Raw genomic sequence first — 113,652 nt, 5'->3', positions numbered from 1 at the left:
CGCCTCGACGATGTCCGACCCGACGCCGACGGTGCCGTGCAGTGGCGCATCGACCCGACCATCATCTCCACCGACGTCGAGTCCGACCGCAGCGGCAAGGACCTGGGCGCCGAGCGGTCGCTCGAACTCCTCGGGCAGGACGGCGAGCTCCCGATCACCTGGCGCACCGTGGGCGACTCCCGCAGCGACTACGCCATGGCGGACTGGCTGCACGCCAACGGGTACGAGGTCGCGCACGTCGACGTCCGTCCTGCCGACGGTGTGCCGGCCACGCCGTACCCGGTGCTCACCGCGCCCGACGGCGTCATCCACGACGAGGCCGGCGCCCGGTTCCTGGCGGACTGGCGCGCCGCGCGCTGACGCGGCCGCGGCCCTGGACGCACCCGCCCGCCGACCGAGCGGTGCGCGCCGGACCGCCACCGCGCCTCCCGTCCGTCCCCGGACCGGCCCACCGTCCGGCCGGACGCTTTGCGTGACACAGTGGTACACCAGTACCCTTCCGAGGTCCGCCGCCAGCCGATGACGGGATCCACCCATGGCAACGAAGATCCGCATCAAGTCGATCGAGGCCTCCCTGGCCGACTCCGAGGAGCAGGGCAGGTCCCTGAAACGCTCCCTGAAGACGTTCGACATCGCCGCGATGGGCATCGCGGTCGCCGTCGGCGCCGGCATCTTCTCGGTCGGCGCGAACGCCGCCGCGAACTTCGCCGGGCCCGGCGTGATCGTCTCCTTCCTGCTCGCAGCCGTCACGTGCGGCCTGGCGATCATGTGCTACGCCGAGTTCGCGTCGACGATCCCCGTCGCCGGCTCCGCGTACACGTTCACGTACGCCACGATGGGTGAGCTGCTCGCCTGGATCGTGGGCTGGGACCTCATCCTCGAGACCCTCACGGCCAGTGCCGTGATCGCGAAGTACTGGGGCATCTACCTCAGCACCGCGTTCGACGTCTTCGGCGTGACCCTGCCCAGCACGATCCAGCTCGGTCCGATCCCGTTCACCTGGGGTCCGGTGCTCATCGTCGGGATCTTCACGGTGCTCCTCGCCTTCGGCACCCGCCTGTCCTCGCGGGTGTCGGCGGTCATCACCGTCATCAAGGTCGCCATCGTCGTGTTCGTCATCGTCGCCGGTGCGTTCTTCGTCAAGGCCGCGAACTTCACCCCGTTCATCCCGCCGGCCGAGCCCGCCAAGGGTGCCGAGGGCAGCGTCTGGACCCAGTCGCTCGTGTCCTGGTTCACCGGTGCGGAGCCCGCCCAGTACGGCGTCTTCGGCCTGCTCGCCGCCGCGTCCCTGGTGTTCTTCGCCTTCATCGGCTTCGACGTCGTCGCCACGAGCGCCGAGGAGACCGAGAACCCGCAGAAGACCCTGCCCCGCGGCATCTTCATCGGCCTCGGCATCGTGACGCTGCTCTACGTCGGCGTCAGCATCGTCATCACCGGCATGGTCTCGTACCAGCGCCTGGCGGAGGAGAAGGCACCGTCGCTGGCCTCGGCGTTCGACATCGTCGGGCTGCCGTGGGCCGCCGGCATCATCGCCATCGGGTCGCTGATCGGTCTGACCACCGTCGTCATGGTGCTGCTGCTCGGCCTGTCCCGCATCGTCTTCTCGATGAGCCGCGACGGCCTGCTGCCCCGCTGGTTCTCCAAGACCAACCCGAAGACGCAGACGCCGGTCCGCGTGCAGGTCGTCGCCGGTGTCGTCGTTGCGCTGCTGGCCGGGTTCACCGCGGTCGACAAGCTCGAGGGCATGATCAACATTGGCACGCTGTCGGCGTTCGTCCTGGTGTCGATCGGCATCGTCGTGCTGCGTCGTTCGCGGCCGGACGCCCCGCGGGCCTTCCGGGTGCCGTGGTCGCCCGTGCTGCCGATCATCTCGGCGGTGCTGTGCTTCTGGCTGATGCTGAACCTCGAGGTCGAGACCTGGCTCCGGTTCGTCGTCTGGCTGGTCATCGGCTTCGTCATCTACTTCGGCTACAGCCGTCGCCACAGCCGCGTCGGCCAGGGCATGCAGTAGGGCCGTCCCGCAAAACACCGGTGTTCGCACGTTGCACACCCGCACACCGCGGTTCGACGTGTGGACACCGGTGTTTTGCAGCCCGCCGGTCCGCGCCGCAGCCGCTACGCGCCGACGAGCAGCAGCCCGCCGAACGCGAGCATCACGACGGCGACCAGACCGTCGAACACCCGCCACGTGAGCGGCTTCTCGAACAGCGGCCGCAGCAGCCGACCGCCGAACCCGAGCGCACCGAACCACAGGCAGCTCGCCGCGACGGCACCGATCGTCCAGAGCCACCGGTCGTCCGCACCCTGCTGGTTCGCCACCGACCCGAGGAACACCAGCGTGTCCAGGTACACGTGCGGGTTCGCCCACGTGAAGACGAGCATGGTCAGCACCGCCGTCCGCATGGTCACCCCCTGGCCGGGAGGCACGGTGCGCGTCCGCCCCGCCGCCACCGTCGAACGCCCGGTCGCGTCGACCCCCGAACCGGCGCCCGCGCCCGTGTCGACCCCCGCGCCTGCGCCCGCACCGGCGCCCACGACCCCGTCGTCGGCCGCCTCGTCGGCGACCCGCATCGCGTCCCCCGACGGCCGCAGCGCACGCCGCGCCGCGAGCACCCCGTAGGTGAGCAGGAACGCGGCACCGACGAACCGGACCACCAGGAGCGCCACGGGGAACCGCTCGACCACGGCGCCGACCCCGAGCACCCCGGCGACGATGAGCAGCGCATCCGAGACCGCGCACACCACGACCGCCGCGGCCACCACCCGGAGTCCTGCGCTGACCGCGAGCCGGAGCAGGTACGTGTTCTGCACACCGATCGCGACGATCAGTGCGAGTCCCGTGCCGAGGCCGGAGAGCAGGGGCAGGAGCGTGGTCACGGATCCGACGCTAGAGCGTCGCCGCGGTGCAGTACAGCTCACGTTCCTGCAGCGCCGTAAGCTCAGCTGCATGTCCCGGTTCCAGCGCGAACACCTCGAGACGCTGCTCGCCGCCGTCGACCACGGCACCCTGGACGCCGCGGCTCGCGCGCTGGCCATCACCCCGTCGGCGGTCTCGCAGCGGATCAAGTCGATGGAGCAGCAGGTCGGTCGGGTCCTGCTCCAGCGCACCACCCCGGTGCGCCCGACCGCGGACGGCGAGGTGGTGCTCCGGCACGCGCGGCAGGTCCGGCTGCTCGACGAGGAGACCTCCCGTGCACTCGGCGGTGGCTCCTCGGTGGTGCCGTCGATCCCGCTGGCCGTCAACGCCGACTCGCTCGGCACCTGGTTCCTCGATGCTCTGGCCCTCGTCCGGGCCGACACCGAGGTGGTCTTCGACCTGCACCGCGAAGACCAGGACCGCACCGCCGAGCTGCTCCGCGCCGGCACCGTGATGGGCGCGGTGACGGCCGAGGCGGACCCCGTGCAGGGCTGCTCGTCGGTGCCGCTCGGCATCGATCGGTACCGGGCCGTGGCGTCACCGGCGTTCGTCGCCCGGTACCTCGGCGACACCGGCACCGAGCGGCGGATGCTCCGGCGGCTCGACGAGGTCCCGCTCGTCGACTACGACCGCGACGACGACCTGCAGCAGGGGTACCTGCGCCAGGTCCTGGGGCACGCTCCCGGCGGCCCGCGCCACTTCGTCCCGACCTCTGCCGACTTCGCCCGCGCCGTCACGCTCGGGTTCGGGTGGGGGCTGCTGCCCGAGGCGCAGTGCCTCGACGCGATCGACCGCGGTGTCCTGGTCGAGCTGGCCCCGGGTCGGCACGCCGACGTCGCGCTGTGGTGGCAGCGCTGGAACCTGGCGTCAGCGCTCCTCGAACGGGTCACCGACGCGGTCCGGGTGACCGCCGCGGAGCGCCTGCACCCCGTGCGTCAGGTCTGACAGCGCGGACACCAGTAGGTGTCGCGCAGGGTGAGCTCCGAGTCGCCGAGTTCGCCGTGCCGGATCGGGGTCCCGCAACGCAGACACGGCTTGCCGGCGCGACCGTAGACCCAGAACCGTCGACCGGGGCGGTCGACACCGGTGGTCACGCGGGCGCTGCGGTCGCGGTTCGCCAGGATCAGTCGGCTGGCGAGCGTGATCGTGCGCGCCGGGTCGGGGACCTGGCCGGCCGGACGCGTCGGCAGCACCCCGCGCAGGAAGCAGAGTTCGTTCCGGTACACGTTGCCGAGCCCGGCGAGCACCCGTTGGTCGAGCAGCGCCAACCCGACCGGCCGTTCGGGGTCCTCCGTCAGGTTGGCGAGGGCCAGGTCGGCGTCCCAGTCGGGGCCGAGCAGGTCGGGCCCCAGGTGTCCGACGACCTCGGACTCCTGGTCGCGCGGGACGACCTCGAGCACCCCGAGCGCGAAGCCGACGGTGGAGACTCCTTCGGCGTCCAGGATCGCCCGGGCTTGGTGCGCCGGACGTCGCCAGCGGTCACCGGGCGCGTAGACGTCCCACCGGCCCTCCATCTTCAGGTGCGAGTGCACGGTCAGGTCGCCGATCCGGTGCAGCAGGTGCTTGCCGCGGGGGACGACCTCGTCGACGGTGCGCCCCACCAGGTCGAGGGTGGCGAAGGCCGGGACCCGGAAGTCGCTCTTCGTCAGGACCTTGCCCGCCAGCGCGGTGTGCAGGCGGCGTGCCGCACGGTAGACGGTGTCGCCTTCAGGCACGGGGCACCTCCGGCATGTGGTCACCGCACGGCCGGGAGGCGCGGCTCGCCTCACACACGGAGCCGCAGCCCCTGCGGGGTCGCCGTGAACCCCGCCTGACGGAGCGCGCCGCCGAGCGGCGTCTCGAGCACGAAGTCCCCGTCGACCCGCTCGACCGAGAGCTTCCGCAGCCCGGTCCGGACGATCGAGGCGATCGAGGTGGCGGCAGCGGCGAGGTCGGCCGCGTCGTCGGTGAACGTGAGCACGGACTTGCCGCCCCGCTCGACGTACACGGTGAGCTTGCCGTCGACGGTCGTCACGAGGGCGCCTGCCTTGCGCCCGGGCCGGTGACCGCGGGTGGCCTTCGCACCGCTCGCAACGCCGCTCGCCGGATCGTTCGCGCCGGTGCTCGCCCCACCGGCTGCGACGGCATCGTCCGCGCCTCCGGGGTCGACGTCGCCCGTGGGCCACGGCAACGAGGCCCCGTACGGGTTCGCCGGGTCGGTCGCCGCGAGCGTCAGGGCCTCGCGCTTGCGGTCCGGATCGCCACGCTCGTCGTCGCCGAGCTCGCGGGCGTAGGTGCGCAGCCGGTCGACGGTCGGGCCGGTGGCGAACTGGGCGGCACCGAGCCCCTCGACGAAGTACCCGCGACGAGCCCGGCCGGACTCCTCGAACCGCGAGAGCACCCGGTACACCCCCGCGAAGCCGCCGCGGACACCCTCGACCTGCACGGCGCCGCGGGTCACGACGCCGTAGCGTTCGAGCAGCTGTTCGGCGGTCGCCGCGGCCCGCACGGTCGAGTCGGACTCGGCCAGCGGCAGGAGCGACCAGCGACCCCCGACGGACGGCGGCCCGGACTGCGTCGGCATGGTCGGCCGCCGACGGCCGCGGTAGGCCCGGGCCCGTGGAGCGCTCGAGCTCTTCGCCTTGCCGCCGAGCATCGACCGCAGCGGGGCGAACGTGTCGTTCGTGATCTGCCCGGCCCAGACCAGGTCCCACAGCGCGGTCGTGAGCGCCTGGTCGTCGCTGCTGCCCACGGCCTGGCCCAGCTGCCGGAAGAAGTAGGCGCCGCCACCGGCCAGCGCACCGAGCACGTCGCGCTGCAGCTCGGTCGTCTCGTCGCCGGAGGGCTCGGCGAGCGTCGTCGCCGCGGTGTCGGCCAGGTGCAGACGCACCCAGCCGTCGTTGCCGGGCAGTGTGCCGCCGCCGGACCACAGGACCTCGCCCGTGGCGGTCAGTTCGTCGAGCATGCTCGTCGAGTAGTCGGTGACGCGCGACGGCAGCACCAGGGTCTCCCACGCGCTGGCGGGCAGGGCCACCCCGGCGAGCTGGTCGATCACCTGCAGCACGCCGTCGACGCCACGGAGGCCACCGCTGGTCCCGGGGGTCTGCACGTGCTGCCAGGCCGGCAGGAAGCGGGCGAGGGTGTCCGGCGAGACCGGTTCGACCTCATGCCGCAGGGCCGCGAGGGACTTCGTGCGGATCCGTCGCAGGACCTCGGCATCGCACCACTCGGCACCCTGGCGATCGGGTCGGAACTCGCCCTCCACCACACGGCGGTCGGCGACGAGTCGGCGCAGGGTGTCCTGCACGACGGCGATCCCCAGGCCGAGGCGACCGGCGGCCTCCTGTGCGGAGAACGGTCCGTGCGACCTCGCGTAGCGGCCGATCAGATCGCCCAGGGGATCCGCCACGGGCTCGATGAACGCCGTGGGCACACCGATCGGCAGCGGGACCCCGAGGGCGTCACGCAGACGGGCGGCGTCCTCGATCACGGCCCAGCGCGTCGCCCCGGCGTGCGAGAACGAGAGCACCCGGCGATCACGTTCCAGTGCGTGGAGCGTGCTGCGCAGTTCGGCGATGGCCCCGGCCCGGTCGGCGGTGTCGGCGAGCCAGCTCCGGTCGACCGCTTCGTCCAGGTCGAGCGCGCCGACCAGCCGCAGGACGTCGACGACCCCCTCGGCGTCACGGGCACGGCGGTCCGGCGAGAGCCGCTGCAGGTCGCGTTCCACCGACGTGATGACCGCGGGATCGAGCAGCTCGCGCAGCTCCGCACGACCGAGCAGTTCGCCGAGCAGCGTCGAGTCGAGCGACAGCGCCGCTGCCCGGCGTTCGGCGAGCGGGGTGTCGCCCTCGTACATGAAGGCCGCGACGTACCCGAACAGGATCGACCGGGCGAACGGCGACGGCTGCTCGGTCTCGGTCTCGACCAACCGGATCCGGCGCCCGGCGATGTCGTCGGCGATCCCGAGCAGTGCGGGCACGTCGTAGACGTCCTGCAGCACCTCGCGTACGGTCTCGAGCACGATCGGGAACGTCGGGTACTTCTGCGCGACCTCGAGCAGCTGCGAGGCCCGCTGTCGCTGCTGCCAGAGCGGCGACCGCTGCCCGGGGTTCCGTCGGGGAAGCAGCAGGGCGCGTGCCGCACACTCGCGGAACCGCGCGGCGAAGAGCGCCGAGCCGCCGACCTCGTCGGTGACCAGGGCCTCGAGGTCGTCGCGCTCGAACACGAACAGGTCGGCACCCGGCGGCTCGGCGTCGGTCTCCGGGATGCGCACGACGATCCCGTCGTCGGCCGCCATCGCGTCGCCGTCGATGCCGTGCCGTTCGCGCAGCCGTGCGGCGACGGCCAGGGCCCACGGCGCGTGCACCTGCATGCCGTAGGGCGAGTGCAGGATGAGCCGCCAGTCCCCGAGCTCGTCGCGGAACCGCTCGACGACGAGCGTGGTGTCGTTCGGCACGTGGCCGGTGGCCGCGCGCTGGTCGCGCAGGAACGTCAGCAGGTTGGTGACGGCACGCTCGTCCAGTCCGCCGGCGGCGACCCGGGCGCGGGCGTCGTCGTCCGATGCGCCCTCGACCTCGCGCACGAACGCACCGGTGGCCCGGCCGAGCTCGGCGGGTCGGCCTATGCCGTCGCCCTTCCAGAACGGCACGCGACCGGGCTGCCCGAACGCCGGGCTCACGACGACGCGGTCGTGGGTGATCTCCTCGATCCGCCAGCTCGTGGCACCGAGGGCGAAGACGTCCCCCACGCGTGATTCGTAGACCATCTCCTCGTCGAGCTCGCCGACGCGGGACGCCTTCTCGCCGACCATGAACACGCCGAACATGCCACGGTCGGGGATCGTCCCGCCGCTCGTCACCGCGAGCCGCTGCGCCCCGGGCCGCCCGGTCAGGGTGCCGTGCACGCGGTCCCAGACCAGCCGTGGCCGGAGTTCGGCGAACTCGTCGCTCGGGTACCGACCCGTGACCAGGTCGAGCGTCGCCTCGAACGCCGACCGGGGCAGGCCGCTGAACGGGGCGCTCCGCCGCACGAGTTCGAACCAGTGCTCGACGTCGAGGGTGTCGATCGACCCGGCCGCCACGGTGTGCTGCGCCAGGACGTCGAGCGGGTTCGCCGGCACCGAGATCGACTCGATCTGGCCCGAGACCATCCGCTCGACCGTGACCGCGCTGTTGACCAGGTCGGCCCGGTGCTTCGGGAACAGCACCCCGCGCGAGATCTCGCCCACCTGGTGTCCGGCACGACCGACGCGCTGCAGCCCGCTCGCGACCGAGGGCGGCGCCTCGACCTGGACGACCAGGTCGACCTCGCCCATGTCGATACCGAGTTCGAGCGAGCTCGTCGCGACGACGCACCGCAGCCGACCGGACTTCAGGTCGTCCTCGATGATCGCGCGCTGGTCCTTCGACACCGAGCCGTGGTGCGCGCGGGCGAGCACCGGGACGGAGGCGTCCGAGCCCCCGCCGGCGGTCTGCCCGGACCCGCCGATGAGCTGCGCCGGCGGCCGTTTGGCCCCCTGGGGCGCGACCGCGTGCGCCGAGGTGCGCGCCGGAGACTGCGGCCGCCCCCGTGCCACGGGCAGGCCGTCGTCGTCCGGGGACGCCCCTGCCGGCACCAGGGCGCCGTCGCCGGCTGCGGCGAGCACGCGTTCCTCGTGGATCTCGTTGAGGCGTGCCGTCAGCCGCTCGGCCAGCCGCCGCGAGTTCGCGAACACGATGGTCGAGCGGTGTTCCTCGATCAGGTCGACGACGCGCTCTTCGACGTGCGGCCAGATCGACCCGTTCGTCGGCGACTCGGACGCGTCCGCACCGACCGGCGACGCCCCGAGCTCGGTCATGTCGTCGACGGGCACGACGACCCGCAGGTCGAAGGTCTTCTGCGCCGGCGGCGCGATGATCGTCACCGGGGCGCGGCCGCCCAGGAACCGCGCGACCTCTTCCGGCGGACGGACGGTCGCGGACAACCCGATGCGCTGCACGGGCTTGCCGAGCAGGTCGTCGAGGCGTTCGAGCGACACGGCCAGGTGTGCGCCGCGCTTGCTCGAGGCGACCGCGTGGACCTCGTCCACGATGACGGTGTCGACGTTCACCAGGGTCTCGCGTGCCTGCGAGGTGAGCATCAGGTAGAGCGACTCGGGCGTGGTGATGAGGATGTCCGGCGGCTGGCGCAGGAGCTTCTGCCGGTCGGACGACGGGGTGTCACCGCTGCGCACACCCACCGTGACGTCCGGTGGTTCGGTACCGAGACGGCGTGCGGTCTGGGTGATGCCGACGAGCGGGCTCCGCAGGTTGCGCTCGACGTCGACGCCCAGGGCCTTGAGCGGCGAGACGTAGAGCACCCGCGTGCGCTGCTTCGCCGGCGGCCGGTCGGTCGCGCTGATGAGCCGGTCGATCGACCACAGGAACGAGGCCAGGGTCTTGCCGGAACCGGTCGGGGCGATCACGAGCGCGTGCTGCCCGGTCGAGATGGCGTCCCACGCCCCGGCCTGTGCGGGGGTCGGTGCGTCGAAGGCGCCGCGGAACCACTCGGTGGTGGCGGGGGAGAAGCGCTCGAAGACGTCCGTCATGGTCCGTCCCATCCTGCCCGTCGCCACCGACAGCAGGCCGAGCGGACGTCGCTCTTGACAGAGCGATAGTTACCGATCTATCGTAAACACATCGCGATACGACGAAGACGATCAGGTCAGACCGGTCGCGAGCCGACTCAGCACGACGAAAGGACTCCTCATGCGCCCCTCGTATGACGACAACAGCAACACGTCCCCCCGCGACCAGCGCGGGTTCGGCCCGCGCGGCCCCCGCTTCGGCGGCGCGCGGCAGCACCACGGCGCCGGCTTCCCCGGCCGCGACCGCGGTGACCACGACCACGGCGGCCGGGGCTTCGGTGGCCGCGGGTTCGGCCCCGGCTTCGGCCCGGGCATGGGCTTCGGTCCCGGATTCGGCGGCCCCGGCTTCGGCCGCGAACGCCGTCGCCGCGGCGACGTCCGACTCGCGATCCTCGGCCTGCTGGCCGAGGGCCCGCAGAACGGCTACGCCGTGATCAAGACCATCGCCGAGCGCACCGGCGGCGCCTGGAAGCCGAGCCCCGGCTCGGTCTACCCGACGCTCCAGCAGCTCGTCGACGAAGACCTCGTGGTCTCGTCCGGCGACGGTCGCAAGACGCTCTTCGAACTCACCGACGCCGGCAAGGCCGAGACCGAGGCCAAGGCCGACGAGATCGCCGCGGCACTCGACGGGGCCCCTGGCATCCCGGACGCCCAGCGCGAGTTCTTCGAGGCGCTCCGGAAGACCATGGGCGTCCTGCACATGTACCGCAGCACCGCGACCGAGGAACAGGCCAAGGCGGCCACGGCCAAGGTGGACCAGCTCCGCAAGGACCTGCTCCAGATCCTCGCCGACTGACGGACGTCACCCACGACGGACAGGAGGCCCGGTGCCAGCTGGCACCGGGCCTCCTGTCTGCCTGCACATCGTGAGCAGCTGTGGTCGGGTCCGCGCGTCGGACCCGACCATTCGTGCTCACGAAGCGCGCGCAGCGCCTACCCGGCGTCGACGAAGGCCGCCACGTCCGCGAGCTCCGCCGTCGACACCGCGTGCGGCAGGCCCGCGTAGGTCCGGTCGGTCACGTCGGTGTGCGCCGCGGCCCACACCTGTGTCCGAACGGTGGCCTCGGGCGGGATCACCGGGTCGAGGTCGCCGTGCCCCAGGAAGACCCTCGGCCGCACAGCCGAGACGGCCTCGTCACGCGAATCCGTGACGCCCGGCACCACGAACCCCGACAGCGACACCGCGAACGCGAAGGCCGCGGGCCGTGCCCGCAGGAGCTGGAGCGCCATCGAGCCGCCCTGCGAGAACCCGAGCAGTCCGATCCGCGGGTGGTCTGCGGCGACGGAGTCGATCCAGTCGAGCACCTCGTCGACCGCGGCGTCGACCGCCTCGGGCGCGGGGGAGCCGGGGGTGCCGAGCGGGTACCAGCTGAAGCCGGGCCCCCACGGCATCGGTGCCCGGAGCGAGGCGACGGTCCACGCGGGCGGCAGCGCGGGGGCGAGTCCGAGCAGGTCGTGCTCGTTCGACCCCACCCCGTGCATCGCGACGAGCAGGGGTGTGCCCCGCCGGTCCGAGGCACTCCGTGTCCACTGCACCAGGTCCGCATCGATCATGTGGACAACGCTAACCATCCCCAACTCCCGCGCCTTCCGCCGAACTCGCTGCCGTCCCTGGTAGACACGGTGCATGTCCTCGCTGCGCACCCCCGATCCCGACTCCGGCTGGCTGTCCGACGAGGAGCTCGCGAACGTCCGCCGTCGTCTGCCGATCTGCTACGTCGAAGCGGTCCCCGTCCGCACCGACGGCCTCGGTGTCGTGACCGAGGTCGGGGTGCTGCTGCGGGTCTCCCCGAGCGGTTCGATCGCCCGCACCCTGGTGTCCGGTCGCGTGATGTTCGGCGAGTCGATCCGCACCGCACTGTTCCGCCACCTGGAGAAGGACCTCGGGCCGATGGCGTTCCCGCAGCTGCCCTCGAGCCCGGCCCCGTTCACCGTGGCCGAGTACTTCCCGCTGCCCGGCGCCTCGGTGTACACCGACGAGCGGCAGCACGCGATCTCGCTGGCCTACGTCGTCCCGGTCACGGGGACGTGCGAGCCCCGGCAGGACGCTCTCGAACTCACGTGGATGAGCCCGATGGAAGCCGCGTCCGACGCCGTCGCCGACGAGATGGAAGGCGGCCGCGGCGCCCTGCTCCGGGCCGGTCTCGCGTCGGTCGGCGCCCTGCACTAGCCCGACGGGGGCGGTCGTACCCAGCGCACGACGAAGCCCCGCGCGCACGACGAAGCCCCCGGATCCGATCGGATCCGGGGGCTTCGCAGCGCGGTCGCGAACCGGCTTCAGTGCTTGTCGTTCTTGAAGCTGTCGGCGACGCCGTGCGCGGCGTCCTTGACGTCAGTGACGCCCTGCTTCGCCGAGGCCTTGCCCTGGTCGGTCTGGCCTTCGGCCTTCAGGCGGTCGTTGTCGGTCGCGTTCCCGACGGCTTCCTTGACCTTGCCTGCCGCCTTCTCAGCGGCGTTCTTGATGTCATCGATGCCAGCCATAGGCACTCCTTCCAGAAGCGGACGTGTTCCCCGTCAGCCGCTTGCGCGGCATCCGTTGAAGCAGACCGTACGCCCGCCGGGGTACCCCACCCCCAGCCCCCGCCAAGGTTTGGCCCCCGCCTTCACGCAAAACACCGGTGTTCGCGGATCACACCCCGGGATGCGGGGGTGCGAAACGTGAACACCGGTGTCTTGCGAGCACCGCCGGGCTCAGACCGACGGGCTCAGGCCGACGGGCTCAGACCGCGCGGGTCGAGCGGGTGGTTCAGTGGCGGTCCGCAGCGCCGGCCGGACGGGAGGCGCGGCGCGAGCCACCACGACGGTTGCCGCCCGACTCGTTGCCGGACCGACCCGCGGCGTAGCCGCCCTCGGACGACCAGACGGCCGACGAGCCGCCGCGCACGACGTCACCGCTGCCGGAGCGGCGGTTGCCGCCGCTGCGGCGACCACCGGTCGAACCGGCGGCCGCGGCGCCGGAGCGCCCGGCGCCCTCGGAACGCGCGCCACGGGCCGGACGGCCCTGACGGCCCCCGGCCGAACCGGCGGACTCGCCAGCGGAACCGGAGCGTGCGGGCTGCGCCGCGCCTCCCGACCGACCGCCGCGACCACGGCGACGACCGCCACCGTCACCGGCGGACTCGGCAGAGCGCTGCTTGGGCTGACGCTGCTGGGTGGGCTGCTCCTCGGCGACGTGGCGGATCGGGGCGACCTCGCCGACGAGCGCGGTGACCGCGGCGGAGGTCGAGGTGACGTGCTGCGGCGTGACCTTGATCGCAGCCGCACGCATCATCTGCGCGACGTCGCGACGCTCGGCGGGCATCGTCACCGTGACGACGTCACCGGACGAACCGGCGCGCGCCGTGCGACCCGAGCGGTGCAGGTACGCCTTGTGCTCGGTGGGCGGGTCGACGTGGACGACGAGCTCGACGTTGTCGACGTGCACGCCACGGGCGGCGACGTCGGTGGCGACGAGCACGAGGGCCTCACCGGAGGAGAACTTCGCGAGGTTGCGCTCACGGGCGCCCTGCGACAGGTTGCCCTGCAGGTCGACGGCCGGGATCCCCTGGCTGCTGAGCTGCTTGGCGAGGCGCTTGGCGTGGTGCTTCGTGCGCATGAAGAGGATGCGGCGACCGTTGCCCGAGGCGAGGGCGCTCACGAGGTGCTTCTTCGCGTCGGCGTCGGCGACCTCGAACAGGTGGTGGGTCATCGCCTCGACGGGGCTGTTCGCCTCGTCGACGGAGTGCATCACCGGGTTGTGCAGGAACTTCTTGACGAGCTTGTCCACACCGTTGTCGAGTGTGGCGGAGAACAGCAGACGCTGTCCCTTCTCGGGGGTCGCCTGCATGATCTTGGTGACGCCGGGCAGGAAACCCATGTCGGCCATGTGGTCGGCCTCGTCGAGGACGGTGACCTCGATGTCGCCCAGGTTCACGTGGCCCTGCTGCATGAGGTCGGCGAGGCGACCCGGGCAGGCGACCACGACGTCGACGCCGCCGCGCAGGGCGTCGACCTGACGACCCTGACCGACGCCACCGAAGATGGTCGTGGTGTTGAGGCCCATGGCCTTGGCGAGCGGGGCGAGCGCGACGTCGATCTGCGTCGCGAGCTCACGGGTCGGGGCGAGCACCAGCGCGCGGGGGCGACCGGCGCGGCGCTTGCGGCCACTGGCGGCGAGGCGGGCGACCAGCGGGATCGCGAACGCGATGGTCTTGCCGGAGCCGGTGCGGCCGCGGCCCAGGACGTCCTTGCCCTGCAGGGAGTCCGGGAGCGTGTCCGCCTGGATGGGGAACGCCATGTCCTTGCCCTGGTCGGCGAGGACGGAGACCATCGGCGCGGGGACGCCGAGGTCGGAGAAACGGATGTCTTCGGTGGTCATGGTGACCTTTCGAGCCGGAGCGAGCCGGCTGTGGGCGCACTTGCGAGGCAGCGCGCGGGCGGGATGCGCGCCAACGGATGTGGCTGGCGCAGTCGCCGCAGCAGAGAAGCCTGGGCACCTTCGTGAGGTGCTCGATCATCGACCGGAGTCCGGAGACAGGTGGTCGGGAGTTCGGGGCGTCCGTACGACGCACGAGGCGATCGGCGCCTCGAGTACGACCAGCATAGCGTGCACATGCCCGGATCAGCGAGGGCCGGGTGGTTCGCCCCGCGCATGCGAGGATTCCGGGGTGCGCATGCGAACCGTCCTGTTGACCACCGCGATGGCCCTGGTGGCCGTCCTCGGCACCGCCGGCTGCGCCGAGGCCGCGACGACCAGCGCGGCCGCCAGCTACCGGAACCTGCCGACCTCGGGCCGTGTGGACTACCAGCTCGGCGGCGGCTACACCCCGCCGTCCGGTGTCACGATCGTCGAGCGCGACAGCACCGACCGCCCGGCGAAGGGCAAGTACAACATCTGCTACGTCAACGGGTTCCAGACGCAGCCCGAGGCCGCCCGCACCTGGAAGAAGTCCTACCCGTCGGCGATCCTCCGCGACCGCGCTGGCAAGCCGGTCTCGGACCCGGGGTGGCCCGACGAGATGCTCCTCGACACCCGGACGGCGGCCAAGCGTGCCCTGATCACGAAGGTGCTCGCGAAGACCGTTGCCCGCTGCGCTGACCGCGGGTTCGACGCGGTCGAGTTCGACAACCTCGACTCCTGGACCCGCAGTGGCAAGCGGCTCACCCGGTCCGGCAACCTGGCGCTCGCGAAGTCGCTCGTCGCCAAGGGACACCGGCACGGCCTGGCCGTCGGGCAGAAGAACACACCGCAGCTCGGGGCGTCCGGCCGGAAGCAGACCGGGTTCGACTTCGTCGTCGCCGAGGAGTGCGTGCAGTACCGGGAGTGCGCGGCGTACACGAAGGCCTACGGCGGGCGGGTCATCGACGTGGAGTACTCGGACACCCTCAAGCGCTCGTGGGGGTCGGTGTGCACGCTGAAGAGCCGTCCGGCCATGACTATCCTGCGCGACCGCGACCTGGTGACCCCGAAGGACGACGCGTACGTCTACAAGCGCTGCTGATCGCTCGGGCGTTCCTTCCCAGAACGCGTGCGATGCCTGGTCGAATCGGGCGGAGCGGGTCGGAACTCCCGACGGGGTACGCCCGGAACGACCGGGTACGCCCGGAAGCGCCAGCCAGCCGGGCCAGCCCCGCGCAGCCCTACGCCGGCCAGGCCTCGCGCAACGCGGTCGCGGCCTGGTCCGCCGACAGCCCCGCCGAGCGCGCCGCGCCGGCCAGGGCACGAGCGGCCTCGGCCACGGCGTCGGGGACCGCCGCCGGCCGCACCACCCGGGTGCCGGCGCCCCGTGCGGTGTGCACGAGCCCGGCTTCCTCGAGCAGCTGGTAGGCCTTCGCGACGGTGCCGGCGGCGAGGCCGAGCTCGTCCGCCAGCCCCCGCACGCTCGGCAGCCGTTCGCCGTCCACCAGGTACCCGGCGGCGATCTGCGCGGCGATCTGCGATCGGACCTGCTCGAACGGGGGCACGCGGCCGCCGACGTCGAGGGCGACGAGTCCTGTCATGCGTTCCACCCTAGAAGTCGTACTGCTCGCCGACGGGGATCGGGACCGGCACGGTGTTGCCCGGAGGCGCGAGCGGGCACGCCCACGCTGGGTCGTACGCGCACGACGGGTTGTAGGCGAAGTTGAAGTCGAGCACGAGCGACCCGAGGTCGTCGCCGCCCAGGTCCGAGCCCTTGATGGTGTCGAGCAGGTAGCGGCCGCCGCCGTAGGTGCCGCGGGCCTTGCCGGCGCTGGCGTCCTTGACGGGCACGAACACCCCGCCCGCGTAGCCGCCGTGCTTCCAGACGTCGAGGGTGCCGACACCGGGGACCCGCACCAGGCCGAGGCGGTCGAAGTGGACGACGCCGTCGGTGCCGGTCTCGAAGTCGAAGTCGGCGGGCTCCGTGGCCTCGATGCGGACCTGGAAGCGCCAGGCGGGGTCGTAGTCCGGCACCGGCAGGGACTCGAAGTCGCGGGCGTCCTCGTCGAGCAGCGGCGACGCCGGGTGCTCCGCGAACATCGCGTCGCGGGTCTCCCGCCAGAGCGCGTGCGCCGTCTGGGGGTCCGGCGTCGCGCGGACACGGCGGTACAGGTCGAACGTCATCCGCCGCCAATCCGTCGTCGCCAGCGTGCTGCGCACACGGTCGTCGGTCGTCGGCTCCTGGGGGCGCGTCTGGCTCACGTGGACGAGGCTACGCCCGCTGCGCGGTGGACGGGAGGCCCGACCCGCGTCGCGTCACGCGCCGTCGGTCCGCCAGGTGGGCGCGAGGGCACGCATCCGGAACGCCCGCCACTGCCAGATGACCCACATGCCGGGCCACAGGGCGAGGCCGAGGGCGGCCGGTCGCATGCGGTAGGTCAGGCGGTCGAGCAGCAGGGTCCGGCCACCCGGTGCGGGGAGGACGGCCATCCGGTGCGACATCGTCATCCGGCCGAACAGCCCGGACGTGCCACCGCCGTTGTCGCGCTGCACGGGGACCCCCTGCACCTCGTACAGGTCGAGGTCGACGTGCGTGTCGCCGCTCGGCACCAGGCCGAAGGCGTCCGCGGTGATCGGGTGCGGGTGACCGGGTTCCCACCGCTCGGGGAACCCCTGCGGATCGCGGGAGCGGTAGGCCAGGAAGGGCTTCGTCACCGCCACCATCACGGACGGGGACAGCAGGGCGTCGCGCACGGCCTCGACCGGCGCGTCGAGGACGATCCGGAGGCCGACGTGCATGCCGGTGACGCTACGCCCGCGGGCTGGGCGCTGCTCCGTGCGTCGCCCATGCGGGCATCGCACCCGTCGCGGCGCGGGGATCAGGCGTGCCGGGCCGACCGGCGGCGGGACCCCTCGGCGCGGTCGTGCCGGCGGAGCCGCTCGGCCAGTCCGAGCCGGACGGCCGGCCACTCCGACGCGATGACCGAGAAGACCACGGTGTCGCGCAGGGTGCCGTCTCGGCCGATCGCGTGGTTCCGGAGCACGCCGTCCTGCTTGGCGCCGAGGCCCGCGATGGCCGCGCGCGACTGCAGGTTGTGCCAGTGGGTGCGGAACTCGACCGCGATGCACTGCCACGCCTCGAACGCGTGCGAGAGCATGAGCAGCTTCGACTCGGTGTTGATCCCCGAGCGCTGGGCAGACTTCGCCAGGAACGTGCTGCCGATCTCGACGTGACGGTTGCCCGTGTCGATGTTCATGAAGGTCGTCGCGCCCACCACCCGCCCGGTCGGGCGGTCCCGCACGGCGAAGGGCACCATGCGGCCGGCCTCGTGCTCGGCGAGCCGCCGGTCGATCTCGGCCTCGACCTGTGCCGGAGCGGGCACCGAGGTGTACCAGGTGCGCCACAGATCGCCGTCCGCGACCGCCGCCCGCAGGTCTTCCGCGTGCTCCTGCCCGAGGGGCTCGAGGGTCACACGGTCGCCGGTCAGTGTGGGCACGGGGGCGATCTCCATGACCATGCATCCTACGGTCGCCGACCCTGGCGGAACCCGGTCGGACGGCGACCCTGTGGAGAGGGACAGCATCGCCCGGACAGCTATCGTGACGGACGTGGCAGAACGCACCCAGGAGAAGTACCAGGTCCGGTTCGCGTGGGGTCCCGGAGGCGCGGCACGCATCGCCCACGGCACCCACCTGCTCGTCTGGGTCGACGCCCTGCCGCCGAGCCCCGACGCCGCCGCGCAGCGGCGCGCGCTCCGGAACGTGAGCGCCCAGCTGCCGGAGGGTCCGGAGGTCGTGCTCGGCCACCTCGGCAACGCGGCGGCGGTCGCGGAACGGGTGACGGGCCTCCAGGCCGCACGTGGTGACCGATGCGTCGTCGCGATCGTGGCCGCCGGGCTGCACCACACCGCGACCCTCGACGACGCGGCCGAGGCGGCGGGGGAGTCCGTCGACGTCGCCGACGCACCCGACTTTGCCGTCGAGGACCTGCTCGCCGCCGGAGCCGTCGTCGACGCACTCACCGAGGTCGGCATCGACCACACCTCACCCGAGGCCGCTGCGGCCTGCGCGGCGTACACGGGGCTCCGCCGTGCCGTGCGGCACCTGGTCAGCGCGTCCGAGGGAGCCGCCGTCCTGAGCCGGGACGACGTGCACGCGGCGCTCGCCGCAGGCCCCGACCTGCCCGTCCTGCGGGAATCGGGGGAGCGCGCGTAGCGTTCGCCCCGTCACGGAACCAGCGAGCGAAGGAGCAACGCCATGAAGGCAGTCGTCGGCGACACGGTGATCGCGGAGGCCCCGGAAGAGGACCTCATCAAGATCGAGGGCAACTGGTACTTCCCGCCGTCGAGCGTGAAGACCGAGCTCTTCACCGAGAGCCCCACCCAGTACCACTGCCCGTGGAAGGGCGACACCCAGTACTTCACGGTGAACGTGGACGGCCAGGCGCTGCAGGACCGCGCGTGGTCGTACCCGACGCCGATCCCGTCGTCGTTCGAGCGTGTCGGCAAGGACTACTCGGGCTACGTCGCGTTCTGGAAGGACGTCCAGGTCGTCGCGTGACGACCGCCGCGCCCTGACCGGTGTGCCTCAGCCGGTCAGGGTGAGCACCACCAGCGCGATGTTGAGCGCCACGATGACCGCCGCGATCACCCACGCCACCACGCGGGTGATCGCGGCGTTCACGTCGGTGCCCATCACGCTCCGCCGTGACGTGTAGACCACGAGCGGCACGATCGCGAAGGCGATCCCGAAGCTCAGCACCACCTGGCTGACGACGAGCAGCATCGTCGCGTCGATGTGCAGCGCGAGCAGCACGATCGCGGGCACCAGGGTGATCGCCCGCCGGGCCACCAGCGGGATCCGCACGTGCAGCAGCCCCTGCATGATCTCCGCTCCGGCCATGCAGCCCACCGAGGTCGAGGCCAGTCCGGACGCCAGCAGTCCGACGGCGAAGAGGACCCCGACGACCGGGCCCACGTTCTCGGCGATGGCCCGCTGCGCCCCGGGGATCGAGTCGGTGCCCGCGACGCCCGGCAGGGTGGCCGCGGCGAGGACGAGCATCGCGATGTTCACCCCACCCGCGACGATCAGGGCGAGCCCGACGTCCCACCGGGTCGCGACGAGCACCCGGCGACGCTCCGGCCCGGCGGGGACGTCCCCGTGACGGTCCCGGGCGAGCGCCGAGTGCAGGTACACGGCGTGCGGCATCACGGTCGCGCCGAGCATCGAGGCCGCGAGCAGCACCGACCCGGCGCCCTCGAACCGCGGCACGAGCCCGGCGACCAGGTCTGCGGGTGTGACGCGGGCGAACAGCAGCCCGGCGCAGAAGCCCACCGTCAGGATCGCGAGCATCGCCGTCACCACGGTCTCGAACAGGCGCGTGCCCCGGCGGCTGTGCAGGGTCAGCAGCAGCATCGAGACGAGCCCGGTGATGATCCCGCCGACCACGAGCGGCAGGTCGAAGAGCAGGTAGAGGGCCAGCGCGCCGCCGATGACCTCGGCGATGTCGGTCGCTGCCGCCACGATCTCGGCCTGGCCCCAGAACAGCAGGCGCGGCGCGCGCCGCATCCGCAGGCCCAGGTGTTCGGGCAGCGACTTGCCCGTCACCACCCCGAGCTTGGCGGACAGGTACTGCACCACCACGGCGCTGGCGTTCGCGGCCACGAGCACCCAGAGCAGCAGGTAGCCGTACTCGGCCCCGGCGGTCAGGTTGGCGGCGACGTTGCCCGGGTCGACGTAGGCGATGGCTGCGACGAAGGCCGGTCCGAGCAGGGTGAGGCCGGCTGCACGACGACGCGGGGCACCGGGCGGGCGCTCGTCGAGCCGGGTGCTGGCAGTGTCGGTCATGCACCGATCCTGCCAGAGGATTCGGGGCGCCGAATCTTTTTCTTCGCCGATGCTGCGTTCGGTGGCCACCACGCCCGTGAGCGTGCCTCGGGCGGTCGCGATCCGTCGGCTGGGATGCCGTCGAGCGACGGTTGGTGACCGCTCGGCAGAGATGGGCTGGGCGTCGTGACCGCTCGCGGAAGGCGGACGGGAGGCCCGTGGCGGCGCTGCCACGCGCCTCCTGTGCGGCCGGTTGGTCGCGACTCGTCGCTTGCGTCGCGTCGGCTGGTCGCGATCCGTCGGCTGGTCGCGATCCGTCGGCTGCGAGGCCGTCGGGCGACGGTTGGTGACCGCTCGGCGGAGGCGAGCGGGGTGTCGTGACCGCTCGCGGAAGGCGGACGGGAGGCCCGTGGCGGCGCTGCCACGCGCCTCCCGGCCGGTGGTTGGTCGCGACTCGTCGCTTGCGTTGCGTCGGCTGGTCACGACCGGTCGGCTGCGAGGCCGTCGGGCGACGGTTGGTGACCGCGCGGCGGTGGTGAGCGGGGTGTCGTGACCGCTCGCAGAGGGCGGACGGGAAGCGGTCAGGCCGTGCTCAGTGCCTGCTCACTCCGCAGCGCGGCGGGCGCGGTGCGCCCGGACCTTCGCCCGGTTGCCGCACCGCTGCATCGAGCACCAGCGCCGGGTCCCGCCGCGCGACGAGTCGTAGAACACCAGGCCGCAGTCCTCGGCCGAGCAGCGGCTCAGCCGGGTCGGGCGGCCGTCGGCCTCGACGTCGTCGAAGCCGACCTCGGTGAAGAGCGCGACGGCGTCGCGCGCGACGCTGGACAGGGCCTGGGCCAGGCGGACCCGGTTGGCTCCGGCGCGGCGTCGGCCACCCGGGAGGCTCGGGGGCACGTCCGGCAGGGCGGCGAACAGGTTGACGGTGTCGATGTCGTCGGGCGCGGGGCGCGTGCGGCCGGCTCCGGCGCGCAGGCCCGCCGCCACGGCGGTGCGCTCGGCGGCCGTGCTCGCCGGCGCGGGGGCGGCGGCGACGGCCAACCGGGCGATCGCGGCGCGCAGGGCGCGGGCGTCCTGCAGCTCGCGGCCGCTGGCGCCGACGTCGATCGGCTCGGTGTGCTCGCTGAGCCACTCGTCCAGGTCGGCCGGGCTCGCGAGCAGTTCGCCGAGCTGCGACCGCGGGCGTCGTCCGGCGGAGTCGTCGGCGAAGCCACCCGTGTGCGCGAAGTCGAGCGCGATCCGTCCGGCGTCGAAGAACCAGGAGGAACCGGCGTCCGTGCGGATGTGCTGCCCCGTGTGCATCCGCCCAGGCTAACGGGTTACCGGCGCGCCTCCGTGCGTCGGGCACCTCATGCGGTATTCGACGCCATCGTGGCCGCGTCGTCGTCGGCGGTCCGGCGCCGCCAGGTGATGACGTTCCGGGCGTCGAACCGTCGGGAGCAGCGGGCACAGGCCAGGGGGCGTGTGGGGGTGCGGTACCGGAAGTGCTCGTGGCCCGCGGGGCAGCTGCCGATCCACGGTGCGAGCTCGCTGGCGATCGGCCCGTCGTGCAGGCGGGAGCCGGTGTACCCGATCGACGCGGCCGTGCGCTTCCACTTCGGTCCGTGTGCCGCCCGTGCGCCGGCGAGGGCGTGGGCGACCTCGTGCAGCAGGACCTGCTCGACGTCGTGATCGGAGAACCGGGTGGCCAGGTGACGGCTCACGGTGATCCGCTTCCGCGCGAAGTCGCACTGGCCGGCGCGGGTCTTCGCGTGGTCGAACCCGAACGCCCAGGTGCCGGCGCCGAGGTGTTCTGCGATCAGGGCCTCGGCGCGGAGCCGGACGGTCTCGAGCGCGGTCACTGCTCGGCGCGCGGGTCGGCCTGGCCCTTCTTCGCTGCCCGGGCCGCGATCCGACCCCAGATGTCGTCGGCCTCGGTCCGCGCGGCGTCGGGCGCACCGAGCACGCGACGGCGGATCGGCGGGACCTGCTTCACCGGCTCGGCGACGCGGGTGACGGGTTCGTCGTCCTCGGCGCGACGGGCGGCGACCTCGCGGGCCGTCCGGGGCTTGTCCGACGGTTCCGCCGGGTGCGTGATGGCGGCACGCATCGCGGCCTCGACCGCGGTGCGCAGGGCGTCGGTGCGCTCCGACGGCGCCCCCGCCTGGCGGAAGGCCTGGTAGGCCCGCGACAGGGCGGCGCGCGCCTCGTCGAAGCGGTCGTTCTCGAACAGCGACCAGCCCTCGATCTCGGCGGCGGCACCTTCGAGCTCCGGCCACTCCTCGGTGGCGGCGGTGTCGCGGGCCATGGCGGCTTCGTTGGCGGCGCGGTCGTGGCGCCCCAGGTCGTGCAGGACGTGCGCACGACGGATCCGTGCGGCGACCTTGTCCTGGCGCTCCCCGGTGAACATCGCGAGACGGAACACCTCTTCCGCGATGACGAGCGACTCGTCCAGACGACCGAGCAGACGGAGCAGCTCGGCCCGTTCGGCGAGGGCGTCGGTGCTGCGGCTCTGGCCGAGGTCGCGGAGCCGCTGGTGCACGGCGTCGACGTCGACCGCGGGTCGCAGGCTGATGGGCGCGAAGGTGCTGCCCGGGCTGACCCCGGCCGTCACGGGAGCCGCGTGGCGCGGTTCACGGGAACGGTCGGACGGGTCGGGCAGCTGGCGGTCGTCGGGCGGGAGGGACATCGGTTCGAGGGTAGCCGCGGTCTGCCGGGAGCCGTCGGTGCGACGCGCTCAGGTTGCGCGGGTGCGGCGGTCCGGGGTGCCCGGCGGAACGACCGACGGCCCGCCGTGCCGGAGCACGACGGGCCGTCCGGAGCGGTCGATCAGGAGTTGGCGGCCACCGCGGCGGCAGCGGCCACGCCGACGTAGGTGACCAGCGTCGCGATCGTGGCGACGACGGCCAGGACGATCGCGAAGATGCCCCAGCCGCGACCACGCTTGGTCACGGCGGCGATGATGCCCTGCACGAGCGCCCAGAGCCCGAGGATCGCGGCGACGCCGGCGATCACCGCACCGACACCGATCTGCGAGATGACGGCCGGGTCGTTCATGAGCTGACGCTGCAGCTCCTGCTGGTCCGGGGTGGCGCCGCTGCTCGGGACGAGGTTGTTGATCGCGTCGCTGTTGGCGAGCGCCGACCCCATCACGTACCCACCGATGACGCCGATCACGAGCGCGGCGAGTCCGAGGACGAACGCCACCACACCGAGGGTCTTCTTCTTGGGCTTCGGCTCGTCGTAGCTCTGCCAGGCCGGGGCACCGGAGTGCGACGGCGCGGCGGCGTACGGCTGCTGGTCGTGGCCCTGCTCGTGACGCTGCTGGTCGTTCCAGCTCGGCGTGCTCGACGGCTGGTCGTACTGCTGCTGCCCGTACTGACCCTGCTGCTCGCCGTTCGGCTGGCCGTACTGCTGCTGGCCCTGCCCGTACTGCTCGCCGTACTGCGGGGTCGAGGTCGGCGTCGGGTCCACCCGCTCGCCGTACCGCGGGGCGTCGGCGTCGGGCCGCTGCTGCGGGGCTTCGCCCCAGCTCGGCGCCTGGCCGTCGCCCGTCCGGTCCTGGTCGTTCCGGTCGTCGTTCGTCATCAGGGTTCCCATCGCTCGGTCGCGCACCTGCGCGGTCGTTCAGACCATCCTGACAGCCGGACCGGCCGAACGCCCGAAGTCCGTCCCCGGCGAGGCCCCGCGCGGGCGTCAGCCCCCGAACACGCTCCGGTTCGGCTCGGGGGACGCGACCGCCGTCTGGTCGGTGACGATCGGCGCTCCGGCGATGAACGAGCGGAGCTCCGCACCGTGCACGACCTTCGCCGGCATCGGGTCCGACGAGTACCGCCTGGGCATGTCCGCCACCGGCAGGTCGGTCGGCGAGCCGAGCAGCACGATGTTGCCGAACCGTCGGCCCTTGAGCATCCCGGTGTCCGCGACCGCGGCGACCGAGGGCAGCACCGACTGCAGGGTCGACGCCTGTCCGCGGGCGAAGGCCAGCCCGGCGCCGTCGGCCACGTTCACCGCGACGATGCCCGTCGGCGACAGGAACGCGGCGACCTCGCGGTAGAACTCGACGCTCGTCACGTGGGCGGGGATCTGCGAACCGCCGAACACGTCCACCACCGCCAGGTCCACCGTGCCGCGCAGGCCGGCGGGCAGCTTGCCGAGGACCTCGCGGGCGTCGCCGTACCGCACCCGGATCGAGGCGCCGCGGGGGAACGGCAGGGCCTCGCGCACGTGCTCGACCAGGTCGCGCTCGAGCTCGATGACCTGCTGCCGCGAACCCGGACGCGTCACGGCGACGTAGCGGGGCAGGGTCAGTGCCCCGGCGCCCAGGTGCAGCGCCGTGACCGGGCCGTCGGGCAGCAGGTCGATCGCGTGCCCGATCCGCCGGATGTACTCGAACGCCAGGTGGGTCGGGTCCTCGAGGTCCACGTGCGACTGGGGGGTGCCGTCCACCACCAGGGTGAAGGACCCCGGCCGGTGCCGGTCCGGCTCCACCACCGAGTACCCCGCACCGATCCGGAACCCGTCGAACGCATCAGCCATGCGGTCAATGGAACACCACCGCGATCACCACCCGCGTCCCCACCCCTGGTTGGTGTGCCCGGGGGACACCCGGAACGAGGCTGATCACACCGGTCGGGAAGGCCCCGCCGGACCACTTCGAAAGGCACACCATGTCGGTCCAGCTCCTCGCGAACGTGCTCATCGGCCTCGCCCTCGTCGGCCTCCTGGCGTACCGGCAGGCGACCTGGCGCTCCCTCGACCCGGCGCGCATCTGGCGCGGACCGCTCGTCATGGCGATCGTCGGGGTGGTCGTCCTCGCGCAGACCACGACGACCGTCACCACCACCGACGTCGTGTTCCTCGGACTCGAGGCCCTGCTCACCGTCGCCGTCGGCCTGGCGATGGGGGCCATGACCCGGTTCCGCACCGTGACGACACCGGACGACAAGGGCCGGACCCTGCAGTCCCGCACCGGTTGGCTCGGCGCCGGCCTCTGGATCGTCCTCATCGCCGCCCGCATCGGCCTCGACGTCCTCGGTGGCCACCTCGGTGCGCACCTGCTCACCTCGACCGGCACGATCCTGCTCGTGCTCGCCCTGAACCGAGCCGCCCGCGCCCTGGTCGTCGACCAGCGCATCCCCCGCGGGACCGACCGCCCGGCGACCGCCGGCCGCGGCATGATGGTGCGGTGAGCCTGCCGACCGAACCGGAGCGGACCGACCCCGCCGGGGTCCGGTCCCGCTCCGGCGTCTCGTGGCTGCTCAACGGCGTGGGCATCGCCGTGGTCGCCTTCTGGTTCGTCCGGAACGGCGTCCTGCTCCACCACCCCGCGTGGGTCTGGGTCCTCGGGGCCGCTGCGCTCGCCGCCTGGGCCGTCCGTGAAGGGGCACGCACACCCCGGGTCCTCGTCGCCGCAGCCGGCGTGATGGTCGCCGCCGGATCGCTCACCGTGGTGCCGACCGACTCGCTGCTGGTCGTGCCGGTGATCGTCGGGCTCGTCGTCCTCGGTGCCGACCTCCGCCTGCCGGTCTGGACGGCCGCGGTCGCCGCGCTCGCCGCCGTCGTGGTGGTCGCCGTCACCGCGACGCTCGAGCAGACGTCCGTGCAGTTCGTCCTCGGCGTGAGTGGCGGGCTGCTGCTCGGCGTGCTCGTCGGGTTCAGCCGTCGGCAGGCGCGGCTCACGACGGCGCAGGCCCGCGAGACCGAGCGCCAGCAGCAGCGCGCACGGCTCCTCGCCGACCGGTCGCGGGCGTCCCGGGACATCCACGACGTCCTCGCCCACTCGCTCGGCGGCCTGGTGCTGCAGCTCGACGCGGTCGAGGCCCTGCTGGAGGCCGGCCGCGTCGACGAGGCCACCCGCCGTGCCGGTGACGCCCGCGCGCTCGCCGCCGACGGTCTGGCCGAGGCGCGGCGTGCGGTGCACGCGCTCCGCGACGAGCCGCACTCCGGACGACCAGTTCCCGACGAGCCCCGGACCCACCGACCGCAGCCCGACCAGCCGGAGCCGACCCGTGCCTCCAGTCCGTCCGCAGACCGCGGGGCGGGCCTGACGGCCCTCGTCGACGCGCACCGCTCGTTCGGCGGCGAGGCCGTGGTGCAGGGCGACGCGACCCTCGCGGTCCTCGACGACGCCCACCGTGCCGCCGTGGTCCAGGTCGTCCGGGAGGCCCTCAGCAACGCCCGCAGGCACGCCCCCGGCCGCCCCGTGTCCCTGTCCGTGATCCGGGACGGCGACGCCGTGGACGTCGTCGTGGCGAACCCGTTGCCCAGCGGCGGCCAGGGGCTGCTCGGGATGCGCGAGCGGTTCGCGGAACTCGGCAGCGAGGCCACGGTCGAGGCCGAGCGTTCCGACGACGAGTTCGTCGTCGCCATGCACCTGCCCGTCGACGGCACGCGCGAGGCGGACACTGCGGACGACGCGGACGCGGCGGTCGTCGCCGAGGACGACCGCTCGTGACCATCCGGGTGCTCGTGGTCGACGACCAGGCCATCGTCCGCGACGGCCTGGTGACGGTGCTGTCGCTCGTGCCAGACCTGCGGGTGGTCGGGCAGGCGGCCGACGGGGCCGAGGCGATCGCCGCCGTCGGCCGGGACACACCCGACGTCGTCCTGATGGACCTGCGGATGCCGGGCGTCGACGGGCCGACCGCCACCGCACGGATCGTCGCCGAGCACCCCGGGGTCGCGGTGCTGGTGCTGACGACGTACGCCGACGACGACTCCATCGTCACCGCGATGCGGGCCGGGGCGCGTGGCTACCTGACGAAGGACGCGGGGCGGGCGGAGATCGCGGCCGCGGTGCGTGCGGTGGCCGCGGGGCAGTCGACCTTCGACGCGACGGTGGGAGCGCGGCTCGTGGCACACCTCGTCGGTGGTGCCGGTGCCGGTGCCGGTTCCGGTGGCCCTGCTGCTGCGCCTGCGGAGCCCGATCCCGGCCCGGCGCTCGGTGCGCGGTTCCCGGACCTCACCCCGCGCGAAGTGGACGTCCTCGAGCGCATCGCCGACGGCCGGACGAACCCCGAGATCGCCGCCGAGCTGTTCCTGACGGTGCCCACCGTGAAGTCGTACGTGAACCAGGTCTTCGCGAAGCTCGGGGTCCGCACCCGCGCCGAGGCCGTCGCCCGCGTCCTGCGCTGACCGTCGGCAGCCCGACGTCGTCCCCGGGTGACGCACTCGGGACAGGTGGATGCGTGCACATCGACGGCCAGCGGACGCCAAGACTCGTCGCCTACCGTTGACGCCTGTCGTCACGACGCCCGAGCGTCGATGCGTGTGTGCCCCACACCCCACGCGTCCGCCCGGACACCGTGACCACGACGTGCCCGTGAGCGCCCCCACCGCTCGAGCGTGCGCGCCGTCGGCGTGCTGCTGCGCGCCACCCCTCCGGCCACCCGCGCGCGCTGGCCGTCGAACGCACCGCACCCGATGACGAGTGCACCACTGCTGATCCGCCGCAGGAGACCTCCGTCATGACCGCCGACACCATGAGCGTGCCCACCACACGCCGCACCACCCCGGACCCCCACCGGTCCGGCAGCCGACCCACCCGGGCGATCCGGGCCTCCAGGCCGTTCCACGCCGACCGCGAGGCGGCGCCGACCTGGATGCGCCTCGTCGGCACCGCGCTGTTCGTGGCCGGCGCCGGGCTGTCCGCCGCCGTGCTCGGCTGGCCGGGCGATGCACCCGAGGTCGCGCTCCTGGTGCCGGGACTGCTCGCCGTCGCCCTCGGACTGCTGCTCGTCCTCGCCCGTGCCGGGTTCACCGTCACCGAGCGGCACGTGACCCTGCACTTCCGTCCGCTCCCGCCGCGACGCATCGCGCGCCGGCGGATCACCGACGTCCGTCTGGTCGAGGCGGACGCGGCCACCTACGGCGGGGTCGGCCTGCGGATCCGTCGCGGCGTGCGGGCGCTCATCCTCACGCCGGGGCTCGGGATCGAGCTCACCGACGACCGGGGGCGGGTCACGTTCGTCCGCACGCGGCGTCCCGAGGACGCGTTCCGTGCGCTGGCCGGACTGCCGGGCGGGCCGGGAGGCGCGGATCGCGTCGATCGCGAGCGTCTGGGCTGAGCAGGGGGCGCGTCCGGGCTGCACATCGGATGCGTCTCGGCTGCCTGCGCAGGGGAATGGAAGCGGCGTCCGGCGGCTTATACACGCCACTGCCGAATCCGGTCAAGCCGGGACTGGACAGCACGCCGCGGAGCGAACTATGATGACAGTTCGCGCTCCCTGGCATCCGTGTCGTCATATTTCGGTCGACGCAGAGTTCTGAGACAGAAACTCATCTCGCCCTGGTGCAGCCGGACCCGTATATGGCGGCGGGTACCGCTCACGGAGATCATCCCACACGTGCACCGACGTTCCGCGTCAGGCACGCGTCGGCGTGGTCGCAGGGCTTGCACTCTCAGGGTTCGCCGAGCGATCAATCCACTCACCTACACACTGCTCGTCAGTGTCGGCCCGACGGGGCCTACCGGAGGTCACACCCTTGGCTGCTGCGCCCAACGCATCCACCAACCCCAAGAACGGTCGCAACCACTCGCGACTCTCGTTCGCCAAGATCACGGACACCCTCACGGTTCCTGATCTGCTCGCACTCCAGACGGAGAGCTTCGACTGGCTCGTCGGCAACGACGTCTGGAAGGCCCGCCTCGCCGAAGGGCAGGAGCAGGGTCGCGCCGACCTCGCGCTGCACTCGGGGCTCGAGGAGATCTTCGAGGAGATCTCCCCGATCGAGGACCTCGGCGAGACCATGCAGCTCTCGTTCACGGCTCCCGAGCTCGAGGACCCGAAGTACTCGATCGACGACTGCAAGGAGCGCGGCAAGACCTACGCCGCTCCGCTGTACGTCAACGCCGAGTTCATGAACCACATGACGGGTGAGATCAAGACGCAGACGGTCTTCATGGGCGACTTCCCGCTCATGACCGAGCGCGGCACGTTCATCATCAACGGCACCGAGCGCGTCGTCGTGTCGCAGCTCGTCCGTTCGCCCGGCGTGTACTTCGAGCGCCAGCAGGAGAAGACCTCCGACAAGGACATCTACTCGGCGCGGATCATCCCGTCGCGTGGTGCCTGGCTCGAGTTCGAGATCGACAAGCGCGACCAGGTGGGCGTGCGCATCGACCGCAAGCGCAAGCAGTCCGTGACCGTCTTCCTCAAGGCCCTCGGCCTGACGAGCGAAGAGATCATGGACGAGTTCCAGGGCTTCGCGTCGATCGAGTCGACCCTCGAGAAGGACGCCGTCCTCACGAAGGAAGAGGCGCTCAAGGACATCTACCGCAAGCTCCGCCCGGGCGAGCAGGTCGCTGCCGAGGCCGCGCGTGCGCTCCTCGACAACTTCTACTTCAACTCGAAGCGCTACGACCTGGCGAAGGTCGGCCGGTACAAGGTCAACCGCAAGCTCGGCATGGACGCCCCGCTGTCCGACTCGGTGCTCACCGTCAAGGACATCGTCGCGACGATCAAGTACCTGGTGTCGCTGCACGCCGAGCGCACCACGATCGACGGCATCCGTGACGGCGAGCCGGTGCAGCTGCGCCTCGACGTGGACGACATCGACCACTTCGGCAACCGTCGCATCCGCGCCGTCGGCGAGCTCATCCAGAACCAGGTCCGCACGGGTCTGTCCCGCATGGAGCGCGTCGTCCGCGAGCGCATGACCACGCAGGACATCGAGGCGATCACGCCCCAGACGCTCATCAACGTGCGTCCGGTCGTCGCCGCGATCAAGGAGTTCTTCGGGACCTCCCAGCTGTCGCAGTTCATGGACCAGAACAACCCGCTCGCGGGTCTGACGCACAAGCGTCGCCTGTCGGCCCTCGGCCCGGGTGGTCTGTCCCGTGAGCGTGCCGGCGTCGAGGTCCGCGACGTCCACCCGTCGCACTACGGCCGCATGTGCCCGATCGAGACCCCGGAAGGCCCGAACATCGGCCTGATCGGCTCGCTCGCGTCGTTCGGTCGGATCAACTCGTTCGGCTTCATCGAGACCCCGTACCGTCGCGTCGTCGACGGCGAGGTCACGAAGACCATCGACTACCTCACCGCTTCGGAAGAGGACGACTTCGTCGTCGCGCAGGCCAACGCCCCGCTGACGAACGACTTCCACTTCGCCGACGACAAGGTGCTCGTCCGCAAGAAGGGCGGCGAGGTCGAACTCGTCGCCAAGGGCGAGGTCGACTACATGGACGTCTCCCCGCGCCAGATGGTGTCGGTCGCGACGTCGCTCATCCCGTTCCTCGAGCACGACGACGCGAACCGCGCCCTCATGGGTGCGAACATGCAGCGTCAGGCCGTCCCGCTGCTCCGCTCCGAGTCGCCGCTCGTCGGCACCGGCATGGAGGGCTACACGGCCATCGACGCCGGCGACGTCGTCACCGCCGACAAGGCCGGTGTCGTCTCCGAGGTCTCGGCCGACGCCGTCACCCTGCAGCTCGACGAGGGCGGCACGCAGACCTACTACCTGCGCAAGTTCGACCGCTCCAACCAGGGCACGAGCTACAACCACCGCGTCATCGTCTCCGCAGGCGAGCGCGTCGAGCAGGGCGAGGTCATCGCCGACGGTCCCGCGACGGAGAACGGCGAGCTCGCGCTCGGCAAGAACCTCCTCGTCGCGTTCATGCCGTGGGAGGGCTACAACTACGAGGACGCGATGATCCTGTCGCAGAACCTCATCAAGGACGACACGCTCTCCTCGATCCACATCGAGGAGTATGAGGTCGACGCCCGCGACACCAAGCTCGGCAAGGAGGAGATCACCCGTGACCTCCCCAACGTCAGCCCGGACCTGCTGGCCGACCTCGACGAGCGCGGCATCATCCGCATCGGTGCCGAGGTCCGCCCCGGCGACATCCTCGTCGGCAAGGTCACGCCGAAGGGCGAGACCGAGCTGAGCGCCGAGGAGCGTCTGCTCCGTGCCATCTTCAACGAGAAGTCGCGCGAAGTCCGCGACACCTCGCTCAAGGTGCCCCACGGTGAAGAGGGCACGATCATCGGCGTCAAGGTGTTCGACTCGCAGGACGGCGACGACGAGCTCGGCTCGGGCGTCAACCAGCGCGTGGTCGTCTACATCGCCCAGAAGCGCAAGATCACCGCGGGTGACAAGCTCGCCGGTCGTCACGGCAACAAGGGCGTCATCTCGACCATCCTCCCGGTCGAGGACATGCCGTTCCTCGCCGACGGCACCCCCGTCGACATCGTCCTCAACCCGCTCGGCGTCCCCGGCCGCATGAACTTCGGCCAGGTGCTCGAGATCCACCTCGGGTGGCTCGCCAAGCAGGGCTGGAACGTCGAGGGCATCCAGGAGTGGGCCGAGAACCTGCCGGAGGCAGCGCACAGCGCCGAGCCCGGCACCAAGGTCGCCACCCCGGTGTTCGACGGTGCGTACGAGCGCGAGATCGAGGGCCTCCTCGACTCGACCCTCCCGAACCGCGACGGCGAGCGCCTGATCGGCTCGTCCGGCAAGGCGCAGCTCTTCGACGGCCGCTCCGGCGAGCCGTTCCCGGAGCCCGTCTCGGTCGGCTACATGTACATCCTCAAGCTGCACCACCTGGTCGACGACAAGATCCACGCGCGTTCGACCGGTCCGTACTCGATGATCACGCAGCAGCCGCTGGGTGGTAAGGCGCAGTTCGGTGGACAGCGATTCGGTGAGATGGAGGTGTGGGCGCTCGAAGCGTACGGCGCCGCTTACGCCCTCCAGGAGCTCCTGACGATCAAGTCCGACGACATCCTCGGCCGCGTGAAGGTCTACGAGGCGATCGTCAAGGGCGAGAACATCCAGGAGCCCGGTATCCCCGAGTCCTTCAAGGTCCTCATGAAGGAGATGCAGTCGCTCTGCCTGAACGTCGAGGTCCTCTCGGCCGACGGCCAGGCGGTCAGCCTGCGCGACAACGATGACGAGGTCTTCCGCGCTGCGGAGGAGCTGGGCATCAACATCTCCTCGCGGTTCGAGTCGTCCTCCGTCGACGACATCTGATCCCGCCCGTACATCGAAGCCTGAATCAGCAAGAGAGAAGAACATTGCTCGAAGCAACTTCCTTTGACGCCATTCGGATCGGCCTCGCAACCGCCGAGGACATCCGTCAGTGGTCGTACGGCGAGGTCAAGAAGCCGGAGACCATCAACTACCGCACCCTGAAGCCCGAGAAGGACGGTCTGTTCGGCGAGCAGATCTTCGGTCCTTCCCGCGACTGGGAGTGCGCCTGTGGCAAGTACAAGCGTGTCCGGTTCAAGGGCATCGTCTGCGAGCGCTGCGGCGTCGAGGTCACCAAGTCCTCGGTCCGTCGTGAGCGCATGGGCCACATCGAGCTCGCTGCCCCCGTCACGCACATCTGGTACTTCAAGGGCGTCCCGTCGCGCCTCGGGTACCTCCTCGACATGGCGCCGAAGGACCTCGAGAAGGTCATCTACTTCGCGGCGTACATGATCATCGACATCGATGAAGAGGGCCGTCACGCGGACATGCCGGGTCTCGAGAACGAGATGCGTCTCGAGATCAAGACCCTCGAGGGCCAGCGCGACTCGATCATCGCCGACCGCCTCAAGAAGCTCGAGGACGACCTCGCAGCCCTTGAGGAAGAGGGTGCGAAGGCCGACGTCAAGCGCCGCACCAAGGACACCGCCGAGAAGGAGATGTCCCAGGTCCGCAAGTCGTTCGACGAGGACATCACCCGTCTCGAGCGTGTATGGGAGGACTTCCGCAACCTCAAGGTGGGCGACCTCAAGCCCGAGGACGCCGTCTTCCACGAGCTCCAGGACCGGTTCGGGATCTACTTCGACGCCTACATGGGCGCCGAGGCGATCAAGCTCCGGCTCGAGGCGTTCGACCTGGCCGCCGAGGCCGAGGCGCTGCGTCTGCAGATCGCCGAGGGCAAGGGCCAGAAGAAGATCCGTGCGATCAAGCGTCTGCGCGTCGTCAGCTCCTTCCTCGCCACCGGCAACTCGCCGGCGGCGATGGTGCTCGGCGTCGTGCCGGTCATCCCGCCGGAGCTGCGCCCGATGGTGCAGCTCGACGGTGGCCGGTTCGCCACGTCGGACCTCAACGACCTCTACCGTCGTGTGATCAACCGCAACAACCGTCTCCGCCGCCTGCTCGACCTCGGTGCTCCCGAGATCATCGTGAACAACGAGAAGCGCATGCTGCAGGAAGCCGTCGACGCGCTGTTCGACAACGGTCGTCGTGGACGTCCGGTCACGGGTACCGGCAACCGCGCCCTGAAGTCCCTGAGCGACATGCTCAAGGGCAAGCAGGGTCGTTTCCGCCAGAACCTGCTCGGCAAGCGTGTCGACTACTCGGGCCGTTCGGTCATCATCGTCGGCCCGCAGCTGAAGCTGCACCAGTGCGGTCTGCCCAAGCAGATGGCGCTCGAGCTCTTCAAGCCGTTCGTCATCAAGCGCCTGATCGACCTGTCGCACGCGCAGAACATCAAGTCGGCCAAGCGCATGGTCGAGCGTTCGCGTCCGCAGGTGTGGGACGTGCTCGAGGAGATCATCCGCGAGCGCCCCGTCCTGCTGAACCGTGCGCCGACGCTGCACCGTCTGGGCATCCAGGCGTTCGAGCCGCAGCTCGTCGAGGGCAAGGCCATCCAGCTCCACCCGCTCGTCTGTGCTGCGTTCAACGCGGACTTCGACGGTGACCAGATGGCCGTGCACCTGCCGCTGTCGGTCGAGGCCCAGGCCGAGGCACGCATCCTGATGCTCGCCTCGAACAACATCCTGAAGCCGTCCGACGGCCGCCCGGTGACCCTGCCCGCACAGGACATGATCATCGGTCTGCACCACCTCACGACCGTCCGCGAGGGCGCCGTGGGCGAGGGCCGTGCGTTCTCGTCGGTGGCCGAGGCGATCCTGGCGAACGACCAGCACACGCTGCACCTCAACGCGAAGGTGAAGATCCGCATGACGGGTGTCCACTTCGCCGAGGGTGAAGCCCCCGAGGGCTACGAGCAGGGCGACACGCTGCTGCTCGAGACGACCCTGGGCCGTGCGCTCTTCAACGAGACCCTGCCGGCGAACTACCCGTTCGTCCAGAAGGTCACCGACAAGGGTGTGCTCTCCGCGATCGTCAACGACCTCGCCGAGCGCTACTCCAAGACCGAGACGGCCGCTGCGCTGGACCGGATCAAGGACGCCGGCTTCTACTGGGGCACCCGCTCCGGTGTGACCGTCGCCCTGTCGGACGTCGTGACGCCTCCTCGCAAGAAGGAGATCATCGCGGGCTACGAGATCCAGGCCGCCAAGGTGCAGGGCGAGTTCGACAAGGGTCTGATCACCGACTCCGAGCGTCGCGCCGACCTGATCAAGATCTGGACCGAGGCCACCAACGAGATCGCACAGGAGATGCGGGACAACTTCCCCGTCGACAACACGATCAACCGCATGGTGTCGTCCGGTGCTCGTGGTAACTGGCTGCAGGTCCGCAACATCGCCGGTATGCGTGGTCTGGTGAACAACCCGAAGGGCGAGATCATCGCCCGCCCGATCATCAACTCGTACCGCGAGGGCCTGACCGTGGCGGAGTACTTCATCGCCACGCACGGTGCTCGCAAGGGTCTGGCCGACACGGCGCTCCGTACGGCCGACTCCGGCTACCTGACCCGTCGTCTCGTCGACGTCTCCCAGGACGTCATCATCCGCGAGGACGACTGCGGTACGACGCGTGGCCTCGAGCTGCCGATCGCGACCGTGGACGCCGACGGCAAGCTCGTCCGCGACCCGCGCGTCGAGAACACCGTGTACTCCCGCACCCTGGCCACCGAGGCCGTGGACGCCAAGGGCACGGTCGTTGCAGAGGCCGGTGAGGACGTCGGTGACGTGCTCCTCGAGAAGCTGCTGGCAGCCGGTGTCGAGAGCATCAAGGTGCGCTCGGTCCTGACCTGCGAGTCGGCCGTCGGTGTCTGCGCGAAGTGCTACGGCCGTTCGCTCGCCACCGGCAACCTGGTCGACATCGGTGAGGCAGTCGGCATCATCGCCGCGCAGTCCATCGGTGAGCCCGGTACCCAGCTGACGATGCGTACCTTCCACACGGGTGGTTCGGCCTCGGCCGACGACATCACCCAGGGTCTGCCGCGTGTCACGGAGCTCTTCGAGGCGCGTACCCCCAAGGGCGCGTCCCCGATCGCCGAGGCCCCCGGCCGCGTCGTCGTCGAGGACACGGACAAGGGCCGTCGGATCATCCTGACGCCGGACAACGGCGACGAGCCGTTCATCTACCCGGTGCTCAAGCGTGCGACGCTCCTCATCGAGGACAACCAGCACGTCGAGCTCGGCGAGCAGTTCATCGCCGGCACCGTCGACCCGAAGGAAGTCCTCCGGGTCAAGGGTGTCCGAGAGGTCCAGAAGCACCTGGTCAACGGTGTGCAGGACGTCTACGGCTCGCAGGGTGTGCCGATCCACGACAAGCACATCGAGGTCATCGTCCGCCAGATGCTCCGCAAGGTCACCGTCGTCGACCACGGCGACACCGACCTGCTGCCGGGTGAGCTCGTCGACCGGTCGCGCTACAACGCGCTGAACCGTGCGGCGCTGCAGGAGGGTCGCAAGACCGCCTCGGCTCGCCAGGAGGTCATGGGCATCACGAAGGCGTCCCTCGCGACCGAGTCGTGGCTGTCCGCCGCTTCCTTCCAGGAGACCACCCGCGTGCTCACGCAGGCGGCCATGGAGGGCAAGCAGGACCACCTCGTCGGCCTCAAGGAGAACGTCATCATCGGTAAGCTCATCCCTGCCGGGACGGGCCTCAGCCGGTACCGTGACGTGGACGTGAACGCGACCGAAGAGGCGAAGGCGGAGCGGTACCCCAACCGCATCTTCGCTGACGACTCGTCGTTCTCGGACGCCGACCTGAGCTTCGTCGACTTCGACAGCTTCTCGTCGGACGACTTCACGCCGGGCACGTACAACTGAGCCTGATGTGATCCCACGAAGGCCCCGTCTCCGCAAGGAGGCGGGGCCTTCGTCGTGTCGTCACCACGTGACGGCCTGGAGGCACGGTGCCCGGCCGCCATGGGCCTCCCGTCCGCCGTGGGGTCGCGGCTAGAGCGCGCGGCCCGCGCCGTTGTCGCGGCCGGAGCCGCGACCGGTCTCGTCGACCAGCGAGAACAGGCTCAGCACGTTGCCGTCGGGGTCGCGGACGTCGAACCAGTCGACCGCGCCGTCGACGCACTCGACGGGGCCGATGTCGATGCCGAGCGCGCCGATGCGTGCGTGCTGCGCGGCGACGTCGTCGACGCCGAAGCGGACGCTGACCGGGTTCTCCTCGGCCTGTTCGTCGACGTAGAGCTGGATCCAGATGCCGCCGACCTCGTACTCGGCGACGCCGTCCTCGGGTTCGAGGTCCGGCTCGGTGCGCTCGAAGACCGCGCCGTACCAGAGGCAGGACGCCTCGATGTCGGTGACGGGCAGCCCCACGGTCACGCTCGTGATGTCCATGTCTCATCATGTGCCCGGGCGGGGGCGCGCGTCGAGAGGGATTCCGCTGCGTCGCGCTGTCCGGCCCGTGTCGACCTGGTGTCGTTCGTCGCGGTGTTCCTCCACAGGCGGCATCGCGCCGATGTCCTCCACCGCCTGCCGGTCTGAGGCCACGGAGCGGTCCGCGGTCCGTGAGGCTGGTCGTCATGTGCACCCGAACGACCGCAGCGAGACCGCACCGACGGCACCCCGACGGGGAGGTGACCGGCACCGTGTCCACCTCGGCGCTGCCCCTCGTCACCGCGTTGGTCGGTCTGCTCGGTCTCGCGATCGGGTCGTTCCTGAACGTCGTCGTGCACCGCATCCCCGCCGGGATGTCGGTCGTCGCACCGGCCAGCTCCTGCCCCGGCTGCGGCCACGGGATCCGGGGGCGCGACAACGTGCCGGTGGTGTCCTGGCTCCTCCTGCGTGCCCGGTGCCGTGACTGCGACGCGCCCATCTCGGCTCGGTACCCGCTCGTCGAAGCCGCCACGGGCCTCCTGTTCGTCGCGGTGACCCTGCTCTCGGTCCTCGCACCGTGGCCGACGTGGGCGGCACCGGACGGTCTTCCCGGAGCGATCCACGCTGCGATCCTGCTCGTCGCACTGCTGTACCTGATGGCGATCAGCATCTCGTTGACGCTCATCGACCTCGACACCCACACCCTGCCGAACCGGATCGTGCTGCCGGCGTACATCGTGTTGCCCGTGCTCCTGCTCGTGGCATCGGTGGTGTCCGGGGACTGGGGCGCCGCGGTCCGCGGGATCGGCGGTCTCGTCGTCCTCGGCGGTGTCTACCTCTTGCTCGCGCTGGCGGTCCTCGGCGGGATGGGACTCGGGGACGTGAAGCTCGCCGGCGTGCTCGGTCTCGTGCTGGCGTACCTCGGATGGGGACCCCTCGCGGTGGGTTCTTCCGCCGCGTTCCTGCTCGGCGGTACCTTCGCAGTCGTCCTCCTGGCCGTGCGCCGGGCGGGCCGCCGGAGCGGGATCCCGTTCGGCCCCTGGATGCTCGCGGGTGCCTGGCTCGGCATCGCCGTCGGTGCGCCCGCGTGGGATGGCTACCTGCGCCTCCTCGGACTCGCCTGACGCCTCGTCACGCGCTGCGCCACCAGACCGACCCGAAGGCGGTCACGGAAGGACCACCCATGTCGAAGAGCATCGTCGGCGTCGACATCGGCGCCGCCGCGATCCGTGCCGTCGAGGTGCAGGACGCGGACCGGGTGAGATCGACGATCCTGCGGCTCGCCGAGGTGCCGGTACCCGTCGGCGCGACGAAACAGGGCGAGGTGCTCGAACCGAACACCGTGGCGGGCGCACTCCGCCAGCTCTGGTCGATCGGGCGCTTCCGCTCGAAGGACGTGACGACGGACGCAGGCGGCACCGCGGCGGGCTGATCCGACCCGCACGGACCGGTGTCGGCCGCGCCACGCCGACATCACTTCCGCGACGCCCGTCGAGGAGATTACGATGCTCACGGCGCCGTGTCCGCGGCTGCTCATCCCCTCTCGAACGGTCGGCTCGAATCGGCCGTTCCTCGTCGTGCCCGGAGTCGCGCGTGTTGGTCGGAATCGTGGAGTTCCTCGGTTGGTTCGGGGCAGTAACCGTCCTCGCTGGTTACATCTTGTTCTCCACGGGCAGGATCCCGAACGGTCCGCTCTACCAGTTGCTCAACCTGATCGGCGGCCTCGCGGTGGCCGTCAACGTCGCCGCCCACCACGCCGTCCCCTCGACGATCGTCAACGGCATCTGGGCGATCGTCGCCGTCGTCGTCCTGGTGAAGATGGTCCGTGCGCGTCGCGCGGCGAAGCGCGACGGGTCCGCTGCGGCCGAGCCGCCGGTCCTGCGCGCGGAGCCGCCGGCCACGACCGGGGTCCTGCCGGTCATCGGGCCGGCGCTGCGCGACCACGAGCCGGAGGGGGCCGGCGAGACGGACGCGACCACGGGCCTCCAGCGGGTCGACCTGGCGGACGCGACGGTCGCGACGGACCCGACCCGCCCGACGACGTCGGATCTCGTGCCCGCGACGGTGCCGGAGGCGCCCGCCCCGATGACGGAGACCGTCCCGATCATCACGGCGACCATCGCGCTCGCCCTGGTCGCCGCAGCGCAGGAGCAGTCCGACCGTGCGCACGTCGACGACACGGACCACGCCGAACCCGCTCGCTGACCAGCCGGTCGGCGATACGATCGGCCCATGTCCCGGTGGCTGATCGCGACGATGACGTCGATCCTCTTCATCGCGCTCGTGATCGCCGTCACGGGCTTCGAAGCCCTGCTCGCCGACGTCGAGGTCATCTCGCAGCCCGACGCCACCCCGTACCTCGGGCCTGCGATGGTGGTCGGCGGCGCGGTGGTCGTCTTCCTGGCGACCGCGGCGGGTGTCCGCGACGGCAACCCCGGGGTGACCGCCCTCGTCGCGGCGGCGACCGTCTACCTGGTCATGCTCGGCGTCGGAGCCGTGGGCTACGCACTCGTCCGCTCGGACGCGACCGAGCTCCTCGTCTTCCCGGCGGGGTACGCCCTCGGCCCATTCGTGGTCGGTTCCGTCGTGGTGGCGCTCCTGTCGGTGCTCGGCGGGATCGCGACGGCTCGCCACCAGGCGCGGACCGCGGGCGGCTCGGTCGCGACCGACGGGACGCACGCGACCAGCGGTGCGGACGGGTCGGGCGGGCTCTCCGGGCACAACCGGACGAACGCGGGCGAGGGACCCGCCGAGCGGTAGTCTTCGGACAGCACGACGCACACCAAACGGGGGAACGATGAGCGACCAGCACGCGCAGGATCCGGACCAGCAGGGCGGCTGGGGTGCCGTCCCGCCGGTGGCCTCGATCCGTGGCACCGACGGCGCCTTCGCCGCAGCCGGCCAGACGGTCGGCCCTGGTCCTGCGGTCGGTCCCGGCGCCGGTTTCGCCGGAGCGCCCGGTGCCGGCTTCGCCGGAGCGCCCGGGCCGGTGCCGCAGCGTCCCCGCCGGAAGCTCCGCCGCGGGCAGCTCATCGGGATCATCTCGGGTGGCACCGCCGTCGTCCTGCTGCTCGTCGCCGGGGTCGTCGGGTACTCGGTCGGTTCCGCCTCGCACTCGGCCGACCGCCCCGTGCGGGCGTTCCTCGACGACCTGACGGCCGGACGCGTGGCCGACGCCCTCGACGACGCGGGCATCGAACGTGGGAAGTCCGACGTGCTGCTCGGTGACGCCGCCTACGCGAAGGCATCGGACAAGGTCACCGGGTACCGCGTCGCCGCGACGCGGACGGACGGCGACACCGCGACCGTCCGGGCGTACCTGCGCCAGGGTGGCCAGGACGTCGCCGCGACCTTCACGCTCGACAAGACCGGGACCGACTGGGGTGTGTTCCCGGTCTGGGAGCTCCAGGCCCCCGAGCTCGGCTCGGTCGACGTCGCCGTGCGCGGACCCTCCGGTGCGTCGGTCACGGTCGCAGGCCGGAACGTGCGGACCGCGAAGGACGGCACGGTGAGCCTCCGCGCGCTGCCCGGCACCTACGACGTCGCCTTCGACGGCGGCAAGTGGACCACGGCACGTGGTGGATCGGCGGACGTCAGCGGGTTCGGCCGGACGACGTCGACCCCGGTGCAGATGACGACCACCCTGACGACCGCGGGGCAGCAGGCCGCCAAGCGAGCGGTGGACGACTGGGTGGACGGCTGCATCGCCTCCACCGACGCCGCGCCGGCCGGCTGCAGCTTCTACGCGTACGGCCAGAACCCGGCGTACACCTACACGAACCAGAAGTGGACGCTCGAGACGCGGCCGACGGTCCGGGTCGGCAGCTGGACGACGAACGGCTGGTTGATCACGACGACCACGTTCGGGCGGGCGAAGTACACGGCGGACATCTCGGGTGCCGCCGGCACCGGAACGGCGTCCGCGGGGCCGCTCAACGTCAACGCGAGCGGGTACGTCACCGGCTTCTCGAGCGACGGTGCCACGTTCCGCTCGGCGGTGGGCAACGGCTCGTCCGACACCGGCTCATGACGGTGTCGGTTCCCGGGGTGACCCGGATTGATTTCGTCCCGTTCCGCGGGTAGTCTCTACCGGGTGTGCGCCCTCGGGCGCGCCCGAAAAGTCCGGCGAGCGGGATCGCCCAGCCGGACCACTCCGTCCCCCACTCGAACACCCGCCGTCCGGCGGTGATCAGCGTGGGACGAGGAAGCCGGCGGAACGCGCCGGCCAGAGAGCACGAGCGAAGAACCAGGAGAACAGTTGCCTACTATTCAGCAGCTGGTTCGCAAGGGTCGTACGCCGAAGGTCACCAAGACCAAGGCGCCCGCCCTGAAGGCGAACCCCCAGCAGCGTGGTGTGTGCACCCGCGTCTACACCACCACCCCCAAGAAGCCGAACTCGGCACTGCGCAAGGTCGCTCGTGTCAAGCTCTCCAACGGCACCGAGGTCACGGCCTACATCCCCGGTGAGGGCCACAACCTCCAGGAGCACTCGATGGTGCTCGTCCGCGGCGGTCGTGTGAAGGACCTCCCGGGTGTGCGGTACAAGATCATCCGTGGCGCCCTGGACACCCAGGCAGTCAAGAACCGTAAGCAGGCTCGCAGCCGCTACGGTGCGAAGAAGGGTTGAGTTAGATGCCTCGTAAGGGTCCCGCTCCCAAGCGTCCCGTCGTCGCCGACCCGGTCTACGGTGCGCCGATCGTCAGCCAGCTCGTCAACAAGATCCTGCTCGACGGCAAGAAGGGCCTCGCTGAGCGCATCGTCTACGGTGCACTCGAGGGCGTTTCCGCCAAGAACCAGCAGGACGCCGTCGTGACGCTGAAGAAGGCGCTCGACAACGTCCGTCCGACCCTCGAGGTCCGCAGCCGCCGTGTCGGTGGCTCGACCTACCAGGTCCCGGTCGAGGTCAAGCCGCACCGCGCGAACACCCTCGCGCTCCGTTGGCTCACCTCGTACGCCAAGGCCCGTCGCGAGAAGACGATGACCGAGCGTCTCATGAACGAGATCCTCGACGCGTCCAACGGCCTCGGTGCCGCGGTCAAGCGCCGCGAGGACACGCACAAGATGGCCGAGTCGAACAAGGCCTTCGCCCACTACCGCTGGTAGTCCCGGCACCGTCCGGGCGCCGGTGGTCAAGAACCCCGGCGCCCGGACGGCCGCCAACCTCTCCTACAACTCTTCCGGAGGAACCCTGTGGCACAGGACGTGCTCACCGACCTGAACAAGGTCCGCAACATCGGCATCATGGCGCACATCGATGCCGGCAAGACCACGACGACCGAGCGCATCCTGTTCTACACGGGCATCACGCACAAGATCGGTGAGGTCCACGACGGCGCTGCCACGATGGACTGGATGGCGCAGGAGCAGGAGCGCGGCATCACGATCACGTCGGCCGCGACGACCTGCTTCTGGGACAACAACCAGATCAACATCATCGACACCCCCGGTCACGTGGACTTCACGGTCGAGGTGGAGCGCTCGCTCCGCGTCCTCGACGGTGCCGTCGCCGTGTTCGACGGGAAAGAGGGCGTCGAGCCCCAGTCCGAGACCGTCTGGCGTCAGGCCGACAAGTACGAAGTCCCGCGCATCTGCTTCGTCAACAAGATGGACAAGCTGGGCGCCGACTTCTACTACACCGTCGACACCATCGTGAACCGCCTCGGCGCGGAGCCCCTCGTGCTCCAGCTGCCGATCGGTTCCGAGAGCTCGTTCGAAGGCGTCGTCGACCTCGTCCAGATGCGTGCACTCACCTGGCGCGGCGACGCCAAGGGTGACGTCGCGATGGGCGCGAAGTACGAGATCGAAGAGATCCCGGCCGACCTGCAGGACCGTGCCGCCGAGTACCGCGAGAAGCTCATCGAGCGCGTGGCCGAGGCGGACGACGTCCTCATGGAGCGCTACCTCGAGGGCGACACCGACTTCTCGGTCGCCGAGATCAAGGCAGCGATCCGTGCCCTCACGGTGAGCAGCACGCTCTACCCGGTCCTCTGCGGTTCCGCGTTCAAGAACCGTGGTGTCCAGCCGATGCTCGACGCCGTCATCGACTACCTCCCGTCCCCGCTCGACGTGCCGCCGATGATCGGCCACGACGTCAAGGACGAGGAGAAGGAGATCATCCGCAAGCCCGACGCGACCGAGCCGTTCTCGGCGCTCGCGTTCAAGGTCGCGGTGCACCCCTTCTTCGGTCGTCTGACCTACGTGCGCGTCTACTCCGGCTCGATCGAGTCCGGTGCCCAGGTCATCAACTCGACCAAGGGCAAGAAGGAGCGCATCGGCAAGATCTTCCAGATGCACTCCAACAAGGAGAACCCGGTCGCCAACGTGACCGCTGGCCACATCTACGCGGTCATCGGCCTCAAGGACACCACCACCGGTGACACCCTGTGCGACCCGACCAACCAGGTCGTCCTCGAGTCGATGACGTTCCCGGAGCCGGTCATCGAGGTCGCCATCGAGCCGAACACGAAGGCTGACCAGGAGAAGCTCTCCACGGCCATCCAGAAGCTCGCCGAAGAGGACCCGACGTTCCGCGTCGAGCTCAACGCCGAGACCGGTCAGACGACGATCAAGGGCATGGGCGAGCTCCACCTCGACATCCTCGTCGACCGCATGAAGCGCGAGTTCCACGTCGAGGCGAGCGTCGGCAAGCCCCAGGTGGCCTACCGCGAGACGCTCACCAAGATCGTCGAGCGCTACGACTACACCCACAAGAAGCAGACCGGTGGCTCCGGTCAGTTCGCGAAGGTGCAGATCGCGCTCGAGCCGATGGAGGTCACGAGCGAGAAGGTCTACGAGTTCGTCAACGCGACCTCCGGTGGCCGTGTCCCGCGCGAGTACATCCCGTCGGTCGACGCCGGTATCCAGGACGCCATGCAGGTCGGCATCCTCGCGGGGTACCCGACCGTCGGCGTGAAGGCCATCCTCAAGGACGGCGCGGCGCACGACGTCGACTCGTCCGAGATGGCGTTCAAGATCGCCGGTTCGATCGCCTACAAGGAAGCGGCTCGCAAGGCCGGTCCGGCGATCCTCGAGCCGATCATGGCCGTCGAGGTCCGTACTCCGGAGGAGTACATGGGCGACGTCATCGGTGACCTGAACTCCCGTCGTGGCCAGATCGCCTCGATGGAGGACGCCTCGGGCGTCAAGGTGGTCCGCGCGAGCGTGCCGCTGTCCGAGATGTTCGGCTACGTCGGCGACCTGCGGTCGAAGACCTCTGGTCGTGCGGTCTACTCGATGACCTTCGAGACCTACAGCCAGGTCCCGGCCAAGGTCGCCGAGGAGATCATCGCGAAGAACGCGGGGGAGTAGCGCTCAGCGCTTCTCCACAGGCGGGGGCGCCCGGCGACGGGCCCCTCGCCACCAAGTAAAGTACAGACACACACCGCGCACCCACGGTTCCGAGCCCATCCAGGGCCGGCCGGGGGTGACGCTTCCGAGTCCTGAGGAGGACCCACAGTGGCCAAGGCCAAGTTCGAGCGCACCAAGCCGCACGTCAACATCGGAACCATCGGTCACGTCGACCACGGCAAGACCACGCTCACGGCGGCGATCACCAAGGTTCTGCACGACCAGTACCCGGACCTCAACGAGGCCCGCGACTTCGCGCAGATCGACAACGCTCCCGAGGAGCGCCAGCGCGGCATCACGATCAACATCTCGCACGTCGAGTACCAGACCGAGAAGCGTCACTACGCGCACGTCGACGCCCCCGGTCACGCCGACTACGTGAAGAACATGATCACGGGTGCGGCACAGATGGACGGCGCGATCCTCGTGGTCGCCGCCACCGACGGCCCGATGCCCCAGACGCGTGAGCACGTCCTGCTCGCCCGCCAGGTCGGCGTCCCCTACATCGTCGTCGCACTGAACAAGTCCGACATGGTGGACGACGAGGAGATCCTGGAGCTCGTCGAGCTCGAGGTCCGCGAGCTCCTCGGCTCGCAGCAGTTCGACGAGGACGCCCCCGTCGTGCAGGTCTCGGCGCTCAAGGCGCTCGAGGGCGACGAGAAGTGGGTCAAGTCGGTCCAGGACCTCATGGCCCAGGTCGACGAGCACGTGCCGGACCCGGTGCGCGCCACCGACCAGCCGTTCCTGATGCCGATCGAGGACGTCTTCACGATCACCGGTCGTGGCACCGTCGTCACCGGTCGCGTCGAGCGTGGCACGCTCAACCTGAACGCCGAGGTCGAGATCGTCGGCATCCGCGCGACGCAGAAGACCACGGTCACGGGCATCGAGATGTTCCGCAAGCTGCTCGACTCCGCGGTCGCCGGTGACAACACCGGTCTGCTCATCCGTGGCCTCAAGCGCGAGGACGTGGAGCGCGGCCAGGTCGTCGTGAAGCCGGGTTCGGTCACGCCGCACACCGAGTTCCAGGCGAACGCGTACATCCTGACCAAGGACGAGGGTGGGCGTCACAACCCGTTCTACGCGAACTACCGCCCGCAGTTCTACTTCCGCACCACGGACGTCACCGGCGTCATCACGCTGCCCGAGGGCACCGAGATGGTCATGCCCGGTGACACCGTCGCCATGACGGTCGAGCTGATCCAGCCGATCGCCATGGAAGAGGGCCTCCGCTTCGCCATCCGTGAGGGTGGTCGTACGGTCGGCGCCGGTACGGTCGAGAAGATCATCAAGTAACTCCGGTTCCTTGCGACAGCGGGGTCGGGCCTTCGGGTCCGGCCCCGCTTCGTCGTACCCGGCCACTGGCGCGCCGTACAGGGTGCCGGACAGGAGGAACGGGGCGGGGTCGGCCACGGGCCTCCTGTCCGCCCCGTGACCCGTCACAGGCTTCACGGAGTTGGCTCGGGCACGTGACCCGCCTCCGCAGATCCGCGACCTCCGGTCGCGGCTACCACCGCGTCCGTTCCGGACGCGGTTTCTCGTTCCGTGACCCCGACGGCAAGACCGTGACCGATCCGGACGAGCGCCGTCGGCTCGAGGAGTTCGTGATCCCGCCGGCGTGGGACGACGTCTGGATCTCGCCGTACCCGAACGGCCACATCCTGGCCACGGGCACGGACGGTGCTGGCCGTCGCCAATACATGTACCACCCGTCGTGGCGTGAACGGATGGACCGGATCAAGTACGACCGCGCGCTCGCACTGGCGGAGTCGTTGCCGGTCGCCCGTCGCGGTGTCACACAAGACCTCCGCCGGCCGGAACCGGACCGCCGGCGCGCGCTGGCCGCAGCCTTCCGGATGCTCGACCAGGGGTCGCTCCGGGTCGGGTCCGAGCGGTACGCCACCGAGCACGGCAGCCGCGGGCTGTCCACGCTGCTCTGCGCGCACGCCCACGTGTCCGGCGACGACATCGAACTCGACTTCCCCGGCAAAAGCGGGCAGGAGTGGTCGTCGTCGATCCACGACCACGACCTGGCGCGGGTCATCGCCGGCATGAAGCGACGCGGACCCAATGCGCGTCTGCTGTCGTTCCGCGAGCGCCGTGGGGCGGAGTGGGAGCCGCTCTCCGCCGAGGACATCAACGCCTACGTGAAGGAACGTGCCGGCGACGAGTTCACCGCGAAGGACTTCCGGACCCTGCACGGGACGGTCGCGGCCGCGGTCGACCTGGCGAAGACCGGGCCGCAGTCATCCCAGGCCAAGCGGAAGAAGGCCGTGTCGCACGCGGTGAAGGCCGCGAGCGACGAGCTCGGCAACACCCCGACGGTGTGCCGACAGAGCTACATCGACCCCCGTCTGCTCGATGCGTACGACCACGGGGAGACCATCGATCCAGACCGCCTGGCGTCCGCCGAGGCCGAGGTCCGGGCACTGCTCTACCGACAATGACCCGGGGGCCGTCCGGATGACGTAGCGTTGGTCGACGTGCCGGACCACCCCACACGGCACGGAAGGACCCACAACAGTCGTGACCGACGAGTGCATCCACGGTTTCCCCACCGAGCTCTGCGACATCTGCGCACCCCGGCAGCGCGAGGCGTCGGAGATCCCAGCTACACCGGCACCACGCCGGACCCGCATCACCACCAACCTGCGCGTCGACCCGCCGGCCTCCGGGCCGAACACGTCGCTCCGGTCGCCGACGTCGCTCCGTTCGTCGTCCGCCGACCTGCCCGAGGCACGTGAGTTCGCAGCGCTCCGTGCCCACCACGTCACCCACATCGACAACCTCGACGGCATCGTCGGCGCCGGCGCGATCCTGGCGGCCGACCAGGCCGAGCCTGTCGTGGACGTCAGCTCCGCCGACACCCGTGCCGCACGTGCCGAGGCCGAGGCACCGGACGGTTCCTCGATCGCCGGGCACGTGCCGTTCACGCTGTCGCCCGACGCGACGCGGTGGGACGAGCTCCGCACGGGCGCCGAGGGTGAGCGCTGGTCCGATGCCGCCCGTCGCACCCGCGCGATCGACTACGTGGTGCTCGTCGTGCCGGTCTCGGCGTTCGGCGCCTCGGTGATCGTCGCGGACCAGGACGCCGACGCCGACGACGTCCGGTTCGCCGTCGGCCCCGACGCCGGCACGAACCTGATCCGTCGCACCGACTTCACGGACCCGGAGATGCACGGCCTCGAGCTGCTCGCCGGTCCGAGCGTGCCGTTCACCTCGGTGGCCGTGATCGGTGTGCCGAACGACAAGGCCCGGCAGACCGTCCGCGCCGTGCTCGCCGACCACGGCGGACACGCTCCCCGCGTGGCCGTCTTCCCGCCGTGGTTCGTGCCCCCGGTGACCGCCGAGTGACGGTCTCCTGACCCGTCTCGACGCACCCTCCGGACCACGTCCGGAGGGTGCGTTGCGTTGCGGGGCCGAGCCGGGCCTCCAGACCGTCCGATCCCCGTGGATCCGGGCAAGCGAGCCGGCGGGACGCGCCCGGCAATTCACGACACGCCCGGGTTGCACGTGGGCCGGGGCTATGCGAGACTTGTCCGGTTCCGAATTCCCCGTGGGTGTACGCCCACAGGATCACTGCTCTGGCAGTGCACAACCCCCTTGTTCAGCAGGGCTGGGTTGGGCCGCAGGCAGCAGAACACGACTCCCCGAGATGTGACGGACGCGGTGTACGACTGCTGCGCCCGGAGCACGAGGCAGTCGATTGCCCACGCTGGACGGCCACGGTCGCCCGCGAGGTTGACAGGTGAACAGCGGTCATCCCCAGTGGATGCGGCCGGTTGGTTCAGGAAAACAGCACGGTCCGCAGGAATGCGGAACCGAGCGGCGTCAGGCGGCCAGAAGGTGCGCGGCGCAGAGAGGACAAGAGACACATGGCGGGACAGAAGATCCGCATCCGGCTCAAGTCGTATGACCACGAGGTCATCGACACGTCGGCCCGGAAGATCGTCGACACGGTGACCCGTGCCGGTGCAACCGTGGTCGGCCCGGTGCCGCTCCCCACCGAGAAGAACGTGATCGCAGTGATCCGTTCCCCTCACAAGTACAAGGACTCGCGCGAGCACTTCGAGAAGCGCACGCACAAGCGGGTCATCGACATCGTCGACCCGACGCCGAAGGCCGTGGACTCGCTCATGCGACTCGACCTGCCGGCCGACGTCAACATCGAGATCAAGCTGTAAGGGGGCTGACCAATGGCGAACTCAACCAAGACCGTCAAGGGCCTCCTCGGCAAGAAGCTCGGGATGACCCAGGTGTGGGACGAGAACAACAAGTTCATCCCCGTCACCGTGATCGAGGTCGGCCCGAACGTGGTCACCCAGATCCGCAACGCTGAGCGCGACGGCTACGAGGCGATCCAGATCGCCGCCGGTGCCATCGACCCGCGCAAGGTCAACAAGCCGGCCGCTGGCCACTTCGAGGCCGCTGGCGTGACCCCGCGTCGCACCCTCACCGAGATCCGTACCAACGACTCCGCTGAGTACACGCTCGGCCAGGAGCTCACCGTGGACAGCACGTTCACGGCGGGCCAGAAGGTCGACGTCGTCGGTACCTCCAAGGGCAAGGGCTTCGCCGGTGTCATGAAGCGCCACGGCTTCCACGGCGTCGGCGCCTCGCACGGTGCGCACCGCAACCACCGCAAGCCCGGCTCGATCGGTGCTTCCTCGACCCCGTCGCGTGTCTTCAAGGGCATGCGCATGGCCGGTCGTATGGGTGGCGACCGCGTGACCGTCCTCAACCTCACGGTGCACGCCGTCGACGCCGAGAAGGGTCTGCTGCTCGTCAAGGGCGCCGTCCCCGGTGCTCGTGGCCGCTCCGTCTTCGTCCGCACCGCCGTGAAGGGTAAGTGATCATGGCCACCACGACCGCAACCACGATCGACGTCCTCGACGCATCGGGTGCCAAGTCCGGCACCGTCGAGCTCCCCGCAGCTCTCTTCGACGTCGAGACCAACGTCCCGCTGATCCACCAGGTCGTCACCGCGCAGCTCGCAGCCGCGCGTCAGGGCACCCACAAGACCAAGAACCGCGGCGAAGTCCGCGGTGCCGGTCGCAAGCCGTTCAAGCAGAAGGGCACCGGCCGCGCCCGTCAGGGTTCCGTCCGTGCTCCGGAGCACACCGGCGGTGGCGTCGTCCACGGACCGACCCCGCGTGACTACTCGCAGCGCACCCCGAAGAAGATGATCGCCGCTGCTCTGCTCGGCTCGCTCTCGGACCGCGCCCGCGGTGGCCGCATCTCCGCTGTGGAGGGCTTCGTCGCGGCTGAACTGCCGTCGACCAAGACCGCCCGCACGCTCCTCGAGAAGGTCGCGCCCGTCAAGAACGTGCTCGTCGTGCTCGAGACGGACGACGAGCTGACGCTCAAGTCGATCCGCAACCTGTCGAACGTCCACGCGCTCTCGTACGGCCAGCTCAACGCCTACGACGTGCTGCGTTCGGACGCCGTCGTCTTCAGCAAGAGCGCCCTCGACGCCTTCATCGCGTCGAAGACCGCGAAGGAGATCACCGCATGAGCGGCTTCAACAAGGACCCGCGCGACGTCGTCATCTCGCCGGTCGTCTCGGAGAAGAGCTACGCGCTCATCGACCAGGGCAAGTACACGTTCATCGTGGACCCCCGCTCGAACAAGACCGAGATCAAGCTCGCCATCGAGAAGATCTTCAACGTCAAGGTCGCGAGCATCAACACGCTGAACCGCCCGGGCAAGACCCGTCGCACCAAGTTCGGTCTCGGCAAGCGCAAGGACACCAAGCGCGCCATCGTGACGCTCAAGTCCGGTTCGATCGACATCTTCACGGCTGTCGGCTGAGGACCAGAGGGATAAATCATGGCTATTCGTAACTACAAGCCGACGACCCCCGGTCGTCGCGGCTCGTCGGTCGCCGACTTCGCTGAGATCACCCGTTCGACTCCGGAGAAGTCACTGCTTCGTCCGCTGCCGAAGACCGGTGGTCGCAACAGCTCCGGCCGTATCACCACGCGTCACATCGGTGGTGGCCACAAGCGCCAGTACCGCGTGATCGACTTCCGTCGCTCCGACAAGGACGGCGTCGACGCCAAGGTCGCTCACATCGAGTACGACCCCAACCGCACTGCGCGCATCGCGCTCCTGCACTACGTGGACGGCACGAAGCGGTACATCATCGCGCCGAACAAGCTGAAGCAGGGCGACGTCGTCGAGCAGGGCCCCGGCGCCGACATCAAGCCCGGCAACAACCTGCCGCTGCGCAACATCCCCGTGGGTACCGTCGTGCACGCCATCGAGCTCCGCCCCGGTGGCGGCGCCAAGATGGCCCGCTCCGCCGGCGCCTCGGTGCGTCTCGTCGCCAAGGACGGCCCCTACGCGCAGCTCCGTCTGCCGTCGGGCGAGGTCCGCAACGTCGACGCACGCTGCCGCGCCACGATCGGCGAGGTCGGCAACGCCGAGCAGTCGAACATCAACTGGGGCAAGGCCGGCCGCATGCGCTGGAAGGGCGTCCGCCCGACCGTTCGTGGTGTCGCCATGAACCCGGTCGACCACCCGCACGGTGGTGGTGAGGGCAAGACGTCCGGTGGTCGTCACCCGGTCAGCCCCTGGGGCCAGTCCGAGGGCCGTACGCGCAAGCCGAACAAGCCGAGCGACAAGCTCATCGTCCGTCGCCGTAACGCCGGCAAGAAGCGCAAGTAGGAGTTCAGAAGATGCCACGCAGTCTGAAGAAGGGCCCCTTCGTCGACGAGCACCTGCTCCGCAAGGTCGTCACGCAGAACGAGGCCAACACCAAGAACGTGATCCGTACGTGGTCGCGTCGGTCGATGATCGTCCCGAACATGCTCGGGCACACGATCGCCGTCCACGACGGCCGCAAGCACATCCCGGTGTTCGTCACCGAGTCGATGGTCGGTCACAAGCTCGGCGAGTTCGCGCCGACCCGCACCTTCCGTGGTCACGTGAAGGACGACAAGAAGGGCCGTCGCCGCTGAGGCGGCGACGCAGAGGAGGAACGAAATGGTGGAGTCGATCGCACGCGTGCGACACATCCGCGTCACGCCTCAGAAGGCCCGTCGCGTCATCGAGCTGATCCGCGGCAAGCAGGCCCACGAGGCCCTCGCCATCCTGAAGTTCGCCCCCCAGGGCGCTTCGGAGCCCGTGTACAAGCTGGTCGCCTCGGCGATCGCGAACGCACGGGTCAAGGCGGACTCGACGAACAGCTTCCTCGACGAGCGCGACCTCTACGTGAGCCGCGTCTTCGTCGACGAGGGCACGACCCTGAAGCGGTTCCAGCCGCGCGCCCAGGGCCGCGCCTTCCGCATCAACAAGCGCACCAGCCACATCACGGTCGTCCTCGCGACGCCGGACGAGGTCGAGGCTGCCGCGACGAGCAAGAAGGCGAGCAACTAATGGGCCAGAAGGTCAACCCGTACGGTTTCCGTCTCGGGATCACGACGGACCACGTCTCGCACTGGTTCACCGACAGCAAGAAGGCCGGTCAGCGCTACGCCGACTACGTGGCCGAGGACATCAAGGTGCGCGAGTACCTGAAGAAGACCCTCGACCGCGCCGGTGTCGCACGCATCGAGCTCGAGCGCACCCGTGACCGTGTCCGCGTGGACATCCACACGGCTCGTCCGGGCATCGTCATCGGCCGCCGCGGCGCCGAGGCGGAGCGCGTTCGCGGTGAGCTCGAGAAGCTCACCAAGAAGCAGATCCAGCTGAACATCCTCGAGGTCAAGAACCCCGAGACCGAGGCCCAGCTCGTCGCGCAGGGCATCGCCGAGCAGCTCTCCGCTCGTGTCGCGTTCCGTCGCGCCATGCGCAAGGGCCTGCAGGGTGCACAGCGCGCCGGCGCCAAGGGTGTCCGCATCCAGGTGTCGGGTCGTCTCGGCGGCGCCGAGATGTCGCGTTCGGAGTTCTACCGCGAAGGCCGTGTGCCGCTGCACACGCTCCGCGCGAACATCGACTACGGCTTCTACGAGGCCCGGACCACGTTCGGCCGCATCGGCGTGAAGGTCTGGATCTACAAGGGCGACATCACGAATAAGGAGCTCGCTCGCGAGCAGGCGAACCAGCGTTCGTCGCGCCCCGAGCGTCGTGGCGGCCCGCGCGGTGAGCGTGGAGACCGTGGCGGCGACCGTCGTGGCGGCGACCGCGGTGACCGTCGCCCGCAGCAGGCCCCGCAGGACGCGCCGGCCGGCGCAGGAGTTGAGGCGTAACCATGCTTATTCCCCGTCGAGTCAAGCACCGCAAGCAGCACCACCCGAAGCGTTCGGGTCAGGCAACCGGTGGTACCAAGGTCAGCTTCGGCGACTACGGCATCCAGGCCCTCACCCCGGCGTACGTGACCAACCGTCAGATCGAGTCCGCTCGTATCGCCATGACGCGTCACATCAAGCGTGGTGGCAAGGTCTGGATCAACATCTACCCGGACCGTCCGCTGACCAAGAAGCCCGCCGAGACCCGCATGGGTTCCGGTAAGGGTTCGCCCGAGTGGTGGGTCGCGAACGTGAAGCCGGGCCGGGTGCTCTTCGAGCTCTCCGGCGTCAGCGAGGAGATCGCCCGCGAGGCGTTGACTCGTGCAATCCACAAGCTGCCCCTCAAGGCACGCATCATCAAGCGCGAGGAGGGCGACGCATAATGGCGATCGGTTCCAAGGAGCTCCGTCCGACGGAGCTCGACACGTTCGAGAACGAGCGTCTCGCTGACGAGCTGAAGAAGGCCAAGGAGGAGCTCTTCAACCTCCGCTTCCAGTCGGCCACCGGCCAGCTGGAGAGCCACGGTCGTCTCCGTGCCGTCAAGCGCGACATCGCCCGCATCTACACCGTCCTCCGCGAGCGCGAGCTCGGCATCCGTGCCACTCCCGCGCCCGTCGAGACCGCCCCCAAGGCCAAGAAGACGACGAAGAAGGCTGACAAGCCGGCCGAGTCGACCGAGGCCGAGACCGCCGAGGAGAAGTAATGGCGAACGAAGAGAAGAACTCCGCCGCCCTCACTCGCGGCTACCGCAAGACGCGTCGCGGCTACGTGACGAGCGACAAGATGGACAAGACCATCGTGGTCGAGGTCGAGGACCGCGTGAAGCACGCGCTCTACGGCAAGATCATCCGTCGTACGTCCAAGGTGAAGGCCCACGACGAGCTCGGCACCGCTGGTGTCGGCGACCTCGTCGTGATCAGCGAGACCCGTCCCCTCAGCGCGTCCAAGCGCTGGCGCCTGGTCGAGATCCTCGAGAAGGCCAAGTAGGCCTCGGCCTGCTTCGGAATAGGAGACAGCAGTGATTCAGCAGGAATCCCGCCTGAAGGTCGCCGACAACACGGGTGCCAAGGAGATCTTGACCATCCGCGTGCTCGGTGGCTCGGGTCGTCGCTACGCCGGCCTCGGTGACGTCATCGTCGCCACGGTGAAGGACGCCATCCCCGGCGGCAACGTGAAGAAGGGTGACGTCGTCAAGGCCGTCATCGTTCGCACCAAGAAGGAGACCCGTCGTCAGGACGGCTCCTACATCAAGTTCGACGAGAACGCGGCAGTGATCCTCAAGGCCGACGGCGACCCGCGCGGTACGCGCATCTTCGGTCCGGTCGGTCGCGAGCTCCGTGACAAGAAGTTCATGAAGATCATCTCGCTCGCGCCGGAGGTGCTGTAAGCCATGGCGAACATCAAGAAGGGTGACCTCGTCCAGGTCATCACGGGCGCGACGCAGGAGCGTGGCGGCGACCGTGGCAAGCAGGGCAAGGTCATCGAGGTCCTCAAGGACAAGAACCGCGTCGTCGTCGAGGGCGTGAACTTCGTCACGAAGCACGTCCGCGTCGGCCAGACGCAGCGTGGTTCGAAGACCGGTGGCATCGAGCAGCACGAAGCCTCGATCCACGTCTCGAACGTCGCGCTCGTCGACCCGAAGACGAAGAAGCCGACGCGTGTCGGTTTCCGCACCGAAGAGGTGGAGAAGGACGGCGTCAAGAAGACCGTCCGTGTCCGCTACGCGAAGAAGTCTGGTGAGAAGCTCTGATGACTGACACGACTGCTGCGCCCGCTGGCAAGATCCAGCCGCGCCTCAAGCAGAAGTACCTGGCCGAGATCAAGACGGCCCTCACCGAGCAGTTCGGTTACGCGAACGTCAACCAGGTCCCCGGCCTGGTCAAGGTCGTCGTGAACACCGGTGTCGGTGAGGCAGCTCGCGACTCGAAGATCATCGAGGGGGCCATCAAGGACCTCACGGCGATCACGGGTCAGAAGCCCCAGGTGAACATCGCCCGCAAGTCCATCGCACAGTTCAAGCTGCGCGAGGGTCAGGCCATCGGCGCGCACGTCACCCTCCGTGGTGACCGCGCGTGGGAGTTCCTCGACCGCCTGGTCACGCTCGCACTGCCCCGCATCCGCGACTTCCGCGGTCTCAGCGACAAGCAGTTCGACGGCAACGGCAACTACACGTTCGGTCTCACGGAGCAGTCCGTGTTCCACGAGATCGACCAGGACCGCATCGACCGTGTCCGCGGCTTCGACATCACTGTCGTGACCACCGCGAAGACGGACGACGAGGGACGCGCGCTGCTCCGGCAGCTCGGCTTCCCGTTCCGCTCCAACGAGCAGACGGTCTAAGCTACTTCGAGCAGTGCGGGCCGGAGGATTCACGTCCTCCGGCCCGCACGCACGAACACACCGATCTCGGGGAACCGCCCCGGGATCACTCGATCGCTCAGGTCGGCATTCGTGGAACGGGTGTCGAAACCAGGCGAGAAATGGACGAACATCATGACGATGACCGATCCGGTCGCAGACATGCTGACCAGATTGCGGAACGCGAACTCCGCGCACCACGACGCAGTCGCGCTCCCGAGCTCCAAGCTCAAGAAGAACATCGCCGACATCCTCAAGCGTGAGGGCTACATCAGCGAGTGGAAGGTGGAGGACGCCCGAGTCGGGCAGACCCTCACCATCGACCTGAAGTACGGCCCCGAGCGCGAGCGTTCGATCGCCGGCATCAAGCGCGTCTCGAAGCCGGGCCTCCGGGTCTACGCGAAGTCGACGGAGATCCCCCAGGTCCTCGGTGGCCTCGGTGTGGCGATCCTCTCGACCTCCTCCGGCCTCCTGACCGACCGCGAAGCCGAGCAGAAGGGCGTGGGTGGGGAAGTCCTCGCCTACGTGTGGTGATCGACAATGTCACGAATCGGACGTCTCCCCATCGACATCCCCGCCGGCGTCACCGTCTCCGTTGACGGTCAGAACGTGGCGGTCAAGGGCCCGAAGGGCGAGCTCGCGCTCGTCATCGCGGAGCCCATCCAGGCCAAGGTCGAGGAGAACCAGGTCCTCGTCACCCGTCCGGACGACGAGCGCGAGTCGCGTTCGCTCCACGGACTGACCCGGACCCTCATCGCCAACAACATCATCGGCGTGACCCAGGGCTACACCAAGGGCCTCGAGGTCGTCGGCACCGGTTACCGTGTCGCGGCCAAGGGCTCGAACCTCGAGTTCGCGCTCGGGTACTCCCACTCGATCACGGTCGAGCCGCCGGCGGGCATCAGCTTCGCGGTGGAGGGCAACAACAAGGTCACCGTCGCCGGTATCGACAAGCAGGCTGTCGGCGAGGTCGCCGCGAACATCCGGAAGCTCCGGAAGCCCGAGCCCTACAAGGGCAAGGGTGTCCGTTACGCCGGCGAGAACGTGCGCCGCAAGGCCGGAAAGTCAGGTAAGTGATCATGGGACTCCTCAAGACACGAGGCAAGAGCAAGGCGGCCGCCAAGGCGCGTCGTCACAACCGTCTCCGCAAGAAGATCACCGGCACCGAGGCTCGTCCCCGTCTCGCCGTCACCCGCTCGTCGCGTCACGTGTTCGTGCAGGTCATCGACGACGCGAAGGGTCACACCCTCGCCAGCGCCTCGACGATGGAGGCAGACCTCCGCTCGTTCGACGGCGACAAGACCGCCAAGGCCCGTCGCGTCGGTGAGCTCCTCGCCGAGCGCGCGAAGTCGGCTGGCGTCGAGGCCGTGGTCTTCGACCGCGGTGGCAGCAAGTACGCCGGTCGCGTCGCCGCGATCGCCGATGGTGCCCGTGAAGGAGGGCTGAACCTGTGAGCGACAACGCGAACACCAACGAAGACGCCAAGACCGAGGCCGTCGAGGCCACGGAGACCGAGGCAGTCGAGACCACGGAGGCCACCGAGGCGAGCACGGAGGCCACGGCCACCGATGCGACCGCCGAGGCACCTGCCGAGGGCGCCAAGACCGGCAAGGAGGCGGAGGCACCTGCCGTCGCCGAGCGTCCGGTCGAGACCGCCGCGGGTTCCGCGTCCAACAACCGCGACTCCGCTGACAACCGTGGCCGTCGTGGTGGCGGTCGTGACCGTCAGCAGGGCCGTGACCGCAACAACCGCGGTGGCGACAGCCAGTTCCTCGAGCGCGTGGTGACCATCAACCGCGTGTCGAAGGTCGTCAAGGGTGGTCGTCGCTTCAGCTTCACGGCGCTCGTCGTCGTCGGCGACGGCAACGGCCTCGTGGGCGTCGGCTACGGCAAGGCCAAGGAGGTCCCCACGGCGATCTCCAAGGGCGTCGAAGAGGCGAAGAAGAACTTCTTCCGCGTCCCCCGCGTCGGCAACACGATCCCGCACCCGGTGCAGGGTGAAGCCGCCGCTGGCGTCGTCCTCCTGCGTCCGGCAGGCCCCGGTACCGGTGTCATCGCCGGTGGTCCGGTCCGCGCCGTGCTCGAGTGCGCCGGCATCCACGACGTGCTGAGCAAGTCGCTCGGCTCGTCGAACACCATCAACATCGTGCACGCGACCGTCGAGGCTCTGAAGCAGCTCGAGGAGCCCCGCGCCGTCGCGAGCCGTCGTGGCCTCGACGTCGAGCGGGTCGTCCCGGCCCGTCTGCTCCAGGCCGAGGCCGCAGCCCTGCGTGCCGCGACCGAGAAGGCAGGTGCGTGATGGCGATGCTGAAGATCACGCAGATCAAGTCCGTTATCAGCGAGAAGCAGTACCAGCGCGACACCCTGCGCAGCCTGGGCCTCAAGCGCATCGGCCGTTCGGTCGAGCGTGAGGACAACTCCCAGAACCGCGGGTACATCGCGACGGTGGCGCACCTCGTGAAGGTCGAGGAGGTCGACGCATGAGCGACGAGAAGAACGAGCGCGTGCAGGTGCTGAAGCTGCACCACCTCCGTCCCGCAGAGGGCGCCAAGAAGGACCGCACCCGTGTGGGTCGCGGTGAGGGCTCGAAGGGCAAGACCGCTGGGCGTGGTACCAAGGGCACGAAGGCCCGTTACCAGGTCCGGGTCGGCTTCGAGGGTGGGCAGATGCCGCTGCACATGCGCACCCCGAAGCTCCGCGGGTTCAAGAACCCGTTCCGGGTCGAGTACCAGGTCGTGAACCTGGACAAGATCTCGGAGCTCTACCCCGATGGTGGCGACGTCACCGTTGCGGGCCTGGTCGCCAAGGGCGCCGTCCGCAAGAACGAGAAGGTCAAGGTTCTCGGTCAGGGTGACATCACCGTGAAGATCACGGTCGCGGTCGACAAGGTCTCGGCGTCCGCCGCCGAGAAGATCGTGGCTGCTGGCGGCACCGTCTCCCAGTAACCCCCGTCGGCGGCCCGTGCGTTTGCGCACGGGCCGCCGTTACGGTTTCCTTGACAGTGGCCGGCATCCGCCAGCCGGGTCGGCCCTGCCGACCGAAACCGGTCCGGCCGCGATCGACGGCCCCGGTCCCACAAGTTCGGAGTCATCGTGTTCAGAGCGGTCGCGCGCATCATGCGCACCCCTGATCTTCGCAAGAAGATCGGCTTCACCCTCGCGATCATCGCGCTGTTCCGTCTCGGGTCGTACATCCCGGCACCGTTCGTCGACTACACCGCTGTGCAGAGCTGTCTCGCCAGCGCGTCGTCCTCCGGCGGCCTCTACGACCTGATCAACCTCTTCTCCGGCGGCGCGCTGCTGAAGCTCTCGGTCTTCGCGCTCGGCATCATGCCGTACATCACGTCGTCGATCATCGTGCAGCTGCTGCGCGTGGTCATCCCGCACTTCGACACCCTCTACAAGGAGGGCCAGTCGGGCCAGGCGAAGCTGACGCAGTACACGCGGTACCTCACGATCGCGCTGGGCGTCCTGCAGTCCACGACCCTGATCACGGTCGCTCGTTCCGGCGCCCTGTTCGGCACCAACGCCTCCGCCTCCTGCACGTCGATCATCTCGAACGACAGCTGGTACGCCATCATGCTGATGGTCGTCACGCTGACCGCCGGCACCGGCATCATCATGTGGATGGGCGAGCTCGTCACCGAGCGCGGCATCGGCAACGGCATGTCGCTCCTGATCTTCACGTCGATCGCGGCGCAGTTCCCGTCGGCGCTCTGGGCGATCGAGCAGTCGCAGTCCTTCGAACTCTTCCTGTTCGTGATCCTCGTCGGACTCGTGATCATGATGGCCGTCGTGTTCGTGGAGCAGTCACAGCGCCGGATCCCCGTGCAGTACGCCAAGCGCATGGTCGGGCGGCGGACGTACGGCGGCAACAACACGTACATCCCGATCAAGGTGAACATGGCCGGCGTCGTGCCCGTCATCTTCGCCTCGTCGCTGCTGTACCTGCCGGCCCTGGTCGCGCAGTTCAACCAGCCCTCCGACGGCTCCGAGCCGGCCGCGTGGGTGACGTGGGTCCAGAACAACCTGACCTCGGGTGACAACTGGTTCTACATGGTCCTGTACTTCCTGCTCATCGTCGGGTTCACGTACTTCTACGTGGCGATCACCTTCAACCCCGAAGAGGTCGCCGACAACATGAAGAAGTACGGCGGGTTCATCCCCGGCATCCGTGCCGGGCGTCCGACCGCCGAGTACCTCGACTACGTCCTCACCCGGGTGACGCTGCCCGGCTCGCTCTACCTCGGTCTCATCGCGCTCATCCCGCTGGCAGCACTGGCGCTGTTCGGCGCGAACCAGAACTTCCCGTTCGGTGGCGCGAGCATCCTCATCATCGTGGGTGTCGGTCTCGAGACCGTGAAGCAGATCGACTCCCAGCTGCAGCAGCGTCACTACGAAGGGCTTCTCCGTTGAGCGCACGTCTCATCATCGTCGGACCTCCCGGAGCCGGGAAGGGCACCCAGGCCGGCCGCATCGCCGAGTCCTTCGGGATCCCCGCCATCTCGACCGGGGACATCTTCCGCAAGAACGTGGCAGAGGGCACGCCCCTCGGCGTCCAGGCGAAGGCGATCATGGACGCCGGCGACTACGTGCCGGACTCGCTCACGAACGAGCTCGTCAAGTCCCGTCTGCAGGAGCCGGACGCCGAGAACGGGTTCCTGCTCGACGGCTACCCCCGGACTGTCGGCCAGGTCGAGTACCTCGACGCACTGCTCGCTGAGCAGGGCACCGGGATCGACGCCGTCGTGCAGCTCGTCGCGGACCAGGACGAGCTCGTCGGTCGCCTGCTGAAGCGTGCTGAGGACCAGGGCCGCAGCGACGACAACGAGGAGACGATCCGTCGTCGTCAGCAGGTCTACGCCGAGCAGACGGCGCCCATCGTGGCGGCGTACGGCGAGCGTGGCCTGGTGGTCGACGTCGACGGCCTCGGCGGCATCGACGAGGTCGGCGACCGGATCCAGACCGCACTGTCGGGTCGCGGGCTCGCCGCGGCCGTCTGACCAGCGTGGTGCGGTTCCGGAAGCCCTCGATCTACAAGACCCCGGACGAGCTCCGGGCGATGGTCCGCCCGGGGCTGCTGACGGCTGAGGCGCTGGACGCCGTCCGTGCAGCGATCCGTCCCGGCGTCACCACCGGTGCGCTCGACGCGATCGCGGAGCGCACGATCCGCGACGGCGGCGGCATCCCGAACTTCCAGCTCGTCCCCGGCTACCGCCACACCCTGTGCGTCTCGGTGAACGACGAGATCGTGCACGGGATCCCCGGCGACCGCGTGCTCGCGCCCGGTGACATCGTGTCGGTCGACGCCGGTGCCGAGGTCGACGGTTGGAACGGCGACAGCGCCTTCACGACCGTCGTCCCCGGTGGCGACGAGACGGTCACGGTGGCTCGGCAGGCGCTCTGCGACACGACGGAGCGGTCGCTCTGGCACGGCATCGCAGCACTGGCCAGCGCCAAGAACCTGCACGAGGTCGGCTCGGCGGTCGAGGACGCGATCGACGAGACCGGTTCGTGGGGCATCGTCGAGGACTACACCGGCCACGGCATCGGCCGGTCGATGCACGAGGAACCACCCGTCTTCAACTACCGCGTCCGTGGCGCCGGTCCGGCCGTCAAGCCCGGCCTGGTGGTCGCCATCGAGCCCATGGTCACGGCCGGGTCGATCGACAGCTCGACGGACGACGACGACTGGACGGTCCGCACGCTGGACGGCAAGGACGCCGCCCACTGGGAGCACAGCGTCGCGGTGCACGCGTCCGGCATCTGGGTGCTCACCGCCGCCGACGGCGGCGCACGGGGCCTGGCCCCGCTGGGCGTGACGCCCGTCCCGATCCCGTAGGGCGGGCCTCCAGGGCTGGGCCTGACGGCCTGACGGCCTGACGGCCTGACGGCCGGACGGCCGGACGGCCTGACGACCTGGAGGCGCGGCCCGGGTCCGCCCCGCCGGGTCCCCGTGTGTGCGGCGCGCGCTCAGGGCGCGTCAGGCGGACCGTGCGGGTGGGCGACCGACGGCGGCGGCCGTCAGTTGCCGACGGAGCAGGTCTGCTCCGAGGCACTCTGCCCGGTGATCGACGAGGGCAGCGGTGTCGCCGACGCGGCAGGCGTCCGGGTGGCCGTTGCGCTCGACGAGGGTGCGGGGGTGCCGGCAGGCGACGAACCGCCAGTCGACGTTCCCGACGATCCCGACGACCCCGACGACCCGGTCGTGCCCGACGATCCGCCGCTCGACGTCGACTCCTCGGACGCCCGGCCGGTGCTCGAGTCGCTCAGCGAGGACCGGACGTCGTTCTGCAGCGCCACGTTGAGCGTGTGCGCGGTCTCCTGGTCGACGACCACGCGCGCGTTGTCGGCGGGGTCGTCGACGACGGGGTACTGCACGAAGAGCATGTTGGCCGTGCTCATCCCACGCAGGGCGGCGGCGAGCTTGACCAGTGTCCCGGTCTGCGCCAGCCCGTCGGAGAGCGTCATGTTGGACAGCGCGGCGCCGGCCAGCTTGTAGAGCGTGATGGGGTTCGAGAGGGTGCCGTCCGAGGTGACCTTGCGGAGCAGCGCCGAGAGGAACACCTGCTGCGAGCTGATCCGGGCCAGGTCGCTGCCGTCACCGACACCGTGGCGGCTGCGCAGGAAGGCCAGGGCGTCCGTGCCCTGGAGCGAGTGCGAGCCCTTCGTCAGGTGCAGGCCGGTGAACGTGTCGTCGATCGGCTGGGCGACGCAGACGTCGACGCCGCCCAGGGCGTTCGACATCTCGATGACACCGTCGAAGGTGATCAAGCCGGCGTAGGGGATGCTCAGGCCGGTCAGGTTCTCGACCGTGTCCACGACGCAGGAGACACCACCGTTGCCGAGTGCGGTGTTGAACATCGCCGACGTCGCGGCGGGGTAGGTCGTGCCGGTCGCGGGGTTCGTGCACGCCGGGATCGGGACCATCAGGTCACGGGGGAAGCTGACCGCGGTGAGCTGCTGGTGGTCGGCTGAGATGTGGATGAGCATCGTGACGTCGTTGCGAGCGCCCTCGACGTCCTCGTCGGAGTCGAACTGGCCGACACGGGTGTCGCTGCCGATGAGCAGGATGTTCGCCCCGCCCTTGATCGCCGAGATGTCGGCGGTCTTCGCGGTGCTCTGGTCGTCGGTGCTGAGCGCGACGGTCCGGGGAGCGGACGACAGCTGTGCGCCGGCGATCGCGGCGACGCTCGTGCCGCTGACGAGCAGGACGGCGACGGCGGACGCCACGACGGTGACGAGCGTGCCCCAACCCCGGCGACGGGCCTGCTTGCCGTGACTGGCGAAGGGGCGTCGTGTGGCGTCGGGCACGTGTTCTCCGTTCGGTGGTCCGTCGCGAGCTGCTGGTGCGGCGGACGTGGCTGCGGAGCAAAACTACGGTTCGCACGCATGAGCGCGCCCGGAGCGCGCCGTCAAACCACTGTGGAACGCTCAGACACTGCTCCGGAAGCCCCAGACGTGGGGTGTTCCGCGCCCCCACTTGGCAATTGCGGGTTTACCACATAAGATCGATCTTTGGTGTGTCATGCCCTCTCGGGTGTGGCGACCGACCCGCAGACCGGTTCGGGGATCACACCTGTTCCACAACCAAGCGACAGTGAGGCTATGGCCAAGAAAGACGGCGTCATCGAGATCGAAGGCTCGGTGCTCGAAGCTCTGCCCAACGCGATGTTCCGCGTTGAGCTGACGAACGGACACAAGGTCCTCGCGCACATCTCCGGGAAGATGCGCCAGCACTACATCCGCATCCTCCCCGAGGACCGCGTGATCGTGGAGCTGAGCCCGTACGACCTGACCCGCGGCCGGATCGTCTACCGCTACAAGTGATCCGCGAGCTGGAAAGGAACGGCACGGCAATCCTGCCGAGCACGAAGCCAGCGAGCACGAGGAAAGAACCATGAAGGTCAACCCCAGCGTCAAGCCCATCTGCGAACACTGCCGTGTGATTCGCCGCAAGGGCCGCGTCATGGTGATCTGCAAGAGCAACCCGCGTCACAAGCAGCGCCAGGGCTAGTCCCGGGCGCGTGACCGGCGCCGACGGTGTCCCTCGGACACCAGGCTGCTCGAGCACGACCCACAACTGAAGATCGACAACGCAGTACCAGAACCCGACCGCACGACGGCCGGGGGACACCTCGGGGCGGAGGCCCGAGCACCGGTACTGCGCCACACCTCCATCGACAACAGGAGCAGCCATCACATGGCACGTCTAGCAGGCGTCGACATCCCGCGCGAGAAGCGCGTGGAGATCGCACTCACGTACATCTACGGCGTCGGCCGTACCCGCGCCGTCCAGGCACTGACGGAGACCGGTATCTCCGGTGACATCCGCGTCAAGGACCTGACCGACGACCAGCTCGTCGCCCTCCGTGACTTCATCGAGGGCAACTTCAAGGTCGAGGGTGACCTCCGCCGTGAGGTCGCCGCCGACATCCGACGCAAGGTCGAGATCGGCAGCTACGAGGGTCTCCGCCACCGTCGTGGTCTCCCGGTGCGCGGTCAGCGCACCAAGACCAACGCTCGTACCCGCAAGGGACCGAAGCGCACCGTGGCAGGCAAGAAGAAGGCTCGATAGGAGACCCCGATGGCTACCCCCAAGACTGCCGCGCGCAAGCCGCGCCGCAAGGAGAAGAAGAACGTCGCTGTGGGCCAGGCCCACATCAAGAGCACGTTCAACAACACGATCGTCAGCATCACCGACCCGTCGGGTGCCGTCCTCAGCTGGGCGTCCTCGGGTGCCGTGGGCTTCAAGGGTTCGCGCAAGTCGACGCCGTTCGCGGCGCAGCTCGCTGCCGAGTCCGCTGCGCGTCAGGCGCAGGAGCACGGCGTCAAGAAGGTCGACGTCTTCGTGAAGGGCCCGGGTTCGGGTCGCGAGACCGCGATCCGTTCCCTCCAGGCCGCTGGCCTCGAGGTCGGCTCGATCAACGACGTCACGCCGCAGGCGCACAACGGGTGCCGCCCGCCCAAGCGCCGCCGCGTCTGACGCGAGGAGCAACCGGCCGCGCCCTGCTCGTCCCCTGACCGGATCCGTTCCGGCGAGGGCGGGCAGGGCCCGCGGCCATTCCTGGTCGTTCGATCGCGCACGTGTGTGCGCGTGATCACAACTCAACAGACCCGTCGGGGCCCATGCGGCCCCGTCGTACCGCCAAGTGTCATATAGCGGACACTTCGCCGAAAGGAATCCCACAGTGCTCATTGCACAGCGCCCCACCCTGACCGAGGAGCCGATCTCCGAGCACCGCTCGCGCTTCGTCATCGAGCCGCTCGAGCCCGGCTTCGGGTACACCCTCGGCAACTCGCTGCGCCGCACGCTCCTCTCCTCGATCCCCGGCGCGGCTGTCACCAGCATCCGCATCGACGGCGTCCTCCACGAGTTCAGCACCGTTCCCGGTGTCAAGGAAGACGTCACCGAGATCATCCTCAACATCAAGAGCCTGGTCGTCTCCAGCGAGCACGACGAGCCCATCACGGCGTACCTGCGCAAGCAGGGTGCCGGTCAGGTCACCGCAGCGGACATCTCCGCTCCGGCCGGCGTCGAGATCCACAACCCGGAACTCGTCATCGCGACCCTGAACGACACCGCGCGCTTCGAGCTCGAGCTGACGATCGAGCGTGGCCGTGGCTACGTCTCGGCGACGCAGAACCGTTCCGAGTTCAGCGAAGCCGGTCAGATCCCGATCGACTCGATCTACTCGCCCGTCCTCAAGGTCACCTACCGCGTCGAGGCGACGCGTGCCGGTGAGCGCACGGACTTCGACCGCCTGGTCGTCGACGTCGAAGCGAAGCCGGCCATCACGCCGCGCGACGCCATCGCGTCGGCCGGTCGCACGCTGGTCGAGCTGTTCGGGCTCGCTCGCGAGCTCAACACGGCGGCCGAGGGCATCGAGATCGGCCCCGCGCCGGTCGACGCCGTGCTCTCGAACGAACTGCAGACCCCGATCGAGGACCTCGACCTGTCGGTCCGCAGCTACAACTGCCTGAAGCGGGAGGGCATCAACACGGTGTCCGAGCTCGTCGCCCTGTCGGAGACGCAGCTCATGAACATCCGCAACTTCGGTCAGAAGTCGGTGGACGAGGTCAAGGACAAGCTCACCGAGCTCGGCCTGTCCCTCAAGGACACCGTCCCCGGATTCGACGGCGCCCACTTCTACAGCGGGTACGACGAGGACGAGTCCAACAACTGACCTCGCGCTCACGCGCAAGCGCGCTGACACCGCGCGCACCACTTTCACCACTGGAGAACTGACATGCCGAAGCCCACCAAGGGCCCCCGCCTCGGTGGCGGTCCCGCCCACGAGCGCCTGCTCCTGAGCAACCTCGCCAACGCCCTCTTCACGCACGGTCGCATCACGACCACCGAGACGAAGGCCAAGCGCCTCCGTCCGGTCGCGGAGCGTCTCATCACGTTCGCGAAGCGCGGCGACCTGCACGCGCGTCGTCGTGTGATCAGCATCCTGCGCGACAAGTCCGTCGTGCACACGCTGTTCACCGAGATCGCCCCCCAGGTCGAGGACCGCCAGGGTGGTTACACCCGCATCACGAAGCTCGGCTTCCGCAAGGGCGACAACGCCCCGCTGGCGTCGATCGAGCTCGTCCTCGAGCCCGTCTCGAGCACGCCCGCTCCGGTCAAGCGCAACTCGGCTCCGGCCGCTGCTGCCGCCCCGGCCGCCGACGAGACCACCGAGGAGGCCCCGGTCGAGGAGACCGAGACCACCGAGGCGTCCGCCCCGGTCGAGACCGAGTCCGAGACCGAGGCAGCTGCCGAGGTCGAGGCCGACGCCGCCGAGAAGTCGGACGACGCCGACACCAAGTAGTCCGGTGCGCCCCTGGCGCGCTGCACCACCACGACGAAGCCCCCGCGACCCAGGTCGCGGGGGCTTCGTCGTGCCCGAGGCTGGTCGCGCTCACCGACGGCTCGGCGTAACGTCACCGGCCGGGTGCGACGGAGGGAAGTCATGGCGTTCCAGCACGTAGCGGGTCTGGGGACACGGGTCTGGCGGTGGAGCCGGACCTCGGGCACGCAACCGCGCCTGCTGCACGCAGGCAAGGCCGCTGCCGCCGCGGTGATCGCCTGGTTCGTGGCGCAGCACATGCCGGGCGTCGCGGCCGAGTACCCCTACTACGCACCGCTCGGTGCCGTCGTCGCGATGCAGACCACGGTGTTCGCGGGCATCCGGAGCGGCGTGCAGACCCTGGTCGGGATCGCGCTCGGCATCCTGATCGCCGGGTTCACGATGTGGGTCGGGGACCCCGGTTTCCTGGCGATCGCCCTGGCGGTCGGCGTCGGTGTGCTCGTCGGTGGGTTCCGCGTGCTGGGCGAGGGCAGCTCGTGGGTGTCCACCGCGGCGCTCTTCGTGCTGCTCGTCGGCGGCGCGCACGCCGAGGGCTACTCGCTCGGGTACCTGGTGCAGATGGCCGTGGGCGTGGTCGTCGGGCTGCTCGTCAACTTCCTGGTGTTCCCGCCGCTGCACTTCTGGGACGCCGAACACCGCATCGACGCGGTGAACGGCGTGCTCGCCGACCACCTCGACGGCCTGGCTGCCGTGCTCGAGGAGGGCAAGCGCGACGAGAAGGCGTGGGACCACCAGCAGGACCGCCTGGACCGCGCCATCGCCGACGTGCGATCGCGCGTGGCGATCGCGCACGAGAGCCGACGGCTCAACCCCCGCGGTGCCCTGCGCGGATCCCGCGCGCGGCTCCAGAAGGACGGTGGACGCTTCCGCGCGCTGGAACGGGTCGCCTGGTACACGACGGACCTCACCGAGCTCGTGGCACGTTCCGGCCCGGTGTCCGAGGGCGTCGGGCGGCCGGACCCCGCCTTCGCCACGCCCATCGCCGAGGCGGTCCGGAAGATCGCCAGCACGATCCGCGGCGACTCCCCGGAGGACCAGGCCGAGGCGGCGATCGCCGACCTCGAGCAAGCGCTCGACGCCTCGCGCGAGAACCCCTCCCACGTCGCCGTCACGTCGGCCGCGCTCGTCGCCCTGCGTGGGATCGTCGAGTCCGAGCGACGCGCCACCGACGACCTCGACACCCGCACGGGCCCGTCAGCGTTCGGTCGGCCGCGCGGCTGAACGGGTGCAGGCAGCCACGACCCGGTGGACGGGGCACCTGCCGGGAGGCACGGACCACCCCCGCTACGGTGGTCACGTGGACGAGACGGCCGGGTTGCAGGATTCCGACAGCACCGCCGACGTGCGGCTGCGGCTCGACATCGCCTACGACGGGGCCGCGTTCTCCGGGTGGGCACGGCAGCCCGGGCTCCGGACCGTGCAGGGTGCCCTCGAAGCCGCCCTCGCCACCGTCTTCACCCGCTGGGGCGAACCGCCGCTGCTCACCGTCGCCGGACGCACCGACGCCGGCGTGCACGCCACCGGGCAGGTCGCGCACCTGGACCTGTCGGCAGGGCAGTGGGCAGCACTCACCGGGAAGCGTGGGTCGGGCCGCTCACCCCTCGACGGGTTGCGCAAGCGGGTGAACGGCATCGCGGCACCCGAGGGGGACGTCGTCGTCACCGGGGCCTCGGTGGCGCCCGCCGGGTTCGACGCCCGGTTCTCGCCACTCTGGCGCCGGTACGAGTACCGGATCGCGGACGCCGACGCCCCGCGCGATCCACGTCGGCGGGGGCACACGCTCTGGCACGCGGCGCGGCTCGACCCGGCAGCGATGGAGCGCGGTGCGCTGACGCTGCTCGGGCTGCACGACTTCGCGACGTTCTGCAAGCCGCGCGAGGGGGCGACCACCATCCGGACGTTGCAGCAGTTCCGCTGGGACCGCGAGCCGGACGGCGTGCTGGTGGCGCGCCTCCAGGCCGACGCCTTCTGCCACTCGATGGTGCGGGCCATGGTCGGCGCGACCATCGCCGTCGGCGAGGGCCGCTTCGGCCCGGACCGCCTCGAGGAACTGCGCGTCGCCGAGGAACGCACCAGCGCGTTCAAGACGGCGCCCGCGAAGGGACTGACCCTGACCGAGGTGGGCTACCCGGCGGACGCTGCGCTCGCGGAGCGGGCGGAGCAGACCCGGGCCCGACGCTCGGCGGACGGTACCGTCGAGGGATGAGCCCGCGCGAACCCCGTTCCGTCGTGTCCGTCGCCCCCGGAGTCGTCTTCGTCGAGGGCCCCGTGTCCAACTGGGTGGTGCTGGCGGAGGAGGACGGCGTCGCGCTCATCGACGCGGGGTACCCGGCCGACACGGACCTGGTGCTCGACACCGTGCGCGCCGCCGGACACGACCCCGCCGACCTCCGACGCGTCTACGTCACGCACGGACACGTCGACCACGTCGGCGGCATCCCCGGGATCCTGGAGCGGTACCCGCACGTCGAGGTGCTCGCCCACGCCGACGAGCTCGACAACGTCCGCGGGCCGGAGCGGCAGCAGGTCACCCCGGCGGAGATCGGCGGTCGGCTCGCCAGCCCACGCGTCCTCGCCTGGTTGGCGCGGGCGATCCGGTCGGACGCCCTGCGGCCCACCACCGTGCCGTCGGCGCGTGCGTTCACGGGCGCGGACTTCGCGGGACGCGCGATCGCGCCGCTCCCGGCCGTCGGGCACACCGACGGTTCGACGGCGTACCTGCTGCCCGCAGCCGACGCGATCGTGACGGGCGACGCGGTCGTCAGTCGCCACGACACCCAGCCCGGGTCGTGGGCCCCGCGGCCGCGGATGATCACGCCGTTCTTCACCGCCGACCAGGACCGCGCGCTCGAGTCGGCGCGGGCGCTGCCGTTCCCGGCACTGGTACTGCCCGGACACGGACCAGCCGTGCGGCGCGTGGGCGGGACCTGGCTGCCGATCGGCTGATGCCGCCGCATCGCTGATGTTGCCGAACGCAATCATTTACCTCAGCGCAACCTGAATGTCCCCGCAGGTCGGTAGCGTGCGGGCATGGCCAACACCCTCGGGCGCACTCTGCTGTGCGCCACGGCGGCCGCGACGCTCCTCGCGGCACCACTCGTCACCGTCACCGCAGCGTCCGCGAACCCCGAGGGGACCGGCCTCGTCATCGAGGAGGCCTACCTGAAGGCGGGCAGCAAGGGCGCCTCCTACAACCAGAAGTTCGTCGAGATCGGCAACCCGACCGACGCCCCGGTGTCGCTCGACGGGTGGTCGCTGCAGTACCGCTCCGCGACGGGCACCGGCACCTTCTCGGCCAGCGCGCTCGCGGGCACCGTGCCGGCGAAGGGCACCTTCCTGGTGTCGATGGCGGGCAACGGCGGGGCCACCGCGGCCGGCGAGGACCTGCCCGCCGCCGACGACACCGCGTCGCTCACCCCGTCGGGCACCACGGGCACCCTCGTGCTCTCCGACGCCACGGCACCCCTGGCGCTCGCCGCCGGACCCGTCGCCGCAGGCACCGACGGCGTCGTCGACCTGCTCGGCTACGGCGCCTCGAACACGTTCGAGTCGACCGTCCGCACCGTGACCGGGGACAACTCGGTGCCGAACGGCCTGGTCCGCCAGGGCACCACGGACACCGACGTCAACGGCGCGGACTTCTCGGTGACGACGACGCTCACCCCGCGGAACGCCGCGGGCGAGACGACGGCGCCGACCGAACCCACGGACCCGACCGACCCGGGCGACGGCGGGACCCCCACGCCCGGCACCCCCGCCGAGACGGTGACCATCGCCCAGCTGCAGGGCACCACGGACACCTCGCCGTACGCCGGCAAGAACGTCACGACCGACGGCGTCGTCACCGCGGTGTACGGCACCGGTGGCTTCGACGGCTACACGATCCAGACCGCCGGCACCGGCGGCGCGATCGACCTCGGCGCCCACACCGCGTCCGACGCCGTGTTCGTGTTCTCGTCCGCAACCGCCGGACTGGTGCAGCGGGGCGACCACGTCCGCGTCACCGGCGCCGTGTCCGAGTACTTCGGCCTGACCGAGCTCACGGTGTCCGGCGCCTCGTCGCTGCAGCAGCTCGACGACACCGTCGCGGCACCGCAGCCCGCCGCGGTCGCGTTCCCGTCGTCCGACGCCCAGCGCGAGTCGCTCGAGAGCATGCTCGTCGCTCCCCAGGGGGCGTACACCGTCGCCGACAACTACACGACGAACCAGTACGGCGAGGTCGTGCTCGCCAGCGGCACGAAGCGTCTGATCCAGCCGACCGAGGTCGGCCGCCCGGGCAGCGCCGCGGCGAAGGCCGTCGAGGCCGACAACGCCGCGCGCAAGGTCACGCTCGACGACGGCGCGAGCACGAACTTCCTCACCCAGGCGAACCAGGGCATCCCGGTGTCGTGGCTCACCCAGGGCCCGGTCACCGTCGGGGCCGCCGCCACCTTCACCGAGCCGGTCGTCCTCGACTACCGCAACAACGGGTGGAAGTTCCAGCCGACCGCGCCGATCACCGGTGCGACCCCGGCGGCCGACCTGCCCGCGTCGTTCTCGAAGGTGCGCCAGCCGGCACCGCAGGACGTCGGCGGTGACCTGAAGCTCGCCGGCTTCAACGTGCTCAACTACTTCCCGACCACGGGCGACGAGCTCACCGGCTGCAAGTACTACACCGACCGTGCCGGCGACCCCGTCACGGTGAACTCCGGCTGCGACGCCCGCGGCGCCGCTGAGCAGGAGGACTTCCTGCGCCAGCAGGTCAAGATCGTCAAGGCCATCAACGGGCTGGACGCCGACGTCGTCTCGCTCGAGGAGATCGAGAACTCGGCCCGCTTCGGCCAGGACCGCGACGCCGCCGTGGCCACCCTGGTCGACGCGCTCAACGCCGCCACCGGCCAGGACACCTGGGCGTACGCGAAGTCCCCGGCCGTCGTGCCCGCGAGCGAGGACGTCATCCGCCTCGCACTCATCTACAAGAAGGCCCGCGTCGAGCCCGTCGGCGAGTCCACGATCCTGCTCGACGACGCGTTCACGAACGCCCGCCAGCCCGTCGCGGACGCGTTCCGCCCGGTCGGTGGCACCGCGGACGACGACTTCCTGGTGATCGCGAACCACTTCAAGTCCAAGGGCTCCGGCACCGGTGAGAACGCCGACCAGGGTGACGGGCAGGGAGCGTCGAACGCGTCCCGCGTGGCCCAGGCGAAGGCCCTCGTGACCTTCTCCAGCGCCATGCAGGACCAGTACGGCACCGACAAGGTGTTCATGCTCGGCGACTTCAACGCCTACAGCAAGGAGGACCCGGTGGTCGTCCTCGACGACGCCGGCTACACCGACCTCGGCCCGGCTCGGGACAGCACCGAGTACTCCTACGTGTTCTCCGGCCTGAGCGGTTCACTCGACCACGTGTTCGCCTCGAAGGCCGCACTCGAGACGGTCACGGGCGTGGACATCTGGAACATCAACTCGGTCGAGTCGGTGGGCCTGGAGTACAGCCGCTACAACTACAACGCGACGAACCTGTACACCGACGACGTGTACCGGGCGAGCGACCACGACCCGATCCTGGTCGGCTTCGACCTGGACGCCCCGGGCACGGACCCGGGCACCGAGCCCGGGACCGACCCGACCCCGGTGCCGAGCCCGACGCCCTCGAAGCCGACCCCCGCTCCGACCCCGTCGACTCCCGGGGCGGTGCCGCCGGTGGCGCCGTCGGAGACCGGTCTCACCGACGCGAACCGCGGGAGCGTCTCGGCGCCGTCGTCGGCTCGTGCGGGGGAGACCATCACGGTGACGGTGGGCACGCAGTACGCGGGTGACGTCGTGGACGTGTGGTTGTACTCGACCCCGACGCTGATCGGAACGGTGACGGTCGGCGCTGACGGCACGGTGCGCGTCACGATCCCGGCGGACACCTCCGCTGGTGCGCACCGGTTGGCGGTGACGGCTGCGGACGGCACGCTGATCGGGTGGAGCCCGATCACGATCACCGCGGACGGGCAGCTCGCGTTCACGGGCGCCGCAGGGATGGGTGCCGGTGCGCTGGTGGCGTTCCTGTTGCTCGCGGCGGGTGCGGGTGTGCTGGTCGTGCGTCGCCGCCGTCGGGCTGCGGCGGCGGAGTAGTCCCCACGCCCCACGTCGGGGCGATGAGTGTGCAGAAGACGTCGGGTTCGCGGTGCGGACCCGACGTCTTCTGCTCACCCATGCGCGGTGGGCGCGACCGCGCGGCGGACGGGAGGCGCGGTGCGGGGCCGCCCCGCGCCTCCAGGCCGCGGGTGGCCGCGTTTGACCGACGCACCCCGCGTCGGCTAGGCTCTCGCCTTGGTCTGTGCGCCCCGCGCGCGGACAGTCAGATGAGCCCTCCAACCGAGGTGTTCCCCGTGCTTCTGCCCGCGGAACTCCCGACCGGAGTGGGATTCACGGACTCCTCACCTCGACACGAAAGCAGCACTCCTGTGACTCGCACGTTCTCACCGAAGCCGGCAGACGTCCAGCACGACTGGATCGTCATCGACGCCACCGACGTCGTCCTCGGCCGTCTCGCCACCCACGCCGCGGCGCTCCTGCGCGGCAAGCACAAGGCCACCTTCGCCCAGCACATGGACATGGGTGACTACGTCATCATCGTGAACGCCGACAAGGTCGCACTGACCGGTTCGAAGCTCGCGAAGAAGGTCTACTACCGTCACTCGGGGTACCCGGGCGGCCTGACGGCGACCTCCTACCCGGAGATGCTCGAGAAGCACCCCACCCGCGCCGTCGAGAAGGCGATCCGCGGCATGCTGCCGAAGAACACCCTCGGCCGCGAGCAGCTCAAGAAGCTGAAGGTCTACGCCGGCGCGGAGCACCCGCACGCCGCGCAGCAGCCCAAGGCGTACATCTTCGACCAGGTCGCACAGTAGTTCCGGCCACGACGACTTCAAGGACATAGAGAAACTCATGGCTCAGATCGCTGATTCCCTCGACCAGACCCCGGAGAGCTTCACCACGGAGAGCGCACCCGCCGCTGCCGAGGCTGCTCCCCGTCAGATCCTCAACGTCTCCGGCGGTGCCGTCGGGCGCCGCAAGGAGGCCATCGCGCGCGTTCGCCTCGTTCCGGGCTCCGGCACGTTCGTCGTGAACGGTCGCACGCTCGAGGACTACTTCCCGAACAAGCTGCACCAGCAGCTCATCAACGACCCGTTCAAGGTGCTCGAGCTCCTCGGCTCGTACGACGTCGTCGCCCGCATCACCGGTGGCGGCCCCTCGGGTCAGGCCGGCGCGCTCCGCCTCGCCATCGCCCGCACCCTGAACGAGATCGACCGCGAGAACAACCGCGCGGCCCTCAAGAAGGCCGGCTTCCTCACCCGTGACGCCCGCGTCATCGAGCGCAAGAAGGCCGGTCTCAAGAAGGCCCGCAAGGCGTCGCAGTTCTCGAAGCGCTAGTCGTCACCGGCTGAAGATCGCCATGCCGCGTCTGTTCGGTACCGACGGGGTTCGTGGTCTCGCCAACGGCGAGCTGACGGCCGCGCTCGCACTGGGTCTTGCCCAGGCGAGCGCGGCCGTCCTCACACACGGACACCATGCCGACGCCCGCCGGGCGTCGGGTCGACCGCGCCCGCGCGCGGTCCTCGCGCGTGACCCGCGCGTCTCCGGCGAGTTCCTCGGTGCCGCCGTCGCGGCCGGGCTCGCCTCGGCCGGCGTCGACGTGCTCGACGCCGGGGTCATCCCCACGCCCGCTGCGGCGTTCCTCGTCGCGGACATCGACGCCGACTTCGGCGTGATGATCTCCGCGTCGCACAACCCCGCTCCCGACAACGGGATCAAGTTCTTCGCCACGGGTGGTCGCAAGCTGCCGGACGAGGTCGAGGACCGCATCGAAGCGGCCATGCACGACCACTCCGCACCGACCCCCACCGGCATCGACGTCGGGCGCATCTCGCGGTTCGCCGACGCCGAGGACCGCTACGTCGTCCACCTGCTCGGCACGCTGCCGCACCGGCTCGACGGCATCCACGTCGTGCTCGACTGCGCCAACGGTGCCGCCGCTGGCGTCTCACCCGAGGTCTTCGTCAACGCGGGTGCCCGCGTGACGCTCATCGGTGCCGACCCCGACGGTTGGAACATCAACGACGGCGTCGGGTCGACCCACATCGACAACCTGTCGCGCGCCGTGCTCGAAGCCGGCGCGGACGTCGGCATCGCGCACGACGGCGACGCGGACCGTTGCCTGGCGGTCGACGCCGCGGGCAACGCGATCGACGGCGACCAGATCATGGCGATCCTGGCGTTGTCGTTGCAGGAGCGCGGACGCCTGAAGGACGACACCCTCGTCGCGACGGTCATGTCGAACCTCGGGCTCAAGCGGGCCATGGCCGACGCGGGCATCACCGTGATCGAGGCCGGTGTCGGCGACCGCTACGTGCTCGAGAAGATGACCGAGGGCGACTACTCCATCGGTGGCGAGCAGTCCGGCCACATCATCTTCAACGAGTTCGCCACCACGGGCGACGGCATCCTCACCGGGCTCCACCTGGTCGCCGAGATGGCGCGGACGGGCAAGACCCTGCAGGAGCTCGCCTCGTGCATGACGGTGTTCCCGCAGGTGCTGCTCAACGTCCGCGGCGTCGATCGTCACGGGCTCGCCGACCAGGGCGTGCAGGACGCCGTGACTGCGGCGTCCGCGGCACTCGGCGACACCGGTCGCGTGCTGCTCCGACCCTCCGGCACCGAGCCGGTCGTGCGGGTCATGGTCGAGGCTGCGTCGCAGGACGACGCCCAGCGCATCGCCGAGGAGCTCGCCGCCGTCGTGCAGGACCGCCTGGCGCTCGACGCCGCGTAGGGTTCCCCTCCGCAAGACACCGGTGTTCGCCGGTTGAACACGCGCAGGACGCGGTTCAGCTCGCGAACACCGGTGTTTTGCTGCCCGCTCCCGTTCAGATCTTGCGGAGCAGGACCGAGTTCACCTTGTGGTTCGCGCCCTTCTTCAGCACCAGGGTGGCGCGGGAGCGCGTGGGCAGCACGTTCTCGAGCAGGTTCGGCTCGTTGATCGCCCGCCAGACCTCGGTCGCCGTCCGCACCGCGTCCTCACGCGAGAGCGAGGCGAACCGGTGGAAGAACGAGTCGGGGCTCGAGAACGCCTCTTCCTGCAGGGCGAGGAACCGGTCGACGTACCAGGACTCGATGTCCTTGGTCTTCGCGTCCACGTAGATCGTGAAGTCGAACAGGTCGGACAGCGCGAGCCGCCCGTGCACCGGGGGCGCCAGCACGTTGAGACCCTCGACGATGAGCACGTCGGGCTGCCGGACGACGATCTCGGCATCGGGCACGATGTCGTAGACCAGGTGCGAGTAGTACGGCGCCCGGACCTCGGTTGCCCCGCTCTTCACCTGGCTCACGAAGCGCAGCAGGGAGCGGCGGTCGTACGACTCCGGGAAGCCCTTGCGGTCCATGATCCCGCGGCGCTCCAGCTCGGCGTTCGGGTACAGGAAGCCGTCGGTCGTCACGAGCTCCACGCGAGGGGTGTCCGGCCAGCGCTTCGTCAGCTCCCGCAGCAGACGGGCGACGGTGGACTTGCCGACGGCGACGGAACCCGCGACGCCGATGACGAACGGCGTGCGTCCGGCGCGCTCACCCAGGAACCGGCTCGTCTCGGCGTGCAAGTTCCGTGCGCCGGCCGCGTAGAGCGTGAGCAGGCGGGACAGGGGCAGGTAGACCTCCTGCACCTCCTGCATGTCCAACCGGTCGCCGAGTCCGCGCAGCTGCACGATCTCGGTCTCGGTGAGCGACAGGTGCTCCTTGGGTGCGAGCTGCGACCACTCGGCACGTGGGATCTCCACGAACGGGGTCGGGTGCGCGACGGCGGTCTCCGGGATCGGCATGGGATCGAGCGTACAGACGGGAGGCCCGGGGCACGTGAGCCGGTCGGCTCACGTGCCCCGGGCCTCCCGGCCAGTGCTCGGTGCGCGCCCGCAGGACGCGGCGCGTCAGGCGGGGAGGGCCGCCTCGATGGCGGCGACGACCTCGGGGGCGTCCGGCTTCGTGGTGGGGCGGAAGCGCGTGACGGTGCCGTCGGGGGCGACGAGGAACTTCTCGAAGTTCCAGCTCACCCGACCGGCCTTGCCGTCGGCGTCCGGGGTCTCCTTGAGGGCCTGGTAGAGCGGGTGGGCGCTCTTGCCGTTGACCTTGACCTTCTCGGACATCGGGAACGTCACGCCCCACGTGGTGGAGCAGTACTCGTCGATCGCCTCGGACGAGCCGAGCTCCTGCAGGAACTGGTTGCTCGGGAAGCCCAGCACCGTGAACCCGCGGGGGCCGTACTGCTTCTGCAGGGCCTCGAGCTGCTCGTACTGCGGGGCGAGGCCGCACCGGGAGGCGACGTTCACGACCAGTACGGCCTTGTCGGCGTAGGCGCCGAACGTGGTGTCCTCGCCGTGCAGCGTGGTGATGGCGATGTCGTCGAAGCGTCCCATGGCCGAAACGTTATCCCCACCCCCGGGACTTCGCAGGGTCGGCGTCCAGGCAGACCGTAGGATCGGTCCCATGTGTGGAATCGTCGGCTACGTCGGCAGCAACAGCAGCCAGGACGTCCTCCTCGGTGGCCTCCGCCGCCTCGAGTACCGCGGCTACGACTCGGCGGGCATCGCCGTGGTCGACCCAGCCGGAGACCTCGTGTCGGCCAAGAAGGCCGGCAAGCTCCAGGCCCTGGTCGACGAACTCGAGTCGTCGCCGATCCCGGACGGCACGACCGGCATCGGGCACACCCGCTGGGCGACCCACGGTGGCCCGACCGACGGCAACGCCCACCCGCACCTGGCCGACGGCGACAAGCTCGCCCTCATCCACAACGGCATCATCGAGAACTTCTCCGAGCTCCGCGCCGAACTGCAGGCCGAGGGCATCGAGTTCCGCAGCGAGACCGACTCCGAGGTCGCCGCGCACCTGGTCGGGCGGGCCTTCCGCGACACCGGTGACCTGACCGCCGCCATGCAGCAGGCCGTGCAGCGACTCGAGGGCGCCTTCACGCTCCTCGTCGTGCACGCCGACCAGCCCGGTGTCGTCGTCGGCGCCCGTCGCAACTCGCCCCTGGTCGTCGGGCTCGGCGACGGCGAGAACTTCATGGGCTCGGACGTCGCCGCGTTCGTCGCCTACACGCAGCGCGCGCTGTCGATCGGGCAGGACGAGATCGCCACGATCCGCCCCGACGGCGTCGACGTCATCCACTTCGACGGCACCCCCGCCGCGCCGACCGAGTTCGAGGTCAACTGGGACGCCTCCGCCGCCGACAAGGGCGGCTGGTCCTCGTTCATGGCGAAGGAGATCAGCGAGGAGCCCGAGGCCGTCGCCAAGACGATCCTCGGCCGTGTCCACGACGGCGCCGTCACCCTGACCGACCTCGACCCGATCGCCGAGCGCCTGGCGACCGTCGACCGGGTCATCGTGATCGCCTGCGGCACCGCCGCCTACGCCGGCATCCTGGGCAAGTACGCCATCGAGCAGTGGGCCCGCATCCCGGTCGAGGTCGAGCTCGCCCACGAGTTCCGCTACCGCGACCCGGTGCTGAACGAACGCACCCTGGTCGTCTCGATCAGCCAGTCCGGCGAGACCATGGACACGCTCATGGCCGTCAAGTACGCCCGCGAACAGGGCGCCCAGGTCCTGTCGATCTGCAACACCCAGGGCGCCACGATCCCGCGTGAGTCCGACGCCGTGATCTACACGCACGCCGGACCCGAGGTCGCCGTCGCGTCCACCAAGGCGTTCATCGCGCAGGGCGTCGCGCTCTACCTGCTCGGGCTGCACCTGGCGACGCTGCGCGGCACGCTCACCTCCGAGCAGATCGCCGAGCAGGTGGCCGAGCTCGAGGGGCTCGCACCGAAGCTGCAGCAGACCATCGAGGACGCCGCAGGCATCAAGGACCTGGCCCGCTGGATGGCGGACACCCGGAGCGTGCTGTTCCTCGGTCGCCACGTCGGCTACCCGATCGCGCTCGAAGGCGCGCTGAAGCTGAAGGAACTCGCGTACATCCACGCCGAGGGCTTCGCCGCCGGTGAGCTCAAGCACGGTCCGATCGCGCTGATCGAGCCGGGCCAGATCGTCTTCGTCATCGTGCCGTCGCCCCGCGACCCGCGATCGCTGCACCCGAAGGTCGTCTCGAACATCCAGGAGATCCGTGCCCGCGGTGCCCGGGTCATCGCCATCGCGGAAGAAGGCGACGCCGCGGTGCTGCCCTTCGCCGACGAGGTCCTGCGGATCCCGCTCGCGACCCCGCTGTTCGAGCCGCTGCTCGCCGTGGCCCCGCTGCACATGTTCGGCATGGAGCTCGCCGCGGCCAAGGGCCTCGACGTCGACCAGCCACGCAACCTGGCGAAGTCGGTCACCGTCGAGTAGTCGAGACGGTGATCATCGGGATCGGGGTCGACGTGGTCGACCTGGAGCGGTTCGAACGGGTGCTGGAACGCACACCGGCGATGCGGGCGCGGTTGTTCACGCCGTCCGAGCAGGTCCGTGACGGCGAACCCCGTCCGATCGCGTCCTTGGCGGCACGGTTCGCCGCCAAGGAAGCACTGATCAAGGCCTTCGGGTCGAGCGCCGGGCTCAGCTGGCAGGACCTCGAGGTCGTGTCCGACGACCAGCGGAACCCCTCGCTCACCCTGCGCCAGGGTGCGCGCCGGGTCGCGGATGCGCGTGGCGTGACGAGCGTGCACCTGTCGCTCTCGCATGATGGAGGGATCGCGACCGCGTTCGTGGTCCTGGAAGGAACAGACGTGGTCCTGGAAGGAACGGCCCGGTGAGTGCGTTCACCGGCATCACGATCGATCGCGGAGCCCTGATCGAGAACTACGCGACGATCGCCGACCGGGTCGCCCCGGCTGGTGTGATCGCGGTCGTCAAGGCGAACGCCTACGGCCACGGGGCCCTCGACGCCGCGCAGGCCTTCGTCGACGCGGGCGCCGAGTGGCTCGGGGTCGCCGACATCGACGAGGCCGTCGCGCTCCGGCAGGGCGGCATCGACGAGGGGGTCCGGATCCTCACGTGGCTGCACGCCCCCGACGAGGACTTCCGTCGCGCCGCGCAGTTCGACGTCACGCCGGCGGTGTCGAGCGTCGAGCAGCTGTCCGCCGCCGCCGACTCCGACGTCCGTGCCGTGCACCTGTGCGTCGACACGGGCCTGAGCCGCAACGGGGCCGTCGAGTCCGAGTGGGCCGAGCTCTTCGCGACCGCCGGCGCCCTGGCCCGCGGCGGCAACCGCACCCGGGTCGAGGGGCTCATGTCCCACCTGTCGAACGCCTCGCGCACCGACGACCTCGACCAGGACGCCGCACTGCAGCGTGCGCTGGACGGTCTCGCCGCGAACGGCATCGTGCCGGACGTGGTGCACCTCGCCGCGAGTGCCGCGAGCATCGCCGTGCCGGAGACCCGCCACGACCTGTCCCGCGTCGGACTCGCCCTGTACGGACTGAGCCCCTTCGACGGCCGCACCTCGGCCGACCTGGGGCTGCGTCCGGCGATGCGGGTCACCGCCGCCGTGCTCCGCACCGTGCCGGTCGCCGCGGGTGACGGCGTCTCGTACGGGTACACCTGGCGCGCCGAGACGGACACCCGCCTCGCTGTGATCGGCCTGGGCTACGCGGACGGCTTCGACCGCGACTTCGGCAACCGGGTCTCGGTGCGCATCGGGGACCGCACGTTCCCGGTGGTCGGACGCGTCGCGATGAACGCCATGCACGTCGACGTCGGCGACGCGGACGTGCAGGTCGGCGACGAGGCCGTGCTGTGGGGCGACCCCGCGAACGGCGACCCCGCCGTCGAGGACTGGGCCGACGCCATCGGCACGATCAACTACGAGGTGGTCGCCCGGATCGGCCGCAGCGTGGAACGGAGGACCACGTGAGCTCCGCACCGCTGCGTCAGGCACGCATCGACCTCGACGCGTACCGCGCCAACCTCGAGCGTGTCCGCGAGTGGATGGACCCGGTCGAGGTCATGGCGATCATGAAGGCCGACGCGTACGGGCACGGCCTCGAACCGATCGCGCTCGCCGCAGTCGACGCCGGCATCCGGTGGATCGGTGTGCTGACGGTCCCCGCCGCCCTGCGCCTGCGGTCGATCGGGGTGGGCGAGGACGTCCACCTGTTCACCTGGCAGCACGACCCCGACCTGGACTTCCGTGACGCCATCGACTCGGCCGTCGACCTCGGTGTCTCGAACGTCGCCGAACTGCAGCGCATCGTCGACGCCGTCGACCAGCGCCCCGCCCGGGTCCACCTGGGCGTCGACTCCGGACTGCACCGCGACGGCGCGGTCCCAGCGGACTGGCCGGCCCTCGTCGAGGCCGCGCGGGACGCCCAGCGGAACGGCCGCATCGAGGTCGTCGCCGCCTACACGCACCTGGCCGAGTCGTCCGACCACGAGGACAGCGCCGCGGTCGCCGTGTTCGACGCCGCGATCGAGATCGCCGAGGACCTGGGGCTCGACGTCCCGACGGAGCACGTCGCCGCGTCGCTCGCGGGGCTGGAACGCAAGGATTTCCGCAAGGACATGGTCCGGATGGGTGCGAACCTGTTCGGCATCCCCGGGGCCGACGGGGTCTCGGCAGCAGACCTCGGGCTCGAGCCGGTGATGACCCTGACCGCGTCGGTGGCGAAGACGAAGCGTGTCCCCGTCGACACCGGCGTCTCGTACGACTACACGTACCGCACCGCGACCGAGACGACCCTGGCGCTCGTGCCCGTCGGGTACGCCGACGGGGTCCCGCGACTGGCGCAGGGCCGCATCGAGGTCGCGATCGGCGGCAAGCGCTACCCGATCGCCGGCCGCGTCGCGATGGACCAGTTCCTGGTGGACGTCGGCGACGACGACGTGCGGACCGGTGACACCGTCGTCCTCTTCGGCACCGGCGAGCACGACGAGATGACCGTGCTCGAGTGGGGCGCGGCGCTCGAGACCATCGGTGAAGAGATCGTCTGCCGGATCGGCAGCCGTGTGCCCCGGTCCTACGAGGGTCACGACATCGAGGGACGCGTCGGGGAGTACCTGCGGGGCGAGCGGCCGTGACCGGGTCGTCCCACGTCCTGCTCGACACCACCGTCGACGGCACCGAGGCGATGGGGGAGCTCGGTGCCCGGTTGGCCCGGGTGCTGCGCGCCGGAGACCTCGTCGTGCTGACCGGCCCCCTCGGCGCCGGCAAGACGACCCTGACCCGTGGGCTCGGCGCAGCACTCGGTGCGCGTGGACAGGTGTCCAGCCCGACCTTCGTCCTCGCCCGGACGCACCCGACCACCGTCGGGCCGGACCTGGTGCACGTGGACGCCTACCGCCTGTCCGACCCGGTCGAGCTCGACGACCTCGACCTCGACTGGGACGCCGCGATCGTGGTGGTCGAGTGGGGCCGCGGGATGGTCGACGGCGTCAGCGACAGCCTGCTCGACGTCGAGATCACGCGGGCGACCGGTGCCGACGCCGGACCCGCAGCTCCCGACCACACGGACCCGGACGACGTCCCCGACGAGCCCCGCCGGGTCGTCGTCACCGCCTCCGGTCCGCGCTGGCAGGGCGTGGTCCTCTGACCCTGCGGCCCGTCACCGCGGACGACGTCGAGGCGCTCCGGGCGTTCCTCGTCGAGGCCGACCTGACCCTGGCCGGGCTCGACGTCCCGACCGTGCGGCTCTGGACCGACCGCGCCGACGACGGCAGCGTCATCGGCAGCACCGGCTTCGAGTCGAGCGCGGACGGCGTGCACGTCCTCGTCCGCAGCGTGGCCGTCGCTCCGCAGCACCGCGGGTCCGGAGCCGGCACCCGCCTCGCACGGTTCGCGATCGACCGGGCCACCGAGGCCGGCGCCCAGCGTGCGTGGCTGTTCTCCCGTCGCTCCGGTCCGTTCTGGCAGTCGCTCGGCTTCGCACCCGCCGACCGACAGGCCCTGGCTGCCGCGCTGCCGGACACCCACCAGGTCCGCCTGTTCCGCCGGACGGGGCAGCTGGAGTACGAGGTCGCGTGGTCCCTGGGACTGCCGGTGCGCTGACCGCCGCCTACGATGGACGGGTGCTGCTCGCGATCGACACCTCCGCCGGGACCTCCGTCGCCGTCGTCGACCCGGCCACCGGCCAGGCCCTCGCGACCCGCGACACCGAGGACAGCCGCCGGCACGCCGAGGTGATCGGCCCGTTCCTCGCCGACACCCTCGCCGAGGCGGGCATCACCGGCGCCGACGTCACCGGTGTCGTCGCCGGCATGGGCCCGGGCCCCTTCACCGGCCTGCGCGTCGGCATCGCCGCCGCCCGCACCTTCGCCGCAGCCCGCGGCGTCCCCGTCCTGCCGCTCGTCAGCCACGATGCCGTCGCCCTCGACCAGCGCGCCGCCGGCCTCGCCGGCCCCTTCGTCGTCCTCACGGACGCCCGCCGCCGCGAGGTCTACTGGAGCGCCTACGACGCCGACGGCGTCCGCGTGGCCGGCCCCGGACTCGCCAAGCCCGCCGATCTCGACGACGCGATCCGCGCCTCCCGGCCCGCAGCCGTGGGCTGGGACCGCGTGACCGTCACGTCCATCCCGGCCTGGAGGCTCGGCGCGATCGCCGCGGACCGACTCGCGTCCGGCGCGGCGTTCGACCAGGACACCCCCCTGTACCTGCGTGACCCCGACGTCACGGTGCCCGGTGCGCCGAAACGGGTGAAGCAGTGACCCTGCCGGACGGGCTCCGCCTGCGCCGAGCCCACCCGCAGGACCTCGACGACATCATGTGGCTCGAGCACGTCTCGTTCCCGTCGGACGCCTGGTCGGCGTCGCAGATGTCGGGCGAGCTGTACTCACCGCACGGGTACTACGTCGTGATCGAGACCGTCGACGACACCGCAGCGCCGATGGTCGTCGGGTACGCCGGACTCTCGTCCCTGGCGGGCAACCCGGTGGCCGACGTGCAGACCATCGCGGTCGCCGCCGATCAGCGCGGCAAGGGGCTCGGACGGGTCCTGTTCACGGAACTGCTCGACGAGGCGCGGCGCCGCGGTGTGCGCGAGGTGTTCCTCGAGGTGCGGGCTGACAACCCCGTGGCGCAGGCGATGTACACGGCGTTCCGGTTCGAGCACATCGCGACCCGGCCCCGCTACTACCAACCGGACGGCGTCGACGCGTGGGTGATGCGGGCGGAACTGCCCGGCCCGGACGCGGAACCGTCGTCGGACGTCGGACCCATCGGACAGGAGGCCCTCGGTGAGCGCGACTGAACCACTGGTGCTCGGCATCGAGACGAGCTGCGACGAGACGGGCGTGGGGATCGTGCGGGGGAACACCCTGCTGGCGAACGTGATCGCCTCGAGCATGGACGAGCACGCGCGCTACGGCGGTGTCGTGCCCGAGGTCGCCGCACGGGCCCACCTGGAGGCGATGACCCCGACGCTGCACGAGGCGCTCGAGCGTGCCGGCGTCACCCTCGACGAGCTCGACGCCGTCGCAGTGACCGCCGGGCCGGGTCTGGCCGGAGCGCTCATGGTCGGGGTGGGGGCAGCGAAGGCGCTCGCCGTGGCCACGGGCAAGCCGCTGTACGGCGTCAACCACCTGGTCGGGCACGTCGGTGCCGACGTGCTGCGCGAGGACGGCAGCGAGATCGAGCTGCCGACGATCGCGCTGCTCGTCTCAGGTGGGCACACGTCGCTGCTGCTGGTGCGGGACCTGGTCGGTGACGTCGAACTGCTCGGCGAGACGATCGACGACGCGGCGGGCGAGGCGTTCGACAAGGTCGCGCGGCTGCTCGGACTGCCCTACCCCGGCGGCCCGCAGATCGACCGGGCCGCGGCCGAGGGCGACCCGACGGCGATCCGGTTCCCCCGCGGGCTGACGCTGCCGAAGGACATGGCCGCACACCGGTACGACTTCTCGTTCTCGGGGCTGAAGACCGCGGTGGCACGCTGGGTCGAACGCTGCCGCGACGAGGGCCGAGAGGTGCCGGTGGCCGACGTCGCCGCGAGCTTCCGCGAGGCCGTCGTCGACGTCCTGCTCACCAAGGCCCTGAACGCCTGCCGCGACACCGGTGTCGACCGGCTGCTGCTCGGTGGCGGCGTGGTCGCGAACGCCCGGTTGCGGCAGGTCGCCGAGGAACGCTGCGCGGCCGTGGGCGTGCGGCTGCGGATCCCGCCGTTCGACCTGTGCACGGACAACGGCGCCATGATCGCCGCCGTCGGCGCCCGACTCGTGGCCGAGGGGCACGCGCCGAGCGACCTCGGCATCGCGGCGGACTCGACCCTGCCGGTGACGACCGTCCAGGTCTGACCAGTTCGGCCCCGGTCCTTCTGGGGGAGCCTGTGGGAGGATTCACACGGGCGTCGGAGAGACCGGACGCCCGAGAGGGGTGGACGGTGTCCGATCAGAACGAGTGGCCGAAGCCGGGCGAGACGCCGAACGGCGCGGCGAACGGACAGCCCGACGGTGCACCCGCCCCGGACGCCCCGCAAGCACCTGACGCGCCGCAGGCCCCGTCGGCTCCGGAAGCGCCCCAGAACCCGTACGGCCAGCAGCAGGACCCGTCCGCGGCACCGCAGCAGCAGAACCCGTCCGGCCAGCCGCCGCAGCAGCAGAACCCGTACGGCCAGCCGCCGCAGCAGCAGAACCCGTACGCCGCTCCGCAGCAGCCGCAGCCGCAGCCGAATCAGTACGGTCAGCAGCAGAACCCGTACGCGGCCCCGCATCAGCAGCAGCAGCAGCCGCCGCAGCAGGCGTACGGCGCACCGCAGAACCCCTACGGTCAGCAGCACAACCCGTACGCGCAGCAGCCGTACGCGGCCAACCCGTACTCGTACCAGCCCTACGCGCAGCGCCCGAAGACGAACGTCCTGTCGATCCTGTCGATCGTCTTCGCGTTCGGCGGCGTCATCATCTGGCCGATCATCATCCTGACGAGCCCGGCCGGCGCGATCATGGGCCACATCGCCCTCGGCAAGATCAAGCAGAGCGGCGAGGGCGGCCGTGGCCTGGCGCTCGCCGGCATCATCGGTGGCTGGGTCCTGACGGGCCTGTTCATCCTGATCGTCGCCCTGGTGTGGATCTCGATCGCGAACTCGTCGAACTACTCGGACTACTCCGACTACTCCGACTACAGCTCGAACACCGGGGCCTTCGTCAGCTGACGTCGCCGCAGGGTGACGGAGGCCGCGAGCGGCCCCCGGCCGTCAGCCGACCGTGTCGGTGAGCCGCTCGCACAGGATCGCCGTGTGGCGTCCCTCCAGGCGGGTGAGCACGAGTGTGACGCGACCCGATCCGCGCAACCGCAGCCGTTTGCGGAACTGCGCCGGGTCGACGTCGACGCCGCGCTTCTTGATCTCGACGGTGCCGATGCCGTCGGCGGCGAGCCGCGCGGCCAGCCGCTTGACGTCGAGCGGCATCGTGTCGAGCACCCGGAACCCCTGCGCGAAGGGTGTCGTGACGGCCCGGTCGGACGTGACGTAGGCGATGCCGTCGGACAGCATGTGCCCGTCGAGGCCCCTCGCCAGGTCGCCGATCAGTCGCGCGCGGATCACGGCGCCGTCCGGCTCGTACAGGTAGGCGCCGAGCGGTCCGACCTCGGTGTCGTCGGCGTCTGCCGCTCCGGTCATCTCGGCGATGCCGTGGCTGCCGATGACGGTGGCCGCGCGGCGGATGCCGGGGCGTGCGAGGGGGCCGAACCACAGGGCGAGCTCGACGACCTCGCGGTCGACGGAGGTCCACTGGGCCTCGGCGGTGTCCGGGATCAGGTCGCGGTCGATGCCGGGTCCGAGCTTCACGCCGGTCGGTGTCGTCGTCGCTGCGGCGAACACCGTGTCGAGCGAGGGGGACCAGTCGTCCGGGTCGGCGAGTCGGCGGGTGTCGGAGTGGCCGGAGGTGCGTCGTGCGGGGTCCATCCACGCGCCGTCCACCGAGGACAGGTCGAAGGACTCGGCGTCGCCGAGCTCCACCCGCGCGTTCGGCCAGAGGGCCAGGTTGTGGGTCGCGACGGCAGCCGTGACCTCGTCGCGGTCGACGGCGGTGACGTCCAGGTCGAGCGCCGCCATCGCCATGGCGTCCCCGCCGATGCCGCAGCCGAGGTCGGCGACCCGGGTGAGCCCCGCGGCGGCGAAGCGTCCGGCGTGCTGGGCCGCGACCTGCAGTCGGGTGGCCTGCTCGAGACCGGCCTCGGTGAAGAGCATCCGGGACGCGAAGTCACCGAACTTGCCGCGGGCCTTGAGCCGGAGCTTCGCCTGGGTCAGCACGGCTGCGACGAGCCGTGGGTCGTGGCCCTCGGCGCGCAGCCGGGACACCACGCGGACGATCTCGCCGCCGTCGGAGACACCGGGGGTACGGTCGAGCAGGGCCATCCCGTCCGGGGTCAGCAGTGCGGTGAGTTCGGCGGCGTCCATGCGTCGATCCTCGCAGGTGCTGCGTGTTCTCCGGGTGTGCTGGCACTCGGATTGACCGAGTGCCAGTGGCCCTCTAGAGTTGGCGTTGGCACTCTCCTGTGCGAAGTGCCAACCGGTTTTCATCTGTACCGAGTCCGTACCGAGAAAGAAGAGGTCACCGTGGCCGTCAGCATCAAGCCGCTCGAGGATCGCATCGTCATCCGCCAGGTCGAGGCGGAGCAGACCACCGCTTCCGGTCTGGTCATCCCCGACACCGCGAAGGAGAAGCCCCAGGAGGGCGAGGTCGTCGCCGTGGGTCCGGGTCGCATCGACGACAACGGCAACCGCGTCCCGCTCGACGTCGCCGTGGGTGACAAGGTCATCTACTCCAAGTACGGCGGAACCGAGGTCAAGTACTCGGGCGAGGACCTGCTGGTCCTGTCGGCCCGCGACGTCCTCGCGGTCATCGTCCACTGAGTCCAGTACGCATGACGGACGCCCCGTCCGGCCTTCGGGCCGACGGGGCGTTCGTGTGTCCGGGGCCGGTCTGCAGGGCGCTCCGGTCCTGATCAGCCCGCTTGCAGCCCGCCTGGAGGCCCGGTGCACGTCCCGGGGTCGGCGGTCGTTCCTAGGATGGTTCCGTGAGTGAACCGAGTCCGGCGCGACCCGTCCGCAGCGAGGCATCCGTCGGCGTGGTGCAGGCCGTCGTGGCCTACGGGCTCTGGGGGCTGATGCCCCTGCTCTTCGCGGCCATGGCCCCCGCGGCGGCGTTCGAGATCGTGTCGTGGCGGATCGTCTTCGGTCTGGTGTTCTGCGCGGTGGCGATCGCGGTCACCCGGTCGTGGCTCCGCACCCGCACCCTGATGGCCCAGCGCCGCGTGATGCTCGTGATGGGGCTCGCCGCCGTCCTGATCCTGGTGAACTGGACCGTCTACGTCCTCGCGACGACGACCGGTCACACGGTCGAGGCCGCGCTCGGGTACTTCATCACCCCGCTCGTCACGATCGCCCTCGGCGTAGTGGTCCTGCGCGAACGCCTGCGTCCGGCGCAGTGGGCCGCGGTCGGGTTGAGCGTCGTGGCGGTCGTGGTCATCGCGATCGGCTACGGGCAGATGCCGTGGATCTCGCTGGCCCTGGCGTTCTCGTTCGGCCTGTACGGCCTGGTGAAGAAGCGCGTCGGCGGCACCGTGGACGCGCTGAGCGGCCTGACGATCGAGACCGTGTGGCTGCTGCCGATCGCGGTCGTGGCGCTGGTGGTGCTCGGTGTGACCGGGCTCGGCGGCGGCGTGACGTTCGCGAGCGAGGGCTGGGGGCACGCCGTCGTCACCGTGCTGACCGGGCCGGCGACCGCGGTGCCGCTGCTGCTCTTCGCCTCGTCGGCGCGCCGGGTGAGCCTGTCGACCCTGGGCTTGACCCAGTACCTGGCACCGGTGATGCAGCTGCTCGTCGGGGTCCTGGTGCAGCACGAGGAGATGTCGGCCGGGCGCTGGTTCGGCTTCGGCATCGTGTGGCTCGCGCTCGTGGTGCTGACGGCGGACTCGTTCGCCGCCGCACGCGTGTCCCGCCGCCGGGCGCTCGCACCCACCCCGGCCGAGCCGGTCTGACCCGGTCCCCACGGGCCTCCAGGCCGCCCGTCGGTCCTGTCGTGTGGAGGCGACACATCGTGTCGCTCGTCCCGGTTGCCAACGCGAAAGCGACAGGCCCCCGCGGAACTTCCGCGGGGGCCTGTCGCTTTCGCGAGCGGTGCTGGGCTGAACCCTACTTCTTCACCGCACCCTGGATGGCGCTCTGGTAGACGGGCTTGTTGTCGCCGTCGAACTTGTAGATGCCGATGTAGGCGCTCGACGGGTCGTTGTTGTCGTCGAACGGACCGATGCCGGACGGGCCGGTGTAGTGGATGTCCTTGCCGTCGTCCAGGAGCGTCTTGCACTCCTTGAACGTCGCACACTCCGTGCCGCCGTCAGCTCCCGAAACCGCAGCCATGTTGGCCTGGATCGTGCCGGAGTCGGTGCCCTTGCCCTTCACCGCAGCGAGGGCGGCGAGGACCGTGGCGTCGTACGACTCGGCCGCGTACGAGTAGTCGGCGAGCGTCTTGCCCGACGAATCCTTGTAGAACGCAGCGAGCTGCTTCTTGAAGTCGTCCTTCGGCGAGGCACCGGGGATGGTGCCCTGGGCGCCGCTGAGGGTGCCCTTGTCGAAGTCCTTCGAGTAGTCCGCCGTGTTGCCGTCGGACATGTAGATCTTCGCTTCGTTCCCCTGCGAGACGAGCTCCGGGATGATCGACTTCGTCTCGTCGAAGGCCAGGACGACGATCGCGTCGGGCTTCTGGGCCAGTGCCGCGGTCACCTCGGACGAGAACGTGGTCTGGCCGGGCGGGAACTCCTGGCCCTCGCCCTTGCCGCCGTAGACGACCTGGCCGCCCGAAGCCTCGACCGCGGCCTGCACGGAGTTGCGGAGACCGGTGCCGTACGTGTCGTTGAAGACCAGGAAGGCGACCTTCGCGTTGCCGTCACCGGTCACGAGCTGACCGAGCGCGGAACCCTGCACCGAGTCCGGCGGTGCGGTCCGGTAGTAGTACGACGAGTACCCGGAGAGGTCGCTCGCCGTGTTCGCCGGCGAGATCTCGACGATGCAGTTGCTGGTCAGCTGGTCGATGACGTTCAGCGTGACGGACGAGGACTCGGCGCCGATCGCGACCGGGACCTTCGCGTTGACGAGCTTCGTCGCCGCGGAGCTCGACACGGTCATGTCGTTGCTGTCACCGGAGTCGGTCGCCGGGTCGATCGTGACGTCCTTGTCGAGGACACCGCCCGCGGCGTTGATGTCCTTGACGGCCAGGCCGACACCGGACTCGGCCGGCGGGTTCAGGTAGGCCAGCGAACCGGTCAGGGGCAGGATCGTGCCGATCTTCAGCGCGTCCGTGCCAGGGGTGTCGGGGGCCTTGCAGCTGGCGGCGGGATCCTTCTTCGCATCGCTCGACGCCGAGCTCGAGGGGGAAGCACTGCCGGTGGTGGAACACGCGGCGAGGAGGACGGCTGCTGCGCCCGCCAACGCCAGTGCCGCGGTGGCACGGGTGGTTCTGATCATCCGTGGAGCCCTTTCTCTGCGCGGAGGCTCTGCCGCTTCGGGTGAATGCGACGCCTCCACTGGATGTCGAGAAACGTAGGGTCCATGTGTTTCGCCCGTGTGACGGGGCGGTACGCAAAGGTGTTTCGTTACCGAGCCGTGACGTTCCTGTGCGTGGGGACAGGCATCCGTGCAGGAGCTGCGGTGCCGGCGTGGTGCCCTGACCTGCGCCAGGCGGATGGTCCGGCAGGGTGTTCGGGAGGCCCGGGGGCGCGCCGGTGGACGGCGGGCCGGTCAGCCGTGCTGTCCCGGTCAGCCGTGCTGTCCCGGTCAGCCGTGCTGGCCCGGTCAGCTCTGCTGTCCGGCTTCCTCGTCGAGTTCGGCCTGGGACCGCAGGACGCAGAACTCGTTGCCCTCCGGGTCGGCGAAGACCACCCATCCGCCGTCCGGGTGGCGCAGGTCGGCGAGCTCCACGGCACCGATGCCGCGGAGCCGCTCGACCTCCTCGTCGCGGGTGCGGTCGGTGGGGCGCAGGTCGAAGTGGATCCGGTTCTTCACGGTCTTCGTCTCGGGCACCTGGAGGAACAGCACCGTGTGCGATCGATCGGGTGCTGTGATCTCGCACTCCTCGTGCCCCGGAGCGTTCGGGTCGTCGGGCAGGTCCACGTACCCGAGCACCTGCTTCCACCACTCGGACTGGGCGTAGGCGTCGCGGGAGTCGATCGTGGTGTGGGAGACAGCGCTGACCATGCCGCGACACTACCGCCGGGGAACGCAGCTGCGGGGGACGGGGCGGGGGACTGGGTGAAGACGCCGTCGTGCTGCTCCGACGCCGCGGTGCTCGCGAGACGCCGCCAAATTCGGCGGCGTCTCGGGGACTCGGCGGCGCCCAACCCACACGACGGCGTCTCGCGCTGCCCGCCAGCCGCTGCTCACGAGCCCGGCTGGCGACGTGCGCCGATCGGTGCTGCGCGGAACAAGGGGAGCCCGGCAGCCGACAGCACCGCAGCCAGCGCTCGTGCATCCGCAGCTTCCCGCATCGTCCACCGCGCGAACCCGCGCACCTCGGGATCCCGTCGGAGCGCGTCCTCACGGTTCTTCTCGTCCCACAGCGCTCGAGGGTCGTCGTACTTCAAGCGACCGTCGAACTCACCGATCACGCCGGCGTCGGGCCACCAGAAGTCCGTCCTGAACCTGCCGAGCGGTGTCTCGAACTCGCGCTGCAGCTCCGGAGCAGGACCCCCGAGGTCACGGGCGGTGACGCGGCTGATCGACTCGCCGGGCGATTCGGCACGGGCATCGGCGAAGTCGATCGCGGCGGCAGCCTGTCGGCATCCGCGCAGGCGCCCAGGTGGTCCGAGCGCGTCGAGTGCGGCGACGAGCCCTTCGCGGCTGACCAGGGCAGACCGGAGCACGTGGTCGAGCACGACGACGGCGTGGGTGAACGACTGCCGACGCGCGATGTCGAGCACGGTCCGGTCGAGCGAGGTCGTCGGGATCCCGTCGACCACGACGCGTTCGCCGTTCCGGATCCGCCCAGCGTGACGGACGACGCCTCGACCGGTGTGCGTCTTGTCGAGCCGGACGTCGATCACGTGCAGCCGCCAGTCGGTCGCGTCGAAGTCAGGCAAGCCCCAGAGCGCCGCGGCCGAGGTCCCCGAGACGACGCACTCGGACTGCAGGGACCCGTACCGTGCGCGGACGAACAGGCGCCGGCGTTCCAGGGGTGAGAGCGCCTCCCACTCCGGACGTTCGACGGCGGCGCCGTGGAACAGGCGTACCGGTTCGTGCAGGGCCGACGGGACACGGACCAGTGCTGTCCGGGCGAGCGCGTTCATCCCCGCAGCATGGAACGCGACCACGGCGCGAGGCGACTCGCACGACGGACCGGTGGAGAGCCTCCAGGCCGTTGCCGCCTGTGGAGGAGTCGCAAGACGCCGTCGTCTCCGAACCACGCCCGGAAAGCGTTGAGACGCCGCCGGATTCGGCGGCGTCTCAACGACACGACGGCGTCTTGCGGACCAGAACCGGCCCGGCCCGCGGGCTAGCTGCGGTAGTTCGGCGCCTCGACGACCATCTGGACGTCGTGCGGGTGGGACTCCTTGAGCCCCGCCGCCGTGATGCGGACGAACTTGCCACGGGCCTTCAGCTCGGGGATCGTGCGACCGCCGACGTAGAACATCGACTGCCGCAGCCCACCGGTCAGCTGGTAGACGACGTTGCCGACCGAGCCGCGGTAGGGCACCTGGCCCTCGATGCCCTCGGGGATGAGCTTGTCGTCGTTCGGCACGTCCGCCTGGAAGTAGCGGTCCTTCGAGTACGAGGTCTTCTTGCCGCGGGTCTGCAGGGCCCCGAGGGACCCCATGCCGCGGTAGGCCTTGAACTGCTTGCCGCCCACGAACACCAGGTCACCGGGGGACTCGTCGGTGCCGGCCAGCAGTGAGCCGAGCATGACGGTGTCGGCACCGGCGACCAGGGCCTTCGCGATGTCGCCCGAGTACTGCAGGCCACCGTCGGCGATGATCGGCACGCCGGCTTCACGTGCGGCGAGGGAGGCCTCGTACACGGCCGTCACCTGCGGCACGCCCACACCGGCGACGACGCGCGTGGTGCAGATCGAGCCCGGGCCGACACCGACCTTGACGGCGTCGACACCGGCGTCGATGAGCGCCTGGGCGCCCGCGCGGGTGGCGACGTTGCCGCCGATGACGTCGATCGCGTCGAACGTCGGGTCGGCCTTGAGGCGGCGGACCATGTCGAGCACGCCTTCGCTCTCACCGTTGGCGGTGTCGACGACGAGCATGTCGACGCCGGCGTCACGCAGGGCCTCGGCGCGCTGCCAGGCGTCGCCGAAGAAGCCGATCGCCGCACCGACGCGGAGCCGGCCCTCGTCGTCCTTGGTGGCGTCCGGGTACTGCTCGCTCTTGTCGAAGTCCTTGACGGTGATGAGGCCGCGGAGCTTGCCCTCGGCGTCGACCAGCGGCAGCTTCTCGATCTTGTGCTGGGCGAAGATGGCGATCGCCTCTTCGGGGTCGATGCCCTCGAGCGCGGTGATCAGCGGCGCCTTCGTCATGACGTCGCGCACGTACGTGGTGGCCTGCTCGAACGTGGCCACGAAGCGCATGTCGCGGTTCGTGATGATGCCGACGAGGGTGCCGTCCTGCTCGACGACCGGCAGGCCGGAGACACGGAACTGGCCGCAGAGCGCGTCGACCTCGGCCACGGTGGCGTCCGGGGTGGTGGTCACCGGGTTGGTGATCATGCCCGACTCGGAGCGCTTGACCTTGTCGACGTAGGCAGCCTGGTCCTCGATGGACAGGTTGCGGTGCAGGATCCCGATGCCGCCCTGGCGCGCCATGGCGATCGCCATGCGGGCTTCGGTGACGGTGTCCATCGCAGCAGAGAGCAGCGGGACGTTGACGGAGATCCGCTTGGTGAGCCGGGACGCGGTGGACGCCTCGCTCGGGATGACGTCGGTGTGCCCGGGCAGGAGCATGACGTCGTCGTACGTGAGTCCGATGAATCCGAACGGATCCGGCTGGTCCATGGGTCCCCTTCGTGGGCGAGTGAAGTGTCGAGACACCGGGAACACGACGACGGGTTCCGGATAGGACATGGTAACGCGAGCGGCTGTCGCCGCATTCCGCCTGGAGGCACGGATCGCGCCCGCCTCGGAGCATTCCTCCACAACGTCACAGTTCGGGTACGAATCACACAGGGAACGTGTTGGAAACACGGGTGTCACAAAATCCCCATAGGTTCCTCGTCATCCGAACGAGAGGCTCTTCCGTGGGATCCATCACTCCTCCGGGACGGGCGCAGCCGCGCCTGTTCCGCCTCCGCCAGACACGACGACGACCGGTCCTCGCGGCCGTGCTCGTGGCCGCGTTCCTGGCGACCTTCCTGATCGACTGGGCGGTCACCCTGCCGGCCTTCAGTGCCACGTCGGCTCCGGCCACCAGCCAGGCGTGCACCGTCAGCCCCGACAACGGGTGCATCCAGGGCACGATCACCGACTCCGAGCGTGATCCGGCCGAGGGCGTCGACGTCGACGTGACCGGCCCGAGCGGCTTCGACCAGACGGCTACGACCAACGCCGACGGCCGCTGGTCCGTCAAGGTCGAGACCGCTGGCGAGTACACGGTGAGCGTCGACCAGGGCACCCTGCCGAAGGGGCAGTACCTGACCAACGCCGCGGACGCCGAGCGGAAGGTGCAGGCGACGCTGAACGCCAACGTCGGGCAGATCTTCCAGCTGTCCGACCAGAAGGGCGCGACGACCTCGTCCGACTCGTCGGGTGTGAGCATGCAGCGGGCCTGGCAGCAGTTCGCATCCGGGCTCCGGCTCGGCCTGCTGATCGCGCTGGCGTCCATCGGGCTCTCGCTCATCTACGGCACGACGGGGTTGTCGAGCTTCTCGCACGGTGAGCAGGTCACCCTCGGCGGTCTGCTGGCGTACGTCTTCGCCAACCAGCTCGGCTGGAACATCTGGGTCACCGGCATCGTCGTCACGCTGTTGTGCGCCGCGACCGGGTACCTGCAGGACGCCGCGATCTGGCGCCCGCTCCGGCGCCGACGCATCAGCCTGACGCAGCTCATGATCGTGACGATCGGGCTGTCGATCGCCGCCCAGTACGCGTTCCAGTACTTCTTCGGCGCCTCGACGGTCCGCATCCAGCAGGGCAACCCGGAGACCGTGCGGTTCGCCGGCGTGACCCTGACGGTGCAGTCCTACGTCGCCATGGGGATCGCGCTCGTGGTCCTCGTCGCCACCGGGCTCTTCCTGGCGAAGACGCGCTTCGGTCGGGCCACCCGCGCCGTGTCGGACAACCCGGCGCTCGCCGCGGCCTCCGGCATCGACGTCGACCGGGTGATCCGCTTCGTGTGGACGCTCGCCGCCGGTCTGGCTGGCCTGTCCGGCGTGATGCTCGGGCTCGTCCTGAACGGCGTGAACTGGCAGACGGGGCTCCAGCTGCTCCTGCTCATGTTCGCCTCGGTCACGCTCGGCGGCCTCGGTACCGCGTACGGCGCCCTGGTCGGCTCGATGATCATCGGCGTCGTCGTGGAGCTCACGAACCTGGTGCTCCCCGGTGACTTCAAGTACGCCACCGCCCTCGTCATCCTCATCCTCATCCTGCTGTTCCGGCCGCAGGGCATCTTCGGCCGCGCCGAGCGGATCGGCTAAGGGAGCACGCGCATGGACTACATCCTCAACCTGCTGTCCTCGCTCACCCAGGAGGCACTCGCCCCGACCACGGCGGCGTTCGCGCTGGCCGCGATCGGCCTGAACGTGCACTTCGGGCTCACCGGGCTCGTGAACATGGGCCAGGCGGCGTTCCTGCTGCTCGGGGCCTACGGCTTCGCGATCTCGATCACCAACGGACTGCCGTTCGTGATGGCGGTGCTCATCGCCCTGCTCGTCTCGATCGTGTTCGCGATCATCCTCGGCGTCCCGACCCTGCGGTTGCGCGGCGACTACCTGGCGATCGTCACGATCTCCGGCGCCGAGATCATCCGCATGGTGGGCCGCTCGAGCCTGCTCACCTCGACCACGGGCGGCTCGAACGGCATCACCGGGTCGAGCTACCGCGACCCGTTCACCGCCCTCAGCCCACTGCCCGACGGCACCACCACGATCCTGTGGTTCACGTACGCCAACAACGGCGTCAACGGCTGGTGGATCCGCATCGCGGCGTGGGCCTTGGTCGCCCTGTTCACCCTGGTGCTCTTCCTGCTCATGCGCAGCCCGTGGGGCCGCGTGGTGAAGGCCATCCGCGAGGACGAGGACGCCGTCCGCTCGCTCGGCAAGAACGTCTACTCGTACAAGATGCAGGCGCTCGTGTTCGGTGGGGCGCTCGGTGCGATCGCGGGCATCATCTACGTCCTGCCGAGTTCCGTGCAACCGGACGCCATGGGCCGCTCGATGACGTTCTTCATCTGGACGGCGCTCATCCTCGGCGGCGCGGCGACGGTGTTCGGGCCGGTGCTCGGAGCCGTGCTCTTCTTCGTCGTCCGGCTCTTCATCCGCACGCTGGCCGGCGACTTCATCCCCGACTCGATCATGAACGCACAGCAGGCCGAGCAGTTCTCGTACGTGCTCGTCGGCGTCGCGCTCATGCTGCTCATCGTGTTCCGTCCACAGGGGTTGCTCGGCAACAAGAAGGAGCTGACGTTCAGTGTCTGAGACCTACGGCCACCCCAAGGCCGACCCGATCCTCACCGTCGACGACGTCACCCGCCGCTTCGGGGGCATGACCGCCGTGGACGTCGACCACCTCGAGGTCCAGCGCGGCTCCATCACGGCCCTGATCGGCCCGAACGGCGCCGGCAAGACCACGTTCTTCAACCTGCTCACCGGGTTCGACAAGCCGAGCCCCGGTGCGAAGACGCAGTTCAACGGCGCCACGTTGCAGAAGACGAGCGCGACGCACATCGCGAACAAGGGCATGGTGCGCACCTTCCAGCTGACCAAGGCCCTGTCGCGGCTCACCGTGATGCAGAACATGCTGCTCGGCGCGCGCGACCAGCCCGGCGAGAACTTCTTCGCCGCCCTGGTCAAGCCGGTGTGGGCGAAGCGGGAGCGCGAGATCACGGCCAAGGCCGAGGACCTGCTCGCCCGGTTCAAGCTCGACACCAAGGCCGACGACTACGCGGGCTCGCTGTCCGGCGGGCAGCGGAAGCTGCTCGAGATGGCCCGGGCGCTGATGTCCGACCCGACGATGATCATGCTCGACGAGCCGATGGCCGGCGTGAACCCCGCGCTCACCCAGTCGCTCCTCGGGCACATCCAGTCCCTGCGCGACGACGGCATGACCGTGCTGTTCGTCGAGCACGACATGCACATGGTCCGGCACATCTCGGACTGGGTGGTCGTGATGGCCGAGGGCAAGGTCGTCGCCGAGGGCCCGGCGGACACGGTGATGGACGACCAGGCCGTGATCGACGCCTACCTCGGTGCGCACCACGACACCGACCTGGGTGACGACTCGCTCCTCACCGAGGAGACCTTCGAGGAACTGGCAGAGGAAGTCGCGGAAGAAGACGCGGCGGACGCAGCAGCAGAGGAGACGACCCGATGACGGACCAGGCGGACCCCACGAACGCGAGCAGTGCCTCCAGTCCGTCCCCGGCGGCCACGCTGGAACGCGAGCCGGTGCTCAGCGCGAAGAACCTCGTCGCCGGCTACCTGCCGGGCGTGAACATCCTGAACGGCTGCGACCTGGACTGCTACCCGGGCGAGCTCATCGGCATCATCGGGCCGAACGGGGCGGGCAAGTCGACGCTCCTCAAGGCGCTGTTCGGGCTCGTGTCGATCCGCGAAGGCTCGGTGACCCTGCAGGGTGACGACATCACGAACCTCAAGGCGAACAAGCTCGTGCAGGCCGGTGTCGGCTTCGTGCCGCAGACGAACAACGTGTTCCCGTCGCTGTCGATCGAGGAGAACCTGCAGATGGGGCTGTACCTGCGGCCCCGGAAGTTCACCGAGCGGCTCGAGGTCATCTACGACCTGTTCCCGGTGCTCGCCCAGCGGCGGAACCAGCGGGCCGGATCGCTGTCGGGCGGTGAGCGACAGTCCGTCGCGATGGCCCGGGCGCTGATGATGGACCCGAAGGTGCTGCTGCTCGACGAGCCGAGCGCCGGACTGTCCCCCGTGCGTCAGGACGAGACGTTCCTGCGGACCCGCCGGATCAACAAGGCCGGTGTGTCGATCATCATGGTGGAGCAGAACGCGCGACGCTGTCTGCAGATCTGCGATCGTGGGTACGTGCTCGACCAGGGGAAGAACGCGTACTCGGGCACCGGGAAGGAACTCGCTGACGATCCCAAGGTCATCGAGCTCTACCTGGGGACGCTCGCCAAGGACGTCGACGCACAGCGCTAGCGCTGTCGTCGGCTACGGGTACCGCTGTGGGGGTGGTATCCGTGACGGGTGGGGCCGTGCGTGGTCGCTTCGCGCCGCACGGCCCCGCTCCTGTACCCGGCCCGGAGGCGCGGCTCGCGTCTGGTCGCGTCCGATCGCGTCTGGTCGGGTGACTGTGGTCGCGTCTGGTCGGGTGACTGTGGTCGCATGACGCCGTCGTGTTCCGTCGACGCCGCGGTCCCGTCGAGACGCCTCGGAATCCAGCGGCGTCTCGTCGGGATGGCGGCGTCCTGCGCTGACGACGGCGTCTTCCGTTGACGACGGCGTCTTCCGTTGACGACGGCGTCGCCCGTCGCACCCGGCCAGGAGGCGCTGCTCGCCCCGCGCGGGTCGGTATCGTTCCGCACGTGCAGAGACTGTCGGTGAGCGCGATGGACGCCCTGGTGTGGGTGGTCTTCATCGCGCTGTTCGTCGGTGCGGCGCTGCTCGTCAAGGTCGCGGCGGTGCTCCTCGTCGTCCTCGTGGTGCTCGCGCTCCTGCTCGGCTTCGTGCTGCGGGTGCTCCGCAAACGCCGACGAGCCCCGCGCCGCCCGCGCTGACGGCTCCGCCGTGACGGCTGCACGGTGCGAGAGGTTGCCCGTCGTCCGCACCGTCCGGCCCGTGCACGCCGCAGAGCCCGCCCGGTAGGCTGTCCTGGTGAGCGAAGTCGAGATCGGTGCAGGCAAGCGCGGACGTCGGGCGTACGCGTTCGACGACATCGCGGTGGTCCCCTCCAGGCGGACGCGTGACCCGCGCGACGTCAGCGTGCAGTGGTCGATCGACGCGTTCACGTTCGAGTCGCCGATCCTGTCGGCACCGATGGACTCCGTGTCCTCGCCCGCGACGGTCATCCAGATGGGCAACCTCGGCATCCTGGGCGTGCTCGACCTCGAAGGCCTGTGGACCCGCTACGAGGACCCGACCCCGTACTACGACGAGATCAAGTCGCTCACCGACGGCAACGTCACGAAGCGCATGCAGGAGATCTACTCCGAGCCGATCAAGGCCGAGCTGATCACCGCCCGCCTGGCCGAGATCCGCGCAGCCGGGGTGCCGGTCGCCGGTTCGCTCAGCCCGCAGTGCACCCAGGAGTTCTCGAAGACGGTCGTCGACGCCGGTGTCGACCTGTTCGTCATCCGCGGCACCACGGTCTCGGCGGAGCACGTCTCCCAGACCGAGGAACCCCTCAACCTCAAGAAGTTCATCTACGAGCTGGACGTCCCGGTGATCGTGGGCGGCGCCTCGACCTACACGTCGGCGCTGCACCTCATGCGCACCGGTGCCGCCGGTGTGCTCGTCGGCTTCGGTGGCGGCGCAGCGTCGACCACCCGTGCCGCACTCGGCATCCACGCCCCGATGGCCACCGCCGTCGCGGACGTCGCAGGTGCCCGTCGCGACTACCTCGACGAGTCGGGCGGCCGCTACGTGCACGTCATCGCCGACGGCGGGCTCGACACCGCGGGCGACATCGTCAAGGCCATCGCCGTCGGCGCCGACGCCGTCATGCTCGGCACCGCGCTGGCCCGTGCGACCGAGGCCCCGGGTGGCGGCTACCACTGGGGTGCCGAGGCGCACCACCCCGAGCTGCCGCGTGGCCGCCGGGTCGAGGTGGGCACTATCGCCCCGCTCGAGAACGTCCTGAACGGCCCGACGCCGACCCACGACGGCCGCGCCAACCTGGTCGGTGCCCTGCGCCGCTCGATGGCGACGACCGGATACTCCGACGCCAAGGAGTTCCAGCGAGTAGAAGTGGTCGTGGCGCCGTACCACCAGTGACGGTGGCACCCGGACACTGCTCCGGGTGACGCCTCGGCGCCGACCGTGACCCGGAGGCGACGATGGCGAAGTCCAGCACGACGAAGCAGACCAGCACGGCCGGACGTCCGCGTGACGTCGCGCCCGGCGTGGGGTTCGACCCCACGGCGAAGCTCGGACCGGACGAACGTGCGGCCGCGATCGAGACGCTGAAGACCAAGGAACTCGACGTCCTGGTCGTCGGCGGCGGCATCGTCGGTGCGGGCAGTGCGCTCGACGCCGTGACCCGCGGCCTGAGCGTCGGCATCGTCGAGGCCCGTGACTGGGGCTCGGGGACGTCGAGCCGTTCGTCGAAGCTCGTGCACGGCGGCATCCGGTACCTCGAGCAGCTCAACTTCGCACTCGTCCGCGAAGCCCTCATCGAACGCGGGCTGCTGCTGCAGCGCATCGCCCCGCACCTGGTGAAGCCCGTGCGCTTCCTCTACCCGCTCAACCACCGGGTCTGGGAGCGCTTCTACATCGGCATCGGCATGGCGATGTACGACGTGTTCAGCTGGTCCGGCGGCCGTCCGCCCGGTGTCCCGCACCACCGGCACCTCAACCGGAAGCAGGTGCTCAGGAACATGCCCGGGCTCAAGAAGGACGCCTTCGTCGGCGGCATGACGTACTACGACGCCCAGGTCGACGACGCGCGCTACGTCGCGTCGCTCGTGCGCACCGCGGCCTCGTACGGTGCCGAGGCTGCGAGCCGCGTCCGCATCGAGGGGTTCATCAAGGTCGGAGAGCGCGTGGTCGGCGCGCAGGCCCACGACATCCAGACCGGTGAGCGGTTCGAGATCCGCGCGAAGCAGGTCGTCAACGCCACCGGTGTCTGGACCGACGACACCCAGGCGATGATCGGCACCCGCGGGCAGTTCAAGGTGCGGGCGTCGAAGGGCGTGCACCTCGTCATCCCGCGCGACCGGTTCCCGTCGAACACGGGCATGATCCTGCGCACCGAGAAGAGCGTCCTGTTCGTCATCCCGTGGGGCCGGCACTGGCTGGTCGGCACGACCGACACCGACTGGTACCTCGACAAGGCGCACCCGGCGGCGACCGCGGCGGACATCGACTACATCCTCGAGCACGTCAACAAGGTGCTCGCCGTCCCGCTGACCCGCGAGGACGTCGAGGGCGTCTACGCCGGCCTCCGCCCGCTGCTGGCGGGGGAGTCCGACCAGACGTCGAAGCTCAGCCGCGAACACGTCGTCGCGCACACCGTGCCCGGGCTCGTCGTCGTCGCCGGCGGCAAGTGGACGACGTACCGCGTGATGGGCAAGGACGCGATCGACGAGGCCGTCGCTGCCATGGACGGCAGGATCCCGGAGTCGACGACCGAGGACATCCCGCTCCTCGGCGCGGAGGGCTACCCGGCCGCGTGGAACCGACGCGCCCGCACCGCACGGAGCTGCAACGTGCACAAGGTCCGGATCGAGCACCTGCTCAACCGGTACGGCACCCTCGCGACCGAGGTGCTGCAGCTCGTCGAGCAGGACCCCGCGCTGGCCGAACCCCTACCCGGGGCCGACGACTACATCGGCGCCGAGGTCGTGTACGCCGCCTCGCACGAGGGCGCCCTGCACCTGGAGGACGTCCTTGCCCGCCGCACCCGCATCTCCATCGAGGCCTGGGACCGCGGCGAGTCAGCGGCGCCCGTCGCCGCGAAGCTCATGGCGGACGTGCTCGGGTGGGACCAGGAGACGACCGAGCACGAGGTCGCGAACTACCTGAAGCGCGTCGCCGCAGAACGGGAGTCGCAGCTGCAGCCCGACGACGAGAGCGCGGACCGCGTGCGGCTCGAGGCCCCGGACATCGCGTTCGGCTTCGACGAGGACGACGTGGTCGTGGGTGGCGGCCGTTCGGACGGCGCGGAGGGCGCGAAGGCGTCCGACGAGCAGGTCATCGGCGAGAAGACGAGCGAGCCGGAGTGAGGAGGCCCGCAGACGCCGTCGTGTCACCGAGACGCCGGCGTCTGCGGGTTGCGTAAGACGCCGTCGTCTCGGGTCGACGCCGTCTGGTCGCCGAGACGCCGCCGAACATGGCGGCGTCTCGCGGTGGACGAGGCGTCTCGACGAGACGACGGCGTCTTGCGGAGTCCACCCGCGCCTCCAGGACGGACGACCGGACTGGAGGCCCGTGGTGCGTCCGTCAGACGGCTCGCGCCCGCAGGGCCGCGCGGCGCACGTGCACCGCCTGGCCGACCACGAGCGCCACCGGGATCCCGATCAGCGCGACGAGGCTCGTCACGTACAGGGCGCCCGACCAGATCGTGTGGGCACCGCCGCCGACCCCGTAGGCATCTGCGACGTCCATCTGCAGGGCGAACGCCGCCACGAACGACATCGGCGTCCCCATCACGACGACCGCGAGCAGCACCGCCGCGATGACGTGCGCCCTCGCCCGGGTGATGAGCAGCAGCACCGACAGTCCCGCGGCGAACAGGACGCCGACGACGGCGATCCCCACGACGGTCGCGATGTCCGCCCCGACCGAGAACCCCTGCTCCGAGAGCTCGGCGTGGATCTCGGCCAGGCTCGCACCGGGGACCGCGGCGAGCGGGTCCAGCACCAGTGCGTTCAGCGCCAGCAGTGCCGCGTACAGCGCGACGACCAGCACCCCGACGACGGCCACGACGATCCGTGTTCTCCCCATCCACAGAACAGTAGTGCGCGGAATGCGCGGGGTCACCGGGTGGTTATCATCGGGGTACTCGAAGAGGGAGCCATCATGGTCGACGTCCATCGCGTCAAACTCCCCGGAGTCGGCGTGCTGCACAGCTTCTACACCGACGACGGTGGCAAGTGCGGTGTCATCACGCACCGGTCGGGGCACTCCGACCTCATCTCGTTCGCCGACGTCTCCGACGGCGCGGACAAGTCCGAGAAGGTCTCGCTCCGTCTCAGCGAAGACGAAGCGCACACCCTCGCCGAACTGCTCGGCGGCACCCGGATCACCGAGGGCCTCGACAAGCTCGACGAGATCCCCGGGCTGTCCATCGACTGGTTCTCGGTGGACTACGACGACGCCATCGCGGGCAAGCCCCTCGGTGACCTGCACGACTCGGGCTTCATCGGCCTGACCGTCGTCGCCGTGGTCCGTGGCGACAGCGCCAACCCGGCGCCCTCGTCCGACTTCGTCGTCTTCCCCGGTGACACCATCGTCGTCGCCGGATCCCCCGAGAAGGTCGCCAAGGCGTTCTCCTTCTACCGCAGCGGAGAGCTTGCGGCCGCCTCGGCCGAGGCCCCGCGGAAGAGCTAGCGCATGCACCTGGGTGGTGAGCTGCTCACCATCGGTGTGCTCTTCGTCATCGCCTACGTCCTGGGCCGACTCGGCAAGACCATCGGTCTGCCAGCCATCCCGATCTACATGGTGGTCGGGCTCGTCGCGAGCCCGAACACGCCGTGGTTCGGGCTGAGCGTCGAGTCCCACACGATCGAACTCATCGCGACGTTCGGGCTCATCCTGCTGCTGTTCAACCTCGGGCTCGAGTTCGACCAAGAGGAGTTCTACGGCAACGCCGGCAAGCTCCTGGTGTCGGGCGGCACCTACGTCGTCATCAACATGGGCGTGGGGTTCGCCTTCGGGTTCTCGCTCGGCTGGGGCACCCGTGAAGCCCTGATCATCGCGGGCATGACGGCGACGTCGTCGAGCGCCATCGTGACGAAGCTCCTCATCGAACTCCGCCGTCTGGCGAACGACGAGACCCCGATGATCCTCGGCGTCACCGTCATCGAGGACGTCTTCATCGCCGTGTACCTGGCGATCGTCTCCGTCGTGCTGTCCGGCGACACCAACCTCTGGGCCGTCGTCGGCAAGCTGGCCCTGGCGTTCGGGTTCCTGATCGTGATGTTCACGCTCGCGCGCTTCGCGGGCAAGTGGGTCTCGAAGATCTTCGCCACGCGCGACGACGAGCTGTTCACCGTGCTGTTCTTCGGACTCGCGGTCATGTTCGGCGGCATCGGCGACCTGCTCGGTGTGACCGACGCCATCGGCGCCTTCGTCATCGGCCTGCTCTGCGGAGCGACCCGGTACCGCGACCGCATCGAACAGCTCGCCCTGCCGATGCGCGACGTCTTCGCGGCGTTCTTCTTCGTGAACTTCGGGCTCGGTCTCGACCTGTCGACCTTCGGCGAGGTGCTCTGGCCCGTCCTCGGCGCCATCGGGATGACCATCGTGCTCAACGCGGTCGCCGGCCAGATCGTCGCGCGGATGAACGGCTTCAACGTCCAGCAGGGCATCAACACCGCCGTCATCCTGGTGAACCGCGGCGAGTTCGCGCTGATCCTCGCGACGCTGTCGGCTGCCGCCGGGCTGGAGGCGCGGATCACCGCCTTCGCGGGCCTCTACGTCCTCTGCATGGCGGTCCTCGGGCCGCTGCTCGCGGTGAACTCGGACCGGATCGGCCGCCTCGTGGTGCGCCCGGGCCGGCTCATCCGCCTGCGCGGACGCCTGGGCGGCCGACGTGCCGTCGCCGCGGCAGCCGCCGCCGAGAGCGCCGAAGCAGCCGAGGCCGAGGCGGACGCCACCGCCGTGGCACGGAAGGCCGAGCGGGATCGCCAGTTCGCCGAGGAGTTCGCCCTCGTGGAGGCCGCTGGCAGGGACGAGCGAGACAATGAGGGGCCCGAGCCGACGTCCGCACCCGTGACGTCGCCGGTCGAGATCCCCGCCGAGCGCCCCCAACGCCCGGTCCGACAGCGCGATCCGGAGTACTGATACAGATGTGGGCCGTTGCCCGACGACCGAGGTGGATCGCGCTGCTGTTGCTGGCGCTCGTGCTGGCGGCGGTGTTCGCCGGGCTGGGCAAGTGGCAGCTCGAGCGGTCCATCGCCAACGGCAAGCCCCTGCCGGCGACCACCGAGACCCGCCGCACGCTCGAGGCGGTCACGACCCCCGAACGCCCCGTCAGCGAGAGCCTCGCCGGGCAGAAGGTGACCGTCACGGGGACCTTCGTCGCCGACGACACCACCGTGCTGACCGGCCGCACCGGGGGTGGGAAGTACCAGACCGTCGGGCACCTGGTGGACTCGGATGGTGGGGCGAGCCTCCCGGTCGTCATCGGGTGGTCCGACCAGCGGTCGGCCGCCGTCGCCGGGGGCGAGCGCCTGGCGGACGGCCAGACGCTCACGATCCAGGGCCGGTACTACCCGGCCGAGTCCCCGGACCAGGACGCCTACAAGAAGGCCGAGTACTCGGCCGTCGCGCCCGCACGGTTCGTGAACACCTGGCAGGCCTTCGACGACCGCATGTACCTGGGGTACGTCGTCGCCGACGGCACCACCGCGAAGGCCGCCGACCTCGGCACCATCGCCGACCGTGCACCGTCGCGCGAGGTCCAGTTCGACTGGCTCAACCTGTTCTACGCGATCGAGTGGGTCGTCTTCGCCGGCTTCGCCGTGTTCCTCTGGTACCGGTTCGTCAAGGACGCCTGGGAGCGCGAGCAGGAAGAGGAGCGCGAGGCACTGCTCGCCACCGAAGCCGACGCGCTCCGACGGTAGGATTGCCGGCATGGCCCTGACCGTCCGAACCCGTGACATCCCCAAGATCCCGGGGGCGGTGAAGTGGTACCGCGTCTCGGCGTACATCACCGGTGTGCTGCTGCTCGCCCTGGTGGTCGAGGTCATCATCAAGTACACGCCGCTGCAGCTCGAGATGCAGCTCGGCAACGGCCCGTTCTTCGTGCCCAACGGCACGGCGGGCGAGACCCCGGGCACGTTCAACCTGTCGATCGCGATCCTCATCGCCCACGGCTGGCTGTACGTGCTCTACCTCTTCACGGACTTCCGTCTGTGGAGCATCATGCGCTGGAGGCCGTCGCGCTTCCTGCTCATCGCCCTCGGGGGCATCATCCCGTTCATGTCCTTCGTGGTCGAACACCGTATGCAGCAGAAGGCCATGGACACCTACCACGAGCTGATCGCTGCCCAGCAGCGTGAGAAGGAGGCCGCTCGGTGAGCGAGACCGAACAGCGTCCCGTCCTCGTCGTCGACTTCGGGGCCCAGTACGCGCAGCTCATCGCGCGTCGGGTCCGAGAAGCGAACGTCTACAGCGAGATCGTGCCGCACTCCATCACCGCGGACGAGATCCGCGCCAAGGACCCGGCGGCCATCGTGCTGTCCGGCGGTCCGTCGTCCGTCTACGAAGCAGGTGCGCCGTCGCTCGACGGTGACATCCTCGACCTCGGCGTCCCCGTGCTCGGCATCTGCTACGGCTTCCAGGCCATGGCGACCGCCCTCGGTGGCGAGGTCGCGAACACCGGTCTGCGCGAGTACGGCGCCACCGACGTGACGCTCGCGCCCGGCACCAGCACCCTGCTCGGCGACCAACCGGCAGACCAGGTGACGTGGATGTCGCACGGCGACTCCGTGGCGAAGGCCCCGGCCGGCTTCGAGGTGCTCGCCTCGAGCGCATCCACGCCCGTCGCAGCGTTCGCGTCCGACGAGCGCAAGCTCTACGGCGTGCAGTGGCACCCCGAGGTGAAGCACTCCGTGTACGGCCAGGCCGTGCTCGAGAACTTCCTGCACCGTGCCGCGGGCCTGCCGGGCGACTGGAACTCCAGCAACGTCATCGAGGAGCAGGTCGCCCGCATCCGTGAGCAGGTCGGCTCCGCGCGGGTCATCGCCGGACTGTCCGGTGGTGTCGACTCCGCCGTCGCCGCAGCCCTGGTGCACAAGGCCGTCGGTGACCAGCTCACCTGCGTCTTCGTCGACCACGGGCTCCTGCGTGCCGACGAGCGCAAGCAGGTGGAAGAGGACTACGTCGCCTCCACCGGTGTCCGGCTCATCACGATCGACGCCGAGCAGCAGTTCCTCGACGCCCTCGCCGGTGTCAGCGATCCGGAGCAGAAGCGCAAGATCATCGGGCGCGAGTTCATCCGCACGTTCGAAGGCGCAGCCGAGGCGCTCGTGCTCGAGGCCCAGGCGTCCGACTCCGATGCCGAGGTCAAGTTCCTCGTGCAGGGCACGCTCTACCCGGACGTCGTCGAGTCCGGCGGCGGAGCGGGCACCGCGAACATCAAGTCGCACCACAACGTCGGCGGCCTGCCCGAGGACATGACGTTCGAGCTCGTCGAGCCGCTGCGCACCCTGTTCAAGGACGAGGTCCGTGCCGTCGGTCGCGAGCTCGGCCTGCCCGAGGTCATCGTCGGTCGCCAGCCGTTCCCCGGGCCCGGCCTCGGCATCCGCATCGTCGGCGAGGTCACGAAGGACCGGCTCGAACTGCTCCGCGCGGCCGACAAGATCGCCCGCGAAGAACTCACCGCGGCCGGCCTCGACGAGGAGATCTGGCAGTGCCCGGTCGTGCTGCTCGCCGACGTCCGCTCCGTGGGCGTGCAGGGCGACGGCCGGACCTACGGCCACCCGATCGTGCTCCGTCCGGTCTCGTCCGAGGACGCCATGACCGCCGACTGGACGCGTCTGCCGTACGACACCCTGGCGAAGATCTCGAACCGCATCACGAACGAGGTGCCCGACGTCAACCGGGTCGTGCTCGACGTCACGTCGAAGCCGCCGGGGACGATCGAGTGGGAGTAGGGCTCCCCTGAGCGACGGAAGGCCCGGCACGCGTCACGCGTGCCGGGCCTTCGTGCGTCCGGGGGCGCTGCCGGAGCGGTGGGCGTGGGTGCTGCCGGGGTCGTCGAGTGGTCACAACACCCCGCGGGCCCGGTGCCGAGCGGTCACGAAGTGTCGACTGGCCCCGGCTCGGGCGACGCTTCGTGACCACTCGGCGGGTGACCGGCGGGGTGTTGTGACCACCCGGGACCGCCGCCGCCACCGCCACCGCCACTGCCTCCCGCCACCGCCACCGCCGCCTCCCGCCACCGGCCCCGGCTGTCGCCGACCACCGGCCCGGGGACGACGAAGGGCCCCGGCAGCGCCGGGGCCCTTCGTCGTGCGGTGGTGCTAGTTGCGCGAGCTGCTCGCGATGATGGCGAGGATGCGCAGGATCTCGAGGTACAGCCAGACGAGCGTCACGATCAGGCCGAACGCTGCGGTCCAGGCGTAGATGCGGGGTGCGCCGCGCTCGACACCGGTCTTGATCTGGTCGAAGTCGAGGATCAGCGAGTACGCCGCCATGACGACCACGAAGATGCCGATGAGCACACCGAGCGGGATGCCGAAGAGCGTCACGCCCATCAGGCCGAACGCGCTCTGCGTCACGCCGGTCCACATCAGGACCAGGTTGACGAGCGAGAACGCCATGTACCCGACCATCGCGATCAGGAAGAAGCGCGTGGCCTTCGGGGTCGCGCGGACCTTGCCGGAGCGGAACAGCAGCAGGGTGACGAAGAACACACCGAGCGTGCCGAACACCGCCTGCGCGACGATGCCGTCAGCTTCGGGGAACGCGGTCTGGAAGTAGTTCGAGATACCGCCGACGAACAGCCCCTCGAAGAACGCGTACGTCAGGATCAGACCCGGCGACGGCTTCTTCTTGAAGGTGTTGACGAGCGCCAGGACGAACCCGACGAGCGCGCCGACGACCCAGACGGCCGGCGGCAGGTTCCAACCGGCCACCGCGCCGACGACGAGCACGCCGAACGCGAGCAGCGTCTTGACGATGGTGTCTTCGTACGACATGCGGTCGGTGTCCACCGGGGACGCAGTCGGGCGGTCGTACATGTACTGCAGCTGCTCGGGGGTCATGCCGCCCTGTGCCTGCTGCGGGGTCTGTCCCCAGCCGGCCTGCTGCTGACCAGCACCGCGCCCGCCCCAGGTGTTTGCCCCCTGTGCGTTGAAGGCGGGGGACTGGTCGAAACCGGGCTTGAAGGCCATGGTGTCCTCTTCCTAGGAGATTCGAGTCCTCTCAGCCTAGGTGCGCTCGGTCGCGGAAGGCTGAGGATTCGCGGCGAGCGGACGCGGGCCCAGTGGGCCCCGACGAGGGAAGCCTAGGGTCGCCCGCTGCACGCGCGCCTCGAAGACGTCGAGAGTCCGCCGTCGAGCGCGGGGAGCCCGAGGGCGACGCCGGGTGCAACCAGGTCACGAGTGCGACCGAGATCGTCATGAGCAGGAACCACGCAACGATCTTCGTCGGGGCCACCGGGTGCCAGGCGGCGAGCTGCGCCGGGTAGCTCCACGCCCCGGCCCAGGTCGCGACGTTCTCGGCTGCCCAGACGAACACGGCCACCAACCCCATCGCGACGAGCACGGGCATCCGCATCGTCGCCCGGTGGATCCGGACGTCCATGGTGGTGCGGGCGAAGAGCAGCAGCACGAGCGCGAGCAGCACGTACCTTGCGTCGGCGACGAAGTGGTGTCCGAAGAAGTTCAGGTAGACGCCGCCCGCGACGACCGCCAGCAGCCACTGCCGCGGGTACCGGTCGAACCGCGGGTCGAACAGCCGGTGGACCCTGACCATGTACGACCCGACGGCCCCGTACATGAACCCCGAGAACAGCGGCACCCCGGCGACGACGAGCAGCCCTCCGGGTTCGTAGGTCCACGAGCCCATGTGGGTCTTGAACACCTCCATCACGGTGCCGACGACGTGGAACAGCACCACCACCCGGAGTTCCCGTACGGTCTCGAGCCCGAACACGAGCATGCCGACCTGCAGCAGCACGGCCGCGGTCGTCAGGACGTCGTTCCGCATCGGGGCCGGCACGGTCAGGTGCACCAGGGCCATCGTCGCGAGCAGCAGCGCCCCGAACGCACACGCCCAGGCCTGCTTGGCACCGAACACCAGGAACTCGGTGACGAACACGCGGACGGGTCGGTGCGGTCGGTGCCCGGCGTCGAGCACACGGCGTGCGGCCCGGTCGATCCGGGCCTCGACGGCGGTGGAGAGCGATCGGACGGTCATGCGGTGATGCTCGGCGTCGGCGCTGGGAACGGCGGTCCCCGGCGCGACGAGTGTGTCCCGCGACACAGGTGGCCCGCTCGTCATCCCGGGCAAGTAGGGTCGCGCCATGACCCTCGTGATCGCCCACCGCGGCGCGTCCGGCTACCGCCCCGAGCACTCGCGGAGCGCGTACGACCTGGCCATCGAACTCGGCGCCGACGCGATCGAACCGGACCTGGTGCCCACGAAGGACGGCGTCCTGGTGCTCCGGCACGAGAACGAGGTCTCGGGCACCACGGACGTCGCCGACCACGCCGAGTTCCGGCACCTGCGCACGACGAAGACCGTCGACGGCCAGACGCTGACGGGCTGGTTCACCGAGGACTTCACGTGGGCGCAGCTGCAGACGCTCCGCACCCGCGAGCGCCTGCCCGCGCTGCGCCCGGGATCCGCCGAGCACGACGGCGCGCAGCCGATCCTGCGGTTCGTCGACCTGCTCGCGATCCTCGACGCGGCGCCCCGCCCGGTCGGGCTCGTCGCCGAGGTCAAGCACGCCGCGTCCTTCGACCGCGCCGGGTTCCCGATGGGTGAACTCGTCGACGCCGCGCTCGGCGAGGCCGGGTGGCGGCAGGACGAGCGGCTGACGGTGGAGAGCTTCGAGAAGGGCGTGCTGCGGGACCTACGCGAGCGGGCGACCGGTGGTCGGCTCGTGTACCTCCAGGAGGCCCGTGGCAGCGCCGCGGACGAGGTCGCGTCCCACGGGGCGCTCGCCCCCACCTACGCCGCCGAGCGCTCCGAGGACGCGCTCGCGTCGTTCGCGACCGAGTTCCACGGCATCAGCGTCGACCTCGGCACCCTGATGGCCGGCGTGGACAGCGTCGCGCTCGACGACCCGACGCCGGTGCGCAGCGCGATCGTCGACCGTGCCCACGCCGCCGGGCTCGCGGTGTACACGTGGACCCTCCGGCCGGAGAACCGGTTCCTGCCGTCGCCGTTGCGTCGCGGCGGGGACGTCGCGGCCTTCGGCGACTGGGAACGCTGGTTCACCTCGGTCATCCGCACCGGACTCGACGGCGTGTTCGCCGACCACACGGACCTGGCGGTGCTCGCCCGGTCCGCTGTCGGGGGTCCCGCCTAGACTGTTCCGGACATGACGATCGTGCTCGACCCCTTCGAATCGACGCCCGAACCGGGCGCCGGTGCCCGCGCGTACCAAGACCCGTTCACCGCGGGTCTGAACCCCCAGCAGAAGGAAGCCGTCGAGTACCGCGGCGAGTCCCTGCTGATCGTGGCCGGTGCCGGTTCCGGCAAGACGAGCGTGCTCACCCGCCGCATCGCGCTGCTGCTCGCCAACCGCGAAGCCTGGCCGTCGCAGATCCTGGCGATCACGTTCACGAACAAGGCCGCCGCCGAGATGCGCGAGCGTGTCCGGGCCCTGGTGGGCGGCGAGGCCGAGGGGATGTGGATCTCCACCTTCCACTCGGCGTGCGTGCGCATCCTGCGGCGCGAAGCCGAGCGGTTCGGGTTCCCGCAGTCGTTCACGATCTACGACTCCGCCGACTCCAAGGCGCTGCTGAAGCGGATCATCAAGGAGCTCGAAGCCGACTCCCTCGGGCTGACCGTGGGTGCCGCGGCGTCGAAGATCTCGAAGCTCAAGAACGAGCTGCAGGACATCGACACCTACGCGCGCAACATCAACGTGAACGACCCGCAGGAAGTCATGTTCACCGAGGTGTTCCGGCGCTACACGAACGAGCTCCGCCGGGCGAACGCGTTCGACTTCGACGACCTCATCGGCCAGACGGTGTTCCTGTTCCGCGCCTTCCCGGACGTCGCCGCCCTGTACCAGCGGCGCTTCCGGTACATCCTGGTCGACGAGTACCAGGACACGAACCACGCCCAGTACGCCCTGATCCGTGAGCTCACCCGCCCGGTGCCGGTCGAACAGGTCGACAAGCTCGAGGACTCCGGGCAGCACGTCGCCCGGATGCGCGAGACCGACGGCTCGATCGCGCCCGCGTCCCTGACGGTGGTCGGTGACTCTGACCAGTCGATCTACGCCTTCCGCGGGGCGGACATCCGCAACATCGTCGAGTTCGAGCGGGACTTCCCGAACTCCAAGACGATCCTGCTCGAGCAGAACTACCGGTCGACGCAGAACATCCTCGACGCCGCGAACGCCGTCATCGCGAACAACTTCGACCGCCAGGCGAAGAGCCTGTTCACCGACGTCGGAGCCGGCGAGAAGATCGTCGGCTTCACCGGGTACACCGGCCACGACGAGGCGCAGTTCGTCGCCGACGAGATCCAGCGCCTGCGGGAAGACGGCATGGACTACCGCGACATGGCGGTGTTCTACCGGACCAACTCGCAGACCCGTGCGCTGGAGGAGATCTTCATCCGCGCGGCGATCCCGTACCGGGTGCTCGGCGGCACCAAGTTCTACGAGCGCGCCGAGATCAAGGACGCCATGGCGTACCTGATCACGGTCGCCAACCCGGCAGACCCGATGGCCCTGCGCCGCATCCTCAACGTGCCCAAGCGCGGCATCGGCTCGGTCACCGAGACCACCCTGCAGCGCTACGCCGACGAGCACGAGACCACGATGCGCGACGCCCTGCGGCACGCGGGTGAACTCGGGTTCGGGCCGAAGGTGCGCAACGCCATCACGGAGTTTGCGGCGCTGCTCGACGCCGTGTCCGAGAAGGCGAAGACGCAACCGGTGGTCGACACCCTGACGCAGCTGCTCGACGGCTCCGGGCTGCTCGACAACCTGCGGAAGTCGCCCGACGCGCAGGACGCCGCCCGAGCCGACAACATCGACGAGCTCGTGGCCGTGACGCGTGAGTTCCAGAAGAACAACCCCGAGGGCACCCTGTCGGACTTCCTGACCGAGGTCTCGTTGGTCGCAGCGGCGGACGAGCTCGACGACTCCTCGGGCACGGTCTCGCTGATGACCCTGCACACCGCGAAGGGCCTGGAGTACGACGCGGTGTTCCTGACCGGTGTCGAGGAAGACCTGCTCCCGCACCGGATGTCCGCCAACGAACCCGGTGGTCCGTCGGAAGAGCGCCGGCTGTTCTACGTCGGCATCACCCGCGCCAAGAAGGTCCTGTTCCTGTCGCTCGCGATGACCCGTGCGCAGTTCGGCGACGTCAACGTGGCGATGCCGTCGCGCTTCCTGCAGGAGATCCCCGAGGGGCTCATCGAGTGGAAGCAGTCGCCGGGCATGGCGAACAGCCGCGGTGGCACGCAGCCCCGGGCCCTGAACGCCAAGCGCGACGGTGGCTTCAACGGTGGTGGCGGCGGCGGTGGCTACCGCGGTGGTGGTGGCTGGGGCGGCGGATCGTACGACCGGGCAGCAGCGGCCTCGAAGACCCGTCCGAAGACCGAGTGGGCGAACCGGGTGTCCGGCCAGGTGCGCGACAACGGGGACATGGAACTCGTCGCCGGCGACCGCATCAAGCACGTCGACTTCGGCGAGGGCACGGTGTCCGCGGTGACGGGGCAGGGTGCCAAGCGCATCGCCGAGATCGCGTTCGACTCCGCGGGCCGCAAGAAGCTCCTCATCAAGATCGCCCCGATCGAGAAGCTGTAGGAGCCCTCACCGGTCCACACCGAACCGGCAGCAGCGGCCGGTCTGGTGTTCACGGGACGGACCCGGGGCGTTCCCCCGCGGACCGTACGGTGCGGTGCTGTGCAGAACAGCCCTGACGACCACGAAGCCGCCCACGACGGTGCAGCAGCCCCCGCCGACGATCGCAGCAAGCGCATCCCGGTCTCCCGCCGTGGCTTCCTGGTCGGGTCCGGACTGGCCGGCGCCGCAGGCCTCGTGGCGTCGAACGGTTTCGGCAGCGCCCCGGCCGTCGCCGACGCGCTGACCGCAGCCCCCGCCGTCACCCCGGCGGCCCTCGGCGGGTCCGGCATCGCGGCCCAGCAGGCGGTGGCACGTGGGCGCACCGGTCCGTGGCGACCCGACACGACCTCGCCGCGCTTCACCGTCGCGGTGATGCCGGACACCCAGTACATGTTCGACGGTGCCGCGGTCGACCAGGCCCCGATGCGCGCCTCGCTCGAGTACGTCGTGCGCGAGCAGGCCCGGCACAACACGGTGTTCCTCGTGCACCTCGGTGACCTGACCCAGAACGGTGCGGCGTCCGAGATGCGCGCGTCCGGCGAGGTCTTCGACGTGCTCGACCGTGCCGGAGCGCCCTACAGCGTGCTCGCCGGCAACCACGACGTCGACTCGTCGACCGACGACCAGCGGGGCCGCACCCCGTACCTCGACGTGTTCGGTCCGCAGCGGTTCCGGAAGGCCCCGGGCTGGATCGGTTCGAGCCCCGACGGCTACAACACCGCCCACCGGTTCACCGCGGCCGGCCGCGAGTGGGTCGTCCTGGCCCTCGACTGGCGGACGAGCGCGAGCGGCCTCGCCTGGGCCAGCTCCGTGCTCGCAGCCCGGCCGCACTCGCCGGTGATCCTCACGACGCACGCCATCGTCGACTCGGACGCCGACGGCGGGGCGGCGTTCGACCCCTACGGGCAGCAGCTCTGGGACTCCTTCATCACGAAGCACGACCAGGTGTTCCTGACGCTCAACGGCCACTACTGGGGGCCGGGCCGCACGACGGCGAAGAACGCGGTGGGACACGACGTCGCCCTGCACCTGACCAACTACCAGAACCGGTACTACGGCGGGGCGGCCATGATCCGGCTGTACCACGTCGACCTCGAACGGAACGTCATCGACGTCGAGACGCTGTCGCCGTTCCTGCTCGCCGGCGGGCTCGGCGAGGCGAACGAGCTCGCCGCCCAGGAGGTCAACCTCAGCGGTGACGTCGACCGCTTCACCATGGCAGTGGACTTCGAGGCGCGCTTCGCGGGCTTCGCGCCGGTCGCACCACGGGCCTCCCGGCCGGCGGCACGCATGCTGGTACCGGGGACGCTCGCGTACTGGCGGTTCGACGGCAACCCGGACGGGGCGGCGCTCGCGCCGACCACGCGGGTGCGCGACCAGAGCGGCAAGGGCAACGACCTGGTGGTCGCCCGCCGGACCGGCGCCGTCGCAGGGGCGTTGCGCTGGACCGCCGCGCACCACCCCGACCAGCCGGGTGCCGGCAGCCTCGCGCTGCAGGGTGGCAAGACCGGGGGCGACCACCTGCAGACCGTCCGGGCGGCGCCGCTCAACCGCACCCACTTCCCTCGCGGGTACACGGTCGAGGCGTTCTTCGCGCTGCCGACCACCTTCGACCCGAGCACGAACGGGTTCAGCGCCCTGCTGTCGCAGTACTCGAGCGCCCGCCAGGTGGGGAAGGCGACCGGAGCCGACGGCGACCCGGACGAACCCGCGGTGACCCTGAGCCTGTCGGGGGACCGCGAACTGCAGTGGTGCGTGTACCCGACGAGCCAGGACGGATCGTTGACGAACTGGGGGCACGAGCTGCCGCTCGGAGCATGGTGGCACGTGGCCGTGGTGAACGACGGGACGCACACCGTGCTCTACGTCGACGGGTGCCCGGTCGTGCGGAACCCGTCCACCCCGAACCGCGGTCTGAGCACGATCGGCAAGCCGTGGCTGCTCGGCGGGTACCGCTACGGCGGCAAGCTCGACAACGTGTTCGTCGGGTCGATCGGTGACGTGCGCATCGTCGGCCGGGCGCTGCAGCCGAGCGAGTTCATGAACGCCTGACGACCCGACAGGCGGCCGTCTGACACGCCCGGCCGACCAGGACACCCCTCGTTCGGGTGGCGTGAACGCGTTTTGTGAGGTTAGCCTTACCTAACGTGACACCTCCCATCGAACTCCTGACCACCGCCACCGCCGAGCGCTACCGCTCCGCCGTGACGTCCACGGTGGACCGTCTGGCCGACCGGTTCGCCGCGGCCGACCGTCCGACCACCGACACCGCCCCGGACGTCCTCCGGGCCCGGGTGCAGGA

The 113,652-nt window shown here is 70.2% G+C and carries 117 protein-coding genes (2 of these 117 cut by a window edge); 89 read left to right on the top strand and 28 right to left on the bottom strand.

Annotated elements, in window-relative coordinates:
* Together BOSE127_RS02735 and BOSE127_RS02730 are read left to right on the top strand one after the other, a co-directional pair.
* A protein-coding gene (locus tag BOSE127_RS02735; protein WP_201300418.1) for a hypothetical protein crosses the window boundary here: on the top strand, positions 1-360 show its 3' end. 513 nt of this gene lie to the left of the window's left edge; 360 of the gene's 873 nt are visible here — the last part of the coding sequence; its start codon lies beyond the left edge, outside the window; it ends in the stop codon at positions 358-360.
* A gap of 175 nt (positions 361-535) precedes the next feature.
* The gene (locus tag BOSE127_RS02730; RefSeq protein WP_017885839.1) at positions 536-2,011 is read left to right on the top strand and encodes an APC family permease; all 1,476 of its coding nucleotides are present in this window, start codon (positions 536-538) and stop codon (positions 2,009-2,011) included.
* A gap of 104 nt (positions 2,012-2,115) precedes the next feature.
* Here the strand turns inward: BOSE127_RS02730 and BOSE127_RS02725 are convergent, their stop codons facing one another.
* Entirely contained in the window at positions 2,116-2,877 is a 762-nt protein-coding gene (locus BOSE127_RS02725; protein ID WP_159556135.1) for a LysE/ArgO family amino acid transporter, read from the bottom strand.
* 70 nt (positions 2,878-2,947) lie between these two features.
* Here BOSE127_RS02725 and BOSE127_RS02720 point away from each other — a divergent pair, with 70 nt between their 5' ends.
* Entirely contained in the window at positions 2,948-3,862 is a 915-nt protein-coding gene (locus tag BOSE127_RS02720) for a LysR family transcriptional regulator ArgP (protein WP_071250114.1), read from the top strand.
* On the opposite strand, the gene BOSE127_RS02715 is transcribed toward BOSE127_RS02720, so the two are convergent.
* Together BOSE127_RS02715 and BOSE127_RS02710 are read right to left on the bottom strand one after the other, a co-directional pair.
* The gene (locus tag BOSE127_RS02715) at positions 3,853-4,632 is read right to left on the bottom strand and encodes an Fpg/Nei family DNA glycosylase (RefSeq protein WP_017885842.1); all 780 of its coding nucleotides are present in this window, start codon (positions 4,630-4,632) and stop codon (positions 3,853-3,855) included. The two genes, BOSE127_RS02720 and BOSE127_RS02715, sit on opposite strands and share 10 nt — an antisense overlap.
* 50 nt (positions 4,633-4,682) lie before the next feature.
* Positions 4,683-9,461 carry an Lhr family ATP-dependent helicase gene (locus tag BOSE127_RS02710; RefSeq protein WP_159556134.1) on the bottom strand — a complete coding sequence of 1,593 codons (4,779 nt, stop codon included), beginning with the start codon at positions 9,459-9,461 and terminating at the stop codon, positions 4,683-4,685.
* Between the two features lie 160 nt (positions 9,462-9,621).
* On the opposite strand from BOSE127_RS02710, the gene BOSE127_RS02705 reads away from it, so the two are divergent.
* Entirely contained in the window at positions 9,622-10,296 is a 675-nt protein-coding gene (locus BOSE127_RS02705; RefSeq protein ID WP_017885844.1) for a PadR family transcriptional regulator, read from the top strand.
* A gap of 137 nt (positions 10,297-10,433) precedes the next feature.
* Here the strand turns inward: BOSE127_RS02705 and BOSE127_RS02700 are convergent, their stop codons facing one another.
* On the bottom strand, positions 10,434-11,054 hold the full coding sequence (locus tag BOSE127_RS02700; RefSeq protein ID WP_017885845.1) for an alpha/beta hydrolase: 621 nt from the start codon (positions 11,052-11,054) through the stop codon (positions 10,434-10,436).
* A 73-nt stretch (positions 11,055-11,127) separates the two neighbouring features.
* Here BOSE127_RS02700 and BOSE127_RS02695 point away from each other — a divergent pair, with 73 nt between their 5' ends.
* Positions 11,128-11,670, top strand: coding sequence for an NUDIX hydrolase family protein (locus BOSE127_RS02695; protein WP_017885846.1), 543 nt, complete (start codon positions 11,128-11,130; stop codon positions 11,668-11,670).
* 107 nt (positions 11,671-11,777) lie between these two features.
* On the opposite strand, the gene BOSE127_RS02690 is transcribed toward BOSE127_RS02695, so the two are convergent.
* On the bottom strand, positions 11,778-11,981 hold the full coding sequence (locus tag BOSE127_RS02690; RefSeq protein ID WP_017885847.1) for a CsbD family protein: 204 nt from the start codon (positions 11,979-11,981) through the stop codon (positions 11,778-11,780).
* A 265-nt stretch (positions 11,982-12,246) separates the two neighbouring features.
* Positions 12,247-13,857, bottom strand: a complete 1,611-nt coding sequence (locus BOSE127_RS02685; RefSeq protein ID WP_017885848.1) for a DEAD/DEAH box helicase — start codon at positions 13,855-13,857, stop codon at positions 12,247-12,249.
* Positions 13,858-14,152: 295 nt separating this feature from the next.
* Here BOSE127_RS02685 and BOSE127_RS02680 point away from each other — a divergent pair, with 295 nt between their 5' ends.
* Positions 14,153-14,980, top strand: coding sequence for an endo alpha-1,4 polygalactosaminidase (locus tag BOSE127_RS02680; RefSeq protein ID WP_236559495.1), 828 nt, complete (start codon positions 14,153-14,155; stop codon positions 14,978-14,980).
* A 139-nt stretch (positions 14,981-15,119) separates the two neighbouring features.
* Here the strand turns inward: BOSE127_RS02680 and BOSE127_RS02675 are convergent, their stop codons facing one another.
* From BOSE127_RS02675 to BOSE127_RS02660, 4 genes are all read right to left on the bottom strand, one after another.
* Entirely contained in the window at positions 15,120-15,479 is a 360-nt protein-coding gene (locus BOSE127_RS02675) for a GntR family transcriptional regulator (protein ID WP_031259158.1), read from the bottom strand.
* A gap of 10 nt (positions 15,480-15,489) precedes the next feature.
* A complete protein-coding gene (locus BOSE127_RS02670; RefSeq protein ID WP_056072354.1) occupies positions 15,490-16,062 on the bottom strand; it encodes a DUF1684 domain-containing protein in 573 nt (190 codons plus the stop codon).
* Between the two features lie 132 nt (positions 16,063-16,194).
* Positions 16,195-16,677: a hypothetical protein gene (locus BOSE127_RS02665; protein WP_159556132.1), complete on the bottom strand. Its 483-nt coding sequence runs from the start codon at positions 16,675-16,677 to the stop codon at positions 16,195-16,197.
* Between the two features lie 80 nt (positions 16,678-16,757).
* Positions 16,758-17,396: a GNAT family N-acetyltransferase gene (locus BOSE127_RS02660; protein WP_017885853.1), complete on the bottom strand. Its 639-nt coding sequence runs from the start codon at positions 17,394-17,396 to the stop codon at positions 16,758-16,760.
* A 91-nt stretch (positions 17,397-17,487) separates the two neighbouring features.
* Between BOSE127_RS02660 and BOSE127_RS02655 the strand changes: the two genes are divergently transcribed.
* Complete coding sequence (locus tag BOSE127_RS02655) at positions 17,488-18,093, top strand: 2-phosphosulfolactate phosphatase (protein WP_031259161.1); 606 nt, start codon at positions 17,488-17,490, stop codon at positions 18,091-18,093.
* 42 nt (positions 18,094-18,135) lie between these two features.
* Positions 18,136-18,438 (top strand): DUF427 domain-containing protein, encoded by a 303-nt coding sequence (locus BOSE127_RS02650; protein WP_017885855.1) that lies wholly within the window; start codon positions 18,136-18,138, stop codon positions 18,436-18,438.
* A 27-nt stretch (positions 18,439-18,465) separates the two neighbouring features.
* On the opposite strand, the gene BOSE127_RS02645 is transcribed toward BOSE127_RS02650, so the two are convergent.
* The 6 genes from BOSE127_RS02645 to BOSE127_RS02620 all read right to left on the bottom strand — a co-directional run bounded on the left by BOSE127_RS02645 (position 18,466) and on the right by BOSE127_RS02620 (position 24,219).
* Entirely contained in the window at positions 18,466-19,725 is a 1,260-nt protein-coding gene (locus BOSE127_RS02645) for an Nramp family divalent metal transporter (protein WP_017885856.1), read from the bottom strand.
* A 582-nt stretch (positions 19,726-20,307) separates the two neighbouring features.
* The gene (locus BOSE127_RS02640; protein ID WP_056072072.1) at positions 20,308-21,003 is read right to left on the bottom strand and encodes a CGNR zinc finger domain-containing protein; all 696 of its coding nucleotides are present in this window, start codon (positions 21,001-21,003) and stop codon (positions 20,308-20,310) included.
* A gap of 47 nt (positions 21,004-21,050) precedes the next feature.
* The gene (locus BOSE127_RS02635; protein WP_159556131.1) at positions 21,051-21,542 is read right to left on the bottom strand and encodes a SprT-like domain-containing protein; all 492 of its coding nucleotides are present in this window, start codon (positions 21,540-21,542) and stop codon (positions 21,051-21,053) included.
* Positions 21,539-22,369, bottom strand: coding sequence for a hypothetical protein (locus BOSE127_RS02630; RefSeq protein ID WP_052481644.1), 831 nt, complete (start codon positions 22,367-22,369; stop codon positions 21,539-21,541). Before BOSE127_RS02630 ends, BOSE127_RS02635 begins: the two co-directional genes overlap by 4 nt.
* Before the next feature lie 140 nt (positions 22,370-22,509).
* The gene (locus tag BOSE127_RS02625) at positions 22,510-23,268 is read right to left on the bottom strand and encodes a DUF308 domain-containing protein (protein WP_159556130.1); all 759 of its coding nucleotides are present in this window, start codon (positions 23,266-23,268) and stop codon (positions 22,510-22,512) included.
* A 108-nt stretch (positions 23,269-23,376) separates the two neighbouring features.
* On the bottom strand, positions 23,377-24,219 hold the full coding sequence (locus tag BOSE127_RS02620; protein ID WP_017885553.1) for a spermidine synthase: 843 nt from the start codon (positions 24,217-24,219) through the stop codon (positions 23,377-23,379).
* A gap of 131 nt (positions 24,220-24,350) precedes the next feature.
* Between BOSE127_RS02620 and BOSE127_RS02615 the strand changes: the two genes are divergently transcribed.
* From BOSE127_RS02615 to rpoC, 6 genes are all read left to right on the top strand, one after another.
* Positions 24,351-24,872: a hypothetical protein gene (locus BOSE127_RS02615; protein ID WP_017885552.1), complete on the top strand. Its 522-nt coding sequence runs from the start codon at positions 24,351-24,353 to the stop codon at positions 24,870-24,872.
* Positions 24,869-26,137, top strand: a complete 1,269-nt coding sequence (locus BOSE127_RS02610; protein WP_017885551.1) for a sensor histidine kinase — start codon at positions 24,869-24,871, stop codon at positions 26,135-26,137. The genes BOSE127_RS02615 and BOSE127_RS02610 overlap by 4 nt, the downstream gene beginning before the upstream one ends.
* Complete coding sequence (locus tag BOSE127_RS02605; protein WP_042537513.1) at positions 26,134-26,817, top strand: response regulator transcription factor; 684 nt, start codon at positions 26,134-26,136, stop codon at positions 26,815-26,817. The genes BOSE127_RS02610 and BOSE127_RS02605 overlap by 4 nt, the downstream gene beginning before the upstream one ends.
* A 332-nt stretch (positions 26,818-27,149) precedes the next feature.
* On the top strand, positions 27,150-27,749 hold the full coding sequence (locus BOSE127_RS02600) for a hypothetical protein (RefSeq protein WP_159556129.1): 600 nt from the start codon (positions 27,150-27,152) through the stop codon (positions 27,747-27,749).
* A 418-nt stretch (positions 27,750-28,167) separates the two neighbouring features.
* Positions 28,168-31,656, top strand: coding sequence for a DNA-directed RNA polymerase subunit beta (rpoB, locus tag BOSE127_RS02595; RefSeq protein WP_159556128.1), 3,489 nt, complete (start codon positions 28,168-28,170; stop codon positions 31,654-31,656).
* A 44-nt stretch (positions 31,657-31,700) separates the two neighbouring features.
* Positions 31,701-35,582 carry a DNA-directed RNA polymerase subunit beta' gene (rpoC, locus tag BOSE127_RS02590; RefSeq protein ID WP_159556127.1) on the top strand — a complete coding sequence of 1,294 codons (3,882 nt, stop codon included), beginning with the start codon at positions 31,701-31,703 and terminating at the stop codon, positions 35,580-35,582.
* Between the two features lie 129 nt (positions 35,583-35,711).
* Here rpoC and BOSE127_RS02585 read toward each other — a convergent pair whose 3' ends face one another.
* A complete protein-coding gene (locus BOSE127_RS02585; RefSeq protein ID WP_017885546.1) occupies positions 35,712-36,107 on the bottom strand; it encodes a VOC family protein in 396 nt (131 codons plus the stop codon).
* A 185-nt stretch (positions 36,108-36,292) separates the two neighbouring features.
* Between BOSE127_RS02585 and BOSE127_RS02580 the strand changes: the two genes are divergently transcribed.
* The 34 genes from BOSE127_RS02580 to map all read left to right on the top strand — a co-directional run bounded on the left by BOSE127_RS02580 (position 36,293) and on the right by map (position 59,863).
* The gene (locus BOSE127_RS02580) at positions 36,293-37,210 is read left to right on the top strand and encodes a prepilin peptidase (protein WP_236559483.1); all 918 of its coding nucleotides are present in this window, start codon (positions 36,293-36,295) and stop codon (positions 37,208-37,210) included.
* Positions 37,211-37,269: 59 nt separating this feature from the next.
* A complete protein-coding gene (locus tag BOSE127_RS02575) occupies positions 37,270-37,518 on the top strand; it encodes a pilus assembly protein PilM (RefSeq protein ID WP_159556126.1) in 249 nt (82 codons plus the stop codon).
* Positions 37,519-37,679: 161 nt separating this feature from the next.
* Positions 37,680-38,291 carry a CBU_0592 family membrane protein gene (locus tag BOSE127_RS02570; protein WP_159556125.1) on the top strand — a complete coding sequence of 204 codons (612 nt, stop codon included), beginning with the start codon at positions 37,680-37,682 and terminating at the stop codon, positions 38,289-38,291.
* A gap of 27 nt (positions 38,292-38,318) precedes the next feature.
* Positions 38,319-38,846 (top strand): DUF6121 family protein, encoded by a 528-nt coding sequence (locus BOSE127_RS02565; RefSeq protein ID WP_042537507.1) that lies wholly within the window; start codon positions 38,319-38,321, stop codon positions 38,844-38,846.
* Between the two features lie 37 nt (positions 38,847-38,883).
* Positions 38,884-40,116, top strand: coding sequence for a hypothetical protein (locus BOSE127_RS02560; protein WP_159556124.1), 1,233 nt, complete (start codon positions 38,884-38,886; stop codon positions 40,114-40,116).
* Positions 40,117-40,344: 228 nt separating this feature from the next.
* The gene (rpsL, locus tag BOSE127_RS02555) at positions 40,345-40,713 is read left to right on the top strand and encodes a 30S ribosomal protein S12 (RefSeq protein WP_017885540.1); all 369 of its coding nucleotides are present in this window, start codon (positions 40,345-40,347) and stop codon (positions 40,711-40,713) included.
* Positions 40,714-40,718: 5 nt separating this feature from the next.
* A complete protein-coding gene (rpsG, locus tag BOSE127_RS02550; RefSeq protein ID WP_017885539.1) occupies positions 40,719-41,189 on the top strand; it encodes a 30S ribosomal protein S7 in 471 nt (156 codons plus the stop codon).
* Between the two features lie 87 nt (positions 41,190-41,276).
* Positions 41,277-43,394 (top strand): elongation factor G, encoded by a 2,118-nt coding sequence (gene fusA / locus BOSE127_RS02545; protein WP_017885538.1) that lies wholly within the window; start codon positions 41,277-41,279, stop codon positions 43,392-43,394.
* Between the two features lie 147 nt (positions 43,395-43,541).
* Entirely contained in the window at positions 43,542-44,729 is a 1,188-nt protein-coding gene (gene tuf / locus BOSE127_RS02540) for an elongation factor Tu (protein WP_017885537.1), read from the top strand.
* Between the two features lie 173 nt (positions 44,730-44,902).
* Positions 44,903-45,880 carry a DNA topoisomerase IB gene (locus BOSE127_RS02535; protein WP_017885536.1) on the top strand — a complete coding sequence of 326 codons (978 nt, stop codon included), beginning with the start codon at positions 44,903-44,905 and terminating at the stop codon, positions 45,878-45,880.
* A 79-nt stretch (positions 45,881-45,959) separates the two neighbouring features.
* Positions 45,960-46,787, top strand: a complete 828-nt coding sequence (locus tag BOSE127_RS02530; RefSeq protein ID WP_052481641.1) for a DarT ssDNA thymidine ADP-ribosyltransferase family protein — start codon at positions 45,960-45,962, stop codon at positions 46,785-46,787.
* Between the two features lie 521 nt (positions 46,788-47,308).
* A complete protein-coding gene (rpsJ, locus tag BOSE127_RS02525; protein ID WP_017885534.1) occupies positions 47,309-47,617 on the top strand; it encodes a 30S ribosomal protein S10 in 309 nt (102 codons plus the stop codon).
* 12 nt (positions 47,618-47,629) lie between these two features.
* Positions 47,630-48,286 (top strand): 50S ribosomal protein L3, encoded by a 657-nt coding sequence (gene rplC, locus BOSE127_RS02520; RefSeq protein ID WP_017885533.1) that lies wholly within the window; start codon positions 47,630-47,632, stop codon positions 48,284-48,286.
* A 2-nt stretch (positions 48,287-48,288) separates the two neighbouring features.
* Positions 48,289-48,948 (top strand): 50S ribosomal protein L4, encoded by a 660-nt coding sequence (rplD, locus tag BOSE127_RS02515; RefSeq protein ID WP_027466730.1) that lies wholly within the window; start codon positions 48,289-48,291, stop codon positions 48,946-48,948.
* Positions 48,945-49,244, top strand: coding sequence for a 50S ribosomal protein L23 (rplW, locus tag BOSE127_RS02510; RefSeq protein WP_017885531.1), 300 nt, complete (start codon positions 48,945-48,947; stop codon positions 49,242-49,244). Before rplD ends, rplW begins: the two co-directional genes overlap by 4 nt.
* 18 nt (positions 49,245-49,262) lie before the next feature.
* Positions 49,263-50,102 carry a 50S ribosomal protein L2 gene (rplB, locus tag BOSE127_RS02505; RefSeq protein ID WP_017885530.1) on the top strand — a complete coding sequence of 280 codons (840 nt, stop codon included), beginning with the start codon at positions 49,263-49,265 and terminating at the stop codon, positions 50,100-50,102.
* Between the two features lie 11 nt (positions 50,103-50,113).
* Positions 50,114-50,395: a 30S ribosomal protein S19 gene (gene rpsS, locus BOSE127_RS02500; protein WP_017885529.1), complete on the top strand. Its 282-nt coding sequence runs from the start codon at positions 50,114-50,116 to the stop codon at positions 50,393-50,395.
* Between the two features lie 25 nt (positions 50,396-50,420).
* Positions 50,421-50,813: a 50S ribosomal protein L22 gene (gene rplV, locus BOSE127_RS02495; RefSeq protein ID WP_017885528.1), complete on the top strand. Its 393-nt coding sequence runs from the start codon at positions 50,421-50,423 to the stop codon at positions 50,811-50,813.
* Positions 50,813-51,625: a 30S ribosomal protein S3 gene (gene rpsC, locus BOSE127_RS02490; RefSeq protein WP_017885527.1), complete on the top strand. Its 813-nt coding sequence runs from the start codon at positions 50,813-50,815 to the stop codon at positions 51,623-51,625. The genes rplV and rpsC overlap by 1 nt, the downstream gene beginning before the upstream one ends.
* Positions 51,626-51,627: 2 nt before the next feature.
* A complete protein-coding gene (rplP, locus tag BOSE127_RS02485; RefSeq protein WP_017885526.1) occupies positions 51,628-52,047 on the top strand; it encodes a 50S ribosomal protein L16 in 420 nt (139 codons plus the stop codon).
* The gene (rpmC, locus tag BOSE127_RS17285; RefSeq protein ID WP_017885525.1) at positions 52,047-52,367 is read left to right on the top strand and encodes a 50S ribosomal protein L29; all 321 of its coding nucleotides are present in this window, start codon (positions 52,047-52,049) and stop codon (positions 52,365-52,367) included. The genes rplP and rpmC overlap by 1 nt, the downstream gene beginning before the upstream one ends.
* Positions 52,367-52,651, top strand: a complete 285-nt coding sequence (gene rpsQ / locus BOSE127_RS02475) for a 30S ribosomal protein S17 (protein ID WP_017885524.1) — start codon at positions 52,367-52,369, stop codon at positions 52,649-52,651. Before rpmC ends, rpsQ begins: the two co-directional genes overlap by 1 nt.
* A 31-nt stretch (positions 52,652-52,682) precedes the next feature.
* A complete protein-coding gene (gene rplN, locus BOSE127_RS02470) occupies positions 52,683-53,051 on the top strand; it encodes a 50S ribosomal protein L14 (RefSeq protein ID WP_017885523.1) in 369 nt (122 codons plus the stop codon).
* A 3-nt stretch (positions 53,052-53,054) separates the two neighbouring features.
* Positions 53,055-53,414, top strand: coding sequence for a 50S ribosomal protein L24 (gene rplX, locus BOSE127_RS02465; RefSeq protein WP_017885522.1), 360 nt, complete (start codon positions 53,055-53,057; stop codon positions 53,412-53,414).
* On the top strand, positions 53,414-54,004 hold the full coding sequence (gene rplE / locus BOSE127_RS02460) for a 50S ribosomal protein L5 (protein ID WP_042537502.1): 591 nt from the start codon (positions 53,414-53,416) through the stop codon (positions 54,002-54,004). The genes rplX and rplE overlap by 1 nt, the downstream gene beginning before the upstream one ends.
* Before the next feature lie 153 nt (positions 54,005-54,157).
* On the top strand, positions 54,158-54,556 hold the full coding sequence (gene rpsH, locus BOSE127_RS02455; RefSeq protein WP_017885519.1) for a 30S ribosomal protein S8: 399 nt from the start codon (positions 54,158-54,160) through the stop codon (positions 54,554-54,556).
* 6 nt (positions 54,557-54,562) lie between these two features.
* Positions 54,563-55,099, top strand: a complete 537-nt coding sequence (gene rplF / locus BOSE127_RS02450) for a 50S ribosomal protein L6 (protein ID WP_017885518.1) — start codon at positions 54,563-54,565, stop codon at positions 55,097-55,099.
* Between the two features lie 2 nt (positions 55,100-55,101).
* On the top strand, positions 55,102-55,476 hold the full coding sequence (gene rplR, locus BOSE127_RS02445; protein ID WP_031259041.1) for a 50S ribosomal protein L18: 375 nt from the start codon (positions 55,102-55,104) through the stop codon (positions 55,474-55,476).
* Positions 55,473-56,321 (top strand): 30S ribosomal protein S5, encoded by an 849-nt coding sequence (gene rpsE / locus BOSE127_RS17280; RefSeq protein ID WP_017885516.1) that lies wholly within the window; start codon positions 55,473-55,475, stop codon positions 56,319-56,321. The genes rplR and rpsE overlap by 4 nt, the downstream gene beginning before the upstream one ends.
* Positions 56,321-56,506, top strand: coding sequence for a 50S ribosomal protein L30 (rpmD, locus tag BOSE127_RS02435; protein ID WP_017885515.1), 186 nt, complete (start codon positions 56,321-56,323; stop codon positions 56,504-56,506). Before rpsE ends, rpmD begins: the two co-directional genes overlap by 1 nt.
* Complete coding sequence (gene rplO / locus BOSE127_RS02430) at positions 56,503-56,967, top strand: 50S ribosomal protein L15 (RefSeq protein ID WP_017885514.1); 465 nt, start codon at positions 56,503-56,505, stop codon at positions 56,965-56,967. Before rpmD ends, rplO begins: the two co-directional genes overlap by 4 nt.
* Before the next feature lie 147 nt (positions 56,968-57,114).
* The gene (gene secY, locus BOSE127_RS02425) at positions 57,115-58,437 is read left to right on the top strand and encodes a preprotein translocase subunit SecY (protein ID WP_017885513.1); all 1,323 of its coding nucleotides are present in this window, start codon (positions 57,115-57,117) and stop codon (positions 58,435-58,437) included.
* Positions 58,434-59,024: an adenylate kinase gene (locus BOSE127_RS02420; RefSeq protein WP_017885512.1), complete on the top strand. Its 591-nt coding sequence runs from the start codon at positions 58,434-58,436 to the stop codon at positions 59,022-59,024. The genes secY and BOSE127_RS02420 overlap by 4 nt, the downstream gene beginning before the upstream one ends.
* 59 nt (positions 59,025-59,083) lie before the next feature.
* Positions 59,084-59,863 (top strand): type I methionyl aminopeptidase, encoded by a 780-nt coding sequence (gene map, locus BOSE127_RS02415; protein ID WP_056072350.1) that lies wholly within the window; start codon positions 59,084-59,086, stop codon positions 59,861-59,863.
* A 182-nt stretch (positions 59,864-60,045) separates the two neighbouring features.
* Here the strand turns inward: map and BOSE127_RS02410 are convergent, their stop codons facing one another.
* On the bottom strand, positions 60,046-61,335 hold the full coding sequence (locus BOSE127_RS02410; protein WP_042537499.1) for an LCP family protein: 1,290 nt from the start codon (positions 61,333-61,335) through the stop codon (positions 60,046-60,048).
* 294 nt (positions 61,336-61,629) lie between these two features.
* Here BOSE127_RS02410 and infA point away from each other — a divergent pair, with 294 nt between their 5' ends.
* From infA to glmM, 13 genes are all read left to right on the top strand, one after another.
* Complete coding sequence (gene infA, locus BOSE127_RS02405) at positions 61,630-61,851, top strand: translation initiation factor IF-1 (RefSeq protein WP_017885509.1); 222 nt, start codon at positions 61,630-61,632, stop codon at positions 61,849-61,851.
* Positions 61,852-61,921: 70 nt separating this feature from the next.
* A complete protein-coding gene (gene rpmJ / locus BOSE127_RS02400; RefSeq protein ID WP_022903266.1) occupies positions 61,922-62,038 on the top strand; it encodes a 50S ribosomal protein L36 in 117 nt (38 codons plus the stop codon).
* 186 nt (positions 62,039-62,224) lie between these two features.
* Positions 62,225-62,599, top strand: coding sequence for a 30S ribosomal protein S13 (gene rpsM / locus BOSE127_RS02395; RefSeq protein ID WP_017885508.1), 375 nt, complete (start codon positions 62,225-62,227; stop codon positions 62,597-62,599).
* A 9-nt stretch (positions 62,600-62,608) separates the two neighbouring features.
* Entirely contained in the window at positions 62,609-63,007 is a 399-nt protein-coding gene (rpsK, locus tag BOSE127_RS02390) for a 30S ribosomal protein S11 (RefSeq protein ID WP_017885507.1), read from the top strand.
* A 205-nt stretch (positions 63,008-63,212) separates the two neighbouring features.
* Positions 63,213-64,208, top strand: coding sequence for a DNA-directed RNA polymerase subunit alpha (locus BOSE127_RS02385; RefSeq protein ID WP_017885506.1), 996 nt, complete (start codon positions 63,213-63,215; stop codon positions 64,206-64,208).
* 63 nt (positions 64,209-64,271) lie between these two features.
* Positions 64,272-64,838 (top strand): 50S ribosomal protein L17, encoded by a 567-nt coding sequence (rplQ, locus tag BOSE127_RS02380; protein ID WP_017885505.1) that lies wholly within the window; start codon positions 64,272-64,274, stop codon positions 64,836-64,838.
* Positions 64,839-64,979: 141 nt separating this feature from the next.
* Positions 64,980-66,098 carry an FUSC family protein gene (locus BOSE127_RS02375; RefSeq protein ID WP_017885504.1) on the top strand — a complete coding sequence of 373 codons (1,119 nt, stop codon included), beginning with the start codon at positions 64,980-64,982 and terminating at the stop codon, positions 66,096-66,098.
* Between the two features lie 76 nt (positions 66,099-66,174).
* Positions 66,175-67,083 carry a tRNA pseudouridine(38-40) synthase TruA gene (gene truA / locus BOSE127_RS02370; RefSeq protein ID WP_017885503.1) on the top strand — a complete coding sequence of 303 codons (909 nt, stop codon included), beginning with the start codon at positions 66,175-66,177 and terminating at the stop codon, positions 67,081-67,083.
* Entirely contained in the window at positions 67,080-67,823 is a 744-nt protein-coding gene (locus tag BOSE127_RS02365) for an MBL fold metallo-hydrolase (RefSeq protein WP_017885502.1), read from the top strand. Before truA ends, BOSE127_RS02365 begins: the two co-directional genes overlap by 4 nt.
* 84 nt (positions 67,824-67,907) lie before the next feature.
* Positions 67,908-70,979, top strand: a complete 3,072-nt coding sequence (locus tag BOSE127_RS02360; protein WP_201300417.1) for an ExeM/NucH family extracellular endonuclease — start codon at positions 67,908-67,910, stop codon at positions 70,977-70,979.
* A 332-nt stretch (positions 70,980-71,311) separates the two neighbouring features.
* The gene (rplM, locus tag BOSE127_RS02355) at positions 71,312-71,758 is read left to right on the top strand and encodes a 50S ribosomal protein L13 (protein ID WP_017885500.1); all 447 of its coding nucleotides are present in this window, start codon (positions 71,312-71,314) and stop codon (positions 71,756-71,758) included.
* Positions 71,759-71,795: 37 nt separating this feature from the next.
* The gene (gene rpsI / locus BOSE127_RS02350; RefSeq protein WP_017885499.1) at positions 71,796-72,281 is read left to right on the top strand and encodes a 30S ribosomal protein S9; all 486 of its coding nucleotides are present in this window, start codon (positions 71,796-71,798) and stop codon (positions 72,279-72,281) included.
* Between the two features lie 22 nt (positions 72,282-72,303).
* Positions 72,304-73,677: a phosphoglucosamine mutase gene (glmM, locus tag BOSE127_RS02345; protein ID WP_056072023.1), complete on the top strand. Its 1,374-nt coding sequence runs from the start codon at positions 72,304-72,306 to the stop codon at positions 73,675-73,677.
* A 94-nt stretch (positions 73,678-73,771) separates the two neighbouring features.
* On the opposite strand, the gene coaA is transcribed toward glmM, so the two are convergent.
* Both coaA and BOSE127_RS02335 read right to left on the bottom strand, forming a co-directional pair.
* Positions 73,772-74,716 (bottom strand): type I pantothenate kinase, encoded by a 945-nt coding sequence (coaA, locus tag BOSE127_RS02340; RefSeq protein WP_056072020.1) that lies wholly within the window; start codon positions 74,714-74,716, stop codon positions 73,772-73,774.
* Positions 74,717-74,821: 105 nt separating this feature from the next.
* Positions 74,822-75,307, bottom strand: coding sequence for a glutathione peroxidase (locus tag BOSE127_RS02335; protein ID WP_017885496.1), 486 nt, complete (start codon positions 75,305-75,307; stop codon positions 74,822-74,824).
* Between the two features lie 70 nt (positions 75,308-75,377).
* On the opposite strand from BOSE127_RS02335, the gene glmS reads away from it, so the two are divergent.
* The 10 genes from glmS to BOSE127_RS02285 all read left to right on the top strand — a co-directional run bounded on the left by glmS (position 75,378) and on the right by BOSE127_RS02285 (position 83,953).
* Positions 75,378-77,225 carry a glutamine--fructose-6-phosphate transaminase (isomerizing) gene (gene glmS, locus BOSE127_RS02330; RefSeq protein WP_140448560.1) on the top strand — a complete coding sequence of 616 codons (1,848 nt, stop codon included), beginning with the start codon at positions 75,378-75,380 and terminating at the stop codon, positions 77,223-77,225.
* An 8-nt stretch (positions 77,226-77,233) separates the two neighbouring features.
* Positions 77,234-77,629 carry a holo-ACP synthase gene (locus tag BOSE127_RS02325; RefSeq protein WP_017885494.1) on the top strand — a complete coding sequence of 132 codons (396 nt, stop codon included), beginning with the start codon at positions 77,234-77,236 and terminating at the stop codon, positions 77,627-77,629.
* Complete coding sequence (alr, locus tag BOSE127_RS02320) at positions 77,626-78,729, top strand: alanine racemase (RefSeq protein WP_042537487.1); 1,104 nt, start codon at positions 77,626-77,628, stop codon at positions 78,727-78,729. The genes BOSE127_RS02325 and alr (BOSE127_RS02320) overlap by 4 nt, the downstream gene beginning before the upstream one ends.
* Entirely contained in the window at positions 78,726-79,892 is a 1,167-nt protein-coding gene (alr, locus tag BOSE127_RS02315; RefSeq protein WP_159556123.1) for an alanine racemase, read from the top strand. Before alr (BOSE127_RS02320) ends, alr (BOSE127_RS02315) begins: the two co-directional genes overlap by 4 nt.
* On the top strand, positions 79,889-80,404 hold the full coding sequence (gene tsaE, locus BOSE127_RS02310) for a tRNA (adenosine(37)-N6)-threonylcarbamoyltransferase complex ATPase subunit type 1 TsaE (protein ID WP_236559482.1): 516 nt from the start codon (positions 79,889-79,891) through the stop codon (positions 80,402-80,404). Before alr (BOSE127_RS02315) ends, tsaE begins: the two co-directional genes overlap by 4 nt.
* A 92-nt stretch (positions 80,405-80,496) precedes the next feature.
* Positions 80,497-80,859 (top strand): GNAT family N-acetyltransferase, encoded by a 363-nt coding sequence (locus BOSE127_RS02305; RefSeq protein WP_201300416.1) that lies wholly within the window; start codon positions 80,497-80,499, stop codon positions 80,857-80,859.
* 20 nt (positions 80,860-80,879) lie between these two features.
* The gene (tsaB, locus tag BOSE127_RS02300) at positions 80,880-81,515 is read left to right on the top strand and encodes a tRNA (adenosine(37)-N6)-threonylcarbamoyltransferase complex dimerization subunit type 1 TsaB (protein ID WP_159556122.1); all 636 of its coding nucleotides are present in this window, start codon (positions 80,880-80,882) and stop codon (positions 81,513-81,515) included.
* Positions 81,512-82,057 (top strand): ribosomal protein S18-alanine N-acetyltransferase, encoded by a 546-nt coding sequence (gene rimI / locus BOSE127_RS02295; RefSeq protein WP_156155277.1) that lies wholly within the window; start codon positions 81,512-81,514, stop codon positions 82,055-82,057. Before tsaB ends, rimI begins: the two co-directional genes overlap by 4 nt.
* On the top strand, positions 82,044-83,099 hold the full coding sequence (gene tsaD / locus BOSE127_RS02290; RefSeq protein WP_031259030.1) for a tRNA (adenosine(37)-N6)-threonylcarbamoyltransferase complex transferase subunit TsaD: 1,056 nt from the start codon (positions 82,044-82,046) through the stop codon (positions 83,097-83,099). Before rimI ends, tsaD begins: the two co-directional genes overlap by 14 nt.
* An 86-nt stretch (positions 83,100-83,185) precedes the next feature.
* Positions 83,186-83,953 carry a DUF4190 domain-containing protein gene (locus BOSE127_RS02285; RefSeq protein ID WP_159556121.1) on the top strand — a complete coding sequence of 256 codons (768 nt, stop codon included), beginning with the start codon at positions 83,186-83,188 and terminating at the stop codon, positions 83,951-83,953.
* Between the two features lie 42 nt (positions 83,954-83,995).
* Here the strand turns inward: BOSE127_RS02285 and BOSE127_RS02280 are convergent, their stop codons facing one another.
* Positions 83,996-85,198 (bottom strand): class I SAM-dependent methyltransferase, encoded by a 1,203-nt coding sequence (locus BOSE127_RS02280; RefSeq protein WP_159556120.1) that lies wholly within the window; start codon positions 85,196-85,198, stop codon positions 83,996-83,998.
* Positions 85,199-85,357: 159 nt separating this feature from the next.
* On the opposite strand from BOSE127_RS02280, the gene groES reads away from it, so the two are divergent.
* Both groES and rarD read left to right on the top strand, forming a co-directional pair.
* On the top strand, positions 85,358-85,654 hold the full coding sequence (gene groES / locus BOSE127_RS02275) for a co-chaperone GroES (protein WP_017885484.1): 297 nt from the start codon (positions 85,358-85,360) through the stop codon (positions 85,652-85,654).
* A gap of 164 nt (positions 85,655-85,818) precedes the next feature.
* The gene (rarD, locus tag BOSE127_RS02270; protein ID WP_159556119.1) at positions 85,819-86,781 is read left to right on the top strand and encodes an EamA family transporter RarD; all 963 of its coding nucleotides are present in this window, start codon (positions 85,819-85,821) and stop codon (positions 86,779-86,781) included.
* A 154-nt stretch (positions 86,782-86,935) separates the two neighbouring features.
* Here the strand turns inward: rarD and BOSE127_RS02265 are convergent, their stop codons facing one another.
* The 4 genes from BOSE127_RS02265 to guaB all read right to left on the bottom strand — a co-directional run bounded on the left by BOSE127_RS02265 (position 86,936) and on the right by guaB (position 91,790).
* Positions 86,936-88,264, bottom strand: coding sequence for an ABC transporter substrate-binding protein (locus BOSE127_RS02265; RefSeq protein WP_031259028.1), 1,329 nt, complete (start codon positions 88,262-88,264; stop codon positions 86,936-86,938).
* A gap of 327 nt (positions 88,265-88,591) precedes the next feature.
* Positions 88,592-88,993 carry a VOC family protein gene (locus BOSE127_RS02260; RefSeq protein ID WP_017885481.1) on the bottom strand — a complete coding sequence of 134 codons (402 nt, stop codon included), beginning with the start codon at positions 88,991-88,993 and terminating at the stop codon, positions 88,592-88,594.
* Between the two features lie 182 nt (positions 88,994-89,175).
* Positions 89,176-90,081 (bottom strand): hypothetical protein, encoded by a 906-nt coding sequence (locus BOSE127_RS02255; protein WP_017885480.1) that lies wholly within the window; start codon positions 90,079-90,081, stop codon positions 89,176-89,178.
* A 206-nt stretch (positions 90,082-90,287) separates the two neighbouring features.
* Entirely contained in the window at positions 90,288-91,790 is a 1,503-nt protein-coding gene (gene guaB / locus BOSE127_RS02250; RefSeq protein ID WP_159556118.1) for an IMP dehydrogenase, read from the bottom strand.
* Between the two features lie 326 nt (positions 91,791-92,116).
* On the opposite strand from guaB, the gene BOSE127_RS02245 reads away from it, so the two are divergent.
* The 7 genes from BOSE127_RS02245 (at position 92,117) to BOSE127_RS02215 (ending at position 99,867) form a co-directional block, all read left to right on the top strand.
* Positions 92,117-93,427, top strand: a complete 1,311-nt coding sequence (locus BOSE127_RS02245) for a branched-chain amino acid ABC transporter permease (protein WP_017885478.1) — start codon at positions 92,117-92,119, stop codon at positions 93,425-93,427.
* Between the two features lie 12 nt (positions 93,428-93,439).
* The gene (locus BOSE127_RS02240) at positions 93,440-94,426 is read left to right on the top strand and encodes a branched-chain amino acid ABC transporter permease (RefSeq protein ID WP_159556117.1); all 987 of its coding nucleotides are present in this window, start codon (positions 93,440-93,442) and stop codon (positions 94,424-94,426) included.
* Positions 94,419-95,321, top strand: coding sequence for an ABC transporter ATP-binding protein (locus tag BOSE127_RS02235; RefSeq protein ID WP_017885476.1), 903 nt, complete (start codon positions 94,419-94,421; stop codon positions 95,319-95,321). Before BOSE127_RS02240 ends, BOSE127_RS02235 begins: the two co-directional genes overlap by 8 nt.
* Entirely contained in the window at positions 95,318-96,124 is an 807-nt protein-coding gene (locus BOSE127_RS02230) for an ABC transporter ATP-binding protein (protein ID WP_017885475.1), read from the top strand. The genes BOSE127_RS02235 and BOSE127_RS02230 overlap by 4 nt, the downstream gene beginning before the upstream one ends.
* A 386-nt stretch (positions 96,125-96,510) precedes the next feature.
* Positions 96,511-96,702, top strand: a complete 192-nt coding sequence (locus tag BOSE127_RS02225; protein ID WP_139179596.1) for a hypothetical protein — start codon at positions 96,511-96,513, stop codon at positions 96,700-96,702.
* 97 nt (positions 96,703-96,799) lie between these two features.
* Complete coding sequence (locus BOSE127_RS02220; RefSeq protein ID WP_159556116.1) at positions 96,800-97,918, top strand: GuaB3 family IMP dehydrogenase-related protein; 1,119 nt, start codon at positions 96,800-96,802, stop codon at positions 97,916-97,918.
* Between the two features lie 62 nt (positions 97,919-97,980).
* Entirely contained in the window at positions 97,981-99,867 is a 1,887-nt protein-coding gene (locus BOSE127_RS02215; protein WP_159556115.1) for a glycerol-3-phosphate dehydrogenase/oxidase, read from the top strand.
* A gap of 217 nt (positions 99,868-100,084) precedes the next feature.
* Here BOSE127_RS02215 and BOSE127_RS02210 read toward each other — a convergent pair whose 3' ends face one another.
* Positions 100,085-100,588 (bottom strand): hypothetical protein, encoded by a 504-nt coding sequence (locus tag BOSE127_RS02210; RefSeq protein ID WP_159556114.1) that lies wholly within the window; start codon positions 100,586-100,588, stop codon positions 100,085-100,087.
* Between the two features lie 75 nt (positions 100,589-100,663).
* Between BOSE127_RS02210 and BOSE127_RS02205 the strand changes: the two genes are divergently transcribed.
* Genes BOSE127_RS02205 through guaA form a run of 5 tightly spaced genes read left to right on the top strand, consistent with a single transcriptional unit; the run spans position 100,664 to position 105,465 of the window.
* Positions 100,664-101,194, top strand: coding sequence for a cation:proton antiporter regulatory subunit (locus BOSE127_RS02205; protein ID WP_017885470.1), 531 nt, complete (start codon positions 100,664-100,666; stop codon positions 101,192-101,194).
* Between the two features lie 3 nt (positions 101,195-101,197).
* Complete coding sequence (locus BOSE127_RS02200) at positions 101,198-102,649, top strand: cation:proton antiporter (RefSeq protein ID WP_159556113.1); 1,452 nt, start codon at positions 101,198-101,200, stop codon at positions 102,647-102,649.
* A 47-nt stretch (positions 102,650-102,696) separates the two neighbouring features.
* A complete protein-coding gene (locus tag BOSE127_RS02195; protein ID WP_236559481.1) occupies positions 102,697-103,431 on the top strand; it encodes an SURF1 family cytochrome oxidase biogenesis protein in 735 nt (244 codons plus the stop codon).
* Positions 103,432-103,441: 10 nt separating this feature from the next.
* Positions 103,442-103,888 (top strand): DUF3817 domain-containing protein, encoded by a 447-nt coding sequence (locus BOSE127_RS02190; protein WP_042539755.1) that lies wholly within the window; start codon positions 103,442-103,444, stop codon positions 103,886-103,888.
* Positions 103,885-105,465, top strand: coding sequence for a glutamine-hydrolyzing GMP synthase (gene guaA, locus BOSE127_RS02185; protein ID WP_042539757.1), 1,581 nt, complete (start codon positions 103,885-103,887; stop codon positions 105,463-105,465). The genes BOSE127_RS02190 and guaA overlap by 4 nt, the downstream gene beginning before the upstream one ends.
* A 369-nt stretch (positions 105,466-105,834) precedes the next feature.
* On the opposite strand, the gene BOSE127_RS02180 is transcribed toward guaA, so the two are convergent.
* Positions 105,835-106,707 (bottom strand): Bax inhibitor-1/YccA family protein, encoded by an 873-nt coding sequence (locus BOSE127_RS02180; RefSeq protein ID WP_017885465.1) that lies wholly within the window; start codon positions 106,705-106,707, stop codon positions 105,835-105,837.
* A 31-nt stretch (positions 106,708-106,738) separates the two neighbouring features.
* A complete protein-coding gene (locus BOSE127_RS02175) occupies positions 106,739-107,734 on the bottom strand; it encodes a DUF817 domain-containing protein (protein ID WP_159556111.1) in 996 nt (331 codons plus the stop codon).
* Positions 107,735-107,840: 106 nt separating this feature from the next.
* Between BOSE127_RS02175 and BOSE127_RS02170 the strand changes: the two genes are divergently transcribed.
* The 4 genes from BOSE127_RS02170 to BOSE127_RS02155 form a co-directional block, all read left to right on the top strand.
* Positions 107,841-108,851, top strand: coding sequence for a glycerophosphodiester phosphodiesterase family protein (locus BOSE127_RS02170; RefSeq protein ID WP_042539763.1), 1,011 nt, complete (start codon positions 107,841-107,843; stop codon positions 108,849-108,851).
* A 12-nt stretch (positions 108,852-108,863) separates the two neighbouring features.
* Positions 108,864-111,311, top strand: a complete 2,448-nt coding sequence (locus BOSE127_RS02165; protein WP_159556110.1) for an ATP-dependent helicase — start codon at positions 108,864-108,866, stop codon at positions 111,309-111,311.
* Positions 111,312-111,410: 99 nt separating this feature from the next.
* A complete protein-coding gene (locus BOSE127_RS02160; RefSeq protein WP_159556109.1) occupies positions 111,411-113,402 on the top strand; it encodes a LamG-like jellyroll fold domain-containing protein in 1,992 nt (663 codons plus the stop codon).
* 95 nt (positions 113,403-113,497) lie between these two features.
* On the top strand, positions 113,498-113,652 hold the 5' portion of the coding sequence (locus BOSE127_RS02155) for a pyridoxal phosphate-dependent decarboxylase family protein (RefSeq protein ID WP_159556108.1). 1,270 nt of this gene lie beyond the right edge of the window; 155 of the gene's 1,425 nt are visible here — the first part of the coding sequence; the start codon lies at positions 113,498-113,500; its stop codon lies beyond the right edge, outside the window.

Source organism: Curtobacterium sp. 8I-2 (assembly GCF_902506155.1).
Classification (GTDB): domain Bacteria; phylum Actinomycetota; class Actinomycetes; order Actinomycetales; family Microbacteriaceae; genus Curtobacterium; species Curtobacterium poinsettiae.
Note: the sequence above shows the minus strand (reverse complement) of the source record. Positions and strands in the feature narration are given on the sequence as shown.

Coding starts and splice junctions, on each gene's coding strand:
- BOSE127_RS02730 (WP_017885839.1), top strand. CDS start 536: ATGGCAACGAAGATCCGCATCAAGTCGATCGAGGCCTCCCTGGCCGAC.
- BOSE127_RS02720 (WP_071250114.1), top strand. CDS start 2,948: ATGTCCCGGTTCCAGCGCGAACACCTCGAGACGCTGCTCGCCGCCGTC.
- BOSE127_RS02710 (WP_159556134.1), bottom strand. CDS start 9,461: ATGACGGACGTCTTCGAGCGCTTCTCCCCCGCCACCACCGAGTGGTTC.
- BOSE127_RS02705 (WP_017885844.1), top strand. CDS start 9,622: ATGCGCCCCTCGTATGACGACAACAGCAACACGTCCCCCCGCGACCAG.
- BOSE127_RS02700 (WP_017885845.1), bottom strand. CDS start 11,054: ATGATCGATGCGGACCTGGTGCAGTGGACACGGAGTGCCTCGGACCGG.
- BOSE127_RS02695 (WP_017885846.1), top strand. CDS start 11,128: ATGTCCTCGCTGCGCACCCCCGATCCCGACTCCGGCTGGCTGTCCGAC.
- BOSE127_RS02690 (WP_017885847.1), bottom strand. CDS start 11,981: ATGGCTGGCATCGATGACATCAAGAACGCCGCTGAGAAGGCGGCAGGC.
- BOSE127_RS02685 (WP_017885848.1), bottom strand. CDS start 13,857: ATGACCACCGAAGACATCCGTTTCTCCGACCTCGGCGTCCCCGCGCCG.
- BOSE127_RS02680 (WP_236559495.1), top strand. CDS start 14,153: ATGCGAACCGTCCTGTTGACCACCGCGATGGCCCTGGTGGCCGTCCTC.
- BOSE127_RS02675 (WP_031259158.1), bottom strand. CDS start 15,479: ATGACAGGACTCGTCGCCCTCGACGTCGGCGGCCGCGTGCCCCCGTTC.
- BOSE127_RS02670 (WP_056072354.1), bottom strand. CDS start 16,062: ATGACGTTCGACCTGTACCGCCGTGTCCGCGCGACGCCGGACCCCCAG.
- BOSE127_RS02665 (WP_159556132.1), bottom strand. CDS start 16,677: ATGCACGTCGGCCTCCGGATCGTCCTCGACGCGCCGGTCGAGGCCGTG.
- BOSE127_RS02660 (WP_017885853.1), bottom strand. CDS start 17,396: ATGGTCATGGAGATCGCCCCCGTGCCCACACTGACCGGCGACCGTGTG.
- BOSE127_RS02650 (WP_017885855.1), top strand. CDS start 18,136: ATGAAGGCAGTCGTCGGCGACACGGTGATCGCGGAGGCCCCGGAAGAG.
- BOSE127_RS02645 (WP_017885856.1), bottom strand. CDS start 19,725: ATGACCGACACTGCCAGCACCCGGCTCGACGAGCGCCCGCCCGGTGCC.
- BOSE127_RS02640 (WP_056072072.1), bottom strand. CDS start 21,003: ATGCACACGGGGCAGCACATCCGCACGGACGCCGGTTCCTCCTGGTTC.
- BOSE127_RS02630 (WP_052481644.1), bottom strand. CDS start 22,369: ATGTCCCTCCCGCCCGACGACCGCCAGCTGCCCGACCCGTCCGACCGT.
- BOSE127_RS02625 (WP_159556130.1), bottom strand. CDS start 23,268: ATGACGAACGACGACCGGAACGACCAGGACCGGACGGGCGACGGCCAG.
- BOSE127_RS02620 (WP_017885553.1), bottom strand. CDS start 24,219: ATGGCTGATGCGTTCGACGGGTTCCGGATCGGTGCGGGGTACTCGGTG.
- BOSE127_RS02615 (WP_017885552.1), top strand. CDS start 24,351: ATGTCGGTCCAGCTCCTCGCGAACGTGCTCATCGGCCTCGCCCTCGTC.
- BOSE127_RS02600 (WP_159556129.1), top strand. CDS start 27,150: ATGACCGCCGACACCATGAGCGTGCCCACCACACGCCGCACCACCCCG.
- BOSE127_RS02585 (WP_017885546.1), bottom strand. CDS start 36,107: ATGGACATCACGAGCGTGACCGTGGGGCTGCCCGTCACCGACATCGAG.
- BOSE127_RS02580 (WP_236559483.1), top strand. CDS start 36,293: ATGTGCACCCGAACGACCGCAGCGAGACCGCACCGACGGCACCCCGAC.
- BOSE127_RS02575 (WP_159556126.1), top strand. CDS start 37,270: ATGTCGAAGAGCATCGTCGGCGTCGACATCGGCGCCGCCGCGATCCGT.
- BOSE127_RS02565 (WP_042537507.1), top strand. CDS start 38,319: ATGTCCCGGTGGCTGATCGCGACGATGACGTCGATCCTCTTCATCGCG.
- BOSE127_RS02560 (WP_159556124.1), top strand. CDS start 38,884: ATGAGCGACCAGCACGCGCAGGATCCGGACCAGCAGGGCGGCTGGGGT.
- rpsG (WP_017885539.1), top strand. CDS start 40,719: ATGCCTCGTAAGGGTCCCGCTCCCAAGCGTCCCGTCGTCGCCGACCCG.
- rpsJ (WP_017885534.1), top strand. CDS start 47,309: ATGGCGGGACAGAAGATCCGCATCCGGCTCAAGTCGTATGACCACGAG.
- rplC (WP_017885533.1), top strand. CDS start 47,630: ATGGCGAACTCAACCAAGACCGTCAAGGGCCTCCTCGGCAAGAAGCTC.
- rplD (WP_027466730.1), top strand. CDS start 48,289: ATGGCCACCACGACCGCAACCACGATCGACGTCCTCGACGCATCGGGT.
- rplW (WP_017885531.1), top strand. CDS start 48,945: ATGAGCGGCTTCAACAAGGACCCGCGCGACGTCGTCATCTCGCCGGTC.
- rplB (WP_017885530.1), top strand. CDS start 49,263: ATGGCTATTCGTAACTACAAGCCGACGACCCCCGGTCGTCGCGGCTCG.
- rpsS (WP_017885529.1), top strand. CDS start 50,114: ATGCCACGCAGTCTGAAGAAGGGCCCCTTCGTCGACGAGCACCTGCTC.
- rplV (WP_017885528.1), top strand. CDS start 50,421: ATGGTGGAGTCGATCGCACGCGTGCGACACATCCGCGTCACGCCTCAG.
- rpsC (WP_017885527.1), top strand. CDS start 50,813: ATGGGCCAGAAGGTCAACCCGTACGGTTTCCGTCTCGGGATCACGACG.
- rplP (WP_017885526.1), top strand. CDS start 51,628: ATGCTTATTCCCCGTCGAGTCAAGCACCGCAAGCAGCACCACCCGAAG.
- rpmC (WP_017885525.1), top strand. CDS start 52,047: ATGGCGATCGGTTCCAAGGAGCTCCGTCCGACGGAGCTCGACACGTTC.
- rpsQ (WP_017885524.1), top strand. CDS start 52,367: ATGGCGAACGAAGAGAAGAACTCCGCCGCCCTCACTCGCGGCTACCGC.
- rplX (WP_017885522.1), top strand. CDS start 53,055: ATGGCGAACATCAAGAAGGGTGACCTCGTCCAGGTCATCACGGGCGCG.
- rplE (WP_042537502.1), top strand. CDS start 53,414: ATGACTGACACGACTGCTGCGCCCGCTGGCAAGATCCAGCCGCGCCTC.
- rpsH (WP_017885519.1), top strand. CDS start 54,158: ATGACGATGACCGATCCGGTCGCAGACATGCTGACCAGATTGCGGAAC.
- rplF (WP_017885518.1), top strand. CDS start 54,563: ATGTCACGAATCGGACGTCTCCCCATCGACATCCCCGCCGGCGTCACC.
- rplR (WP_031259041.1), top strand. CDS start 55,102: ATGGGACTCCTCAAGACACGAGGCAAGAGCAAGGCGGCCGCCAAGGCG.
- rpmD (WP_017885515.1), top strand. CDS start 56,321: ATGGCGATGCTGAAGATCACGCAGATCAAGTCCGTTATCAGCGAGAAG.
- rplO (WP_017885514.1), top strand. CDS start 56,503: ATGAGCGACGAGAAGAACGAGCGCGTGCAGGTGCTGAAGCTGCACCAC.
- map (WP_056072350.1), top strand. CDS start 59,084: ATGGTCCGCCCGGGGCTGCTGACGGCTGAGGCGCTGGACGCCGTCCGT.
- infA (WP_017885509.1), top strand. CDS start 61,630: ATGGCCAAGAAAGACGGCGTCATCGAGATCGAAGGCTCGGTGCTCGAA.
- rpmJ (WP_022903266.1), top strand. CDS start 61,922: ATGAAGGTCAACCCCAGCGTCAAGCCCATCTGCGAACACTGCCGTGTG.
- rpsM (WP_017885508.1), top strand. CDS start 62,225: ATGGCACGTCTAGCAGGCGTCGACATCCCGCGCGAGAAGCGCGTGGAG.
- rpsK (WP_017885507.1), top strand. CDS start 62,609: ATGGCTACCCCCAAGACTGCCGCGCGCAAGCCGCGCCGCAAGGAGAAG.
- rplQ (WP_017885505.1), top strand. CDS start 64,272: ATGCCGAAGCCCACCAAGGGCCCCCGCCTCGGTGGCGGTCCCGCCCAC.
- BOSE127_RS02375 (WP_017885504.1), top strand. CDS start 64,980: ATGGCGTTCCAGCACGTAGCGGGTCTGGGGACACGGGTCTGGCGGTGG.
- BOSE127_RS02365 (WP_017885502.1), top strand. CDS start 67,080: ATGAGCCCGCGCGAACCCCGTTCCGTCGTGTCCGTCGCCCCCGGAGTC.
- BOSE127_RS02360 (WP_201300417.1), top strand. CDS start 67,908: ATGGCCAACACCCTCGGGCGCACTCTGCTGTGCGCCACGGCGGCCGCG.
- rpsI (WP_017885499.1), top strand. CDS start 71,796: ATGGCTCAGATCGCTGATTCCCTCGACCAGACCCCGGAGAGCTTCACC.
- glmM (WP_056072023.1), top strand. CDS start 72,304: ATGCCGCGTCTGTTCGGTACCGACGGGGTTCGTGGTCTCGCCAACGGC.
- coaA (WP_056072020.1), bottom strand. CDS start 74,716: ATGCCGATCCCGGAGACCGCCGTCGCGCACCCGACCCCGTTCGTGGAG.
- BOSE127_RS02335 (WP_017885496.1), bottom strand. CDS start 75,307: ATGGGACGCTTCGACGACATCGCCATCACCACGCTGCACGGCGAGGAC.
- glmS (WP_140448560.1), top strand. CDS start 75,378: ATGTGTGGAATCGTCGGCTACGTCGGCAGCAACAGCAGCCAGGACGTC.
- BOSE127_RS02280 (WP_159556120.1), bottom strand. CDS start 85,198: ATGGACGCCGCCGAACTCACCGCACTGCTGACCCCGGACGGGATGGCC.
- BOSE127_RS02265 (WP_031259028.1), bottom strand. CDS start 88,264: ATGATCAGAACCACCCGTGCCACCGCGGCACTGGCGTTGGCGGGCGCA.
- BOSE127_RS02260 (WP_017885481.1), bottom strand. CDS start 88,993: ATGGTCAGCGCTGTCTCCCACACCACGATCGACTCCCGCGACGCCTAC.
- BOSE127_RS02255 (WP_017885480.1), bottom strand. CDS start 90,081: ATGAACGCGCTCGCCCGGACAGCACTGGTCCGTGTCCCGTCGGCCCTG.
- guaB (WP_159556118.1), bottom strand. CDS start 91,790: ATGGACCAGCCGGATCCGTTCGGATTCATCGGACTCACGTACGACGAC.
- BOSE127_RS02240 (WP_159556117.1), top strand. CDS start 93,440: ATGGACTACATCCTCAACCTGCTGTCCTCGCTCACCCAGGAGGCACTC.
- BOSE127_RS02230 (WP_017885475.1), top strand. CDS start 95,318: ATGACGGACCAGGCGGACCCCACGAACGCGAGCAGTGCCTCCAGTCCG.
- BOSE127_RS02215 (WP_159556115.1), top strand. CDS start 97,981: ATGGCGAAGTCCAGCACGACGAAGCAGACCAGCACGGCCGGACGTCCG.
- BOSE127_RS02210 (WP_159556114.1), bottom strand. CDS start 100,588: ATGGGGAGAACACGGATCGTCGTGGCCGTCGTCGGGGTGCTGGTCGTC.
- BOSE127_RS02205 (WP_017885470.1), top strand. CDS start 100,664: ATGGTCGACGTCCATCGCGTCAAACTCCCCGGAGTCGGCGTGCTGCAC.
- BOSE127_RS02200 (WP_159556113.1), top strand. CDS start 101,198: ATGCACCTGGGTGGTGAGCTGCTCACCATCGGTGTGCTCTTCGTCATC.
- BOSE127_RS02190 (WP_042539755.1), top strand. CDS start 103,442: ATGGCCCTGACCGTCCGAACCCGTGACATCCCCAAGATCCCGGGGGCG.
- BOSE127_RS02180 (WP_017885465.1), bottom strand. CDS start 106,707: ATGGCCTTCAAGCCCGGTTTCGACCAGTCCCCCGCCTTCAACGCACAG.
- BOSE127_RS02175 (WP_159556111.1), bottom strand. CDS start 107,734: ATGACCGTCCGATCGCTCTCCACCGCCGTCGAGGCCCGGATCGACCGG.
- BOSE127_RS02170 (WP_042539763.1), top strand. CDS start 107,841: ATGACCCTCGTGATCGCCCACCGCGGCGCGTCCGGCTACCGCCCCGAG.
- BOSE127_RS02165 (WP_159556110.1), top strand. CDS start 108,864: ATGACGATCGTGCTCGACCCCTTCGAATCGACGCCCGAACCGGGCGCC.